Source organism: Lysobacter capsici (assembly GCF_018732085.1).
Lineage (GTDB): Bacteria > Pseudomonadota > Gammaproteobacteria > Xanthomonadales > Xanthomonadaceae > Lysobacter > Lysobacter capsici_A.
Genome location: NZ_CP076103.1, coordinates 5,162,265 through 5,276,307, shown reverse-complemented (window position 1 = coordinate 5,276,307; position 114,043 = coordinate 5,162,265). Strand labels below are relative to the sequence as shown.

Annotated in this window: 102 protein-coding genes and 2 pseudogenes (2 of these 104 only partly in view); 63 read left to right on the top strand and 41 right to left on the bottom strand. The window is 66.5% G+C overall.

The genetic code is table 11. The annotated features are described in order from the left end of the window. The 3 genes from hslU to KME82_RS22060 all read left to right on the top strand — a co-directional run. Positions 1-934: the 3' portion of an ATP-dependent protease ATPase subunit HslU gene (gene hslU, locus KME82_RS22070; protein ID WP_430538752.1), read on the top strand. It extends 440 nt beyond the left edge of the window; the window shows 934 of its 1,374 coding nt (coding positions 441-1,374); its start codon lies beyond the left edge, outside the window; it ends in the stop codon at positions 932-934. Between the two features lie 294 nt (positions 935-1,228). Beyond that, entirely contained in the window at positions 1,229-2,545 is a 1,317-nt protein-coding gene (locus KME82_RS22065) for an SDR family oxidoreductase (RefSeq protein ID WP_215495919.1), read from the top strand. A gap of 4 nt (positions 2,546-2,549) precedes the next feature. Further along, positions 2,550-3,014, top strand: coding sequence for a DUF2269 family protein (locus KME82_RS22060; RefSeq protein WP_215495918.1), 465 nt, complete (start codon positions 2,550-2,552; stop codon positions 3,012-3,014). Between the two features lie 37 nt (positions 3,015-3,051). On the opposite strand, the gene KME82_RS22055 is transcribed toward KME82_RS22060, so the two are convergent. Further along, positions 3,052-3,519 carry a GNAT family N-acetyltransferase gene (locus KME82_RS22055; protein WP_215495917.1) on the bottom strand — a complete coding sequence of 156 codons (468 nt, stop codon included), beginning with the start codon at positions 3,517-3,519 and terminating at the stop codon, positions 3,052-3,054. A gap of 108 nt (positions 3,520-3,627) precedes the next feature. Beyond that, on the bottom strand, positions 3,628-4,083 hold the full coding sequence (locus KME82_RS22050) for a nucleoside deaminase (protein ID WP_036101637.1): 456 nt from the start codon (positions 4,081-4,083) through the stop codon (positions 3,628-3,630). A gap of 163 nt (positions 4,084-4,246) precedes the next feature. Here KME82_RS22050 and KME82_RS22045 point away from each other — a divergent pair, with 163 nt between their 5' ends. Continuing rightward, a complete protein-coding gene (locus KME82_RS22045) occupies positions 4,247-5,158 on the top strand; it encodes a YkgB family protein (RefSeq protein WP_215495916.1) in 912 nt (303 codons plus the stop codon). Positions 5,159-5,176: 18 nt separating this feature from the next. Here the strand turns inward: KME82_RS22045 and KME82_RS22040 are convergent, their stop codons facing one another. After that, positions 5,177-5,677 (bottom strand): GNAT family N-acetyltransferase, encoded by a 501-nt coding sequence (locus tag KME82_RS22040; protein ID WP_215495915.1) that lies wholly within the window; start codon positions 5,675-5,677, stop codon positions 5,177-5,179. A 201-nt stretch (positions 5,678-5,878) separates the two neighbouring features. On the opposite strand from KME82_RS22040, the gene ubiE reads away from it, so the two are divergent. Then, positions 5,879-6,640 carry a bifunctional demethylmenaquinone methyltransferase/2-methoxy-6-polyprenyl-1,4-benzoquinol methylase UbiE gene (ubiE, locus tag KME82_RS22035; RefSeq protein WP_215495914.1) on the top strand — a complete coding sequence of 254 codons (762 nt, stop codon included), beginning with the start codon at positions 5,879-5,881 and terminating at the stop codon, positions 6,638-6,640. Between the two features lie 520 nt (positions 6,641-7,160). Here the strand turns inward: ubiE and KME82_RS22030 are convergent. Further along, positions 7,161-7,904, bottom strand: a complete 744-nt coding sequence (locus tag KME82_RS22030; RefSeq protein WP_215495913.1) for an SDR family NAD(P)-dependent oxidoreductase — start codon at positions 7,902-7,904, stop codon at positions 7,161-7,163. A gap of 358 nt (positions 7,905-8,262) precedes the next feature. Here KME82_RS22030 and KME82_RS22025 point away from each other — a divergent pair, with 358 nt between their 5' ends. From KME82_RS22025 to KME82_RS22000, 6 genes are all read left to right on the top strand, one after another. Continuing rightward, positions 8,263-10,227 carry a M1 family metallopeptidase gene (locus KME82_RS22025; protein ID WP_215495912.1) on the top strand — a complete coding sequence of 655 codons (1,965 nt, stop codon included), beginning with the start codon at positions 8,263-8,265 and terminating at the stop codon, positions 10,225-10,227. A gap of 22 nt (positions 10,228-10,249) precedes the next feature. After that, positions 10,250-11,227: an alpha/beta fold hydrolase gene (locus KME82_RS22020; RefSeq protein WP_215495911.1), complete on the top strand. Its 978-nt coding sequence runs from the start codon at positions 10,250-10,252 to the stop codon at positions 11,225-11,227. Then, positions 11,224-11,955, top strand: coding sequence for a hypothetical protein (locus KME82_RS22015; protein WP_057922680.1), 732 nt, complete (start codon positions 11,224-11,226; stop codon positions 11,953-11,955). The genes KME82_RS22020 and KME82_RS22015 overlap by 4 nt, the downstream gene beginning before the upstream one ends. 62 nt (positions 11,956-12,017) lie before the next feature. Further along, positions 12,018-12,671: a hypothetical protein gene (locus KME82_RS22010; RefSeq protein WP_215495910.1), complete on the top strand. Its 654-nt coding sequence runs from the start codon at positions 12,018-12,020 to the stop codon at positions 12,669-12,671. An 85-nt stretch (positions 12,672-12,756) separates the two neighbouring features. Continuing rightward, the gene (locus tag KME82_RS22005) at positions 12,757-13,515 is read left to right on the top strand and encodes a GH25 family lysozyme (RefSeq protein WP_215495909.1); all 759 of its coding nucleotides are present in this window, start codon (positions 12,757-12,759) and stop codon (positions 13,513-13,515) included. A gap of 87 nt (positions 13,516-13,602) precedes the next feature. Beyond that, positions 13,603-14,085, top strand: a complete 483-nt coding sequence (locus tag KME82_RS22000; RefSeq protein WP_215495908.1) for a GNAT family N-acetyltransferase — start codon at positions 13,603-13,605, stop codon at positions 14,083-14,085. A 178-nt stretch (positions 14,086-14,263) separates the two neighbouring features. Here the strand turns inward: KME82_RS22000 and KME82_RS27245 are convergent, their stop codons facing one another. The 3 genes from KME82_RS27245 to KME82_RS21990 form a co-directional block, all read right to left on the bottom strand. Further along, on the bottom strand, positions 14,264-14,476 hold the full coding sequence (locus tag KME82_RS27245; protein ID WP_430538751.1) for a DUF6053 domain-containing protein: 213 nt from the start codon (positions 14,474-14,476) through the stop codon (positions 14,264-14,266). Positions 14,477-14,508: 32 nt separating this feature from the next. Continuing rightward, a complete protein-coding gene (locus tag KME82_RS21995; protein ID WP_215495907.1) occupies positions 14,509-15,570 on the bottom strand; it encodes an alpha/beta hydrolase family protein in 1,062 nt (353 codons plus the stop codon). A 392-nt stretch (positions 15,571-15,962) separates the two neighbouring features. Next, positions 15,963-16,895, bottom strand: a complete 933-nt coding sequence (locus tag KME82_RS21990) for a carbohydrate kinase family protein (protein WP_036101619.1) — start codon at positions 16,893-16,895, stop codon at positions 15,963-15,965. A 363-nt stretch (positions 16,896-17,258) separates the two neighbouring features. Between KME82_RS21990 and KME82_RS21985 the strand changes: the two genes are divergently transcribed. The 6 genes from KME82_RS21985 (at position 17,259) to KME82_RS21960 (ending at position 24,198) form a co-directional block, all read left to right on the top strand. Next, entirely contained in the window at positions 17,259-18,305 is a 1,047-nt protein-coding gene (locus KME82_RS21985) for a rod shape-determining protein (RefSeq protein WP_046658019.1), read from the top strand. A 174-nt stretch (positions 18,306-18,479) separates the two neighbouring features. Next, positions 18,480-19,766, top strand: a complete 1,287-nt coding sequence (gene mreC, locus KME82_RS21980; protein ID WP_215495906.1) for a rod shape-determining protein MreC — start codon at positions 18,480-18,482, stop codon at positions 19,764-19,766. Then, positions 19,763-20,248: a rod shape-determining protein MreD gene (gene mreD / locus KME82_RS21975; protein ID WP_215495905.1), complete on the top strand. Its 486-nt coding sequence runs from the start codon at positions 19,763-19,765 to the stop codon at positions 20,246-20,248. Before mreC ends, mreD begins: the two co-directional genes overlap by 4 nt. 1 nt (position 20,249) lies before the next feature. Continuing rightward, positions 20,250-22,517 carry a penicillin-binding protein 2 gene (gene mrdA / locus KME82_RS21970; RefSeq protein ID WP_215495904.1) on the top strand — a complete coding sequence of 756 codons (2,268 nt, stop codon included), beginning with the start codon at positions 20,250-20,252 and terminating at the stop codon, positions 22,515-22,517. Beyond that, complete coding sequence (gene rodA, locus KME82_RS21965) at positions 22,514-23,629, top strand: rod shape-determining protein RodA (RefSeq protein WP_215495903.1); 1,116 nt, start codon at positions 22,514-22,516, stop codon at positions 23,627-23,629. The genes mrdA and rodA overlap by 4 nt, the downstream gene beginning before the upstream one ends. A 134-nt stretch (positions 23,630-23,763) precedes the next feature. Next, positions 23,764-24,198 (top strand): hypothetical protein, encoded by a 435-nt coding sequence (locus tag KME82_RS21960; RefSeq protein ID WP_215495902.1) that lies wholly within the window; start codon positions 23,764-23,766, stop codon positions 24,196-24,198. Between the two features lie 124 nt (positions 24,199-24,322). On the opposite strand, the gene KME82_RS21955 is transcribed toward KME82_RS21960, so the two are convergent. Beyond that, positions 24,323-24,751, bottom strand: a complete 429-nt coding sequence (locus KME82_RS21955; RefSeq protein ID WP_215495901.1) for a hypothetical protein — start codon at positions 24,749-24,751, stop codon at positions 24,323-24,325. 169 nt (positions 24,752-24,920) lie between these two features. Here KME82_RS21955 and KME82_RS21950 point away from each other — a divergent pair, with 169 nt between their 5' ends. Further along, complete coding sequence (locus KME82_RS21950; protein ID WP_215495900.1) at positions 24,921-26,117, top strand: hypothetical protein; 1,197 nt, start codon at positions 24,921-24,923, stop codon at positions 26,115-26,117. A gap of 233 nt (positions 26,118-26,350) precedes the next feature. Next, the gene (locus tag KME82_RS21945; protein ID WP_215495899.1) at positions 26,351-29,092 is read left to right on the top strand and encodes a restriction endonuclease; all 2,742 of its coding nucleotides are present in this window, start codon (positions 26,351-26,353) and stop codon (positions 29,090-29,092) included. Positions 29,093-29,390: 298 nt separating this feature from the next. Here KME82_RS21945 and KME82_RS21940 read toward each other — a convergent pair whose 3' ends face one another. Next, a complete protein-coding gene (locus tag KME82_RS21940; protein WP_252255462.1) occupies positions 29,391-31,178 on the bottom strand; it encodes an Ig-like domain-containing protein in 1,788 nt (595 codons plus the stop codon). Between the two features lie 430 nt (positions 31,179-31,608). On the opposite strand from KME82_RS21940, the gene KME82_RS21935 reads away from it, so the two are divergent. The 5 genes from KME82_RS21935 (at position 31,609) to KME82_RS21915 (ending at position 34,935) form a co-directional block, all read left to right on the top strand. Continuing rightward, positions 31,609-31,992, top strand: a complete 384-nt coding sequence (locus tag KME82_RS21935; RefSeq protein ID WP_215495897.1) for a hypothetical protein — start codon at positions 31,609-31,611, stop codon at positions 31,990-31,992. A gap of 51 nt (positions 31,993-32,043) precedes the next feature. Continuing rightward, positions 32,044-32,463 carry a hypothetical protein gene (locus KME82_RS21930; RefSeq protein ID WP_215495896.1) on the top strand — a complete coding sequence of 140 codons (420 nt, stop codon included), beginning with the start codon at positions 32,044-32,046 and terminating at the stop codon, positions 32,461-32,463. 146 nt (positions 32,464-32,609) lie between these two features. Further along, positions 32,610-32,906 carry a hypothetical protein gene (locus KME82_RS21925; RefSeq protein ID WP_215495895.1) on the top strand — a complete coding sequence of 99 codons (297 nt, stop codon included), beginning with the start codon at positions 32,610-32,612 and terminating at the stop codon, positions 32,904-32,906. A 192-nt stretch (positions 32,907-33,098) separates the two neighbouring features. After that, positions 33,099-33,593, top strand: a complete 495-nt coding sequence (locus tag KME82_RS21920; RefSeq protein ID WP_215495894.1) for a hypothetical protein — start codon at positions 33,099-33,101, stop codon at positions 33,591-33,593. A gap of 178 nt (positions 33,594-33,771) precedes the next feature. Then, on the top strand, positions 33,772-34,935 hold the full coding sequence (locus tag KME82_RS21915; protein ID WP_215495893.1) for a GDSL-type esterase/lipase family protein: 1,164 nt from the start codon (positions 33,772-33,774) through the stop codon (positions 34,933-34,935). A gap of 68 nt (positions 34,936-35,003) precedes the next feature. Here KME82_RS21915 and KME82_RS21910 read toward each other — a convergent pair whose 3' ends face one another. Beyond that, a complete protein-coding gene (locus KME82_RS21910) occupies positions 35,004-35,339 on the bottom strand; it encodes a hypothetical protein (RefSeq protein WP_215495892.1) in 336 nt (111 codons plus the stop codon). Positions 35,340-35,584: 245 nt separating this feature from the next. Here KME82_RS21910 and KME82_RS21905 point away from each other — a divergent pair, with 245 nt between their 5' ends. From KME82_RS21905 to KME82_RS21890, 4 genes are all read left to right on the top strand, one after another. Continuing rightward, positions 35,585-36,346 (top strand): hypothetical protein, encoded by a 762-nt coding sequence (locus KME82_RS21905; protein WP_215495891.1) that lies wholly within the window; start codon positions 35,585-35,587, stop codon positions 36,344-36,346. A 161-nt stretch (positions 36,347-36,507) separates the two neighbouring features. After that, on the top strand, positions 36,508-36,888 hold the full coding sequence (locus KME82_RS21900; RefSeq protein ID WP_215495890.1) for a VOC family protein: 381 nt from the start codon (positions 36,508-36,510) through the stop codon (positions 36,886-36,888). A 113-nt stretch (positions 36,889-37,001) separates the two neighbouring features. Next, positions 37,002-37,373 carry a VOC family protein gene (locus tag KME82_RS21895; RefSeq protein ID WP_215495889.1) on the top strand — a complete coding sequence of 124 codons (372 nt, stop codon included), beginning with the start codon at positions 37,002-37,004 and terminating at the stop codon, positions 37,371-37,373. A gap of 54 nt (positions 37,374-37,427) precedes the next feature. Next, the gene (locus KME82_RS21890) at positions 37,428-38,168 is read left to right on the top strand and encodes an ankyrin repeat domain-containing protein (RefSeq protein ID WP_215495888.1); all 741 of its coding nucleotides are present in this window, start codon (positions 37,428-37,430) and stop codon (positions 38,166-38,168) included. A gap of 68 nt (positions 38,169-38,236) precedes the next feature. Here the strand turns inward: KME82_RS21890 and KME82_RS21885 are convergent, their stop codons facing one another. The 3 genes from KME82_RS21885 to KME82_RS21875 form a co-directional block, all read right to left on the bottom strand. Next, the gene (locus tag KME82_RS21885; protein ID WP_215495887.1) at positions 38,237-39,070 is read right to left on the bottom strand and encodes an alpha/beta hydrolase; all 834 of its coding nucleotides are present in this window, start codon (positions 39,068-39,070) and stop codon (positions 38,237-38,239) included. 94 nt (positions 39,071-39,164) lie between these two features. Then, complete coding sequence (locus tag KME82_RS21880) at positions 39,165-40,073, bottom strand: LysR family transcriptional regulator (protein WP_215495886.1); 909 nt, start codon at positions 40,071-40,073, stop codon at positions 39,165-39,167. A 61-nt stretch (positions 40,074-40,134) separates the two neighbouring features. Beyond that, positions 40,135-40,839: a cysteine hydrolase family protein gene (locus KME82_RS21875; RefSeq protein ID WP_215495885.1), complete on the bottom strand. Its 705-nt coding sequence runs from the start codon at positions 40,837-40,839 to the stop codon at positions 40,135-40,137. A 188-nt stretch (positions 40,840-41,027) separates the two neighbouring features. Between KME82_RS21875 and KME82_RS21870 the strand changes: the two genes are divergently transcribed. The 11 genes and pseudogenes from KME82_RS21870 to KME82_RS21820 all read left to right on the top strand — a co-directional run bounded on the left by KME82_RS21870 (position 41,028) and on the right by KME82_RS21820 (position 49,439). Next, complete coding sequence (locus tag KME82_RS21870) at positions 41,028-41,552, top strand: hypothetical protein (protein ID WP_215495884.1); 525 nt, start codon at positions 41,028-41,030, stop codon at positions 41,550-41,552. Between the two features lie 34 nt (positions 41,553-41,586). Then, complete coding sequence (locus tag KME82_RS21865; RefSeq protein ID WP_215495883.1) at positions 41,587-41,844, top strand: CPCC family cysteine-rich protein; 258 nt, start codon at positions 41,587-41,589, stop codon at positions 41,842-41,844. A gap of 33 nt (positions 41,845-41,877) precedes the next feature. Further along, positions 41,878-42,522, top strand: a complete 645-nt coding sequence (locus tag KME82_RS21860) for a HEAT repeat domain-containing protein (protein ID WP_215495882.1) — start codon at positions 41,878-41,880, stop codon at positions 42,520-42,522. Between the two features lie 132 nt (positions 42,523-42,654). Further along, positions 42,655-43,059 carry a surface-adhesin E family protein gene (locus KME82_RS21855; RefSeq protein WP_215495881.1) on the top strand — a complete coding sequence of 135 codons (405 nt, stop codon included), beginning with the start codon at positions 42,655-42,657 and terminating at the stop codon, positions 43,057-43,059. 78 nt (positions 43,060-43,137) lie between these two features. After that, entirely contained in the window at positions 43,138-43,611 is a 474-nt protein-coding gene (locus KME82_RS21850) for a hypothetical protein (RefSeq protein ID WP_215495880.1), read from the top strand. Positions 43,612-43,651: 40 nt separating this feature from the next. Further along, a complete protein-coding gene (locus KME82_RS21845; RefSeq protein WP_215495879.1) occupies positions 43,652-43,870 on the top strand; it encodes a DUF4287 domain-containing protein in 219 nt (72 codons plus the stop codon). Positions 43,871-43,921: 51 nt separating this feature from the next. Further along, the gene (locus KME82_RS21840; RefSeq protein ID WP_215495878.1) at positions 43,922-44,551 is read left to right on the top strand and encodes a hypothetical protein; all 630 of its coding nucleotides are present in this window, start codon (positions 43,922-43,924) and stop codon (positions 44,549-44,551) included. Positions 44,552-44,553: 2 nt separating this feature from the next. Further along, positions 44,554-44,952, top strand: a complete 399-nt coding sequence (locus tag KME82_RS21835) for a type II toxin-antitoxin system PemK/MazF family toxin (RefSeq protein WP_215495877.1) — start codon at positions 44,554-44,556, stop codon at positions 44,950-44,952. 215 nt (positions 44,953-45,167) lie between these two features. Then, positions 45,168-46,316, top strand: a pseudogene (mltB, locus tag KME82_RS21830) (lytic murein transglycosylase B); the annotation flags it as partial. Positions 46,317-46,384: 68 nt separating this feature from the next. Then, the gene (locus KME82_RS21825; RefSeq protein ID WP_215495875.1) at positions 46,385-47,989 is read left to right on the top strand and encodes a septal ring lytic transglycosylase RlpA family protein; all 1,605 of its coding nucleotides are present in this window, start codon (positions 46,385-46,387) and stop codon (positions 47,987-47,989) included. A gap of 187 nt (positions 47,990-48,176) precedes the next feature. Further along, on the top strand, positions 48,177-49,439 hold the full coding sequence (locus KME82_RS21820) for a D-alanyl-D-alanine carboxypeptidase family protein (protein ID WP_215495874.1): 1,263 nt from the start codon (positions 48,177-48,179) through the stop codon (positions 49,437-49,439). Between the two features lie 885 nt (positions 49,440-50,324). On the opposite strand, the gene KME82_RS21815 is transcribed toward KME82_RS21820, so the two are convergent. After that, positions 50,325-51,254 carry a hypothetical protein gene (locus tag KME82_RS21815; RefSeq protein WP_215495873.1) on the bottom strand — a complete coding sequence of 310 codons (930 nt, stop codon included), beginning with the start codon at positions 51,252-51,254 and terminating at the stop codon, positions 50,325-50,327. A gap of 377 nt (positions 51,255-51,631) precedes the next feature. Further along, positions 51,632-52,219 (bottom strand): HAD family hydrolase, encoded by a 588-nt coding sequence (locus tag KME82_RS21810; protein WP_215495872.1) that lies wholly within the window; start codon positions 52,217-52,219, stop codon positions 51,632-51,634. Positions 52,220-52,519: 300 nt separating this feature from the next. Here KME82_RS21810 and KME82_RS21805 point away from each other — a divergent pair, with 300 nt between their 5' ends. The 6 genes from KME82_RS21805 (at position 52,520) to KME82_RS21780 (ending at position 60,575) form a co-directional block, all read left to right on the top strand. After that, positions 52,520-52,798, top strand: coding sequence for a DUF493 family protein (locus tag KME82_RS21805; RefSeq protein ID WP_215495871.1), 279 nt, complete (start codon positions 52,520-52,522; stop codon positions 52,796-52,798). Further along, positions 52,798-53,478, top strand: a complete 681-nt coding sequence (gene lipB, locus KME82_RS21800) for a lipoyl(octanoyl) transferase LipB (RefSeq protein ID WP_430538861.1) — start codon at positions 52,798-52,800, stop codon at positions 53,476-53,478. The genes KME82_RS21805 and lipB overlap by 1 nt, the downstream gene beginning before the upstream one ends. 224 nt (positions 53,479-53,702) lie before the next feature. Beyond that, positions 53,703-54,743 (top strand): lipoyl synthase, encoded by a 1,041-nt coding sequence (gene lipA, locus KME82_RS21795; RefSeq protein ID WP_215495870.1) that lies wholly within the window; start codon positions 53,703-53,705, stop codon positions 54,741-54,743. A gap of 62 nt (positions 54,744-54,805) precedes the next feature. Next, complete coding sequence (locus tag KME82_RS21790; RefSeq protein WP_215495869.1) at positions 54,806-56,722, top strand: S41 family peptidase; 1,917 nt, start codon at positions 54,806-54,808, stop codon at positions 56,720-56,722. A 250-nt stretch (positions 56,723-56,972) separates the two neighbouring features. After that, a complete protein-coding gene (locus KME82_RS21785) occupies positions 56,973-59,174 on the top strand; it encodes a carboxy terminal-processing peptidase (RefSeq protein WP_215495868.1) in 2,202 nt (733 codons plus the stop codon). A 516-nt stretch (positions 59,175-59,690) separates the two neighbouring features. Then, entirely contained in the window at positions 59,691-60,575 is an 885-nt protein-coding gene (locus KME82_RS21780) for a methylated-DNA--[protein]-cysteine S-methyltransferase (RefSeq protein ID WP_215495867.1), read from the top strand. Positions 60,576-60,768: 193 nt separating this feature from the next. On the opposite strand, the gene KME82_RS21775 is transcribed toward KME82_RS21780, so the two are convergent. Both KME82_RS21775 and KME82_RS21770 read right to left on the bottom strand, forming a co-directional pair. Continuing rightward, positions 60,769-61,017: a hypothetical protein gene (locus KME82_RS21775; protein ID WP_215495866.1), complete on the bottom strand. Its 249-nt coding sequence runs from the start codon at positions 61,015-61,017 to the stop codon at positions 60,769-60,771. 240 nt (positions 61,018-61,257) lie between these two features. After that, positions 61,258-61,761, bottom strand: coding sequence for an Lrp/AsnC family transcriptional regulator (locus KME82_RS21770; RefSeq protein ID WP_036106319.1), 504 nt, complete (start codon positions 61,759-61,761; stop codon positions 61,258-61,260). A gap of 151 nt (positions 61,762-61,912) precedes the next feature. Between KME82_RS21770 and KME82_RS21765 the strand changes: the two genes are divergently transcribed. From KME82_RS21765 to rarD, 3 genes and pseudogenes are all read left to right on the top strand, one after another. Next, complete coding sequence (locus KME82_RS21765) at positions 61,913-62,413, top strand: GNAT family N-acetyltransferase (RefSeq protein ID WP_215495865.1); 501 nt, start codon at positions 61,913-61,915, stop codon at positions 62,411-62,413. A 387-nt stretch (positions 62,414-62,800) separates the two neighbouring features. Beyond that, positions 62,801-63,691 (top strand): annotated as a pseudogene (gene yedA, locus KME82_RS21760) (drug/metabolite exporter YedA); the annotation flags it as partial. 107 nt (positions 63,692-63,798) lie between these two features. Continuing rightward, the gene (rarD, locus tag KME82_RS21755) at positions 63,799-64,701 is read left to right on the top strand and encodes an EamA family transporter RarD (RefSeq protein ID WP_215495863.1); all 903 of its coding nucleotides are present in this window, start codon (positions 63,799-63,801) and stop codon (positions 64,699-64,701) included. Between the two features lie 407 nt (positions 64,702-65,108). On the opposite strand, the gene KME82_RS21750 is transcribed toward rarD, so the two are convergent. The 15 genes from KME82_RS21750 to KME82_RS21680 form a co-directional block, all read right to left on the bottom strand. Next, positions 65,109-66,434, bottom strand: a complete 1,326-nt coding sequence (locus KME82_RS21750) for an ABC transporter permease (protein WP_215495862.1) — start codon at positions 66,432-66,434, stop codon at positions 65,109-65,111. A gap of 12 nt (positions 66,435-66,446) precedes the next feature. Beyond that, positions 66,447-67,613 carry an ABC transporter permease gene (locus KME82_RS21745; RefSeq protein WP_215495861.1) on the bottom strand — a complete coding sequence of 389 codons (1,167 nt, stop codon included), beginning with the start codon at positions 67,611-67,613 and terminating at the stop codon, positions 66,447-66,449. Positions 67,614-67,629: 16 nt separating this feature from the next. After that, on the bottom strand, positions 67,630-68,322 hold the full coding sequence (locus tag KME82_RS21740; RefSeq protein ID WP_215495860.1) for an ABC transporter ATP-binding protein: 693 nt from the start codon (positions 68,320-68,322) through the stop codon (positions 67,630-67,632). A gap of 197 nt (positions 68,323-68,519) precedes the next feature. After that, a complete protein-coding gene (locus KME82_RS21735; RefSeq protein ID WP_215495859.1) occupies positions 68,520-69,773 on the bottom strand; it encodes an efflux RND transporter periplasmic adaptor subunit in 1,254 nt (417 codons plus the stop codon). Between the two features lie 276 nt (positions 69,774-70,049). Then, positions 70,050-72,038 (bottom strand): GEVED domain-containing protein, encoded by a 1,989-nt coding sequence (locus KME82_RS21730; protein WP_215495858.1) that lies wholly within the window; start codon positions 72,036-72,038, stop codon positions 70,050-70,052. A gap of 388 nt (positions 72,039-72,426) precedes the next feature. Beyond that, complete coding sequence (locus KME82_RS21725) at positions 72,427-74,541, bottom strand: DUF11 domain-containing protein (protein ID WP_215495857.1); 2,115 nt, start codon at positions 74,539-74,541, stop codon at positions 72,427-72,429. A 944-nt stretch (positions 74,542-75,485) separates the two neighbouring features. Continuing rightward, a complete protein-coding gene (locus tag KME82_RS21720; protein WP_215495856.1) occupies positions 75,486-76,064 on the bottom strand; it encodes a nucleoside 2-deoxyribosyltransferase domain-containing protein in 579 nt (192 codons plus the stop codon). Positions 76,065-76,187: 123 nt separating this feature from the next. After that, on the bottom strand, positions 76,188-77,570 hold the full coding sequence (locus KME82_RS21715; RefSeq protein WP_215495855.1) for a leucyl aminopeptidase family protein: 1,383 nt from the start codon (positions 77,568-77,570) through the stop codon (positions 76,188-76,190). Next, positions 77,567-78,283, bottom strand: a complete 717-nt coding sequence (locus tag KME82_RS21710) for an HAD family hydrolase (protein ID WP_215495854.1) — start codon at positions 78,281-78,283, stop codon at positions 77,567-77,569. The genes KME82_RS21715 and KME82_RS21710 overlap by 4 nt, the downstream gene beginning before the upstream one ends. Positions 78,284-78,814: 531 nt before the next feature. Further along, positions 78,815-79,459: an endonuclease V gene (locus KME82_RS21705; protein ID WP_286673193.1), complete on the bottom strand. Its 645-nt coding sequence runs from the start codon at positions 79,457-79,459 to the stop codon at positions 78,815-78,817. Between the two features lie 81 nt (positions 79,460-79,540). Next, positions 79,541-80,662, bottom strand: a complete 1,122-nt coding sequence (locus KME82_RS21700; protein ID WP_430538860.1) for an AI-2E family transporter — start codon at positions 80,660-80,662, stop codon at positions 79,541-79,543. Between the two features lie 461 nt (positions 80,663-81,123). Then, positions 81,124-81,507 carry a hypothetical protein gene (locus tag KME82_RS21695; protein WP_215495852.1) on the bottom strand — a complete coding sequence of 128 codons (384 nt, stop codon included), beginning with the start codon at positions 81,505-81,507 and terminating at the stop codon, positions 81,124-81,126. Beyond that, positions 81,504-82,031, bottom strand: a complete 528-nt coding sequence (locus KME82_RS21690; RefSeq protein WP_215495851.1) for a phage holin family protein — start codon at positions 82,029-82,031, stop codon at positions 81,504-81,506. The genes KME82_RS21695 and KME82_RS21690 overlap by 4 nt, the downstream gene beginning before the upstream one ends. A gap of 20 nt (positions 82,032-82,051) precedes the next feature. Next, on the bottom strand, positions 82,052-82,414 hold the full coding sequence (locus KME82_RS21685) for a hypothetical protein (protein WP_215495850.1): 363 nt from the start codon (positions 82,412-82,414) through the stop codon (positions 82,052-82,054). 268 nt (positions 82,415-82,682) lie between these two features. Next, complete coding sequence (locus KME82_RS21680; protein WP_215495849.1) at positions 82,683-84,116, bottom strand: Do family serine endopeptidase; 1,434 nt, start codon at positions 84,114-84,116, stop codon at positions 82,683-82,685. Between the two features lie 796 nt (positions 84,117-84,912). On the opposite strand from KME82_RS21680, the gene KME82_RS21675 reads away from it, so the two are divergent. From KME82_RS21675 to KME82_RS21660, 4 genes are all read left to right on the top strand, one after another. Then, complete coding sequence (locus KME82_RS21675; protein WP_215495848.1) at positions 84,913-87,066, top strand: adenosylcobalamin-dependent ribonucleoside-diphosphate reductase; 2,154 nt, start codon at positions 84,913-84,915, stop codon at positions 87,064-87,066. 266 nt (positions 87,067-87,332) lie between these two features. Beyond that, a complete protein-coding gene (locus KME82_RS21670) occupies positions 87,333-87,833 on the top strand; it encodes a hypothetical protein (protein WP_215495847.1) in 501 nt (166 codons plus the stop codon). Positions 87,834-87,976: 143 nt separating this feature from the next. Next, positions 87,977-88,765 carry an NrdJb gene (locus KME82_RS21665; protein WP_215495846.1) on the top strand — a complete coding sequence of 263 codons (789 nt, stop codon included), beginning with the start codon at positions 87,977-87,979 and terminating at the stop codon, positions 88,763-88,765. A gap of 566 nt (positions 88,766-89,331) precedes the next feature. Next, the gene (locus KME82_RS21660; RefSeq protein ID WP_215495845.1) at positions 89,332-90,591 is read left to right on the top strand and encodes a delta-60 repeat domain-containing protein; all 1,260 of its coding nucleotides are present in this window, start codon (positions 89,332-89,334) and stop codon (positions 90,589-90,591) included. Between the two features lie 195 nt (positions 90,592-90,786). On the opposite strand, the gene KME82_RS21655 is transcribed toward KME82_RS21660, so the two are convergent. Next, positions 90,787-91,560 (bottom strand): hypothetical protein, encoded by a 774-nt coding sequence (locus KME82_RS21655; RefSeq protein WP_215495844.1) that lies wholly within the window; start codon positions 91,558-91,560, stop codon positions 90,787-90,789. Further along, positions 91,557-92,078, bottom strand: a complete 522-nt coding sequence (locus KME82_RS21650) for an RNA polymerase sigma factor (RefSeq protein WP_215495843.1) — start codon at positions 92,076-92,078, stop codon at positions 91,557-91,559. Before KME82_RS21650 ends, KME82_RS21655 begins: the two co-directional genes overlap by 4 nt. Before the next feature lie 215 nt (positions 92,079-92,293). Between KME82_RS21650 and KME82_RS21645 the strand changes: the two genes are divergently transcribed. Together KME82_RS21645 and KME82_RS21640 are read left to right on the top strand one after the other, a co-directional pair. Then, positions 92,294-93,520 (top strand): serine hydrolase domain-containing protein, encoded by a 1,227-nt coding sequence (locus tag KME82_RS21645; protein WP_215495842.1) that lies wholly within the window; start codon positions 92,294-92,296, stop codon positions 93,518-93,520. 205 nt (positions 93,521-93,725) lie between these two features. Next, on the top strand, positions 93,726-94,103 hold the full coding sequence (locus KME82_RS21640; protein WP_215495841.1) for a hypothetical protein: 378 nt from the start codon (positions 93,726-93,728) through the stop codon (positions 94,101-94,103). 30 nt (positions 94,104-94,133) lie between these two features. Here the strand turns inward: KME82_RS21640 and KME82_RS21635 are convergent, their stop codons facing one another. Next, the gene (locus tag KME82_RS21635; protein ID WP_215495840.1) at positions 94,134-95,048 is read right to left on the bottom strand and encodes an NAD(P)/FAD-dependent oxidoreductase; all 915 of its coding nucleotides are present in this window, start codon (positions 95,046-95,048) and stop codon (positions 94,134-94,136) included. Between the two features lie 149 nt (positions 95,049-95,197). Between KME82_RS21635 and KME82_RS21630 the strand changes: the two genes are divergently transcribed. After that, entirely contained in the window at positions 95,198-96,394 is a 1,197-nt protein-coding gene (locus tag KME82_RS21630; protein ID WP_215495839.1) for a GAF domain-containing sensor histidine kinase, read from the top strand. Positions 96,395-96,456: 62 nt separating this feature from the next. Here the strand turns inward: KME82_RS21630 and KME82_RS21625 are convergent, their stop codons facing one another. Then, a complete protein-coding gene (locus KME82_RS21625) occupies positions 96,457-97,215 on the bottom strand; it encodes a DUF72 domain-containing protein (protein WP_215495838.1) in 759 nt (252 codons plus the stop codon). Between the two features lie 100 nt (positions 97,216-97,315). Here KME82_RS21625 and KME82_RS21620 point away from each other — a divergent pair, with 100 nt between their 5' ends. From KME82_RS21620 to KME82_RS21600, 5 genes are all read left to right on the top strand, one after another. Further along, positions 97,316-98,053, top strand: coding sequence for a DNA-formamidopyrimidine glycosylase family protein (locus KME82_RS21620; RefSeq protein WP_215495837.1), 738 nt, complete (start codon positions 97,316-97,318; stop codon positions 98,051-98,053). Positions 98,054-98,337: 284 nt separating this feature from the next. Then, positions 98,338-100,152: an ATP-binding protein gene (locus KME82_RS21615; protein ID WP_215495836.1), complete on the top strand. Its 1,815-nt coding sequence runs from the start codon at positions 98,338-98,340 to the stop codon at positions 100,150-100,152. Further along, a complete protein-coding gene (locus tag KME82_RS21610; protein WP_215495835.1) occupies positions 100,145-100,591 on the top strand; it encodes a response regulator in 447 nt (148 codons plus the stop codon). Before KME82_RS21615 ends, KME82_RS21610 begins: the two co-directional genes overlap by 8 nt. 7 nt (positions 100,592-100,598) lie before the next feature. Next, the gene (locus KME82_RS21605; protein WP_215495834.1) at positions 100,599-101,036 is read left to right on the top strand and encodes a response regulator; all 438 of its coding nucleotides are present in this window, start codon (positions 100,599-100,601) and stop codon (positions 101,034-101,036) included. A 95-nt stretch (positions 101,037-101,131) separates the two neighbouring features. Continuing rightward, positions 101,132-103,771, top strand: a complete 2,640-nt coding sequence (locus KME82_RS21600; protein WP_215495833.1) for an excinuclease ABC subunit UvrA — start codon at positions 101,132-101,134, stop codon at positions 103,769-103,771. Between the two features lie 205 nt (positions 103,772-103,976). On the opposite strand, the gene KME82_RS21595 is transcribed toward KME82_RS21600, so the two are convergent. Next, positions 103,977-105,587 (bottom strand): ATP-dependent DNA ligase, encoded by a 1,611-nt coding sequence (locus KME82_RS21595; protein ID WP_215495832.1) that lies wholly within the window; start codon positions 105,585-105,587, stop codon positions 103,977-103,979. Then, complete coding sequence (locus KME82_RS21590) at positions 105,584-106,582, bottom strand: ligase-associated DNA damage response exonuclease (RefSeq protein WP_215495831.1); 999 nt, start codon at positions 106,580-106,582, stop codon at positions 105,584-105,586. The genes KME82_RS21595 and KME82_RS21590 overlap by 4 nt, the downstream gene beginning before the upstream one ends. A 355-nt stretch (positions 106,583-106,937) precedes the next feature. Between KME82_RS21590 and KME82_RS21585 the strand changes: the two genes are divergently transcribed. Next, a complete protein-coding gene (locus tag KME82_RS21585) occupies positions 106,938-107,393 on the top strand; it encodes a PA2169 family four-helix-bundle protein (RefSeq protein ID WP_215495830.1) in 456 nt (151 codons plus the stop codon). 135 nt (positions 107,394-107,528) lie between these two features. On the opposite strand, the gene KME82_RS21580 is transcribed toward KME82_RS21585, so the two are convergent. Continuing rightward, a complete protein-coding gene (locus KME82_RS21580; RefSeq protein ID WP_215495829.1) occupies positions 107,529-109,631 on the bottom strand; it encodes an NHL repeat-containing protein in 2,103 nt (700 codons plus the stop codon). Positions 109,632-109,768: 137 nt separating this feature from the next. Continuing rightward, complete coding sequence (gene bla, locus KME82_RS21575) at positions 109,769-110,668, bottom strand: class A beta-lactamase (RefSeq protein ID WP_215495828.1); 900 nt, start codon at positions 110,666-110,668, stop codon at positions 109,769-109,771. Between the two features lie 155 nt (positions 110,669-110,823). On the opposite strand from bla, the gene KME82_RS21570 reads away from it, so the two are divergent. Further along, a complete protein-coding gene (locus KME82_RS21570) occupies positions 110,824-111,741 on the top strand; it encodes a hypothetical protein (protein WP_215495827.1) in 918 nt (305 codons plus the stop codon). 10 nt (positions 111,742-111,751) lie between these two features. Here KME82_RS21570 and KME82_RS21565 read toward each other — a convergent pair whose 3' ends face one another. Next, on the bottom strand, positions 111,752-113,302 hold the full coding sequence (locus tag KME82_RS21565) for an MFS transporter (protein WP_215495826.1): 1,551 nt from the start codon (positions 113,300-113,302) through the stop codon (positions 111,752-111,754). Between the two features lie 383 nt (positions 113,303-113,685). Here KME82_RS21565 and KME82_RS21560 point away from each other — a divergent pair, with 383 nt between their 5' ends. Continuing rightward, positions 113,686-114,043: the beginning of a LysR family transcriptional regulator gene (locus tag KME82_RS21560; RefSeq protein ID WP_215495825.1), read on the top strand. Its footprint extends 533 nt past the window's final position; the window shows 358 of its 891 coding nt (coding positions 1-358); it begins with the start codon at positions 113,686-113,688; its stop codon lies beyond the right edge, outside the window.

Here is a 114,043-nt window from a genome sequence, read left to right as displayed (position 1 = left end):
CGGCGGTTTCGGCTTCGGCGCGGAAACCCCGGCCGCCGATCACAGCGCACCCGACAGCGACACCCGCAGCAAGTTGCGCAAGCAATTGCGCAGCGGCGAGCTGGACGAACGCGAGATCGAGATCGAAACCTCGCTCAACGTCGGCGTCGACATCATGGCGCCGCCCGGCATGGAGGAAATGGGCCAGCAGCTGCGGCAGATGTTCTCGCAGGTGTCCGGCGGCAAGAGCCAGAAGAAGCACCTCACGATCAAGGCCGCGCGTCCGCAGCTGATCGAGGAGGAGGCCGGCAAGCTGGTCAACGAAGACGACATCCGCCAGGCCGCGATCGAAGCCTGCGAGCAGCACGGCATCGTGTTCATCGACGAGATCGACAAGGTCGCCAAGCGCGGCGAATCGGGGATGAGCGGCGGCGATGTCAGCCGCGAAGGCGTGCAGCGCGACCTGCTGCCGCTGGTCGAAGGCTCGACCGTGAGCACCAAGTACGGCGCGGTCAAGACCGACCACATCCTGTTCATCGCATCGGGCGCGTTCCATCTGGCCAAGCCCAGCGACCTGATCCCCGAGTTGCAGGGCCGCTTCCCGATCCGGGTCGAGCTGACCGCGCTGACCAAGGACGATTTCGTCCGCATCCTGACCGAGCCCAAGGCCGCGCTGACCACCCAGTACGTCGAACTGCTCAAGACCGAAGGCGTGAACCTGCAGTTCACGGCCGATGCGGTGGATCGTCTGGCCGAGATCGCCGCGCAGGTCAACGAACGTCAGGAAAATATCGGCGCGCGTCGTCTGCATACGGTGCTCGAGCGGTTGCTCGATACCTTGAGCTATGAGGCGCCCGATCGCGACGGACAGGCGGTGACGATCGATCGCGCCTACGTCGATGAACATCTGGGCGAGTTGGTGCAGGACCCGGATTTGAGTCGTTACATCCTGTAATCCGCACCTGCAATTCGCGCTGCTTCAAAGCCCCTCTCCCGCTTGCGGCGACCGAAGGAAGTGCAGAGCTGAGAGGGGTTGGGGTGAGGGAGCATTCGCAAGCTGCGTCGCCTGATACGCGGCAGCGCAATAACACACGCTTCGCACCCTCACCCTAACCCTCTCAGCTCTGCGCTTCCTTCGGTCGCCGCAAGCGGGAGAGGGAACGCAGGCGCGACGATCTGTTGAATGCGCGCATGAATTTATCGCGCAACCAGTCCGAAATCCGCACCCGCTCTGCTACCGTGTCGCCCCATGGACGACACCGCACCCGTGCCACGGACCGACACCGCGCGCACCGCCTTGGTCATCGGCGCCAATGGGTTTCTCGCCGGCTATCTGATCGCCGCCTTGCATCGCCACGGTTGGCGCGTGCTGCGCGGCGTGCGCGACAGCGGCCGCGCCCCGCGCGAGGACGAACGCATCGCCGACCTCGCCCGCATGACCACGCCCGACGCCTGGCGCGACAGCCTGCGCGGCGTCGATGCGGTGGTCAACGTCGCCGGCATCCTGCGCGAGACCGGCGCGCAGACGTTCCAGGCCATCCACGTCGATGGCCCGCTCGCGCTGGCGCAGGCCTGCGTCGAGTTCGGCGTCGCGCGCTTCGTGCAGATCTCCGCGCTCGGACAGGCCGAGGACGGCGGCTTTCTCGCCTCCAAGCACCGTTTCGATGAAGCCCTGCTCGCGCTGCCGCTGAGCGCGGTGGCGCTGCGGCCGTCGATCGTCTACGCCGCTTCGGGTTCCTACGGCGGCACCTCGCTGCTGCGCGCGCTGGCTGCGTTTCCGGGCTGGCAGTTGCTGCCCGGCGACGGCCATTGGCCGCTGCAGCCGGTCGCGGCCGAAGACCTCGGCGAGATCGCCGCGCGCGCGGCGGCCGGCACGCAGTGCGGCATCTACGAAATCGGCGGTCCGCGCACGATGTCCCTGCGCGAGTACCAAACCCATTGGCGGCGCTGGCTGCGCATCGACGGCACCCGTGCGATCGATTTCCCACAATCGCTGGTGTCGCTGCAGGTCGCGATCAGCGAACGCCTCGGCCGCGGTCCGGTCGGGCAGACTATGTGGCGCATGCTCCGGCGCGGCAACATCACCGCGGCGGACGCGCCGGCGCGGGTGCAAGCCGACTTCGGCCACGCCGCGCGCGATCTGCCGCAAGTGCTCGCCGCCACGCCGAGCCAGGTCCAGGACCGTTGGCAGGCGCAGCTGTATTTCCTCGCGCCGACCTTGCGCCTGGCGATCGTCGCGTTGTGGTTGATCTCGGCGCTGGCTGGATGGCTCACGCCCGCGGCGACGATCGAGGCGATGACCGCCGGTTCGCCGATGCAGGCGTTGCAACCGGTATTGCTGGCGCGCGCGACCGCGGCGCTCGATGCCGTGCTCGCCGCGGGCCTGTTGATCGGCTGGCGGCCGCGCTGGATGCTCGGCCTGATGGGCATCAGCGTGCTGGCCTACACCGTGGTGTTCGGCGCCTTGCTGCCGATGCAGTGGCTCGACCCGCTGGGCGGGCTGGCCAAGAATCTGGTGGTGCTGCCGGCGCTCGCGGTGGCCTGGGTGCTGGCGGACAGGAGATGAACCGATGCTCTATCTGTGGGTGAAGTGGATACACATCCTGTCGTCGACCTTGCTGTTCGGCACTGGCCTGGGCATCGCGTTCTTCTTCTGGATCGCGCACAAGCGCGGCGATGCGAAGGTGATCGCCGAGACCGCGCGCACGGTGGTGATCGCCGACGCCTGTTTCACCGCGCCGGCGGTGATCGTGCAGTTCGCCACCGGCGTGTGGCTGATGCTGCACTTAGGGATGCCGCCGTCGGTGTTCTGGCTGAAGACCGCGCTGGTGCTGTTCTTCGTGGTCGGCGCGTGCTGGTTGCCGGTGCTGTGGCTGCAGGCGCGCGCGAAGCGGTTGGCGAGCGAAGCCGCGGCCGCGGGCGAAGCGTTGTCGCCGGCGTATTACCGCACGATGCGCTGGTGGTTCTGGCTCGGCTGGCCGGCGTTCCTCAGCGTGATGGCGATCTTCTGGCTGATGGTGCTCAAGCCGGTCTGAGCGCGCTGGTCTGAGCGCGCCTGTATGAGCGGTGAGCTCAGCGCCAGCGCCGCAGGATCACGCCGACCGCGGGATACTCGTCGCTGCCGGCGAGGCGGCCGTTGCGGCGTTCGATTTCGACGAAACCCTCGGAGCGATACAGCCGCAGCGCCGGTTCGTTGCCGTCCAGCGCCTGGGTGCCGACCACCGGCCCGCAATCGGCCAGCGCGTGCCGCAGCAGGCTGCGTCCGACCCCGCGGCGATAGGCCTCGGGGTGGACGTACAACCAGTTCAGCGTATGCCGCTGATACGCGACGAAACCTTGCACGACGCCGTCGAGCAGGCCGACATCGAGCCGGCCCTCGAACAAACCTTCGCTGTGCGCGGTGCGCGCCAGGCTGCGGAACGCGGCCGGATTGGCGCTGAGTTTCAATTCGTCCAGGCGCGCGCGGTCGTGGATTTCGCACAGGCGCGGCCAGTCGTCCAGCACGTAGGGCCGGATCAGCACCGCGGAGTCTGAGGGCACCCTGCCTGAGTCGGACATCGCCAGCACGCTTGCGCACGAAAACCGGTGGAAACAGACTTTTCCCGAATCGGGAATCGGGAATCGGGAATCCAGACCCTAGTCCCGACCTCAATCCTCGCCGATATCCTCATTCCACACATCCGGATTGGCCGCGATGTAGCCGCCGAGCATCTCGATGCATTCCTGGTCGGCCAGGTCGATCACCTTGACCCCGGCCTCGCGCAGCCAGTCCACGCCGCCGCTGAAGTTGACCGATTCGCCGACCACCACCGTGCCGATGTTGAACTGGCGCACCAGGCCGCTGCAGTACCAGCACGGCGCGAGCGTGGTGACCATGATCGTGTCGCGGTAACGGCGCTGGCGGCCAGCCTTGCGGAAGGCATCGGTTTCGCCGTGGACCGACGGATCGTTCTCCTGGATGCGGCGGTTATGGCCGCAGCCGAGCAGGCGGCCGTCGTCGTGGAACAGCGCCGCGCCGATCGGAATGCCGCCCTCGGCCAGGCCCTGGCGGGCTTCGGCGACGGCAGTGGCGAGCAGGGCGCGGTAGTCGGGGGTGGCGATCATGTGGGACTCCTGAGCGATGGCCGCCAGTCTGGCGCGAGTGCGGCGCCGGGTCGAGTGCGATCTGCGCCGATCCGGCGAGCGAGGCCGGCGCGAATCCTTTTGCACGCCCGCGGCCTCTTGATGGAGGCGCGCACTGCTGCGCATCGCTATCAATGGAGTCTTCATGCATCGCTCGATGGAAACCGCGTCGCTGACGCGGTGGTGGAACGTCTCGGCCCGTTTGCTGGGGCTGTTGACGCTGTGGTTCGGCCTGATGCGGTTTTTCCCGTTCGAAGCCGCGGCGCTGGGCAAGGCGTTGAACGCGATCGGCGCGGCGGCGTGGACGAGCCGCGCGGAATGGATCAGCGCGAGCCTCGGCGCGATCCAGTGCGCGATCGGTGCGTCGTTGCTGCTCGCGCCGGCCGGAGCCTGGCGCAAGGGCGCGGCGATGGCGGCGATGGCGTGGTGGGGCGCCGGCCTGTTGTTGCTGCTTACGCCGGCCGCGTGGGTCCATGAGCCGCCGTACGCCGGCTTTCCGGTGATCGGCAGCGGCCAGACCGTGCTCAAGCACCTGGGCATCGCCGGTCTGGCGCTGGGTGTGTTCGCTGATCAACGCGGTTGCGCGACCGGTCAGCGTCGCGCGCTGTATGCATTGTGGGTCGGGCAACTGCTGGTGCTGGTATGGATCGGGCTGATGAAGTTCACCGCGATCGAAGCGCGGGGCGTGGCCGGATTGATGCGGCCCAGTGCGCTGTTCAACTGGTTGTATCCGCTGTTGGGCGAGCAGGGCGCTTCGAATTTCATCGGCGTGGTCGAGTTGATGACCGCGGCCTTGATCGCGCTGTGGCCGTGGCGGCCGCGGGTCGCGCGCTGGGGTCTGTGGGCGGCGATCGTCACTTATGTGCTGACCAATACGTTCGTGTTCACCACGCCGGGCTGGCAGCCGGATTACGGCTTTCCGTTCGTGGGCGGGACCGGGCAGTTCCTGCTCAAGGATGTGTTGTTGCTGATGGGCGCGGTGGTGTTGCTGCGGGCGTTGTCGCAGCCGCGGTCGCCTTCGCCGTCATCTGCATCGGTGCCGCGGCCGGGCGGATAATGACGCTCTCTCAAGCCGTCATTCCGGTTGAACCGGCGCCACACCTCGCCCGCGTCGCAACAAGTCCACGTGTGGAATGCCGTCTTCGTCATACGGCTGCGACGACGGTTCAAATCCATAACGCCCGTAATACCCCAGCAGATGCGCCTGCGCGCCGATCTGGATATCCGCGCCCGGCCAGACCCGCTCGATCTCGCGCAGCGCCGCTTCCAGCATCGGCCCGCCGACACCGCGTCCGCGGTGGCTGGCGGCGGTCAGCACGCGGCCGAAACTGACCTGGGGAAAACTCAGCCCCGGCGGCAGGATGCGCAGGTAGGCGGCGAGGGTGCCGTCGGCATCGCGGCCGAACAGATGCAGGGCCTGCGGATGGCGGTCCTTGCCGTCGGGGTTGAGGTAGACGCAGTTCTGTTCGATCACGAACACTTCCGCGCGCAGGCGCAGCAGCTCGTACAGCTCGTCCAGGCTCAGTTCGGCGTAGGGCTTGCTCTGCCAGGTCAGGTTCGCGGTCATGGCGGGCATGATGCCAAAACTCTTCCAGGACCGATGCCGCTGGAGGTCTTTGTGGGAGGGGCTTGAGCCCCGACGCTTTCCGGTCCGGCGCGACGATCTGAACGAAAAGCGTCGGGGCTCAAGCCCCTCCCACAAAAGGCCCCGGAGGCGGCCATCTACGCGGCAAACGGCCTCACCCGCCGCTTGCGCCGCGCGTGCGATAATCGGCCCATGAGCGAATCCGTCCCCAAACCCGACACCACCCACTTCGGCTTCCGCGACGTTCCGCGCGAGCAAAAGCGCAAGCTGGTCGGCGAAGTGTTTTCCTCGGTCGCCAGCAACTACGACCTGATGAACGACCTGATGAGCCTGGGCATCCATCGGGTCTGGAAGCGCTATTTCACCGCCACCGCGCAGGTTCGCCGCGGCGACCGCGTGCTCGATCTGGCCGGCGGCACCGGCGACATCGCCGCGCTGCTGCGCGACCGGGTCGGCGACCGCGGCGTGATCGTGCTGGGCGACATCAACCAGGACATGCTGCGGGTCGGCCGCGACCGCATGACCGATCGCGGTCGCGTGTCGGGCTTCGAATACGTGCAGCTCAATGCCGAGTCGCTGCCGTTCCCGGATGCGAGCTTCGACCTGGTCACCATCGCCTTCGGCCTGCGCAACGTCACCGACAAGGACGCTGCGCTGCGCGAGATGCTGCGCGTGCTCAAGGTCGGCGGCCAGGCGCGCGTGCTCGAATTTTCCGAAGTGAAGGCCGAGTGGTTCAAGCCGATCTACGACTTCCACTCGTTCAACGTGCTGCCGCGCCTGGGCAAGCTGTTCGCCAACGACAGCGAGAGTTACCGCTATCTGTCCGAGAGCATCCGCAAGCACCCGCCGCAGGACGAGCTCAAGCAGATGATGGTCGATGCGGGTTTTGCGCGCGTGGATTACAAGAATCTGAGCGCAGGCATTTGCGCGATTCATACCGGCTACAAGGCGTAACGCAGTCGGCGGCGCCGGCGACGGTGCGCAGGCATACGCCGGCGACCGTTCGAGAGCGTTGCTCCTGTTTGTCGTGTATCCGGTGTATCGCGTACCGCGGTTTACAGCCTCTTTCCGGCCCCATCACGTAGGCCGGTTTGACGTGTGAACCCCCACGCCCGTCATTCCCGCGAAGGCGGGAATCCAGGGCTTCACCGCGGCATGGCTCTGAAGTCTCTGGATCCCCGCATTCGCGGGGATGACGAACAAGAGCGTTATGCGCGAAACGACGCTCTTGATCGCAACTCTCAATTCGTCATTCCCGCGAAGGCGGGAATCCAGTGCCTTCAACCGTGGCCGCACGAAAGTCGCTGGATTCCCGCGTTCGCGGGAATGACGTTCTGGAAAGGACGCGGGTACGCCAAGAATAGCTACGGGGCTTTTTGCTCAACGTCTAGCGCCTCGTTGCTGCGTTCGATGAAGCCTCGTTGGATCGACCAACGAAGCCCGTCACCTCACCAGGCACCCCGCGTCCGACCCCTCACGCCGAAAACCCGCCATCCACCGAAATCGCCGTGCCCGTAATGAAATTCCCGCCCGGCCCCGCCAGGTGCGCCACGGTCGCGGCGACATCTTCGGCGCGGCCGAATTCGCCCAGCGGCAGGCCCGCGCGCTGGTGGTCGGCGCCTTCGCCGTCGGCCGGGTTCATGTCGGTATCGACCGGGCCGGGCTGGACCACGTTGACGGTGATGCCGCGTTTGCCCAGGTCCTGCGCCAGGCCCTTGCTTAGGCCGATCACCGCGGCCTTGCTCATCGAGTACAAGGTCATGCCCGGCGCGCCGACGCGCTCGCCCAGGCAGCTGCCGATGGTGATGATGCGGCCGCCGCGCGGCAGGTGCCGGGACGCGGCCTGCGCGGCCACGAACGGCGCGCGCACGTGGATCGCCATCACCCGCTCGTAGCTTTCGGCGCTCTCGTCTTCGAACGGACCGTAGGGAAACACGCCGGCGTTGTTGACCACGATGTCGATGCGGCCGAATTCGCTCACGGTGCGCTCGACCGCGGCGATCACCGCCTGCGGATCGGCGCTGTCGGCGGCCAGCGCGAGCGCGCGGCGGCCGCCGGCCTGGATCTGCTGAGCGACCGCGTTGGCTTGGTCGGCCGCGCGCGCGTAGGTCAGCACCACGTCGGCGCCGTCATCGGCCAGGCGCTTGGCGATCGCCGCGCCGATGCCGCGGCTGCCGCCGGTGACCAGGGCGACTTTTCCTGCGAGGGGAAGGCTCATGTCGAAGGGTTCCATAAGGTGGGAGTAGGGCGCCCACGCTAGCCCGGTCGCGGCGGTTGCGCAGCGGGGGCAGTCAGGACGATGCGTATTGCGGTCGTGGTGGGGGCGAATTCGATTCTGTGGGCTTCGTCGCTTCGGAGCGGAAAGCGTCGGGGCTCAAGCCCCTCCCACAAAAAACCTCGTCGCTTCGCGAGTGATGTGGGAGGGCGCGTAGGCCCCGACGCTGTACCGGCAAGATCGATGTGTCGTTCGCGATACAGCCCGCCGCGCCCCTGTCCCGGCGACCTGCCAACATGCACAAGCCCAGCCGCGGGGCGAGGCGCTACACTCGGGCCCTCACCCGCTGCCGTGGTTTTCCATGCGTACCTCGATCCTGACCGTTTGCCTTGTCGCGGCCCTGACCGCCGCCGGTTGCTCGCGCGATGCCGCGCCGGCCGCCGACGCTTCCAAGACCACCGCGACGCCGGAGGCCAAAGTGACCGACACCGCCGTAGCCGCGGCCGACCGCGACGAGCATTCCTACGCCCAGCCCGATCTGGTGCGCATCGACGACCTGGCCCTGCTGCTCGCGGTCGATTTCGCCAGCAAGACCCTGACCGGCAGCGCGACCTACACCCTGCAATGGACCGATCCGAAGGCCAACCAGCTCGTGCTCGACACGCGCGATCTGAAGATCGAAAAGATCGTCGGCGAACGCGACGACGGCAAGTGGGTCGACCTCAAGTTCACTCTCGCCACGGCCGACGATATCCTCGGCAGCAAGCTCACCATCGAAGCGCCGGACCGCAACAAGCGCATCCGCGTGAGCTACGCGACTTCGCCGAGCGCGTCGGGCCTGCAGTGGCTGGAACCGTCGATGACCCAGGGCAAGAAAACGCCCTTCATGTTCAGCCAGTCGCAGCAGATCCACGCGCGTTCGTGGGTGCCGCTGCAGGATACGCCGAGCGTGCGCTTCACCTACACCGCGCACGTCACCGCGCCGAAGGACGCGATGGTGCTGATGAGCGCCGACAACGATCCCAAGGCGGCGCGCGACGGCGATTACGAATTCAAGATGCCGCAGAAGATCCCGTCGTACCTGCTGGCGATCGCGGCCGGCGATCTGGTGTTCCAGCCGATCTCCAACCGCAGCGGCGTGTGGGCCGAACCGGGCATGGTCAAGAAGGCCGCGACCGAATTCGTCGACACCGAAAAGATGATGGAGACCACCGAGAAGTTGTACGGCCCCTATCGCTGGGAGCGTTACGACATCCTGGTGCTGCCGCCGTCGTTCCCGTACGGCGGCATGGAAAACCCGCGTTTGACCTTCGCCACGCCGACCGTGATCGTCGGCGACAAGTCGCTGGTGTCGCTGGTCGCGCATGAGTTGGCGCACAGCTGGTCGGGCAACCTGGTGACCTTCAGCAGCAGCAAGGACGCCTGGCTCAACGAAGGCTTCACCAGCTACGTCGAGAACCGCATCATCGAAGCGCTGTACGGCAAGGAGCGCTCCGACATGGAGAGCGTGATCGGCCGCAACGAACTGGCCGCCGAGTTCAAGACCATCGATCCCAAGCTGCAGGCGCTGGCGCTCAAGCCCGGCGTGCTCAAGGACCCGGACGAAGCCAGCAGCGCGACCGTCTACACCAAGGGCGCGTGGTTCCTGCAGTTCCTGGAACAGCGCTACGGCCGCGAGGTGTTCGATCCGTTCCTGCGCGACTACTTCAATCACTTCGCGTTCCAGAGCATCTCGACCACCCAGTTCGTCGACTACGCCAAGGCCAATCTGCTCGCCAAGCATCCGGGCAAGGTCAGCGAAGCCGAGCTGGACGAATGGATCTACGGGCCGGGCATTCCGAAGTCGGCGCCGGCGACGGTGTCGCCGCGCTTCGACGCGGTCGATGCCGCGCGCAAGACCTGGGTCGACGGCGGCGCGCTGCCGGACAAGGCATTGACAGCGAAGTGGACCACCCAGGAATGGGTGCATTTCATCGAAGGCATGCCGGAAAAACTCAGCGTCGAGCAGCTCGGCGCGCTCGATGCGGCCTACAAGTTCACCGGCACGCCGAATGGCGAGATCGCCCAGCGCTGGTATCCGCTGGCGGTGCGCAGCGGTTATCACCGGGCCGATCAGGCCATCGCCGCGTTCCTCACCACGATCGGCCGGCGCAAGCTGATCATGCCGACCTACGGCGAACTGGTGAAGACGCCCGAAGGCCTGAAGCTGGCCGAGGACACGTTCGCCAAGGCCAAGCCGGGGTATCACCCGATCACCACCGGTTCGGTCGAGGCGGTGATCGCCAAGGCCAAGCAGCCGGCGCAGCCGTCGGCGGCCGGGCAGTAAGCCGGCTCGGCAGCGCAAGCGCATGAGCCTGCGAGGCATCATCAAGACGGTCGCCCTCGGGGCGGCCGTTTTGTTGTGCGCGGTGTTCGTGTGGTTGTGGTGGGACCCGTATCGCGTCGTGCTGGCCGATTTCGCGCGTCAACGCATCGCCGCCGGGCTGACCCGCAATGCGGTCAAGATCGACGATCACCGCTGGGTCTACGCCTACAACGACGACGCGCCGGCGAACGCGCCGACGATCGTCATGATCCACGGCTTCACCGGCGGAAAGGAAAACTGGTATCCGCTCGCGCAGCGCCTGCACGGTCGCTATCGCTTGTTCATTCCGGATCTGCCCGGTTGGGGCGAGAGCGAGCGCAAGCAGGGCGGCGATTACGGTTTCGTCGCACAGAACGATCGCGTCGCGCGCTTCATCGAACAGGTCGCGCGCAAGAGCGGCAGCCCGATCGTGCTGCTCGGTCATTCGATGGGCGGCGGCATCGTCGCGCTGACCACCGCGCGGCATCCGCAGCAGGTCGACCGGGTCGGTTTGTTCGACGCGGCCGGCGTGCGTTTCAAGGACAACCGGTTCGGCATCGAGGTGCTGGACGGCAAGAACCCGTTCGCGGTCGACGACGCCGCGTCGCTGCAACGCTACATCGACACCGTGTTCCACGATCCGCGCGCCAAGCCGTCGATCCCGTGGCCGGCCGACGGCATCTACATCGAACGGCGCAAGCGCGACGCGGCCTTCGAGCAAGCCGTGCTCGACAAGATCGGCCGTAGCGACGAGCGCTTCCTGCCGGGCATCGAGGCCGCGCGCATCGCCCAGCCGGCGCTGCTGCTATGGTGCCGGCAGGATGCGGTGATCGATGCCAGCGCGCTGGAGCTGTATGCGGCGCAGCTGCCGCAGGCACAGCGCGTATTGCTCGACGGTTGCGGCCACATGTCGATCGTCGAACGTCCCGATGCGGCCGCGCAGGCCGTGACCCAATTGATAGACAAGGGCCAAGCACGATGAATACCCGTACCGCCACCTTGCTGCTCGCCGCCGCGATGATCCTGAGCGCCTGCGAAAAGCCCGATCCCAAGATCGCAGAAGCGGCCAAGGCCGCGCAGCAGGAACAGGCCGCGGCGACCGCGGCCAAGGATTTCGACGGCGCCTACGGTCAGCAGAACTGGGAAATGGCCGCCGCCTACGGCGAGATCGTCACCTCCAAGTACCCGGGCACGCCGACCGCCGACCGGGTGCGGCCGCTGTACGAGGAAGCGCAGGGCAAGGCCAAGCTGGCGCGCGAGCAGCGCCGGGTCGAGTCGCTGTGGTCGTACATGAGCACGCCGGTCAAGACCGACAAGGGCAAGGACGGCACCCAGCTGTCGGCGTCGCTGTACGCGAAAGCGAACGTCGAAACCGACGGCCGCACGCCGCGTCCGGTGCAGCTGATTTTCCGCGATCACCCCGACTGGGGCCGCAGCAGTTACCTCGTGCTGCAGGTCGGCGATTTCAATTGCTACGGCGGCTGCAAGCTCAAGGTCGGCATCGACGGCAAGATCAAGACCATGGCCGGGCGCAGGCCCAAGACCGACGAAGCGATCGCGATGTTCATCGAGGACGAACGCGGCTTGTGGCGCATGCTCGACAAGGCCAAGGAGCTGACCATCGAGTTCCCGGTCAAGGCCGGCGGCACGCGCACGGCGACGTTCGAAGTCGGTGGGTTGAAGCAGGACAAGTTGCCGGGTTGGAAGTGAGGGCGGGCATGCGCGGTGCTTGGGGTCTGGCGATGATCGGCCTTGTGTTTTCCGCGGTTTTCTTGGCCGGACGTGCCGACGCCGCCGAGGGCAAACGCGAAAAATTCGAAGTCAGCAAGACCGTCGGCGAACGCGGCATGGAGCGGCCCGATGTGCCGCAACCGCCGCAGCGCGACTCGCCACGCGGCCGCGCGCTGGCCGCGTTGGCTGCGATGGACGGTGCGTTGACGTTGTACTCGTTGCAGCCCTATGTGCCCCCGGACTTGCCGCCGGTCGAGGGCGCTCGCGGCAGCGCCAAGTACATCGCCGCGCAAAAGCGCAACGAAGAAATCCTGGAGCGCAGTCAAGACGAGTGGTGCAAGCGCGGCGACTGTCTATCCGGCAACAAGGTGCTCGGCAAGGTCGCCGTGAAGGCCAAGAACGATCGCAGTCAGGTGATGAGGGCCTTGCGCGAATCGCTCGGGAAAATTCCCGACTACACTTCCATGTGTCATCCCGAGTACCGGCACGGCGTCGCGTTCGTATCGGGCGGAAAGCGTTATGACGTGCTGCTGTGCTATCAGTGCGGACAGGTTCGGGTCGTCATCGACGGCGACGAGGAAAACAGCTCCAACGGCCAGACCTACTCGATGGGCAGTCAGGCCGCATTGAACGCGATCCTGCGCAAGGCGCGGATCCCACTGGCGAAAGCGTCGTGGGGACAGTCGGAAGAATGAGCTCGCTTTTCGATGGCGCGATGGTATCGGCGATGCCGTTGCCGATCGCCGAAACAGCGCGGGTGATTTACGCCGGAACACGGCCATGAAGCAGCGCATCGTGCGAATCGCGAGCTGGATCGCCGCGCTGATCCTGCTCGCGGCGCTGGGCGTGTCGGTGGCGTGGTGGTTGTTCCTGCACTGGCAACCCGATCGCGAACGTTTCCCCTTGCGCGGCATCGACGTCTCGCACCATCAGTCCGCGATCGACTGGCCGGCGGTCGCGCACGACGACGTCGCCTTCGTCTACCTCAAGGCCAGCGAAGGCGGCGATCACCGCGACCGCCGCTTCGCCGAGAACTGGCGCGCCGCGCGCGCGGCCGGCATCGCCACTGGGGCGTATCACTTCTTCACCTTCTGCCGCGGCGGCGCCGAGCAGGCGCGCAACTTCATCGATGCGGTGCCGGTGGCCGCCGATGCCTTGCCGCCCGCGGTTGATCTGGAATTCGGCGGCAACTGCGGCAAGACGCCGGACGACGCCACCCTGCGCCGCGAACTCGATGCCTACCTGCACGCGGTCGAGAAGGCGTATGCGAAGCCGGCGCTGCTGTACGTCACGCCCGAATTCCTGGCCGCATATCGCCAGGCGCTGCCGCCACGCGCGCTGTGGCGGCGCGCGATCGTGCGCGCGCCCGATGCGAGCGCGCCGTGGGCGTTGTGGCAATACCACAACCGCGCGCGGGTCGCGGGCATCGTCGGGCCGGTGGATCTGAATGTGTTCGACGGCGACGCGGCCACGTTCGCGCGCTGGCGCGATGCATCGACATCGCCGCGGCCGCCCGCGAGCGTCGCAGCGGACAAGTGAGCGGATATGTGGCTGTATTGGGCGAACTGTGATCGCCGCGCACACGAACTCGCGCGATGCGATCGAGAGCTGGCTAAGATCGACCGCATGAATCGTTCCCATCTCGTTCCGCGCATCGCGTTGCTGGCCGACCACACGCAGGCCATGCCGGCGCTGCAGCGGCTGTTCGAGGCCGAATGGCCCGATTACTACGGCGAGCAAGGCCCGGGCGATGCGGCCGCGGACCTAGCGGCGTATGCGCTGCGCGATGGATTGCCGCTCGGTGTGGTCGCCTTGCTCGACGACGACGAGGTCGTCGGCATCGCCGCGCTAAAGGCCGCATCGATCGACGCCTACCCGCAATTCACTCCGTGGGCCGCGGCCGGGCTGGTCGCGCCGCAGTGGCGCGGACGCGGGATCGGCGCGCACCTGATCGCGGCGTTGGAAGGTCATGCGATGCGCCTGGGCCATCGCGCGATCTATGCCGGCACCGCGACCGCCGGCAGTTTGATGCGACGGCTCGGCTGGGAGTATCTCGATACCACGCCGCAGCATGGGGTCAGCGTCGCGGTGTTTCGTAAGCGGTTGTGAGTGCTGCGGGGCCGTGCGATACCGCGCGCTATCGGATATGAAGCATTGTCGCTGCTGATCGAAGATCGTCGGGCCTGAAGGCCCTCCCACAAAAGACTTCGCGGCTTCCAAGGGGGGCTTTGCTGCCTTCGAAAGACTTTGTCGCTCGCATAAGACTTCGATGCTTCGCAGCCTCTTGTCAGCGGCTGCGATCGACGAGGGCGAGTGATATCGCCGGAGTCTTGTGGGAAGCGATATCGATCCTGATCGATAAACGCATCGGGCCTGAAAGCCATACAACAACAGATCGCGAGGTCTCGAGGTCTTTTGTGGGAGGGCCTTCAGGCCCGACGCTTTTCGATCGGATCGCCTGAATCCTCGGCTTCCGACGACAGCCACGGACTCGCCGCATCGCGACGAGTCCGCAAAACCACGGCAGGTTTCCTACAGTTCCGACTTCACCTGACCGGTGGTCCCGTTCGGCTTGGCCCCAGCCGGCGCCGCCCCCTCGCCTTTGAGCTGCGCATCGAAAAACGCGATCGCATCGGCATTGATCCGCTCATGAATCTTGGCGCGATCGATCCCGGGGCCGTCGGTGCAGATCCGCGGCACGTCCTTGGCCAGTTGCTCGCTGCACGGCGCCAGGAACACGTAGTGGTCGGCATCGGGAATCTCGCGGAATTGCGCGAGGTTCGGCAGCAGGCCGCGGATGCGCGCGCCGTTTTCCGACGGCATCAGCACTTGGTCCTTCTGCGCGATGTACAGGAACACCGGCGCCTTCACGTCCTTCAGTCCGTCCGCGTCGAGGATCAGGCTCAGCGGCGCCATCGAGAAGCCGGCGCGCACGCGCGCATCGGCGGTCGGCGGCGGACGATCGATGGTGCGCATCTTCGCCGGGAATGGTTTGTCGCAGATTTCCGGCGTGCCCGGATATTTCTCGCAGAAGCTGAAAAAGCGCTTGAAATCGGGCTGCGCGCCGAGCAGCAGCAAGGTGGTGTAGCCGCCGGCCGAGAAGCCCGCCGCGCCGATGCGGGCGGCGTCGATGTGCGGGCCGAGGGTCGGGTCTTTGAGCGCGGCGCTGATCACCGCGCTGGCCTGCCAGGCGCGGCCGAGCAGCACCCGGTCGGTGCCGGCGCCGCGCATGTCGTCGAAGCTGTCGCCGATATGCTGCGGCGCGACCACGATGTAGCCGTGGCGCGCGAGCGCGGTGGCGAGATCGTGGTGGCCGTACATGCCGCCGCCGTGGCCGTGCGACAGCACGATCAGCGGATGCTTGCCGTCGGCGACCGCGCCGTCGCGCTGCGCCTGCACGGGGTAGGGGCCGACCCAGGTCAGGGCGTCGGCCTTGGCGTCGCTGCTCGGGTACACGATCGCCGCCGGCACGGTGGTGCCGGTGATCGGTTCGAGGGTTTCCAGCGTGCGCAGGCCGACGCCTTCGGCGTGGGCGGCGAACGCGCAGGCGCTGATCAACAGCAGGGTGAGGCGTTGGGTGACGTGGCGCAGCATGGCCGTTCCTCGTGGGGTGTGCGGCGATTCTACGACTGCCGTGGGGCGATGCAGCGGCGAGGGGATGGGTGGATGGGGTGGAGGGACGGGGCGCGGACCGAAGGGATGCAGTGGTGCCGGCAGATCAAGCGCCACTGTCTGAGTGGCGCCACAACTGAAAGAAAAGCATCGGGGCTCAAGCCCCTCCCACAAAAGATTTCGCGGCTACGAGGTCTTTTGTGGGAGGGGCTTCAGCCCCGACGCCTTTCGTCCAAACGCGCCGATCCCAACCTCCCGAGCCCACAAACGACAATCCCGGCCGAAGCCGGGATCGTCTGCAACGCATTGCGATCTACGCCGAAGCCGGAAATCCGCTTTCACGATTCCCGATTCCCGATTCCCGACTCCCGCCCTTACAACGCATACCCGAACTGCTGCCGGAACTGCTCGGCGAATTCTTCGTAATCGAAACGCTGGTTCTGCGTGCCCGGATGCTCGACCTTCAACGCGCCCATCAGATTGGCCATGCGGCCGATCGTCAGCCAGTCGTAGCCCTTCTCGATGCCGAAGATCAGGCCGGCGCGGAACGCGTCGCCGCAGCCGGTCGGATCGGTCACGCGGCGCTCGTGCGCCGGCGGAATGTCGTAGCTCTTCTCGGCGGTGTGGATCTGCGAACCGTGCGGACCGCGCGTGGTGATGTACGCCTTCACGCGCTTGACGATGTCGCTCTCGCTCCAGCCGGTGCGCTCTTGCAGCAGGTTGGATTCGTAATCGTTGACGGTGACGTAGTCGGCCTGCTCGATGAAATGACGCAGTTCTTCGCCGTTGAACAGCGGCATCGCCTGGCCCGGATCGAAGATGAAGGGAATGCCCAATTCTGCGAATTCGGTGGCGTTCTGGATCATGCCTTCGCGGCCGTCGGGACTGACGATGCCGAAGGTCACGCCCTTCACGTCGCGCACGTGGTTTTCGTACGAACGCATCATCGCGCCGGGATGGAACGCGGTGATCTGGTTGTTGTCGTGATCGGTGGTAATGAACGCCTGCGGCGTGAACAGCTCCGGGATTTCCTTGACGCACTCAAGGCGGATCTTCTGCTCTTCGAACCATTCGCGATACGGACCGAAATCCTGGCCGACGGTGGCCATCGGAATCGGATCGCCGCCGAGCAGCTTCAAGTTGTACGCGATGTTGCCGGCGCAGCCGCCGAACTCGCGGCGCATGCGCGGCACCAGGAACGACACGTTCAAGATATGCACCTTGTCCGGCAGGATGTGGTTCTTGAACTGGTCCGGGAACACCATGATGGTGTCGTAGGCCAGCGAGCCGCAAATCAGTGCAGACATGGTCACCCCAAAAGAAAAAGTCGCGAATGCGAAAGCGGGCGGTGAAAGACCGCCCGGCGGCGTAGGGTAGCGGGTGGGCGCGCGGGCGGCCAGTTTTTTGCGCTCGGCCCGGACCCGGCCGGCACCCGGAGGGCGGGTCGGGCGAGCGGCTCGCCGGTCCCGTCCCGGTCCCGGAACCGGCCGCGACAGGCAGCCGACCGGCCGGCGACCTAGGGTTATCCCCAGGGGTGCCGGGCCCGATCCGGGCCCTCTTGCTGAATAGCGCAGGTCGAGCGAAACCGTTGATTTTCCTTGCTCGCAGGGGGGGCGGTTGCTAGGCTTATGCCCCCCGCTCGCCCCAACTTTTAACGGCCCAATCCCCCGATGTTCAAGAAGTTTCGCGGCATGTTCTCCAATGACCTGTCCATCGATCTGGGCACGGCCAACACCCTCATTTATGTGCGCGGGCAAGGGATTGTCCTGAACGAGCCGTCCGTGGTCGCAGTGCGCCAGGACCGGCTGATCGGCGGAAATCGGACCGTGGCAGCGGTCGGCGGCGAGGCCAAGCAGATGCTCGGTCGCACCCCCGGCCACATCACCACGATCCGGCCGATGAAAGACGGCGTCATCGCCGATTTCACCTACACCGAGGAAATGCTCAAGCATTTCATCCGCAAGGTGCATAAATCGCGTTTCCTGCGCCCGAGCCCGCGCGTGCTGGTGTGCGTGCCCTGCGGCTCGACCCAGGTCGAGCGCCGCGCGATCAAGGAATCGGCCGAAGAGGCCGGCGCGCGCGAGGTCTACCTGATCGAAGAGCCGATGGCCGCGGCGATCGGCGCCGGCATGCCGGTGACCGAGGCGCGCGGCTCGATGGTTGTCGACGTCGGCGGCGGCACCACCGAAGTGGCGGTGATCGCGCTCAACGGCATCGTCTACTCGGCCTCGGTCCGCATCGGCGGCGACCGTTTCGACGAATCCATCATCAACTACGTGCGCCGCACCTACGGCACCTTGATCGGCGAAGCCACGGCCGAGCGGATCAAGCTGGAAATCGGCTGCGCCTACCCGCAGGAACGCGCCGCGACCATCGAAATCTCCGGCCGCAACCTCGCCGAGGGCGTGCCGAAGATGGTGCGGATCAACTCCAACGAAGTGCTCGAAGCGCTGCGCGAGCCGCTGGCCGGCATCGTCGCGGCGATCAAGCTGGCGCTGGAGCAGACCCCGCCGGAACTGTGCGCCGACGTCGCCGAGCGCGGCATCGTGCTCACCGGCGGCGGCGCGCTGCTGCGCGACCTGGACCGCCTGATCAGCGAGGAAACCGGCCTGCACGTGCAGGTCGCCGACGATCCGCTGACCTGCGTCGCCCGCGGCGGTGGCCGCGCACTGGAGCTGGTCGACATGCACGGCAACGAGTTTTTCGCGCCCGAGTGAAGCCGGGAATGGGGAATCGGGAGTCGGGAATCGTGAAAGCCGGTTCGCCGCGTCTGGTTCCCTGCGCTTTCAGGCGGTAATGTCAGCAACTTCCTGGTAGGCGTGCGCAGCGACTCATCGCTGCGTTCGCGCTTTTACGATTCCCGATTCTCGACTCCCGATTCCCGGCCCTTAATGCCTCCCTACGCCGGTCCATCCACCGCAGCCCGTAGCGGCGAAGTCGCCGACACGTTGCGCCTGATGGCGTACCTGGCGTTGGCGCTGACCCTGATCGTGCTCGATCACCGCGGCGGCTGGCTCAATCAAGCGCGCAAGCAGACCGCGACCCTGGTCGCGCCGCTGTGGGCGGTCGCCGGCTGGCCCGGACGGCTGATCGAGCGGGTCAGCGACGACGCCGGCACCATGAGCCAGCTGACCGAGGAAAACCGCAAGCTGCGCAACGACGCGCTGGTCAACCAGGCGCGCATGGCGCGGTTGCAGTCGATCGCGGCGGACAACCTGCGCCTGCGCGGTCTGCTGGAAGCGGCCGAGCGCGGCAATCTGGACGTGGTGCTCGCGCCGATCCTCGATATCGACCTCGATCCCACCCGCCAGCGCCTCGTGCTCGACGCCGGCAGCCGCGACAAGGTGCGCGTCGGCCAGAGCGTAATCGACGCCGGCGGCCTGCTGGGCCAGATCACCGGCATCACCCCGCTGCACGCCAGCGTGCTGTTGATCACCGATCCTTCGCATGCGGTGCCGGTGGTGGTCGCGCGCAACGGCGTGCGCTTGGTCGCCTACGGCGAAGGCCGCAGCGACAGCCTCAACCTGCGCAGCGTGCCGCTGTCGAGCGACGTGCGCGTCGGCGACATGCTGGTGACCTCGGGTCTGGGCGGGCGCTTTCCCCCGGGCTTCCCGGTCGGCACCATCGCGGCGCTGAAGCCCGATGACAGCCGCGCGTTCCTCGTCGGCGAAGTAAAACCCGCCGCGCAGCTCGATCGCGGCCGCGAAGTGCTGGTGCTGCTGTCGATCCCGCCGCCGCCGGCCGACACCACCCAGTTCGACACCCAACCGGCCGTGCCCGAAGCCCAGGCCGCGTCAAGCCCGGCCGCGCAGGCCGCGGCGACCCGCGCCGCGGCCGATGCCGCGGCTGCCGTCGCCGCCGCGGCGGCCAAGCACAGCGCCAGGAAGTCCAAGCCACCCGCCGCGGCTGCACCCAACTCGACCGCTGCGTCCACGACTGCCGGCGGCACGCGCCCCGGCGCGAGCGCAGCCAACGCGCCGGCAAGCAACGCCACGAACGGTTCGCGCGCTCCAGCTACTGCGGCCGCCGCGAGCCGCAACCCGCGCCAGCCCGCAGCCGGCGCCGCTACGAACACGCCCACATCGCGCTCCGCGCAATCCGCACCCGCCACCTCCCGCCCACCCGCCGCCGCGCCCACGCGCAGCGTCGCACCGTCGCCCGCCGAGAACCGCCCGTGACCCGCGCCCGCCACCATTGGGTGTTGCCGACCAGCCTGGTCGTCGCGCTGGCGTTGAGCCTGCTGCCGATGCCGCAGGTGCTGCTGCCGCTGCGGCCGTACTGGGTCGGCTTGGTGCTGGCGTACTGGGTGATCGAAGACCCCGACCGGGTCGGGCTGGGCTTCGCCTTTCTGGTTGGCTTGGCCGGCGACCTGGCCTCCGACGGCCTGCTCGGCGAACAGGCGCTGCGGCTGGTGGTGATGACCTTCATCCTGCAGCGCTTCCGCGCGCGGCTGCGGTTTTTCCCGTTGTCGCAGCAGGCGCTCGCGGTCGGCGGTCTGATGCTCAACGACCGCATCGTCACCGCCGCGATCCACATGGTCCTGCGCGAACCGGCGCTGCCGTCGGCGTTCTGGTTCTCGCCGCTGACCGGCATGGCGTTGTGGCCGCTGATCTTCCTGCTGCTGGACGCGTTGCGTCTGGGCAGCTGGCGGAGACGCTGAGATGGGCCCGCGCCGCCGCCTGCTCGGACGTCATCCGCTGAACAAGCGGGTGCTGAAGAACACCGCGGCCGAGGCCGACCAGTTCCGCCTGCGCGCCGCCGTCGCCTTCGCCTTCGTGCTGATCGGGGTGATCGGCCTGGGCTTCTGGTACTTCCGCCTGCAGGTGTGGCAGCACGACGACTACGCCATGCGTTCGGAAGCCAACCGGGTCAAGCTGCGCCCGGTGGTGCCCGGCCGCGGCCTGATCTACGACCGCCAGGGCCGCATCCTCGCCGACAACGTGCCCGCGTTCCGGATCGAAGTGACCCCCAGCGAAGCCGGCGACAGCGAAGACTGGTTGCCGCAGCTGGCCAAGGTGGTCGCGCTGACGCCCGAAGACATCGCGCGGTTCGAAGACGAACGCCGCGCCTCGCGCGGGTTCAAGCCCATCGTCCTGAAGATGCGCGTCAGCGACGAAGAAGTCGCCGCGTTCGCGGTCGACCGCTGGCGTTTCCCCGGCGTCGAACTGGTCTCCTACCTCAACCGCCGCTATCCCTACGGCGAGTTGTTCGCGCACGTGATCGGCTACGTCGGCCGCATCGACACCAAGGACCAGGAGGCGATGGGGCGCAGCGTGCTGACCCACACCGGCAAGACCGGCCTGGAACGCTCCTACGAAGAACAACTGCGCGGCCAGATCGGTTACGAGCAGATCGAAACCAACGTCGACGGCCGCCCGATCCGCCAGGTCGGCCACGTCCCGGCCAAGCCCGGCGCCGACCTGCGCCTGAGCATCGACCTCGACCTGCAGCGCGCGATGGTCACTGCGTTCGGCGACATGGACGGTTCGGCGGTCGCGGTCGACCCGCGCACCGGCGAAGTGCTCGGCATGGTCAGCCTGCCGAGCTACGACAGCAACCTGTTCGTCAACGGCATTTCCAACGTCGACTACAAAACCCTCAACGACGACCCCTCGCGTCCGCAGTTCAACCGCAACGTGCTCGGCGGCGGCCCGCCGGGCTCGACCATGAAACCGTTCATGGCGTTGGCCGGTCTCGACAGCGGTTTCCGCCGCGCCGAAGACAAGACCTTATCGACCGGCGAATTCCACATCGCCGGGCAGAAGCGCGGCTATCGCGACTCGCATGGCGGCGGCCACGGCTGGGTCGACCTGCGCGAATCGATCGCGCAGTCGGTCAACACTTACTACTACAAGCTCGCGCTGGAGATGGGCATCGACCGCGTCGACCAGTACATGACGCGCTACGGCTTCGGCCAGAAGACCGGCATCGACCTGTCCGGCGAAAACGTCGGCATCCTGCCGTCGCCGGCGTGGAAGGCCAAGCGCAACAAGAAGGAAGGCTGGTACCCGGGCGAGACCGTGATCGCCGGCATCGGCCAGGGCTATTGGGTGGTGACCGCGCTGCAACTCGCGCGCGGCACCGCCGCGATCGCCGACGGCGGCAACCTGCGCCAGCTGCATCTGGTGCGCGAGATCCGCACCGGTTACGAATCGCCGTGGGTGCCCAAGGTGCTGCAACCCACCGTGCGCATCACCGACAACCCCGCGCACCTGCAAGCCGTACACGAAGGCATGGAAGCGACCATCCACGGCGGCCGCGGCACCGCGACGATGATGGCGCGCGGCGCGCCGTACCGCATGGCCGGCAAGACCGGCACCGCGCAGAAGGTCAGCCGCAAGGGCAACGTCAGCATGAATCCGCATTCGCTGCCGTTCCACCTGCGCCATCAGGCGCTGTTCGTCGGCTACGCGCCGGCCGACAACCCGACCATCGCGGTCGCGGTGGTGGTCGAACACGGCGGCTACGGCGGCAGCACCGCCGCGCCGATCGCGCGCAAGATCTTCGACGCCTGGCTGCTCGGCAAGATGCCCGAACCGGTCGTGCCGAAGGACGCGCCCGCGCCGACCGTCGTCCCGCTGGCCGCCAACGGCGCCGCGCCCAAGCCCAGCGCCACCTCCAAACTCGGCGAAGCCGCCGCCCAGGCCGAACAGGACGCACCGAAAGGCAAGCCCGTCGCGGTCAACGGCGCCTGGGCCGAATCGGTCGCGCAGATCAACGCGCGCGTCGCCAGCCAGCCCGGCCACACCCCGCAAGTGCTGCAAGGCCCCTCGATGCTGCGCCCGGCCTTGCCCGGCTACGTGCCGAACCAGACCCCGAGCGAAGCGCCGCGCAGCGACGACGCGCTGATCGAACCCGACCTCGACCCCGACGCCGCCGACGACGACGCGGCGCCGGTCACCGCGCCGACCACGGAACCGCGCCGGTGAAAGTGATCCTGCGCTACCTGTGGGACATGACCCAGCGGTTCACCCGCACGCTGGACCTGATGATGCTCGCCGCGTTGCTGGCGCTGATGGCGATCGGCCTGGCGGTGCTGTACAGCGCCGGCGAACACTCCATGCGCATGGTGCTCGCGCAGGGCTCGCGCTTCGTCATCGGCCTGGCCGCGATGTGGGGCCTGTCGCGCATGTCGATGCCGCAACTGCGCAACTGGACGCCGGTGATCTACGCCGTGTCGATGATCCCGCTGCTGCTGGTGCTGGTGGTCGGCACCGGCAAGCACGGCCGCCACTGGATCGACCTGAAGGTCTTCTACTTCCAGCCGGCCGAACTGCTCAAACTGAGCCTGCCGATGATGGTGGCGTGGTACCTCAACCGGCAGGCGCTGCCGCCGAAATTCTTCAACGTGATCGTCGCCGCCGTGCTGATCGGCGTGCCGACCGTGCTGATCCTGCTGCAACCCGACTTCGGCACCGCGATGCTGGTCGGCATCAGCGGCGCGTTCGCGTTGTACCTCGCCGGCCTGTCGTGGTGGTGGTTCGCCGCCGCCTTCGGTGGCGTCTCCGCGATCGCGCCGGTCGCCTGGTTCTGGCTGCTGCGCCCGTACCAGAAAGACCGCATCCTGACCTTCCTCAACCCCGAAACCGACCCGCTGGGCACCGGCTGGAACATCATCCAGTCCAAGATCGCGATCGGCGCCGGCGGCATGACCGGCAAAGGCTGGCTGCAAGGCTCGCAGTCGCACCTCAACTACCTGCCCGAACACACCACCGACTTCATCTTCGCCGTGCTCAGCGAAGAATTCGGCTGGGTCGGCGTGATCACCGTGCTGGGCCTGTACCTGTTCGTCGTAGGCCGCTGCCTGTGGATCGCCGCCGACGCGCGCGACGGCTACTCGCGCCTGATCGCCGGCGCCTTGGGCCTGGCGTTCTTCGTCTACGTCATCGTCAACGGCGGCATGATTTCCGGCCTGCTGCCGGTGGTCGGCGTGCCGATGCCGCTGCTGAGCTACGGCGGCACCTCGGCCGTATCGCTGCTCGCGGGACTAGGCGTGGTCATGGCCGTACGCGCCCACAAACCCGTACACGGCGGGCGCTAACCACCCGTTCGCCGCGCAACCCCGAAGCCCCCTGTAGGAGCGCCGCAAGTCGCGACCGCGAACCCGCAACTACGCCGCAACCCACGTTAGAGCGCAGCAACGCCCAGACTTCCAGCTCCGAATAGGGATATCCGATGAGCACACCACCGTCCGCGCCCAACGACGCCCCACCGCAGCAGCCCGGCCGCTCACTGGCGACCCAATTCGCCGTCGCATTGGTAGCCTTCCTCTCCTTCGGCCCGCTCACCACCGGCCTTGGCCTGCTGCTCGGCTTCTTACCCAAACAGTTCCCCGCGATTCAAAACCTGTACGCCGCAGGGCCCATCGCGCAGACGGTGTGGATAGGCGCAGGCGTGCTCGGAATCCTGACGATCATCGCCTTGCTGCGAGCGCCACGCCTCGCGATCGTGGTTTGCCTGGTATTCGCAACTGCGCACGTACTCGGCGCTTGGTGGGTATGGGGCCAATTCACGCTCGGCGCCTGGGCCGCGATGGCGGCTGTGCCGCTGTCGATAGTGGCCGCAGTCGCCGAATCGCGCAGAACAAGCCCAGTGTCAGACAACCCGTAAAGCCGAGCGCCTTCGCAACACCGTGCATACCCGCGCAACTCGCACTGCCCCCTGTAGGAGCGGCGTCCTACTGGATTTCCTTCGGTCACGAGCCGCGACCACGAACCCACACCACCCGCGCCACTCACCCGGCCGACCGCTCCTGCCCGCGCGACCGCTTTCCGCCATCGCCCGCCGCACCGTCCGAACCCGTCGCACGCGCATCACCCGCCAACTGCTGCGCCAACTCCGGCCGCTGCAGGCAGAACCGCGCGTTCGCCGCTAACTCGCCCCAGCGCTGCGCGGATGCCAGTTCGTCGTCCGCTCGTTCTATCAAACGGCGTTGGTGTTCTGGAGATAGGGGGTGTTCCAAGGATTCCAGCACGATATCGAGTAAGTCACGTGCTTCGCTGATGGCGTGAGAGTGAAGGTCAATGGCCTTCGTGTGGAGATAGTCGAGCAGCTCAGGTTTCAGACTGGCCAAATGCGCTGCCGACTCCACCGTCCTGTGATCGGATTGCAGTAAATCGACTAAAAAATAAGCACCTGGGGTTGAGAGTGGGGAGTGATGCATGTCAATGCTCCTTGCAGCAGCGCTTTGGCGGTGGAGCAACAGAGTAGTGTCGGATCTCGAATATCTGAAAATTCGATATTTTTCTAGATCTAAACACAGGCTGTGCTCCTGTGTGCTGCAGGATCGGTGATTGGATTGAGTGTTTTAGCTAGTATCCACAGGGGGTTCAATGAGTGCCTTTAAGTCCCATTCTATTCATGCTTCTGTTCATCAATTGGTTGAGTTGATTGAGCGGCCGGAGTTCGCTGAGCCCGCGGTCACCGACGATGAGAGAGCGCTAGGTGCTCACGACAAGATTGCGGGCGTGGCTAGAGCATTGGAAGATTTACTGGAGACTACTCCTCCGGCAGTTGTTGCCATCCCCGCTATCGATCAGATCAACAATAATCTGCAGGTACCCATAAGTGAAGTGAGTCAGTTTTTAGGAAATAAGAATATTGGCCATTTACTGAATGCGGCCTCGTACATTGATTCAAATATAACAAGTTACTTTTGGGGCTTTGCAGCCCGTCCTTCGGAGGTGGGGGCGGCGAGATATGCACGTAAGGTGGAAGAGTTTTCTCAGGAAAGCATTCGCAACATCGCTGCTCAAAGAGATTTGTTGATTACAGAGGTCGAAGGGCTAAGAAAGAAGGCTGCAGAATCTGAGGCTAAGTTGACACAGTTACTCGAGTCAGTGTCGCGTGATCGAAGTAGCGCAGCGGCGGCCGTGTCTAATCTCGATCTTCAATTTTCAGAAAGAGAGCGAGAGCGCACAAATAAATTTGAAGAGGCGCTTGAGCTGATTCAAGGTAACGCACGCGTTCTTCAAGAAAGCATTAAAGAAGAATCGGCTTCGACCCTTGAGGACACTCAACGAATCCGGAACGATGCTGCGCGGATTCTCGGTGTGGTTGGTGATATGGGTATCACAACTAATTTTGGGAAAATTGCAGAGGCTGAGGCGAGGCAGGCTGACAATTGGAGGCGAATAACCGTTTGCCTTTTTATGGTGGGCATTGGCCTTGCGGTTGCGACGTTTGCGCGCTTTTATTTTTCAGATATAACTGCGGTAACCGCAATTGCTATTGGCGTAAGGCTTTTATACGCATTGGCAGTCACTGCTCCTGCTTGGTATACGGCTCGTGAGTCGGCAAGGCATCGTTCGAATGCTGATAGAGCAAGGCAGACAGAGTTGGAACTTGCGGCGCTCGGCCCTTTCATCGAGTTGATGGATAAGCCGAAGAAGGATGAGATAAAAGAAAAATTAACGGAGCGTTATTTTGGTCGTCCTGTAGAATCTCACCTGGTAAGAGGGCCTATAAGTACGAGGCAACTGCGCGTTTTGGTGCTTGAAATTATCAAGGCCATAAAGCCTGGGAAGTAGTCTTCAAGGAGTGCTGCGCAGTATGGCTGAATGAATGACCGTTTTCAAAGCAGGAGTCAGAGTGGCTTTTCTCTTTTACAAAAAAACCAAAACAGGGGTCAAAGTGCTCTTTCTCTCAAGGAATTGAGAAAGGCCACTCTGACCCCTGTTTTGCTGTTTTGTGGACTCAACGAAACGTGTGGCGTGAGTCGTTATGGAGCGATTGATAGAGGGGGAAGACAATGGAAACAGTAATGTCCGACGTGCGCCATCTTATTTTTTCCGTTCCAGATGACTGGAGCAATGACGACAAAGGTGATTTCTATGAGGAGTTTATTGTCGAAATACTTAAGCCGATGCGCTTGTCATCGGAAAGGCGGCTGCGCGTAACAGGTATGGAGCTGGATATCCTCGCAAAGGGTGAGGATCAGCCAATAAATATTCTTGTGGAGTGCAAGGCGCACCGTGACGCAATTTCGGCTGACGTCATAACAAAGCTGATGGGGAACGTTCAGATCAGAAAGGCGGATCGTGGGTGGTTGTTCACCACTAGCGACCTCACTAAGGACGGTCGTGGATTATGGCAGGAAATTCAAAATGATCCCGAGCATGCCCGAAAATTTACCTGGTACTCTCCTTCTAAGACGATAGATGTTCTAATTTCCCAGCGATCTATCGTACATCCAGTCTCATTGGCGGGAGGGTTGGCGGGCTGGGACCTCGGTGATTGGAGTTTGATAGTCACGCCAGGCAAGCGTTCTTGGTTGGTTGAGCTTCTAGAGGACGGACTGCCAGCGAAATACTGTGTTTTTGACGCGAGAGCCGGTTCTCCACTTGGACTTAGAGAGAGTCAAGTGGTTGCAGAGGCTTCAGCTCGATTCTCAGCGCTACAGGTGATTCAGGCTGCGGATGTCCCCAATGCTAAGCAGCTGGCGCCTGTAGTTCGTGCGCCGGTCGCAAAGGTGATCTCCGGAGATACATGGGAGGATCCGCGTCCTGCAAGACCAATCGACTTTGTCGGACGAGATGATGTTATTAAGAGTATCTCTTCCTTCATTGGGCAGGTTAGACAAGGAGAAACTTCAACTCGTTCATTTGCTGTGCAAGCTCCTAGTGGTTGGGGGAAAAGCTCACTCACTTTGAAACTAGTTCAGAGCGCGGCATCCGGCGCAATTGAACGGTGTTCCGTAACGGCAATCGACTCTCGCTCAGCTAATACTGCGGCTTTCGTAGCAGAGGCGCTTCGTTTGACTCTTAAGGAGGCTTTGGGATCAGTCGCTGGTAAGAAAAATAGCCTGAAGATAAACAGCTTGAGAGAGCCCCTGGACTCTCAGGATGTGAAGACGGCTTTGGCTCAATTGAAGGCCGAGTCACGAGTTGCTGTACTACTGTTCGATCAATTCGAGGAGTTATTTGCCAAGGAGGCGTTGTTTGAAGTTTTCAACGCGGTGAGGGATCTGAGCTTAGACATTGATGCGGCTCAAGCCCCTTTGATTTTGGGGTTCGCTTGGAAAACGGACGTGTCCCTGCCTCAGCAACACCCTGCATATCACCTATGGCATCAGTTGGCTGATAGAAGACGGTCTTTCAAAGTTGGTGAATTTAAGCGCGGAGAGATAATTAGAGTGGTTTCAAAGGCCGAAAAGGCCATCGGAAAAACGCTGTCTAGAGTACTCCGATCACGGCTGGCGGAGCAGTGTCAGGGCCTGCCATGGCTTCTCAAAAAACTGCTTGTTCATGTTCTGCAGCGTGTGTCCACACCAGAATCCCAGTACCTACTTCTGGAACGTGAGTTAGATATTGAACAGCTCTTCAAGGAAGATCTCGAGCAACTACAAGAAGAGCATATTAGATGCTTAAGATTCGTTGCTGCAAAAGCTCCTATAACAGTTGCTGAGGTGGAAGAGAGTTTTTCTCGAGAGGCTACTAATTTATTAATTAACCAACATCTTCTTGTAAGAAGTGGTATGAATTATGTCATATATTGGGATATTTTTAGAGATTACTTGGTAGATGAGAAGGTGCCGCAGATTCCATGGACTCGAACTTTTCAAAGAACTCCTCCTGTTGCACTCAAGGCGGTCCGTGCTTTGAATGATTATGGGCCGCTCTCGGCCGGAGGTCTGGGGGTCCATCTAGAATTGAAGGAGGGGCCGACTTTCAATTTGCTGGGTGATCTAGTTGCGCTGCAATTAGTTGACGCAGATGGTTCTGGGAACTATCGAGTGGCCTCCCATCTGGGGGATATTTCTGCTGACACTCTTGCTTCTGTCGTAAGAAGGCAGCTTCAGCGGCATGTCGTCGCGAGAGCCATTGAACGAGCATGGGGCAAAGAGAAGGTCTTTCCCTATGACGAATGGCTGTCTTTTTTCGATAGGCAGCAGCCTAGAAGTGCCCCTTTATCACAAACTACATTGCGTCAGTACGCAGGTAATTTAAAGAGCTGGTTGTTATTTGCGGGCTTGGTTGACATAAGCGCGAATGGCTTAGCACGAGCCGATGGTCGCGGCTCTCAAATGGGGCGCACATCAAATAATCGCGCAACATTCGGATTCTTCTTCGGAACGTCATCCCCTAAGAGTTTGGAGGGGGTGCTGCGTCTTATTTTCGAAAATAGTCGGCTAGATCGGGCTCGACTCGATGGAAAAGGTTTTCGTAAGGCTATTTCTGATTTGTTGACGCTGGGTATTATTGAAATGGATGGCAATCATATCTGTCTAGAGCGAGATTGGACTTCTTTTGAAGAATTGTTGAGTAACTGCAAGAAAATTGTACGAGCTCAATCTACTATCAAGCTGGCTGCAAAGGTTCTTGTGGAGGCTGGGGGAGATAGGTTGGTAGCGGGAGATCTGCTTCGTAAGCATCTTGGGGCTAGTTGGAAAGACTCATCAGCTAAAAGAAACGTTAGTGGGCTTGCTCGATATATTCAGTGGTCAGCGCTCGAGAAGTTCCAGAGTGAGCAGCGCGGCGAGCCCGAGTCCGTTCCTTTGTTTTAATGGGCTTAATTGGGTTTGCTCGATAGGCGATAAAAGGAATTGTGAAAACAAGGGTCAGTAAAAACGAGGGGTAGAGCCACCTTTCTCGACTCACGGAGGGAAAAGCTGTTCTGCCTCCTGTTCCAGCTCTTGCGCATCTTGGTCTTCTCGAAGCTGGCTCGTCTGAATGCTTCCGGTAACAGCTGAAGTGAGTTTACGGATAGGCGACAAAAAAATCGGCGCCCATCAAGGGCGCCGAGTAAGGATGAGTCGAAGGGGCAAGCAAAGCATCACCCGCCCCCGAAGTTTCCGCCGCCGATCAAGGCAAGCTATTCAACGTAGCCCGCACCGGCCGAGAGAAAATAAACCCATCACGCCGATCCCAATTAACCGACCACGTCATCACGCCGCGGAAGGTGGGATAGGCCTGCTGCGGCCGGATGGTTCCGCAGTTCTGCAGCCGCGTCAGGCAGTTCAATGCACTGGTGATGGTGGCCTGCGACGCCAGTCCGCTGTTGGCTGAGGACGGGCCCGAGGGCAGGCCGAACGCCACCTGGTCCGGCCGCAGGCCGTTGAAGGCGACGCCGGTGCCGTTGTTGGTCCTGAACCCTTCGATCAGCATCAGGCTGGCGCCGACCAGCATGTCGACCGAACCTTCGGCCAAGCCAGTCTGGCTGTACGGCGAATACAGCGCGCCGTTGTTGTAGTACTGCACGTGGATCAGGTCCAGCTCCTGGCGCAGGCCGTCGATGATCGGCAGGTAGGCGCCCCAGATCCCGCTGTACGCGGCATAGCCGCCCTGCACATACGGGTGCTCGGGCGCCATCGACAGGTAGAACGACGGGCCGATGCGCGTGTTGAGCTGCTTGATGGCCGTGACCAGGTTGGTCTGCACGGCCGCGCCGTGGTAGACGCCCGCGCCGCTTTCCAGGTCGATGTCCACGCCGTCGAACCCGTAGTAGCGGATCAGGTCCTCCATGCTGTTGACGAAGTTGGTCACCTGCGTCGCGTTGTTCAACGTCACCGTGCCGTTCTGGCCGCCCAGCGACAGCACGACCTTCTTGCCGCGCGCGCGCGCCGCGGCCACGTCGGCCCGGAACTGCGCTTCGGTGCCCGCGCCCGGATCGACCGTGAAGCTGACGGCGCCGTTGCCGGCATCGTCGCCGAAGGCGACCACGATGACGTCGTAGTCGTTGGAGACCTGGCTGATCGGGATGGTCGGGCCGGACGGATTGGTGAAGTTATGCCAGTACCCGACCAGCGCATGCTTCGGCAGGGTGTTGTCGCCGCCACCGCCGCCGCTGGTGGTCGCGCTGATCTGCGTGCCTTGCGCGGATGCGTTGCCGGCGTTGTCGCGGGCGCGCACGCGGTAGGTGTAGGCCGTGGACGCGGTCAGGCCGGTGTCGCTGAAGGACGTGCCGGTGGGCGAGCCGACCAGCGTGCCGTTGCGGTAGACGTCGTAGCCGGCGACGCCGCTACCGCCTGCGTTGTCGGTGGAGGCGTTCCAGCTCAGGTTGACGCTGGACGAGGTCACCGACGCCGCGACCAATCCGGCCGGCACGCTGGGCGCGGTGGTGTCGGGCGTCCCGCTATTGACGGTGATGTTGGCCGCCGCGGACGTGGTGGTGGCGCCCGCGTTGTCGGTGGCGACCGCGGTGATCGCGTAGCTGCCGGCGGCGGCATTGCTCCAGGTCGCGCTGTACGGGGAGGTGGTATCGATACCCAGCGATGTGCCGCCACGGAAGAACTGCACCTGGGTGACGGTGCCGTTGGCATCGGCGGCATTCGCCGTGGCGGTGATGGTGGCGCCCGCGGTGAAGCTCGCGCCGTTCGCCGGTGCGGTCAGCGTGACCGTCGGCGGCGTGTTGCCGCCCGCGCTGCAGGTGCCCAGATCCTGGTAATAGCCGCAGCTGGGGCAGTGCGTGGGCGGCGTGTTCCAGATCGACATCGTCGCCTGGTACAGCCGCCCTTGATAGACGAGCTTGCTGCCGGCGTTATAGATGGTGGACGCGTTCCATTCGGCGATCCCCGCGCAGCTGACGTTCTGTGCGTGCGCGGGCGACAGCCACGCTGCCAGCAAAAAGCCGGACAGCAAGATTCCTGTCAATCGGATACTCATGAGGTGTGTTCTCCGGATATCGGGTGGATAGGGAAGGAGGCGGGCGCGGACGCGCCAACCTTTTCCAGCGCGCGCGGCAGACCTGCTGCGGCGCGGCTGTTCCCCCCAGAGAACTAATGAAGACAGTGGTGCGGTCAGTGGTTGATCCGCGTAGTGCGCTGCATGCGTGTGCAGCGCTATCAGGCGTTGCCGACTGTGGTGGGCGACGGTCCGCGTGTCAAGTTGTCCGATTTCGATTAATGCGGTGGTCGTCACGGTGCGGAATATGCTGTCATGCCGCGGTGCGCGCATGGGTCTGCGATCGTGGCGCGCATTGGATAAATAGAGGGCCGCGCGGGCTTTCCCCAAATTCAATCTGACCCGCGTTTCCGGCTATTTCCGGCCCCCTGTTCCGTATCAATCCGCCAGAGAGTTGCCCATGAGCCTCGGCTATGTCCTCGTCAACGCGACCCGTCGCGAACAGATCGCGTTCCGCCACCTGCCGGCATCGACCCAACGCGAGATCGCCGGGCATCCGGCGGCGGCCGTGGTGGCCTGGTATTTGCTGGAACACCCCGGCGACGCGATTGCCTTCGTCAACGATCACGACGCGGTGTGGCCGTTCGCGATCGGCGCGTTCGACGACTTGCGCGACTACGCCGACATGACGGACCAGGTCGTCGCCGACCTGATCGCGGCCGGCATTGTGCGCGACGAGGGCAAGGGCTATGTCGATGAGGACGATCCGAACGTCTTCGTCCGCAATTTGACCAACATCTGGGGCTTGGACGACACGGTCGAATCCGGAAGGCGCGGGTCGTAGTAGTCTTTTATTGGGGCGAAAGGGACGAAACCGATGGGCTGCGATATCCACATGTTCGCCGAGCGGCGCGATGCGACCGGTCGGTTCGAATCGATGGGCGAAACCGAATTGCTCGCCAACCGCGACTACCGGCGTTTCAGCTTCATGGCCGGCGTGCGCAACGAATATTTTTTCAACATCGTCCCCATCAGCGAGCCTCGCGGATTTCCCCTCGATGTTTCCGCGTTCGTGCGAGAACAGGCCGGCGAAAGCGACGCCGACACCTCGGACATCCATTCGCGCTCGTGGCTGACCGTGGACGAGCTGTTGACGTTCGACTACGACGCGCCCTTGCGTTTCAGTCAGCGCGGACGGCCGCAGCGATTGGAAGCGGACACCTATCGCGACTTTCTGGATGAAGGTTTTCATCCAGAGCTGGAGTTGCTCCAGGCATTGGGCGTCGAACGGCTGGTCTTCTGGTTTGATAACTGACGCACCGTTGCGCAAAACAGTAGTCAAAGTGGACTTTCACAGGTTCAAGGAAAAACGGTCAGGGTAGCGTTGGCGGAAAATCCACGGCGCTCGCTGTCGCGCACCACGGTCTGCCCGCACTGCGAAGGGAAAAGGGGAGGGATGCCATGATCGGTTCTGTACTGGCGGTGTTGTTGGCGGCCGGCGCCGCATCGGCCGAGATCCGGCTGCCGGACGACTATCTCGCGGCCGCCAAGGTCGCCCAGGCCGCGGGTCACGACCTGCCCGACGATGACGCGCTGTTGCTGGCCACCTTCATGCTGCGCACGCGACGTTGCCAGATGGACAGCGGCAAATGGATGCATCGCGGCCTGACCGTCCGCGAGGCGATCGCGCTGGAGAAGAAAATGGAAGCCCGGGAGCCGCTCGATCCGAAGAACTTCAAGCTTGTGTGTTCACCCTGAGAGCGGTCGCCTTCCATAGGCAGGTCCGAGCCCTGTTTCCCTGCGTCTGTGCGTCCTGCGCACCATCGATATGTCTTTTTTCCATTCCGGAAGGCAAACGAGTCCTTCCGTAAGGCCTCGGCGGCCTTCCGTAATCGCGCGGAGAGATTCGAGAGCACGAAAAAGCTTCTGCGGAATACCGATTCGGCTTTCGTGAAGGCCGAATCGGTGTTCCGCAATCCGGTCGAGTCTTTCCGGAGCACCAGCGTGGTGCATGCGAATCCCGCGCCGGTCTTTTGTAATGCCGAAAAGAGATTCCGGAAGCCCGCGACGGGCTTCCGGAATGCCGCGCTGGTATTCGCGAGCGCGAAATTCGTCTTCCGCAAGACCGAAACGGCTTATGGGAATACCGAATCGGTATTCCGAAGCAGCGTCGCGGTGTTCGGGAGCAGCGCCGCGGCCTTCGCATGCACCGACTTGGTGCATGCGAAGGTGGGCGCTGACCAAGGCAGAAGCCGGCGCGTTCTTCCAAGCAGATCGCGCCGTCTGCGCCGTGTTCGGCCTGTATGCCAGGCTCGCATAAGACGCATGGCGCTCGGAGGACGGCTTATGTTTTACAACCCCGGGCAAGGCGTTCCGCCCACGCATTGCCTGCGTTGGGTGGCCGCGCAGCAATGCCGCGGCGAGGAAACGCAGGGGGCGGCGTAACCGTGCTTGGCGGTTGCCTGGACGGTCAGGTTGATTGCCTGGTTCCAGGAACGTTCGTTCCGACTCCGGGTTCGAAGCAAGCGGGAATGTGCGTGGCCCCAAAAAAACAGCGCGCAGGAAAAGCAGGGCCGCTCGCCACGAACTTTGCGTGGCTGTGCAATCCCCCTAAGCTTTCGCGATGCTGACGATCCCGCTCACTGCCGACCTCATCCACGGCCTGCTCGATCTGGAGCCCACCGACCAAGGCCTGCAGCCTCACCGTCTGCCCACCTGGGCCCGCGGCCAATGCCCGGACCCGCAACTGGCGATGGTCGAAGCGCAACCCGCCGGCGGCCGGCTGTCGTTCCACACGGCCGCGACGATCGTCGAGCTGGACGCGTGGCCCATGCGCCGCAACTTCGCCGGTTTGCCGCCGCGTCCTGTTGGGGTCTTCGACCTGGTGGTGGACGGCGCGCTGTTCGCGCAGGCGTCGGTGCGCGGAGGCGAATTGACGACGGTGGACATGGTCACGGGGCAGACGCGCAGCGAGTCGGTGCCGGCCGAGCCGATCCGCTTCGACGGGCTGCCCGAAGGGATCAAGCGCATCGACCTGTGGCTGCCGCATAACGAGACCACGCGGCTGCGCGCGCTGCGTGCCAACGCGCCGGTGACCGCGGTCGCGCGCGAGGGGCGCATGCAATGGCTGCATTACGGCAGCTCGATCAGCCAGGGCTCGAACGCGGCGAGCCCGACCGGGACGTGGCCGGCGGTGGCCGCGTCGTTGGCGGACGTGGATCTGGTCAATCTCGGCCTGGGCGGCAGCGCGCTGCTCGATCCGTTCGTCGCGCGCACGATCCGCGATCGACCGGCCGATGCCATCAGCCTGAAGATCGGCATCAACCTGGTGAACATGGACGCGATGCGGATGCGCGCGTTCGCGCCCGCGGTGCATGGCTTCATCGATACGATCCGCGACGGGCATCCGGCCACGCCGCTGTTGATCGTCTCGCCGATTGCGTGCCCCATCCACGAGGACACGCCGGGTCCGGGTGCGTTCGATATCGATGCGCTGCGACGCGGCGAAGTGCGGTTTCGTGCCACCGGCGATCCGGCCGAGCGCGCGGCCGGCAAATTGACGCTCAACGCCATCCGCGGCGAACTGCGTGCGATCGTCGACCGGCGCGCGGCGGCCGACCCGAATCTGTTTTATCTCGACGGCCGTCGCCTGTATGGCGAGGCCGACGGCGCGTCCCTGCCTCTGCCCGACGATCTGCATCCGGATGCGGCGACGCATCGGGTGATGGGGCAGCGTTTCGCGCAAATCGTGTTCGCCGACGATGGGTTGCTGGGCGGACGAGGTTGATCGTTCCCTGAAACCGGGTCGGACCCGGTTTCAATAAGGCCGCCGCGCCCCCTGCAGGCCGCCGGCCATCATGAAGACATCAAGCGCCCGTCGGCGTTGATCTTCAAAATCAGCGCATCTGAAATGTCGCTGAGCTCGCAGTCCGGATCGCCGTCATCCTCGGATTCGAGCAAAAGCTGAAAGAAGTCGTTGCTTTTGTCGTCCCTGAAATCGTGCTCGGGCGCCGGTGGGCCGAGCAACGCATACAGCACGCCATCGTGCTCGGCCGTGTAGGCGGGAAATTCCTCGAACTTTCCAGAGAAATCCTGTTCGAACCTCAAGCCGCCAAGCACTTGGCCCAGCACGCTCGCGGTATCGGCCAGGCCGCCCAAGGGCCTTATCAAAACGTTGCCAGTCACTGCCATGGGAAGGGTCGTCCGTAGGTAAGGTGCCAGGCGGATTCGCGTCTGCCGATGTGGATTGCCGATGGCGAAAACGGGCGGCGAAGTGCGTTTTGGAAAGTGTACTCTGGCCCCGCTTGCCGAGGGATCGACTCGGTGATCGGGTCGGCATCGGGCGTTGCGATCGGGGCCGAATTTCTGGTCGAGGTGCGCAGCCGCCGGTTCCCGGCGGCTTGATGCGACGGTGAAGCGGGCTCGGGGAGAAATGCATGGATTCACAATGGGAACAAACGTTGCTGGTTCGATTGCGCGAGTTCGTCGGCAACGATCGCTACGAGAAATACATCAGGCGCGCCGGCATGGGGCGGCTTCAATGGTGGCAGGAGCGCGAGTGGGCGCGTTTCGTGACCGAGCATCCCGAGTTCGTCGTGTCCTCCACGCACTTGCTTCGGCTTCTGCAGATATGCCCGTTGCACGCAACCGCGCTGCAATCCGAGCGCATCACCGTGCGCCCGGCACCGGCGGACGAGAGCTACTTCGAAGCCGCGCAGCAAGTCGATTTCCCTTTCGCCAAGTCCGGCTGGGTGTCGTCGTACCGCATCGGCTGGGTCGATGAGGAGCAGGACGTGTTGTTCTGCCCGGACTGCAGAAGCATCGAAGCGGCCTGGCTGGAGCGCGAGGGGCGCTCGGTGATGCCGGCGGACTGGTTGCTGGAGCGCGCGGATCTTGCCGACATGGCCCAGCACATCGAACACATGCTGACGCTGGGGCTCGCCCGGGGCGGCCGCGACAAGGTCAACCACAATGCCTACACCTGGCAGGAAAAACGCGAGTGGTTCCTGTCCAGGCAGGAGCCCGGGGCGGCGCTATGGACCTTCCAAAGTCCCCAGTCAAGCCATTACCCCTTGCGCGGCGGCACCGGTCTGGCGTGGGTTCGAGGGCAGGAGGTGTACCACGCGTTGTACGTCGTCATTGAGTGGGCACCGGTGCGCAACCTTGCGCCCGCTGCGCCGGAGCAGGGCGCGGGGTAACGGCGGGTTCCACGGCGCGCCGCCGACGTGGCGCGGCAGGCGCAAAAGCGCAACGCGAGGCGAAATCGTGGATCGCACTGCACGCGTTGACAACACCGGCTTCTCGATGCTGTTTCCCGCCTCGCAACGTTCGTTCGCGCCCCCCGCTCAAGGAGTTCGCCATGCACCACTCCCGTCTTTGTGCGCTGTTGATCGATTGCAACACGCCGGACATCGATCAGGCTGCCCGGTTCTGGGCCGACGCACTGGGCCGGCCGATCGATCCCGATCATCCGGGAACCCGCGGCAACTACCGCATGCTGGAAACGCCGCCGGACGAGCCGATCGTGCAGATCCAGAAGGTCGAGCACGACAGCCGGGTCCATATCGATATCGAAACCGACGACATTCCCGCGGAGGTGGCGCGGCTGGAGGCGCTCGGTGCGCGCGTGGTGGATCGGCTGGAGCGCTGGGTGGTGATGCAGGCGCCGACCGGGCAGCGGTTCTGCGTGGTGCGGGTTCAGCGGCCCGGGTTTCCCGGGAACGCAACCGCCTGGGATTGATTGGGCGAAAGCGGATCGGCACAGTGATCGCCAGGATGGTTTGCTCATGTCGGCGGCCGCGAACAAGCCGACACACGGCGCTTCACGGCACTTCACTACCTGAAAGGTGACTTATGGAACTCGGCGCATTCTCTGTGAGCCTGACGGTGAAGGACATCGAGGCGTCGCGATCGTTCTACGAGAAGCTCGGCTTTTCGCCGATGGCCGGCGATCAGGCGCAGGGATGGCTGATCCTGCGCAACGGTTCGACCGTGATCGGCCTATTTCGCGGAATGTTCGACAAGAACATCCTCACCTTCAATCCCGGTTGGGATCAAAGCGCAAGCCCGCTGGCCTCGTTCACGGATGTGCGGGACGTGCAGAAATCGCTCGATGCGCAGGGCGTCGATATCGCGACTCGTGCCGACCCGGACAGCAAAGGACCGGCGCATATCGTCCTGTCCGATCCCGATGGCAACGTGATCATGCTCGATCAACACGTCTGACCGGCCGGGCCGGCCGATGCCTTTGCGCCTGCGGGCAATGAACGGGGACGAGCGATGAATACGATCAGTGCGGAGAACTCAATCGCTGCCGCTGTCGTCGATGCGATCCAGGCCGGCGATCTGGAAACGTTGCAGCGGTTGTTGACGACGCATCCCGACCTCGCCACTTGCACGATCGCCGCCGGCGATCCCAACGGATCGCAACGCACGCTGCTGCACATCGTCACCGACTGGCCGGGGCACTACCCGAATGGTGCGCAGACCGTGAAGGTTCTGGTGGCGGCCGGCTCCGATGTGAATGCCCGGTTCGTTGGCGCGCATCGGGAAACCCCGTTGCACTGGGCGGCGAGCTGCGACGACGTGGCGGTGCTCGACGCGTTGCTTGACGCCGGCGCGGATATCGATGCGGCGGGTGCGGTGATCGGCGGTGGCCCGCCGCTCGCCGATGCGACCGCGTTCAAACAGTGGCGCGCCGCGCATCGGCTGGTCGAACGCGGCGCACGGATCACGCTGGCGGATGCGGCGACGCTCGGGTTGATGGATCGGGTGAGGGCGATGGTCGACGCCGTGCCCGCGCCGCCGCAGGATGTGCTCGACGGGGCGTTCTGGAGTGCTTGCCACGGCGGCCAGCGCGATGCGGCGCAGTATCTGCTCGACCGCGGCGCCGACGTGAATTGGTGGGCGCCGTGGGAACCCATGACGCCGCTCGACGCGGCCGAGGAGGGCGAGTACGGCGAGCTGGTTGCATGGCTCAAGGCGCGCGGAGCAACGTCGGCGGCCGAGGGCCGTCGATAGCGGTTGCCGGCGCACTGCGACGGATCGCTTCGACCGACAACGCGGTCTCGCCCGTCCGCACGGTTGCGCTAGTTCTTCGGGCCGGCTCGGCGTGCATCGGTCAAGTACAGCCGATCGAACGCCTCGACATAGTCGGTGCTCAGCGATGCGTCCATATGGCCATGGCCCGGGACCACAAGCAGGACCTTGCGGTTATCGGCAACGGCCGCGGCCTCGAACAGCGCTTTCGCCATCGCGGGCCGCGTGGTCGTGTCGTCCGCGCCCGACACGATGAGGACGGGTTCGTCCAGCGTCGCCATCACGCTCAGGTTGCCGCGGCCCGCGAGGCTGGCATCCACCACGCCTTTGCGGACCCAGAGCGAGGCATCGGCGAAACCGCTCGCCCACGTTTCCGCCGAGGTCGCCGACGACTCCAGCACCAATCCGTCGAGCGCGCGCTGCCTGGCGACTTCGCCGGCGACGAAACTGCCCAGCGAATGCCCGTGAACGATCAGCGGCTTCGCCGCGACCGTCGGCAGTGCCCGGGTGTAGTCGTAAAGCAACGGCGCATCGGCCATCATCGCGTCCAGCGACGCAAGGCCGGTGCTGCCGCCGTAACCGCGATGATCGAAGGCCACGACATCGACGGGCAGGTCCTTGTAGATCCGCAGCACGTACCGGTAATGCTTGCTGAGGACGAAGCCGTTGCCGCCGAAATACAGCACGGTCGCGACCGACCCGGGCCGTTGAAAGATCGCGCCTCGCAGCGCCACGCCGGGTTCGACCGACAGCGACAGCGCCTGGATGGTCCACGCGCCGTCGGCGCTGGTGCCCGATTCGATCGCCGCTCCGGGTTTCGCCTGGACGATGTTCTTCTCGGAAACGTGCAGCACGCAGCCACTGAGCACAAGCAGGCCTGTCATCCATGCGATTCGCATCTGGTGTCCTTTCCGATGGTGGATAGCGGTGCGAGGCAGGCTTGATGGCGCTTCTGCCCCGCCGTCGAAGTCGATCGATCTAGTTTGCGCTATCGCCTTGCCGCGCCGCCGCGTAATGCGCGCGCATGAACTCGGTGAAGGCGCGCACCTTGGGCGTCAGCTGACGTGCGTGCGGGTAGATCGCGAAGTAGTGGCGCTGGCCGGCGTGGTGCTGCGGCAGCAGGCGCAGCAGGCGGCCGGCGGCGAGATCCTGGTGGACGGTCAAGTAGGTCAATGCGGCGATGCCCTGTCCGGCCATCGCCGCGGCATGCAGCGACAGGATCGAGTCCAGCCGCAGCCGGTCGCCGGTTTTCACCGACGCCACTTCGCCGCGGTGCGAGGTCAGTTGCAGGGTCGGGCCGTCGCCGGCATAGGCCAGCAGTTGATGGTTCTGGAAGTCGCCGGTGGTGCGCGGCAGGCCGTGATGCGCGATGTACTGCGGCGCGGCCACCAGCACCCGGTCGGACACCGCGAGTTCGCGCGCGACCAGGCTGCTGTCGGCCAGCGGGCCGGAGATGCGGATGGCCATGTTGAAACCGCCCTTGACCAGATCGACGATGCGATCGTCGCAGGAGATATCCAGGTGGATTTGCGGATGGCGTTGCGCGAAGCCCGGCAACCACTGCCCCAGTTCGAGCGCGCCGACCGCATGCGGCAGGCTCAGGCGCAACACGCCCGACGGCAGCGACGGGTCGTACTTGAGGCGTTGTTGCGCGGCGTCCATGCGTTCGAGGATGTCGATGCAATCGCGGTAGTAGTGCGCGCCGGCCTCGGTGGTGGTGAGGCTGCGGCTGTTGCGGTTGAGCAGGCGCACGCCCAGGTGCTTTTCCAATTGCCCGAGCAGGCGGGAGATCGAGGTGTGGGTGGTGCCGAGGCGCTCGGCGGCCTGGGTGAAACTGCCGGATTCGACGATGCTGCGATAGGCGCGCATGGCTGACAACTGATCCATCACTTGGCTCCAGGCGGACGGCATCGGCGGGGCGCCGATGCCGTGGTCCGGGTCAAGGGTATCAGTCGACCGGCAGGGCGATGATCCGGTCGGTGGTCATGACATCGCCGAAGGTGTCTTCGATTTCGGCCAGCGCCGACGCGTGCAGCTGCTTATGGTCGATTCGCGTGCCGTCGCGCAGCGCCAGGTCGCGGGTGGCGCTGGCGTCGGAGGCGACGACGACTTTGTAGCCCTTGGCGGCCGCGTCGCGCGCCGCGCCGGCCACGCAGGCATGGGTCTGCAGGCCGGCGATGATCAAGGTGTCGGCACCGGCGCCCTTCAACGCCTGCTCGATCGCGCCGGCCGAGGCGCCGGCGAACACGCTGACCGTATCCTTCCGCACGACCGGCTCGCCGCGGCGGGGCTGCATCGCCGCGTGGAACTTCACCGTGTTGCCGCCGTCGGCGAACAGCGGCGCGCCGGCGGGCAGGACGTGCTGGACGTGAACGACCGCGATGCGATGGCGGTCGGCGAATTCCAGCAGGCGACGGGTTTGCCGCAGCGCGGCGTCGCCGTCGGGGAGGGGCATGCGCCCGCCGGCGAAGTATTCGTTCTGGAAGTCGATCACCAGCAGCGCCGTCTTGCTGGCCTGCAGCTTCGAGACGGGGGCGGCGCCCGCGATGGCGCGGATGGTCGGGTGCGGTTCGCTTGGCGTAGTCGCGGCATCGGCCGCGCCGATGCCGGCGATCGAAAGCGTGGCAAGTCCGAGGAAGGTGGAAATTCGCATGCGGTGGGCCTGTCGGGATGGGGTGGCGGCCATGATGCGCAGCTTCGGTCGGATCGCTTAGAGGGTTGCGCGCACAGCAGCTGTGCGCATTGCGCACAGGTCGGTGTGATGAGCGGGGGGTGGGGCCGGAGTGTCGGCGCCGCGCCTGCTCATATTCCATTTCGCCCGCGCCGCGATACAGTTGGCCCATGCCGATCCGCATGCGCCCGCTCTTGCGTCCTCTTCTGCCGCTCGTGTTGCTGTGGGCGACCGCCGGCGCCTCGTACGCGCATGAGGATCGAATACTCAAGCTCGCGCCCGACGGTCGTCTGCCGGACGTACCAGCGACGTTCGGCCCGGCGACGGTGGATTTTCGCGTGCGCGGCGACGCTCCGCCGCGATTGAAGCTGACCATCGGCGCACACTCCTACGCAGTGCCCGAGTGCGTGACCCGATTGATCCGCACGCGCGAGCGCCGCGATATCGCGATACGCGGGTCGTGGTATCACACGGAGGAGCGGCTGCCGTACTACATCGGCATGACGTTCTACGATCCCGGTTCCGAGCACGACCAAGCCGAAGGGCAGTATGTGCAGCTGCTGTTCAATCTGCGCAACGCGCAGTTGCTCGACGTATGGGTCAGTCGCGCGCTGTTCCTTGGTTTTGGTCGCCGGCTCGATCAGAAAAAGCCGCGCGATTATTGCAGCGCGGCGGAGCTGAAAGCGGCTTCATGACGACTCGATTCATCGCCGAAAGCAGGCCGCTGGCATGACTTTGGACCCGCAAGGCTCGCTTTTGCATTGCCCCTGTTGCGGCCGCAAAACCCTCGGCGAACGTGGCGGATACGAAATCTGCCCGGTCTGCGGCTGGGAGGACGACGGCCAGGACGACGACACCGCCGACGAAGTACGCGGCGGCCCCAATGGCGCGTCGAGTCTGACGCAGGCGCGCGCCAATTATCGCCAGTTCGGCGCCTCGGGCCGCGATTGCCTGACCCGTGTGCGACCGCCACGAGCGGATGAGTGATGGTCGTGGCCGAAGATTCGATGGACCATCGCGATGCATGACTTGAAGTCGGAAACCCGGCGATTTCGCGATTGGGCCACCGGCCTGGCGGCGCGCGACGGTCAGTGGGAATGCGTGTACGAGGGATGGTCGGCCTGGTATGAGGCCGTTCTGGCCTGGCTTGCCGGATGCCCGGAGCGAACAGCATCTGCAGAGGATGTCGACCGGGTCCTGTATGCGATCGCCCGCGACAACGATGCCCGCTACTTGGCCCGCGAACTCCGCAAGCGCTATCCCGATGCGCTGCCGTGGCTCACGCGCATCGCACTCGTACACGGCGAGACCGACGCGCGTTGGCAGTTGGCGGTCGAATTAGGGCAATTGACCCGCAACGACGAAGTCGAGACCTTGTTGCTGGCCCTGGCCGGCGATGAAGACGAGTACGTGCGCCGTCGCGCGGTCCGTTCGCTGGCCGCGCTCGGCGTGCCGGCGGCGGAAGCGTTGGCCTGCGGCGAATGGCATCGCGTCGACGACAACCAGCAGTGGGCGCGGATGTCGGCCTTGGAGTGTCTGCGAGCGTTGAAGTCGCCGCGTCTGGCGGCGTTGCTGGACGATGCCTTGCAGGACGTGCGGCCGCATCTTCGCCAATTCGCTCAACGGTTGCGCGAGCACGACGGCGGGACGGCCGAAGTGGGGTAGCGCCCATCGGGTGCGCGTTTCGACGGGTTGCCGAGTCGGCTCCGACGGGGTCGCGCCGATGCATACACATGGGCCGGCCGCGTTTATTCTTGGCGCTGACGATCTGACAGGGGCAGGATCATGAAGCGAGTCATGACGGCAGCGATGGCCATGGCGTTGCTGGGAATGCTGAGCGGCGGCGCGATCGCGGTCGAGCCGAAGCAGGCCGGCAGCAAGTTGATCAAGGCGTATACCAACAATCACGGTGTCGTGGTCTATCTCAACCGCGATTCGCTGTACAAGGGGCCGCAGTTCACCCAGGTCAATACCGTGGTCGACAACCTCGTCACCGGGCCGGGCGGCGAGAATTCCTCGACGTCGCTGATGCGCTTTCGCTGCGGCAAGAAGGAATTCCTTGCGGTCGATATCCAGTCCTATAGCGAGCTGGGCGGGAAGGGCAAACTGCTTGGGTCGGCGCGCAATCCGAGCACCGTGTTCCGGCCGGTCGAGCGCGGGTCGGCGCAGGAGATGTTGCTCAAGGCAACGTGTTCGCTTTGAGTAGGTTCGCTCGCCGAGCCGCGATCCACGCGTCCCCGCGGTGACGTTCGCGCCGCCCCCCGTCAAGGACGATCTTCCATGCCGCGCCCCTCGTTGCTGCGTTCCACCGGCGTGCTTCGCTACAGCCCCGAACTCGGTCCCGGCGCCGGCCACACGCGGCGCGACGGCGGCAGCACCTGGTGGTGGCTGATCGTCGATTGCGATCCCGAACTCGGACGTTATCTGCGCCATCAGTTCCTGCTCGGCCATCGCCGCACGCGCGCGCTGCAAAGTCCGCTGTGGGGCCCGCATATCTCGGTGATCCGCGGCGAAGTCCCGCCGAATGCCGCGGCCTGGAAGCGGTTGGACGGCGCGACGGTCGAGTTCGACTACGACCCGGTGGTATGCGAAACCGAAGGTTTCGCGTGGTGCCCGGTGTCGTGCGCGCAGGCCCTGAGTATCCGCGAGGAACTGGGGCTGCCGCGCGTGCCTTCGCCGGCCTTGCATCTGACGATCGGCAATGCCCATCAGGTCGTTGGCGGCGCGACGCTGGAGCCGCGATCTTTGCGCTAGATTGTCTGCCTTGATCGGCTTCGGCATGGAAACCAACGAAATGAGCGACGACGCAAAAGTGAAGGGCCCGGCTTCGTATTTCCCTTCGATCGAAAAGAAGTACGGCCAGCCCATCGCGCATTGGCTGGGCGTGCTCGGCGCATTGAACGGCGACAAGCACATGGAGATGGTCGAGCATCTCAAGACCGCGCATCAGATGGGCCACGGCCATGCCAATGCGCTGGTGGCCTACCATCTGGCGCAGGCGGGGAAGTCGTGAGCGTCGTGCGACGATCGTAAGGTGGGGCGGCAATCCCGAGGAGTCGTGGGCATGGATCGACGGCAGTTCGTAAGCGGCCTGGCTTTGCTGGCTTCGTCGTTGTGCTCGCGCGTGGCCCTGGGTGAAACCGCACAGGCATGTCCGCTGTGCGGCGGTAAAGTCGTCGATGCACAGACCTTGGTCGACGATAGCGCCCGGCGCAGCAGGAACTTGACGGCCTGGAGTCGGGCCGCCGATTGTCTGGCGAGGCCGGACGCGTCCGGTCCGATCTGTACCCAGTGCTGGTACATGAAACTGGGCGGCGCCTGGGTGAAGTCGTCCGAGCGCTCCGACGATTTCTACCGTCCCTTGAGTCGTGCGATCGCCGGATTCCCCATGCCGCATCGCAACCGCATCCAAGGCCGAGTGATTTACGAACAACGGCTCGAACCGCCGCTGGGGCAGGGCGAGTTGAACGAATCGCTGAGTTTTTGGTGCCGCAAGCCGCGAGCCTATGTCGCGCGGATTCAGGCGTATGCAAGTGCCAACGCGCTGCAACTGGAAACCGAAGAGCCTGCGAGCGAACCCGGGGCGATCTATCTACGGGTCGGATTTTCGGCAACGCAGATCCCGCATGCGCGAGATCGCCTTCATCGCGTTGGCGTATACCGGGGCGCCGCTTATCTCTCACATTCGACGTAACCATGGACCGAGACGATCAAGCCAATCATCGGGTGCTCTCCAGGGTCGTGAACCAGGGCGATGTGTTCTGGATCGAGCCGGACCCGTCGCGCGGATCGATTCCCGGGGTCGCGCATCCGCATGTCGTGGTGCAGGACGACGTGTTCAACCATTCGCGCATCGGCACGGTGGTGGTCTGCGCGCTCAGTTCGAACCCGGCGCGCGCCAGCGAACCGGGCAATGTGGCGCTGGACGCGGGCGAGGGCGGGCTGGCCAAGCGCAGCGTGGTGGTGGTCTCGCAGGTGTCGTCGCTGTACAAGGCGCGCCTGGGCGAGCACATCGGGGTGTTGTCGCCGCAGCGGGTGGCGCAGATCCTGGCGGGGATGCGGTTTCTGCAGGCCTCGTTCTTCGAGCGGCGTTGAGGGCCGGGGCGTCGCCAGCGGGCGACCGTTCGCCTCGCTGCCCCGGTTGCGCCACGGCCGAGCCGGCCCGCTATTCATGTTTCACGGTCAAGGCCAGGCATCGGCAAGGCACCTCCCGGCCGCTTTCAATTCGACAACCTGACGTGAACAAAATCGGTTAAGTCACGCAAACCCAAGGTTTTTTTACCACGGGCCCGCGTGCTACCCTCGCGCCAATGACCCGACGCCACACCGCCCGTTGCGCCCTGTTCGGCGCACTCACGATCGCGTTGGCCGCCTGCGCTACGCAGACGCCTTCCGTCTCCCCTATTGCCACGGCCCAGGCCGCCGCCGCGACGCCCGCGTTGCCGCCGCCGGTCAAGCCCGCCACCGCGGTGGTCGGCACGCCCGCGCTGCCGCCGCCGGTGGTGCAGATGCCGATCGAGCAGGCGCGCGCGCAGTTCGTGCGCGATACCGCCAGCCAGTACGGCATCGACCCGGCCTATATCGAATCGGTGCTGGCCAAGGCGCAGATCAAGGACGGCATCGTCGCGGCGATGTCGCGGCCGGCCGAGGCCAAGCCGTGGCGCGATTACCGCCCGATCTTCATCACCCAGGCCCGCATCGACGGCGGCAAGGCGTTCCTGGCCGAGCACCGTGCGCAGCTCGATCGCGTGCAGGCGCAGACCGGGGTGCCGGCCGAGATCATCGTCGCGATCGTCGGGGTGGAAACCAGCTTCGGCAAGAACACCGGCAAGTACAGCGTGGTCGATGCGCTGTACACGCTGGCGTTCGCCTATCCGCGCACCGGCGATCCGGCCAAGCTCGATCGCGAAAACCGCCGCGAGGCGTTCTTCCGCGGCGAGCTCGGCCAGTTGTTCGCGCTGGGCAAGGAAGAAAAGATCGACATCACCACCCTGACCGGCAGCTACGCCGGCGCGATGGGCTGGGGCCAGTTCATGCCGTCGAGCTACCGCGAGTTCGCGGTGGACGGCGACGGCGACGGCAAGCGCGATCTGTTCACCGATCTGGACGACGTCTTCTTCTCGGTCGCCAACTACTTCGTCAAGAAGGGCGGCTGGGTGCGCGGCGGCCCGGTGGTCGCGCGCGCCAATCGCGACGCCACCGCGCTGGACTTCGTGCCCGACAACATGGACCCGGTGTATTCGCTCAGCGATCTGGCCGCGCGCGGCTATCGCCCGCTGACCCCGGTGGCGCCGGCGGAGACCGCGACGCTGCTCAATCTCGATGGTGTGAACGGTCCCGAATACTGGCTCGGTTTCCGCAACTTCTACGCGATCACCCGCTACAACATCTCCAAGCATTACGGCATGGCGGTGTACCAGCTGGCTGAGGCGATCGCCGGACGGGAGAATCCCTTGGCCGCACCCGTGAACGCTTCCAGCCCGGCGGTCGCGCCGGCCCCGACGGTCGAACCCCAGGCACCGCGGGCATGAGCGGGGCCGGCCCGAAACGGCTGCCGATCGCGAACGCGATCGGGCGGCTGGTCGTCGCCGCGCTGCCGCTGGTCCTCGCGGCCTGCGCCAGCTCTCCCAAGAAATCCGGTTCCCAGGCGCTCGCGCTGCCCGACCGCGGCCATGTCCACAGCGCCGGCCTGCCGTCGTCGTCCTCGCACGGCGGGCGCAAGAAATCGCCGTATGCGCCGGCGCAGGAAGACCTGAGCAAGCGCGGCAACTACAAGGCCGGCGGCCTGTACGCGCCGGGCGTCAACGACACCACGCCCGATTACATCCCCGACGTCGATGCGATCCCCGAACCCGAAGTGGTCGCCGAGGCGCGCTCGCAGTTCGGCAACCGCTCGCCGTACGTGGTGCTGGGCAAGACCTACAAGGTGCTCGACTCGCACGACGATTACGTCGAGACCGGCACGGCCTCGTACTACGGCCAGAAATTCCACGGCCGGCGTACCTCCAACCTGGAGGTGTACGACATGTACGCCTTCACCGCCGCGCATAAGTCCTTGCCGCTGCCGAGCTTCGCCCGGGTCACCAATATCGACAACGGCAAGTCGGTGACGGTGCGGGTCAACGACCGCGGCCCGTTCCACGACGGCCGGGTGATCGACTTGAGCTACGCCGCCGCGGTCAAGCTGGGCATCACCCAGCGCGGCACCGGCCGGGTCGAGGTGCGCGCGCTGCATCCGGGCGAGGCGCCGCCGCCGCTGTACGCCAGCGCGGCCAACAACCCGCCGCAGCCGGTCGCGGTCGCCGCCAAGCCGGCGTCGCCGTCGGCGATCGACCGTCTGGTTTCGGCGATGCCGATCGCCAGCGCGAACGCCGGCGAATTGCCGCCGGGCGTGCGCGTGGCGACCGGCAAGCCCGCGCCGGTGGCGGCGCCAGTCAAAACCACCGTCGCCACCGGCAAGCCGGCTGCGGTAACCGCGGCCCCGGCCGCCGAGGTCAAGACCGCGGCCACGACCGCATCCAAGCCGGCCGGCGCGGTCGCATCGGCCTCGGGCGACTACCGCTTCGACATGATGCAGAACGGCAAGTCGATGAGCGCCGACGAGTTCGACGCCTGGATGAAGACCCGTCAGGTTCGCGTCGCGACCGGCAAGGGCGTGGCCCTCGCGCCGCCGAAGCCGTTGAGCCGGGCCGAGCAGCGCGCCATGGCCAAGCAGCAGAAAGAACAGGCCAAGGCCCTGGCCGCGGCCGAAAAAGCCGCGAAGAAGGCCGGCAAGCCATCGCCCGCGACCGCCGTGGCCGCCGCCGGCGCGACCGCGTTGCCGGCGCCGCCGGCCGCGCCGCCGCCGCCGAGCCCGGCCAAGGCCGCCGCGGTGGTCGCCGCCGCCACGCCCAGCGCCGGTGACGTGACCTTGCAGGTCGCCAGCTTCTCCGCGCGCAGCAACGCCGACCGCGCCCTGACCATGCTGCGCGGCGCCGGCATCGGCACCGCCAAGCTGCTCGACGGCAACGCCGCCAACGGCCAGAAAGTCTGGCGTCTGCGGGTCGGCCCGTTGCAGGCCGATGCCGCGCCGGAACTCGCCGCCCGTATCGTCGGTCTGGGATTCGGCCAGCCGCAACGCGTGCGCGACTGAACTGCAGCGGCCGCCCGGCCTGCCAGGCGGCTGCAAGCATCGTCCATCTCAGGCACGATGCACGACTTCGCGGACTGGGGATGGAACGCCCGGTCCGGCCCCTATCCGCGGTGGACGCCAGGACGCCGACGCCGGAACCCCACACACCCTCGGCCGGTACGCTACCGGCCTCCGGAGTAGTTCAACGATGACCCTTCGCTCCACCTCGCGCGCCGCCGCCTTCGCCGCGCTGACTTCGGCATTCCTGGTAACGCTCGGGGCCGGTTTCGCCTCGGCGCAGACCCCGGCCGCCAAGCCCGCCGCCGCCGCGCCGGCCGCGGCCACGCCGGCCGCGGCGCTGCCGCCGGCCAGCGATTCGCTGCCGGTTCCGCCGCCGCCGCAGATCCAGGGCACCGCCTGGGTGCTGATCGACGCGGCCAGCGGCAACATCCTGGCCAGCCACAACCCGGACCAGCGGGTCGAGCCGGCCAGCATCACCAAGGTCATGACCAGCTACGTGATCGCCGCCGAACTCAAGGGCGGCAAGGTCAAGGACACCGACCAGGTGATGATGACCGAGAACGCCTGGCGCAAGGGCGGCGCGGCCACCGACGGCAGCTACTCGGGTTTCGCGGTCAACCAGACCGCGCCGCTGGTGGAGATGGAAAAAGGCATGGTGGTGCAGTCCGGCAACGACGCCGCGATCGCCCTGGCCGAGCACGTCGCCGGCAGCGAAGACGCCTTCGCCGCGCTGATGAACCAGTACGCCGCGCGCATCGGCCTGAAGAACTCGCACTTCATGAACCCGCACGGCCTGTCGCAGGAGAATCACTACTCCACCGCGCACGATCTGGCCCTGCTGGGCCGCGCGCTGATCCACGATTTCCCGGTCGCGTACTCGTACAACAAGATCAAGGAACTCAAAGTCGGGCCGATCACCCAGCCCAACCGCAACCTGCTGCTGTGGCGCGACAACACCGTCGACGGCATCAAGACCGGTCACCACTCCAAGGCCGGTTACTGCCTGATGGCCTCGGCCCTGCGCGGCGATCAGCGCCTGATCTCGGTGGTGATGGGTTCGACCTCCGAAGCCCAGCGCGCCACCGACAGCCAGGCGTTGCTCAACTGGGGTTTCCGCTTCTACGAAACCCACAAGTTGTACGACACCAGCAAGGTGATCGCCCAGCAGAAGGTGTGGAAGGGCCAGACCGCGCAAATCCAGCTCGGCGTCGCCGAGCCGCTGCTGGTGACGGTGCCGCGCGGCAAGTACCCGCAGCTCAAGCCGAGCATGGACGTGCCCAAGAGCTTGGTCGCGCCGATCAAGAAGGGCCAGGCGATCGGTACGGTCAAGGTCATGCTCGACGGCAAGGTGATCGCGCAGCGTCCGCTGGTGGCGATGGCGGCGGTCGAAGAGGGCGGTTTCTTCAAGCGTCTGTGGGATGAGTTCTGGATGTGGTGGGAGTCGGAGTAAGTCCGCTTCGCAGCTCACCGCAACATGAAAAAGGCCGGCGTTTGCCGGCCTTTTTTGTTTCCGTTGTGGTGACATGGCTTCAGTCCAGTTCCAGTTCCAGCTCTGCTCTGGCTTTGAGCTCGAAGTCGCGCAATCCATCCAGCGCTGCGAATTCTCTAACTCGCGTTAGCAACAGCACACCCAGAGGGCGGCGTGCAGGATGCACGCCGTGCGCCACCGGGACATGGATGTCCCGTGTGGCGCATGCCTGCGGAAGCACCGCACTTGCGGGCACTTGATTCAAGAAAAAGCGTTTTTCTTTGGTTACCTTTCTTTTGTCGCTTTAGACAAAAGAAAGTAACTCGGCCGCTTGCGGACGAAAGCTATTGATCTTGCCTTCGGCTTCAAAGGCTCTAAAGCTTCAAGGCTTCAGAGCTTTGAAGCCTTTTAGGAGCTGCCAGCAGGATCAAAAGCTTCCGCCACTAAAGCGGCGGGTCACTTTCTTTTGTCAAAAGCGACAAAAGAAAGGTAACCAAAGAAAAACGCTTTTTTGTGGATCAAGTGCCCACGCGATCGGAGCAGACGCAGGCATGCGCCACACGGGACATCCTGTCCCGGTGGCGCACGGCGCACATCCATGTGCGCCGCCCTCCGGGTGTACTTTTGTTCTCGCGAGTTACATGCCTCGCAGCGCTGGATGAACTACAAGACTTCACGCGAAAGCCGTATGGCCTGCCTGTAGGAGCGGCGTAAGCCGCGACCGCGAAAACACAACTACGGCGTCAGCCTCGATGTTGTCGAGACAGCGCGGTCGCGGCTCACGCCGCTCCTACAGGGGCATGAGATCGCGACTCACGCAGGCGAAAGCGGCACCAGTTCGAGCCCACCGACACCCATCCGCAAGCGCTACCGCTTCGCCGCCGGCAACTTGCCGATGATCGCCGCGCGGAACTTGCTCGCCAACGCGTGGAAACCGGCTTCGGTTGGATGCATTTCGTCGAACCACTGGCTTTCCGACGTCAGCGTGCCGCGCAGGTCGACGTAATCGAAGCGGCCGGCGAAGCGCGGGTCGTGCTTGAGTTCGCGCAGCACATTCTTTTCGAAACCGTCGATCAACAAGCGCACGAAACGGCGGCGTTCGTCCGCTGTCTTGGCCGGGTCGGCATTGACGATCGCGTCGATGTGCGGGCCGATCCACGGGCCCACGCTTTTCTTGAGCAGGGCCGCGACGCCGATGTTGCCCGGGGTCAACGCGCCCGAGCGGCCGATCAGCAGCGGATGGTCGTAGGTGTGGGCCAGGATCGGGATGTTCGGCTTGGCCGCGAGCGCCGCCTGCAGGAACAGCGCATAAGCCTGTTTGACCTGTTCGTACTTGCCGGTGTCGAGCACGCGCTGGAAGCCGGCGTCGGCGGACAGATTCTGTTGGCCGGCGAAGGTCTTCTTGAGGAAGCTGTCGACGAAGTCGTTGCCACCGGCGCTGAGCACGATCAGGTCGAAGTCGAACTGCTTGTACCAACCGATGATGTCGTCGATGTTGTCGCGCACGAACATCGAGCGTTTGGGATCGTCGGGATTGCGCGAGGCGTGGTCGCCGCTGTGTTCGGCGCGGAAGAACAGGCCGCCGTTGCCGAGCAAGGGCACGCCGCGTGCTTCGTCCTCGGGCGCCGGGGAGACGATCCAGTCGAGCAGGTTCATCGCCAGCGGCGTGGAGAACCACGAATCGCCTTCGCAGAAGATCACCGGTGTGCGTTCGAGCACGTGGGTGCGCTTGAGCTGGGTGTACAGGCTGCGGAACTGGCCGCGCAGGGGCAGGGCGACGGATTGGCTGGGCGGCATCGGGGGATCTCCGGGGGAGCGCGCGGCCGCGCGCGCGACGGGGCCAGTTCTAGCGGTGGTGTGTTGCTGCTATTAGATCGCAGTGGCCGCTCACCTGTTGAGAACGGCTGCGCGGGGCGGGGCAGGTCATGGCCCGGAGGTCGGTGTTGTATCGGAATCGATTGCAGGCAATGCAAAGCGAGGCGGCCGCGAGAACCTTGGTTCGAGAACTTTTGTTGGAGGTGTTTTGTGGGAGGGCTTCAGCCCCGACGCTTTTCGTTCCGATAGCGAAAGCGTTCGGCGATCTGAGTCAAGAGCGTCGGGGCTGAAGCCCCTCCCACAAAAGACTTCAAGCTTTTGCACATGCTTGGGTAGTCGAATGGGTGGTTGCAGCAACTTCATTCCAGGCCATCGCCGCGCACCGGCCCGCCTTGCGCCGCATCCGCCATCACCTTCTCCCGCCAGCGCCGCTTCTCGATCGTGCGCATGTTCGGCTCGGCCGCCAGGCGATCCAGATACGCCATCAGCTGCAGCAACTCATCGTCGTGCTCGTCCTCGCCCAGGTACTCGCGCACGCACACCAGGTTGCCGTAGTTGTACGAGTGCTTGGACGGCGTGTCGTCGATCGCCAGCATGCGTTCCAGGCGGTAACCGTGCCGCTTGAGTTTGTTCAGGCGTTTGCGGTTCTTGTACTCGCCGGTGGCCCAGTCGCGAGTGATCGAGCAGCGCTCGCTGGACCACACGAAGCGCAGCGACCTCGGCGGGAACAGCGCTTCGACCACCGCCGCGGCATAGCGCTTTCCCGACGAGGTCCACACCCCGACCTCGAAGTTCGCCAGTGCGTAGTCGATGAAGCGCTGCAGGTGCGGGCGGCGGTAGACGTGATAGCGCAGTACGCGAAAATCGGCGGGTCGATCGAGCTCGATCTCGCTGGCGTGGATCAAGGTTTCGTCGAGGTCGAGGACCAGCAGCAGGCGATCGCTCATCCTTGCGTGTGCTCATACGGTTCAGAGGGGTTTGTCCGATCATGCCCGAGCCGGCATGGACGGCGGTAGCGCACCGCGGCCGTGCCCGCGACGGCGTTGCAACGAATACGCGTCGGCGTTCGTACACGGCCGCATCCACGTGGATTGCGGGAGCCTCACGACCCGCGCCATGCCGGATCTGGCGGTTGCCTGGCCGATCGCAGCGCAGGCCGGCCAGGTGCGGCGCCGTTCCACCTCCGGCACACCGCCGTCCCACCGCTGCGCTTGGGTTGCCCCGGCCCCGGACCCATAATGGCCGCCATGGACATTCATTCCGACAACCCCGACCACGGCTTCCAGTTTCCCGGCACCTTCGAACTCAGCGCGATGGGCGCGGCCGATGCGGGCCTGGAGCACGAATTGCCGCGCCTGCTGCTCGGCGCCGGGATCAGCGTGGAAACCGAAACCATCCAGTGGAAGCACTCCTCGACCGGCAAGTTCGTCTCGGTCAAGTTGAGCTTCCGCGCCGAGAACCGCGCGCAGTACGACCTCGCCCATCAGGTCCTGCGCGAGCACCCGGAAGTGAAGTGGACACTGTGATCGACGCCGTCGCCGCCGTGTTCGGTGGCGAAAGCGCGCCGCCGCGCGCGCAGCTGCGCGACCTGGGCCGCCAGCCCTACGAACCGGTATGGCGCGCGATGCAGGCGTTCACCGACGCGCGCGGCGCGGACACGCCCGACGAGCTGTGGCTGGTCGAGCACGACCCGGTGTTCACCCTGGGCCAGGCCGGCAAGGACGAACACGTGCTGATGCCGGGCGACATCCCGGTGATCCACGTCGATCGCGGCGGCCAGGTCACCTACCACGGCCCCGGCCAGATCGTGCTGTACCCGCTGCTGGACCTGCGCCGGCTCAAGCTCGGGGTGCGCGAGTACGTCGACCGGATCGAGCAGGCGGTGATCGACACCCTGGCCGAGTGGAACATCGAAGGCGCGCGCCGCGACGGCGCTCCGGGCGTGTACGTGGCCGGGGCCAAGGTTATGGCGCTGGGCATCCGGGTCCGCCGCGGCTGCACCTTCCACGGCCTGGCCTTCAATATCGCCATGGACCTGTCGCCGTACCAGCGCATCAATCCCTGCGGGTATCAGGGGCTGCAGGTGACCTCGGTGCTAGACTTGGGCGGCCCCTCGGGCATGGAGCAGGTCAAGCCGGTGCTGGTCGCGCAGCTCGCGCGGCAGTTCGGTCTGACGGTCGAGGACGCGGAGCCGTTGAGCTTTTAAATGCCTTATCCCGCTTGCGGGATGAGCAGTGATTTCCCCTCTCCCGCAAGCGGGAGGAGTGCTTGATCTTCCTTCTCCCGCTTGCGAGAGAAGGTGCCCGAAGGGCGGATGAGGGCGCGCCGATCCGCCAGCCGCCGCGGCAACGCAGGCAGCTACCCGCCCTCACCCCAACCCTCTCCCGCGTAGCGGGAGAGGGAGCTAAACGACAAGAGCTGAGCAACGCCATGACCACCCCCGCCTCCAAGTCCATCCCGCTTACGATCGTCAGCGGCAGTGCGCCCGAAGTGCTCGCGCCGGCGGTGCTGGAGTCGACCACGATGACGCCCGGGGCCAAGCAGCTCGGCGGCGACAAGATCAGCCGCTCGCCGGTGCAGTTCGCCGACGTGCCGGTGCTGCGCAAGCCGTCGTGGATCCGGGTGCGCATTCCGTCGGGCAACTCGGTCGCCGCGCTCAAGGCCAAGCTGCGCGAAAACCGCCTGGTCACGGTCTGCGAAGAAGCCAGCTGCCCGAACATCCACGAGTGCTTCAGCCACGGCACCGCGACCTTCATGATCCTCGGCGAGGTCTGCACCCGCCGCTGCTCGTTCTGCGATGTCGCCCACGGCCGGCCCAAGCCGCCGGACGCGAACGAACCGGCCAACCTGGCCCGCACCGTCGCCGACATGGGCCTGAAGTACGTGGTCATCACCAGCGTCGACCGCGACGACCTGCGCGACGGCGGCGCCCAGCATTTCGTCGACTGCATCGCCGCGGTGCGCGAGCAGAGCCCGCGCACCAAGATCGAAGTGCTGACCCCGGACTTCCGCGGCAAGGGCCGCATGGAACGCGCGCTGGAGATCCTCAACACCAATCCGCCGGACGTGTTCAACCACAACGTCGAGACCGTGCCGGACCTATACACCAACGTGCGCCCGGGCGCCGACTATCAGTGGTCGCTGACCCTGCTGCAGAAGTTCAAGGCCCAGCATCCGCACGTGGCGACCAAGTCCGGGATCATGCTCGGCCTGGGCGAGACCATGGAGCAGGTGCAGGCCACCTTGCGCGATTTGCGCGCGCACGATGTCGACATGATCACCATCGGCCAGTACTTGCAGCCGACCCCGCACCACCACCCGGTGCTGCGTTACTGGACGCCGGAAGAGTTCAAGGAACTCGAGGTCTACGGCATGTCGCTGGGCTTCACCCACGTCGCCTCGGGCCCGCTGGTACGCTCGTCGTACCACGCCGACCGGCAGGCGATCGACGCGGGTTTCGCGGTCGCCTGAGGCCGTTGCCGGCCGCGCGTGGCGGCTATCATTCCCCCAGGGAACCCAGGGGGAATGCTTCGATGAAACGGTTGATTGCGGGCCTGGCGCTCGTGGCGTCGTGCTGTGCCGGTTCCGCGTTCGCGGCCGATGCGCCGTCCACGGACGCAGCGGAGCAAGACAGGATCACCGCGCTGCAGCTGAGCCGGGGGTTGCTGACCGATCCGCGTTACGCCTACGACGCGCGCAAGTTGGACGATCGTCTGTCCGGCGAGTTGTTCGACGCCTGGCTGAACTATCTCGACCCGGAGCATCTGTACCTCAGTCAGGCCGATGTGCGTGGATTGGAGCGTTATCGCAACGGCCTCGACAAGGCGATCACCAGCAAGGACCTCACCCCCTTCCTGGCCATGCGCGCGCTGGCGCTGACACGCAAGGATGCGTGCCTGGCCTATGTGCGCGGCGTGCTTGCGCAGCCGATGAGGTTCGATGGCGACGAAGTGTGGAATCCCGATCGCGGCGCTGCCGCGCGGGCGACCGACGAATCGGCGCTGCAATCGCTGTGGGGGACGCGGCTCAAGAGCCAGGCGCTGGCGTTGAAGCTGGAGGGCCACACGCCCGAACAGATCCGGCGCGCCCTCGAGCGCAGCTACGCGAGCCGCGTGCAGCAGGCGCGTGCCGTGTCCGCGGCTGCGGTGGTCGAAGCGATCATCAGTACGCTGGCGGTCGCCATCGGTCCGGGCAACGACTATTTTTCCCCTGATCCGCCGGCGCCGGCGCCGGCGCCGCCAAACGCAGCCGGCCAGGTCGGCGTGGGATTGGCCTTGAAGCGCGATGGCGCTGCGATCGGCCTGTACGAGGTGACCGGCAACGGTCCGGCCGATCGCGCCGGCCTGCGCGAAGGCGATCGCTTGCTGGCCGTGGGCGAGGGCCGCGACGGTGCGATGGACGATGTGGCCGGCCTGGAACTCGAGGCGGTGGTCCAGCGTCTGCGCGGCGCGCCCGGCAGCGTGGTGCGCGTCCAGGTAGTGCCGCGTCTGGCGCTGCCGGGCGAGAGCGCCCGCACGGTCGAGCTGAGCCGCGCCAAGGTCGACGAACGCGCGGTGTCTCGCGTGATCGAGGTCGCGGGCAAGCGCATCGGGGTGATCGTGCCCGGCAGTTTCTACGTCGATTTCGACGCGCAACGGCGCAAGCAGGACGATTACGCGTCGATCAGCCGCGACGTGCGGCGGATGCTGCAGGAACTGCGCGAGGCCAAGGCCGATGCGGTGCTGGTCGATTTGCGCGACAACGGCGGCGGCGCGTTGAGCGAACTCGAGCCGATGATCGGCCTGTTCGCCGACGCCGGCGCGGTGTTCCAGGTGCGCGAGAGCGGTGGTCGCGTGTCGGTCATGGACAAGGCCGTCGGCGCGGTCTGGAACGCGCCGATGGCGGTGCTGATCAATTACCGCTCCTCGGCGGCCTCGGAAATCTTCGCCGCGGCGATCCAGGACCACGGCCGCGGCCTGGTGATCGGCGAGCGCAGCTTCGGCCGCGGCACGGTCCAGAACATGGTCGATCTGGACCGTTGGCCGAATAACGACAAACCGCCGCGTTTCGGCCAGGTCAAACTGACCATCGCCCACGTGTACCGGATCACCGGCAAACCGCTGGACGCGGTCGGGGTGACCCCCGACCTGGTCCTGACCCAGGCGCCGCCGATCGAACCCAAGCGCACGCCGACCCCGGCGATCGTGGCCTACAAAGGCTTCCGATCGCCGCCCGCGCGCGCCGATCTCGCCCGGCTGACGCAGGCCCACCAGCAGCGCAGCGCGCAGGACCCGGATTACCAGCACTGGCTGCAGCGGCTGCAACTCGCCCGATCGACCGCGCCGCTGTCCTTGAACGAAGCCGCGCGCCGCGCCCAACTGGCGCAACTGCCGGCCTTGCCGAAGACCGACGCCGAGCTGGCCGAGGCCGTCGCGATCGTCGCCGACAACCTGGCCGGCGGTGGGCGCTGACCCTGCCCGGCCGGACTGCCCGGCCGGCAAACGTGACCGACAAGCGTCGCCGATCCATGCCCGATCCCGCCGTTCTAACGCCCGGCTAACGTCCGCGGGCGTCAACCTGAACCAGATTCATGCCCGCAACAGGTTATTTCGCGCGGTGGCGTGACAGCACAGGCAACTTTCGGCACTGTGGACCGGTCGAAAGCCGCTACATCCTCTAGCCGCTGCACAGATCCGGCACCCCCGCCGGGAAGACTCCGCGATGACCCTCAAGAACACGCGTACCCTGACCCTGCTTGCAGGCCTCCTGCTGACCGCGCCGCTGGCGCTGTTGGCGCGACCCGACGCCGCCGGCGCGGGCGGTTTGCCCAATGCGCCCACCGCCGACCAGTCGACGGCCGCGCAGATGGTTTACGGCCTGCTGTCCGACAGCCGCTACGCCTACCGGCCGCGCGCGCTCGACGATGCGCTGTCGGCCGACATGTACAAGCGCTACCTCGAATCGCTCGACGCCGGCAAGCAGTTCTTCACTGCCGCCGACATCGCCAAGTTCGATGTCTACAAGACCAAGCTCGACGACGCGATCAAGAGCGGCGACCTGTCGCCCGCGTACACGATCTTCGCCGCCTACAAGCAGCGCGTCGACGAACGCGTCGCCTACGCGCGCGGCCTGCTCAAGCAGCCGGCCAATTTCGATTTCACCGGCAAGGACCGCTACGACTACGACCGCAAGGACGCGCCCTGGGTCGCCGACACGGCGGCGCTGGACGCGTTGTGGAAGCAGTCGGTGCGCAACGACTGGCTGCGCCTGAAGCTGGCCGGCAAGAAGAACGACGACATCGCCAAGACCCTGGACAAGCGTTACGCCAACCTCGCCAAGGGCATCGGCGAGATCAAGGGCGAGGACCTGTTCCAGACTTTCGTCAACAGCTACGCCAACGCGATCGATCCGCACACCGACTACCTCACGCCGAAGTCGGCGGAAAACTTCAACATGACCATGTCGCTGTCGCTCGACGGCATCGGCGCGCTGTTGCAGAAGCAGGACGACGTGGTCGCGATCCGCGAAGTGATCCCCGGCGGTCCGGCCGCGCGCAGCAGCCTGCTCAAGCCCGGCGACCGCATCGTCGGCGTGGGCCAGGGCGAAAGCGGCGCGATGGACGATGTGATCGGCTGGCGCATCGACGACGTGGTCGCCAAGATCCGCGGCGCCAAGGGCACCAAGGTGCGCCTGGACATGATCCCGGCCGAAGCCGGCCTGGACAGCAAGCCCAACCGGATCGTGCTGGTGCGCGACAAGGTGCGTCTGGAAGACCAGGCCGCCAAGTCCGAGATCATCAACGTGCCGCCGGCCGACGGCGCGCCGGCCAAGCGCATCGGCGTGATCAAGCTGCCGGGCTTCTATCAGGACTTCGAAGGCCGCCGCAAGAACGCCAACGATTACGCCTCGGCCACCCGCGACGTCGCCAAGCTGCTGACCAAGCTGCGCGCCGACAAGGTCGACGGCGTGGTGCTGGACCTGCGCAACAACGGCGGCGGTTCGCTCAACGAAGCGGTCGAGCTGACCGGTCTGTTCATCGATCGCGGCCCGGTGGTGCAGGTGCGCGAAGCCGGCGGCCGGGTCCAGGTCGACAGCGACACCGATTCGGGCATCGCCTGGGAAGGTCCGCTGGCGGTGTTGATCAACCGCGGTTCGGCGTCGGCCTCCGAGATTTTCGCTGGTGCCATCCAGGACTACGGACGTGGCCTGGTGATCGGCGAAACCACCTTCGGCAAGGGCACGGTGCAGAACCTGGCCGACCTCGACCGCTGGCCGGCCAACGAAGGCCCGCGCTTCGGCCAGGTCAAGCTGACCATCGCCCAGTTCTTCCGCGTCAGCGGCGGTTCGACCCAGCACAAGGGCGTGGTGCCCGACATCGCCTTCCCGGTGTCGGTCGACGCGACCGAGTACGGCGAGAGCACCTACGACAACGCGCTGCCGTGGACCAAGATCGCGGCCGTCCCGCACACCAGCTACGGCAATTTCGCGCCGCTGCTGCCGAAGCTGGAATCCCTGCACAGCAGCCGCATCGTCGGCGACAAGGAATTCCAGTGGTGGTCGCAGGACGTGGCCGAGTTCCGCGAGGAGCGCGCCAAGAAGTGGATCTCGCTCAACGAGGGCGAGCGCCGCGCCGAGCGCGATCGCGAAGACGGCAAGCGCAAGCAGCGTCAGGCCGAGCGCAAGCAGCTGGGCCTGGACCTGGACCCGCTGGGCGACGATTCCAACGACGACGGCCTGGCCGCGTCCGAGCGCGACATTGCCAAGGACGCGGCGCGCGAGAAGCTCGCCGAGAAGCGTCCGGACCCGTTGCTGCGCGAATCGGCGGCGATCCTGGCCGACGCGGTGCGCCTGCTCAACGCCGACCGCAAGCTGTCGGCGCAGGTGCTGCCGACCGCGACCGCGCCGGGGCATTGGGCCGACTGAGGCGGGTTTCGTAAGTGTTCGACCGAAAGCGCGCCTTGAGGGCGCGCTTTCTTTTTGTGGGAACGGGCGTGTGCGCTGCGGGCAGGGGCTGCGCTAAGCCAGGTCGTTCTGAGTCAACCAGTGGTGTCGGTGCCTGCATGGCCGCAGCCAATCAACAACTGCCGCTGTAACCAATGCGAATGCCCTCAAAGCCGCCGCGAAATCCGCGAGGTCTTGTGGGAGGGGCTTCAGCCCCGATGCTTTTCGTTCCGCTGCGATGAACTGCTTCAACTGATCGAAAAGCGTCGGGGCTGAAGCCCCTCCCACAAAAGACCTCGGAGCCACGAAGAGGAGGACCGCTGTCCGACCCAGGGTCACCGTCTGCAAGGGTCTGAGTCTTCTTCGCTCACACGGCCATGATCCGTCTGCGGACCAAGCTCCAGCGCAAAATCCGACCTGAATCAGCCCTCAAAATCCGACCCCGCCGCAGGCAAGATGCGGATAGCGAGCCCCCGGCATGAAGCCTAGTCTTGCGCCATGAACGCCAAAACCCACATCCGCAAGCCCGAGACCGGCGCTGTCACCGATAAGCCGGTTGCCCATACACCTGCCCCGGACAAGCTCGAACAGGCCCGCGTCTTGCTGGAAGCCGGCGAGCCGTCGCTGACCGAACTGGCCGAGGCGGTCGGCCTGAGCCCCTCGCACCTGCAGCGCCGCTTCAGCGCGCGCTTCGGCCTGAGCCCGGCCGAATACCTCGCCCAGCGCAAGCTCGGCAGCCTGCGTTCGGCGCTGCGCGAAGGCAGCGACGTCAGCGCGGCGCTGTACGACGCCGGCTATGGCTCGCCCTCGCGCGTGTACGAAAGCGGCGCGGCGCGCCTGGGCATGACCCCGGCGCGTTACCGCGCCGGCGGCGCCGGCGAACAGATCCGCTGGAGCCTGACCCAGACCGAATTAGGCACCGCGCTGGTCGCGACCACCGCGCGTGGCATCTGCATGGTCGAGCTCGGCGACGATGCGCAGGCCTTGCAGGCCAAGCTGCACAGCGAATTCCCGCAGGCCACGCTGGAGCGCGTCGACGCCGGCCGCGACGAATTCCTGGCGCCGCGCGTGCGCGCGGTCGCGCAAACCCTCGGCGGCAAGCGCGAAACCGTGGCGGTGGACCTGATCGGCACCGCCTTCCAGAAAAAAGTCTGGGACGCGCTGATGAAGATTCCGCCGGGGCAGACCCGCAGCTACGAGCAGATCGCGCAGCAGGTCGGTTCGCCGCGCGGCGCGCGCGCGGTGGCGCAGGCCTGCGCGAACAATCGCGTGGCGGTGGTGGTGCCGTGTCATCGGGTGGTGCGTGGCGATGGTTCGCTGGGCGGCTATCGCTGGGGTCTGCCGCTCAAGGAGAAGTTGTTGCAGCGTGAGCAAGCGGCTTGAACTAACGCCGACGTCGCTGGCGGCAAGCCGTACCCGGCGATCGCGCGCAAGCAGGTCGCGTTGCCGGTAGTTTCGATGCGGCGATGGCAACGGCACACGCAACGGGCTCGGCTAGAACGTGCTGCCGGCTGCGTCGGAGCGAACGTCGCGAGGCGCTCCCCGGGTTCGATGCAGCGATGGCGACACCGCGCTCTTACGACAGGGTGGCCAGCCAGCGGCCGATGGGCACGCCGATGACGATCCCGATGCTCAATCCGGCGAGAAACTTCCGCTTCAGCGGGTCGGATATGCCCCAGACGCTTTTTTTCTCCGCGCCCTTCTTGAACATGCTCGACTCGCTTTTTCCATCCACGCTCTTCTTGAATATCCGCGACTCGCTTTTTCCATCCGCGCTCTTCTTGAATATGCGCGACCCGCTTTCATCCGCGCCCTTCCTGAACATGCCCGACTCCCTCCGATCATGAGTGCGAAGCGGCCCGCGTGCTTCGGCCCGCGGTGCGACGCCGCCCATCCTGGACCCGCCCACGCACGGGGTAAAGCAGCGAGTGCCGGGGATCGCGCGCCTGCGGCGACGCATCCACACGGTCCTCGTCCGTCATCCCGCCGGGCAAGTAGCCGGCGGAGTGGACGCCGACCGGGCCGATGCGAGCCGTTCAAGCCACATGGCCGCAACCGTCATGCCTCACCCGCGCCGCTTGCGCGTCGCCCGCGGCGCATCCCGGGTCGGCAGCTCCAGCCCATGCTTGACCACGTCGAACACCAGGTGGGTGTCGTAGCGCTTGACGTTGCCTTCGTCGAGGAACAAGCGGTCGACCACCTGCCGGCAATGCGCGACGCCGGTGGTGGCCAGGATCACCAGGTAGTCCCACTCGCCGGCCAGGGTGTAGCACTGCTGGACTTCGGGCGCGGCGCGCACGCGAGCGTGGAAGGCGGCGTTGCCCTCGGCCGACTCGCGCTCCATCGTCACCCACACCGCGGCCAGGGTGCTGCCCAGCGCCAGGGGGTCGAGCACCGCCACCTGCCGCATCAGGCCGTCCTGGCGGTAACGGGTCATGCGCCGCTGCACCGCGCTGGGCGACAGGCCCACGGCCTCGCCCAGTTCGCTCAGGGTCACCGAGGCGTCTTGCTGCAACAGTTCGAGCAACTTGTGGTCGAACTCGTCCAAAACCAGGGGGCTACCATTCATGCAAGATTTTTGCGTCTGTACGGGCAATAATTCAACCGTAATTTGAATGACATCGATACGCTATTCTTGATCCCACCGCACGAAGAATTTTTATGTGTGGGTTCGCTCCCCCAACCCCTTACATACGGACGCCCCCGGGATGTCCCGGTACGTGACGCAAGCCGCCGTGCCCGAACAGATCGGCGAGATTCTCGCGCTGATCCGCGAGCATGGCCCCAATCCCTGGAATTTCCTGCCCGACGTCGAGCTGGCCGCGCACTTGTCGGCGATCCGGCTCGGCCGCACGCAGGCGATCGTCGCGCTGCATGAAGGCGAAATCGTGGCTGTCGTCACATTCGAGCCGAGCGACGCGTTCCACCGCTATCAGCCCGACGGTCGCGAGATCGAATGGCAAGGCCATGTCGGCGAGGTCGTGGTGCATCGCGCGCATCGCGGCCAGGGCCTGGGCACCCGGCTGCTCAAGGCGGCGGTGGGGCGGCTGCTGCAGATGGGATTGACCGAGATCTATGTCGAGCGCCACGAGGAGAACGAGGGCTCGGCCGGGATGATGCGCAAGGCCGGTTTCGTGGTGATCGACGTGTTCGACGATCCGCGCCGCCGCGATGTCGGCAGTCGTCGCACCTCGGTGTCGCGTTACGGGCCGCATCCGTGATGAAGGGCGCCGCGTCGTCGTGAGCGCCCGGGAGTGGGGTGGGGGTCGTGGCGTGAGCAGCGCCGGCGGATCGCGCTGTGTCGATTGATTGATCGTTTGGGTTGTTCGGCTCGTCGCGGCCGTGCCGCGATGGCACGGTGCACGGGGCACGACCTCACGGACGACCCATTGCATCCGTCGTCGGGTTCGCATCGTCCGGCTGCGCGGTTTGCGTCTGCAACCACCCGCAGGGAGCGCGGCGAACGACGTCGCGGGCAGCGTCGCGATCGCCCGACCCCGCGAATGATTAAAGGCTGACTCAAGTTTTTCTCGCTGCTGTTTTTCCCGCGTTCGCGCCAAGCTGTTCCTTTTCTCTCTCCGCCGTTCTCTCCCCCGAGTACCCGCGTCATGAGCGCCGCTCCTTCGTCTTCTCAATCCCACGCGCCCAGCGCGCTCGCCGTCGCGCTCGCCCTGGGCTCGGTGTATGTGCTGTGGGGGTCGACCTACCTCGGCATCCGCTTCGCACTGCACAGCTATCCGCCGTTCCTGCTCGGCGCGGCGCGCATGTTCCTGGCCGGCGTCATCATGTACGCGGTGCTGCGCTGGCGCGGCGTGCCGGCGCCGACGCGCAGGCAATGGCGCACCTTGTGGGTGCTGTCGATCTGGATGGTGCTGCTGTCCAACGGCCTGGTGAACCTGGCCGAGACCCAGGTCGATTCGGGTCTGGCCGCGATCGCGGTCGCCTCGATGCCGCTGTTCGCCGGCGTGTTCGCGATGCTGCGCGGACGGCATCCTTCGAAGGTCGAATGGATCGGCCTGGCGATCGGTTTTCTCGGGGTCATCTGGCTCAACGCCGGCGGCAAGCTGTCGGCGTCCACGCTCGGCCTGGTGTGCCTGATCGTCGCGCCGATCGCCTGGGCCTGGGGCTCGATCTGGAGCCGCGACCAGGACCTGCCGTCGCCGTTCATGGCCGCCAGCGCGCAGATGCTGACCGGCAGCGTGTGGATGCTCGGCGCGGCCACGGTCACCGGCGAACGCATCACCACGATGCCGACCTTCGGCGCCACCGCCGCGTTGCTGTACTTGGTCGTGGCCGGTTCGATCTTCGGCTTCACCGCCTACATCTGGCTGCTGCACCACGTGCGTCCGGCGCTGGCGACCAGCTATGCCTACGTCAACCCGCCGATCGCGGTGCTGTTCGGCGCGCTGCTGGCCGGCGAGCGTTTCACCTCGCACGACCTGGGCGCGATGGCGGTGATCCTGGTCGGCGTGGGCATCATCACCCTGGCCAAGGCGCGCGCGGGCAAGGCGGTGCCGGCCGCGGCGCCGGCGATCGGCCCGGTGGCCGCGCTCGAGCCGCGCGAACCGGCATTGACTGAAGCCGCAACCGATCTGGAGAAACGCGCATGAGCCCCCCGACCGACCGCCGCGGGCTGTGGATCGCGGTCGCGTCCTTCGTGCTGTGGGGCCTGATGCCGCTGTACTGGCATCTGCTCAACGCGGTGCCGTCGCTGCAGATCGTCGCCCATCGCATCGTCTGGAGCACTTTGCTGGTCACCGCGTGGCTGTGCTGGAAATTCGGCCGCCACTGGTTGCGCGACATCCTGCGCGAACCGCGCAAGGCCGCGATGCTCGCGCTCAGCGGCGTGCTGATCGCGTTCAACTGGGGTCTGTACATCTGGGCGGTCAACGCCGGCCACGTGATCGAGACCAGCCTGGGGTATTTCATCGGGCCGCTGGTCAGCGTGATGCTCGGCGTGCTGTTCCTCGGCGAACGCCTGCGCGCGGTGCAGTGGGTGGCGATCGCGCTGGCCTTCGCCGGCGTGCTGTGGCTGACCTTCCAGTACGGCCGGCCGCCGTTGATCGCGCTCGGCCTGGCGGTGTCGTTCGCGGTGTACGGTCTGGTGCGCAAGCTGGTCGCGGTCGAAGCGGTGACCGGCCTGGGGGTGGAGAACGTCTACCTGTTCGCGCCGGCGCTGGCGCTGATGCTGTGGGGCGAGACCCACGGGCAAGGCGGTTTCGTCGGCGGCTGGGGTTGGGGTACCGATGTGCTGCTGGTGATCGCCGGTGCGCTCACCGCGTTGCCGCTGATCGGGTTCGCTTATGCGGTGCGGCGGGTGTCGCTGACCGCGATCGGCTTGTTGCAGTACGTTGCGCCGACCTTGCAGTTCTTGATCGGCGTGTTGATTTTGCGCGAGCCGTTCAATGCCGAGCGTGCGATCGGGTTCGTGATCATCTGGATCGGGTTGGCGGTGTTCGCCAGCGAAGGGTTACTGCGGTCGCGGCGGATGGCGGCGGCTGCGGTTTGAGGTTTTACGGGGACGGGTAGGAGCAAAAGGCAAAAGCAAAAGCAAATCCCCCCTGGCCCCCCTTTTTCAAAGGGGGGGGAACTCCTCCGGGTTGGTTTTGATGGGAGGGGTGGGTGTGCGTTGCTTCGGGGAGTTGCAGTGTGTTGCTGTTGCTGTTGCTGTTGCTGATCGCAGCATTCGTCAGTCTTCGCCTGACTTATCAAGAAGCGACTCGTGCCGCCTTCTTGATCGTGACCCGATGTGGTCACCAACTTGCCTCACCTCGACCGAAGCCTCCCCCCCTTTTCAAAAGGGGGGCAGGGGGGATTTGCTTTGGCTTTTGCTCCCCACCGCATCAACCCCATAAAACAAAAGCCCCCTTCTCGCGAAGGGGGCTTTGCCGTGCCGATCAATAGTCGCGCAAGCCCCTACAAAGCGCGCAGCGCCGAAGTCACCGGCAAGGTCGCCGCACGCAGCGCCGGGAATAGGCCGCCGACGAAGCCGATCGCCAGCGCCCACTTCAGGCCGCTCCACAGCAACTGGCCGGTGACGCGGAAGTCGAAGGTCAGCTGACCCACGCCGCCGGCGATGGTCGAGGCGGTGTAGCCGTTGAAGATCACCCAGGCCAACGCGCCGCCGATCAAACCGCCGAGCAAGGCCAGCAGCATCGTTTCCAGCATCACCGCGACCACCACCGGCAAACCGCGGAAGCCGATCGCGCGCAGGGTCGCGATCTCGCGCGCGCGGGTGGCGACGGTGGCGAACATGGTGTTGAGCGCGCCGAACACCGCGCCGATCGCCATGATCGAACCGACCACGATGCCGATGATGCGGATCACCTTGGTCATCGCTTCGGATTGCTTGGCGAAGTACTCCGCGGTGGTGGTGGTGTCGACCTGCAGCCGCGGGTCGCCGGCCAGCGCGGCTTTGAACGCCTTGAACTGCTTGGCGTCGCTGAGCTTGGCGATGACTGCGTTGCGCGAGGCGCCGCGGCGGTAGGTGGACGCGACCATGTCGGCGTCGGCCCACACTTCCGAATCGGTGGCGTCGCCGGATTTGAAGATGCCGACCACGGCCCACTGCTCGCTGCCCAGGCGGATCTGCTTGCCGACCTCCATGCCCGCGAACTGACGTTGCGCGCCGCTGCCGACCACCACTTCGCGCTTGCCGGTCTCGAACTTGCGGCCCTGCACGATCTTGATCTGCGGCCGCACCTGCCAGGCGCGATCGCCGACCCCGCGCAACTGCACGCTGCCGTCTTCGTCGGGCTTGCCGCCCTTGATCGGCAGGTTCGCCGCGACCACCGTTTCCGGCGAGGCCAGCGGCCGGCCGTCGGCGTCGCGGGCGATGCCGGGCGCCTGTTCGATGACGTTGATGCTGGCCAGGTCGAGGGTCGACATCACCTCGGCCGCGGACGCGCCGCGCAGCACCATCGCGGTGTCGTCGCTGCCGGTGCGCGCGAGCGTTTCCCTGTAGCCCTCGGCCATCGACAGCATCGCCACCAGCACCGCGACCACGCCGGCGATGCCGATCACCACCACCGACGAGGAACCCGCACGCTGGCTCAGCGTGCTGATGCCGACGCCCGCCACCGACGCGGCTTGCTGGCCGCTGCGCGTGAGCAGCATCCACAAGGCGAACGCGACGGCGAGGCCGAGCAACACCGGCCACGGCGCGAGCGCCCAGGCCACCAGGCCGGCGGCCAGGGCCGCGAAGGTCAGCAGGCCGCGTAAGAACGATAGGAACTTTTTCATGTGCGCTCTCCGTTAGCGTCCGGCCAATGCATCGACGATGTTCAAGCGCATGGCGCGGATCGCCGGCAAGAGGCCGACCAACAGGCCGATGCCGACCATCAGCATCAACGCCACCGACCAACTGTGCCAACGGATCGGCGGCACGTTGATCGCGCCGTTGCTGCCGGCGTTGACGATCGGGCCGAGTCCATCGGCCATGGCCACGCCGATCGTGCCGCCCAACAACAGCAGCAACACCGATTCGGCCAGCACCAGCAACAGCACGCTGCGGTCGGGGAAGCCGATGGTCTTGAGCACGGCGAGTTCGGAGGTGCGTTCGCGCACCGCCTGGGCCATGGTGTTGCCGGTCAGCAGCACCAGGGTGAAGAACACCGCGCCCATGATCGAGCCGACGATCAGGCCGACGTCGGCCATCTGCTTCATCCAGCTCGCGGTCGCCGCCGCTTCGGTCTGGGTCTTGGTCTCGTGATCGGAATTGGCCGAGATCGCGTCGATGGCCTTGGCCACGCGGTCGCTCTGGTTCACGTCGTTGACCTCGGTCACGTACCAGCCGACCTGGCCGCGGTTGTAGGGCGTGGAATCGTCGAAGTACTTCCAGTGCAGCAGGATCATCTGGTCGAACCAGCCGCCGGACTTCTTGTCGGTGGCCGCGAGCGTGCCGACGATGTCGAAGCTCCAGTTCTTGGTGCCGTCGCTGCTGGTGAAGATCGTCGACTGCAGCGGCAGTTTCTGTCCGACTTTCCAGTTGAAGCGCTTCATCAGCCCTTCGCCGACCAGCACGCCGGTGCGGGTGGCGGCGAACGCCTTGCGGTGCGCGGCGGACACGGCCATTTCCGGATACAGATCCAGATAGTTGTCGGCCACGCCGAAGCTGAAAATCTGGTTGTGCGGGTCTTGGTAGGCGCCGCCGAACCAGTTCGCATAGGTGACCTGCTTGACGCCGGGAACCTGCGCGATGCGGTCGTTGAGCGACATCGGCAGTTGCTGGATGAACGACAGGCGCGAGCCGGTCTGCAGCCGCTTGGCGCCGTTGGCGCTGTTGCCGGCTTGCTCGAAGCTTTCGCGCACGCCGTCGAGCAGGCCGAACAGCAGGAACGCGGCGATGATCGACAGCAAGGTCAGCGCCGTGCGCGTCTTGCGCCGCATCAGCTCGGCCCAGATCAGATGGAAATATTTCATGATGGCCGCTCCCGACTCATGCCGCGTGCGACTGCTGCTCGACCAGGGTGCCCTTGTCGAGGTGCAGGGTGTGGGTGGCGTACTCGGCGGCCTTGGGGTCGTGGGTCACCATGACGATGGTCTTGCCGTGTTCGCGGTTGAGCAGTTGCAGCAAGTTGAGGATTTCCTCGGCCGCGTGCCGGTCCAGATCGCCGGTGGGTTCGTCGCAGATCAGCAAGGTCGGGTCGGACACGATCGCGCGCGCGATCGCCACGCGCTGCTGCTGGCCGCCGGACAGTTCGTTCGGGCGGTGGCTGCGGCGGTCGGCCAGGCCGACCAGGGTCAGGGCGATTTCGGCGTTGCGCTTGCGCTGGGCGCCGTTCAACGGCGACAGCAGCAGCGGCAGTTCGACGTTGCGTTGCGCGGTCAGGGCCGGCATCAGGTTGTAGAACTGGAATACGAAGCCGACATGGCGGCTGCGCCACTGCGACAACTGGCCGGCGCTGAGGCGATCGATGCGCTCGCCTTCGATGGTGATTTCGCCGCCGGTGGGATTGTCCAGTCCGCCGATCAGGTTGAGCAGCGTGCTCTTGCCCGAACCCGACGGGCCCATCAGCGCGACGAAATCGCCCTTGGCGATGTCCAGGTTGATGCCGTGCAGTACTTCGACCTTTTCCGGGCCGCGCTGATAAGTCTTGGTGAGGTGTTTGATCGAAACCAGGGTGTCCATCTTCGACGTCCTCAAGCGTTGGGATTGCGGTGAAAGGAACCAACACGCGCCGCGCGCGGGTCGCAGATCGGTACAGCGGCCGCGCGGGGCGGCCGGTTCGGAAGTCCGGCACGGCCGCTTGGGTGGCGGCCGTGGTGATCGTGGCGGTGCGCGCGTCGGGCGCGGTGATCGCCCGGTTGCGTTACTTCGACCTTGCGTTACTTCGACGAATCGGCGTCGTCGTTTTCGACACGCACGCGCGATCCGTCTTTCAGCGAATCGGGCGGATCGAGCACGACGGTCTCGCCGCCGCTCAGGCCGGCGGTCACTTCGCGATCCTCGCCGAGCTTGCGGCCCAGGCTCACCGCGGTCTGCGCGACCTTGTCGTCGTTGACCACGAAGGCCACGTCCTTGCCCTCGCGCTGGGCCAGCGCGTTGGCCGGGATCATCGCGCTGGGTTTGGCCTGCTTGGGCTGGTCGGGCTTGGCCGCTTCCAGGAAGCTCACCCGCACGCCCATGTCCGGGACGATGCGCGCGTCGCGGGTCTTGATCGCGATGCGCACCTTGACCGTGGCCTTGCCGCGGTCGGCGGTGGGAATGATCGCGATCACTTCGGCCGGGATCTTCCAGTCGGGGTAAGCGTTGAGCACCGCCTCGACCGGCATCCTGGGCTGGACCCGGCCGATGAAGGCTTCGCCGACGTCGACTTCGATCTCGAGCGAATCCATGTCGACGATGGTGCCGATACCGGTGCGGGTGAAGCCGCCGCCGGCCGACAGCGGCGAAACGATCTCGCCCGGTTGCGCGGCCTTGGCGGTGACCACGCCGGAGAACGGCGCGCGCACGATGGTGTTGTCCACGCCCAGGTCGGAGATGCGCAGGCTGTCGCTGGCGACCTTGACGTTGCGCTGCGCGGTCAGCAGCTGTGCGCGCAGCGAATCGCGGCTGGCGACGGCCTGGTCGTACTGCGACTTCGACACCAGCTGCTGTTTGACCAGCGAGGACAGGCGCGTGGCGTTGACCTCGGCTTCCTTGAGCTGCGCCTGCACGCGCTGGGTGTCGCTCTGCGCGGCGCCGAGCTGGGCGGCGGTGAGTTCGCGCTGGGCGTTGGCGTCGATCGGGTCGAGCGTGGCCATGACCTGGCCTTCCTCGACGCGCTGGCCTTCCTCGATCATCACCTCGCGCACCTTGCCGGTGATCTTGGCCGAGACCGTGGCCATGCGCCGCGCGACCACGTAGCCGGTGGCGTCGAGCACCGAGGCGCTCGCGCCGTTGCCGCCGCCGATCGCGGTGACCGTGGCGGTGTGGACCTTGGCGCCGGTGTCGCGGCCGAACAGCGCCCAGGCGGCGACCGCGAGCACGACCAGCAACAGCGCGACCGCGCCGATCACCAGCCCGCGGCGACCCGAAGGTTCCGGCGGACGGTTGCGGTCGATGCGCAGTTCCTTCAACAGGTCAGCCGATGCACTCATGGTCTCAACCGATACGCCAGATGACGCCTAGTGTGACCGTCGCGGAGGGCGCGCGCCAACCTGCTGAAAGTCAGTTTCTGTCAGCCCTGGAGTCGGCGGTTTTGCGTGACAAGTGTCATCCGCGGTGCGCGCGTGTGCGCCGACATCGGTCGGCACGGCCCCGAAGTCCGACGGAGTGGGAGCTGCGCAAGCTGCGACCGCGACACCGCAACCGCCGTCGCAAGCGTGGTGTCGCGGTCGCAGCTTACGCAGCTCCTACAGTCGGGCCCCGCTGGATCAGTAATCGGCGGGGTTGGCGCTGAAGTTCACTGGCACGGTGATGTTGACGCAGCCGCCGGCCGGCAGGGCCGTCGCGGTGAGCGACACGGTGTTGCCGCCGGCCGCGCCGCCGCTGAGGGCCGAGCAGGTGCCGCCGCCGGTGCCGGCGCAGGTCCACGGGCCGCTCAGGGTCACGCCGGGGGGCAGGGTGTCGGTGATGGTCGCGCCCGCGGCCGGGTCGGCGCCGGCCGCGTTGCAGGCCCGGATCGTGTAGGTGCTGCTGCCGCCGGGCGTGTAGGTGGTCGGCACGTCGGCCTTGGTGATCGACAGCGCGCTGGTGCCCAGCCGGTTGGTGAAGGTGCAGGTGACCGCCTGCGCCCGGCCGTTGGCTGCCGCGCCGATCACCGACACCGGCAAGGTGATGTTGACGCTGGTGCCGGTGCCGGTGGCGACGGTGGCGCCGGCGCCGTTCACGCAGGCGTAGGTGCTGACGTACAGCGCGGTGGTCGCGGCGGTCGGCACTTCGACGACGGTGGTGGTGATCGCGGTGGTGGTGATGTTCTGGGCGACGGTGAGGTCGGGCGCTCCCGAGGCGCTGTTGTGATACAGCGTGCGGAAGTTGGTGGTGCCGTTGTGGCCGGCGGCGATGGCGAAGGCGGTGCCGCCGATGCCCAGGTCGAAGCGGCCGGTGGCGCCGGTCGGATTGAGCTGCTTGATCACCCGCACCACCGGCTTGATCTCGATCATGTAGTCCTCGACCTCGCCGCTGTCGACGCGGCCGGTCGGGGTGGCGGCGGTCAGCTGGCTGCCCTGGCTCGCGCGCAGACGCACGTAGCTGCGGCCGGCGGTGGTCGCGATCGGCACGGTCCAGCTCAGCGTGGTGCTGGCGGCGCCGCTGGCGACCGCGTTGCATACGCCTTCGGCGGTCTCGAACACGCCGTTGCGGTTGAAGTCGATCCAGCCGCACACCGTGCCGGCGGCGGTGCTGCCGCTCAGGCTCGGGGTGAGCGTGTAAGCCTGGCCGATCAGGCCGGTGTGCAGGGTCGCCAGCGGCGTGGTCAGGCCGTCTTCGTCGCCGCCGTCGCCGGTCGCGCCGTTGTTGTCGGCGCCGGCGGCGACCGCGTTCGGGCTCGGGGTGATCGCGGGCGTGGTGTTGAACACGTTGGTGTTGTCGGCATCGACGCTGCCGCCCAGGCGGATGCCGTCGAGAATGTGGCTGGCCGCTTCGACCGCGTCGTAGCTGGCCGGGGCGTCGCCGAAGTCTTCGTCGACGCTGGTGGTGACCATGTAGCCGTCGTCGCCGAGCGCGTTGCCGATGGTGGCGTTGAAGACGTTGCGGGTGCCGGATATGCCGACGTTGAGCGTCACCGAGGTCACCGTGCCGTTGATGCGCACGCTGCCGCAACCGGCGAGCTGGGTGGCCGGGGCCGCCACGGTGGTGCAGTTGGTGCCGTTGTAGGTCGTGTTGACCAGGTCCAGCGAGGTGCCGCCGCCGAGGGTCTGCAGGTTCACCGCGCCGCCCAGCAGGGTCATGGTCGCGCCGGCCGGGACCGAGCTGGCGATCGCGTGGACGGGGCGGGCGGCGGTGATGGTGACCGTATCGCCGGTGATGCTGCGCACGCTGCCCAGGCCGAGGAAGTGGAGGGTCGGGTTGGTGACCGGCCGGCTGAAGCCGATCGTCAGGGTGCCGATGTTCGCGCAGGCGACCGTGGTCGCGGCGTTGCTGGCGAAGTTGCAGGCCGCGCCGACGGTCTGCAGCTGGATGCCGGTGGTGGTGGTCGGCACGTTCGGCGTGAACATGGCCGCGGTGGCGCCGCCGAGGGTGGTGATCGGCACGTTGTTGGCGACGATCTGGAGATTCGCGCCGGTGACCGTATAGGTCGTGGTCAGCGTCGACGGATACGGCTTGGTCGAGGCGCTGTTGAAGCCGATGGTGCCGGTGGCGGAGGCATCGTGGACCTGTACCGCGCCGGCCCAGGAACTCCACACGGCCAGGGCCGCGCACAAGGCCCACCGTGCAATACGGCGCCCAGACCGCTGAAAACGCGCTTCGATCCCCATGTCCTGTCCCCGAGTGACGCAGTGCAGACCTCGCTTCCAGCGAGGGCCCCTGTGGAATGCAGTGCCGTTTCACTCTACGTGGGACACACCCAATACGGATTCATGCCCTGTAGTCGCTTACGTAATTTGTGCCAAGGTGCGGACAAATTAGTGATGCACAGCGCTATCGCGTCAAAACCGTTCGCAAAGCTAGCCGCATAAAAGACGCTTTTAAGGTGTTCTTGTCTACGTACATAAATGGCTATTGGCACACAGATACGACAAAAAACCCGCCCGGCTTGCGCCGGACGGGTCGTTTGCGGATCGCTGAGGCGGTTGTGCGGGTGGTGCCGGGTCAGTAGGCGCCCGGGTTCGGGCTGAAGTTCACCGGTACCTGCACGTTGATGCAGGCGCCGACCGGCAGGACCAGGCCGGTCAGCTGCACGCTGTTGCCGCCGGCCGCGCCGCCGCTGGCCGCGCAGGTGCCGCCGCCGGTGCCGGTGCAGGTCCACGGGCCGCTCAGGGTCACCCCGTTGGGCAGCGGGTCGTTGACCGTGGCGCCGTTGGCCACCGCCGGGCCGGTGGCGTTGCAGGCCCGCAGGGTGTAAGTCGTGGCGGTGCCCGGGGTGTAGCTGGTGGCGTTGCCGACTTCGCCCTTGACCAGGCTCAGGGTGATGTTGACCGCGATCGGCGCGGGGACCTGCGCGCACTGCGGATTGCCCGCGGCGGGGCAGGTCGGCAGCGGATCGGGGTCGCCGCCGCCGGCCACCGCGACGGTGTTGGTCGGGGTGCCGGTGGCGGTCGCGGCGATCGCCACGTTCAAGCGCACGCTGGCGCTGGCGCCGGCCGCGATCGGCGCGCTCGGGGTGAAGGTGCAGGTCACCGTGCCGGTCGCCGGCAAGGTGCCGCAGGCCACCGTGCCTTGCGCGCTCGAGGCCGAGACCAGGCTGAAGCCGGCCGGCAGGGTGTCGACGATGGTGATCGCGCCGGTGGTCGGGCCGCCGCCGGTGTTCTGCAGGCCGACCTGGAAGAAGCCGTCGCTGGCCGCGCCGGTCTGGCCGGCGGCGAGCGCGCCGCTGACCGTCTTGCTCGCGGTCAGCTGCGGCTGGACCACGGTCAGCACTTCGTCGGCGACCAGGTTCACCAGGTTGTTGGTGCCGCTGATGCTGGCGTTGGTGTTGTGGTACACGCCGACCGTGTTGGAGGTGACGTTGACCGTGACCTGGCAGGCGAGCTGGCCGCCGACCGCGCTGGCGCCGTTGACCCGGCCGCCGTTGACCGTGATCGAACCGCTGCCGGCGACCGCGGTGACGGTCATGCCGCCCGGGAACGTCGTGCCCAGGGTGCCGCCGGCCGCGCAGTTGGTGCGGATGTTCGGGGTCGGCGCGACCACCACGTTGGCCGGCAGGGTGTCGACGAAGTTGATGCTGGAGGTGGTGTTGACGCTCTTGTTGGACAGGTTGAAGGTCAGCGTGGACACGCCGCCGGTGTTGATCGTGGTCGGCGCGAACGACTTGGTCAGGTCGACCGAGCTGATCGCGAAGGTGATGCGGTATTCGACATCGAACGTCGCCGCGCCGGCCGGCACGTTCCACTGCGCGGCCATGCCGTTGTCGGTGGCGTTGTTGGTGTCGATGTTGTTGTTGAGGTTGCCGGCGTTGGCGTTGCTGGCGGCGCTGACGCAGGGGTTGGTCGTGGTGACGGTGCCGTTGCAGATCAGCGACTGCGCCTGGCTGTAGGTCGCGCTGAAGTAGCGGTCCCAGTTCGGGGTGCCCGAGGACGGCTCCCACCACAGCGCTTCGAACTGATCGTTCTTGATCACGCCGACCAGGTCGGGCCGGCCGCTGGTGTTGCCCGGGCTGGTGCGCATGAAGCCCGGGCCGTTGTCGCCGCCTTGCAGGTAGGTGTCGACGTTCTGATAGAACTTGATCGTCGCGCCCGTGGCGGGCATGCCGCTGAGCGAGACGCGGCGGGTGAACCACGCCTGCGGGGTGATGTAGCGGTCGACGATCGTCACCCGCATCGCGTTGTCGGCGGCGTTGGACGGCTGCAGCACCGTGGTCACCTCATACGGCGAGGCGGCGGTGCCGGTGCCGCTGAGCGCCGACTGCGAGACCTGGGTGAACAACGCGAACGGAGCGCCCGCGGCGTTGTTGGCGTTGGTGTAGACGCGGGTGTTCGGGTTGGTGCCGCGGTCCACGCGCAGGAACACGCCGTTGTACAGGGTGCCGGCGGTCGGCGTGGCGTTGGCGTTGTAGACCTGATCGGCATTGCTGAGCCGGACCTGGAACTGGCTGTTGCTGCCCCAGGTCACTCGCAGGCCGTCGGAACCGTCGGCGAGCACGCCGCCGGTGGGGTTGGCGACGCGCTGGCTGGTGGCGTTGGCGGCATACGCGCCGCTGCTCAGAACGAGCGCGCAGGCACACAGCGCCAGACCGGCCTGGCGGCCGAAACGGATCAAGCGATTCATGAAATCCCCTGTTGAACGAGCCTTACTACGAAGGTTTGGGCGCGCTGTCGCTGCCTGGCCGCCCCGGCCCCGGTTGCATTGGGTGCCGTTAGTGACTTGCATAGCACTTGTTATGTGCCACGAATCACATTTTGCGGCAAGGCGATCGCAGACGCCAGCCCCGAGCCGGCGATCACCGAGTCGAACGGTTTGAACGGGGGGAGGGGGCGGCGCAGGACACGGATGGCGTGCCTGGATGCGCAAAGATAGTGCTTCGAAGGTCACAAGGGGCGTAGTCCCGGACCCAGACTGCAGGAGCTGCGCAAAGCTGCGACCGCGACATCGCGCCGGCGACGTAAGCCGGGATAGCGCGGTCGCAGCTCGCGCAGCTCCTACAGTCAGAGATCGCCGGATCAACACACGGCGCGGTGACGCCGGGCAATCGCCGGGCTCAGCCCGGGGCGCAAAGATGCCGTTCAAGCGGTCGAGCGGAGGCGTAGTTCCGGACCCAGACTGTAGGAGCTGCGCAAGCTGCGACCGCGACATCGCGCCTGCGACGCAAGCCGGAACAGCGCGGTCGCAGCTTGCGCAGCTCCTACAGTCGGGGATCGCCGGATCAACACACGGCGCGGTGACGTCGGGCAATCGCCGGGCTCAGCCCGGGGCGCAAAGATGCCGTTCAAGCGGTCGAGCGGAGGCGTAGTCCCGGACCCAGACTGTAGGAACTGCGCAAGCTGCGACCGCGACATCGCGCCTGCGACGCAAGCCGGGATAGCGCGGTCGCAGCTTGCGCAGCTCCTACAGTTGAGGATCGCCGGATCAACACACGGCGTGGTGACGTCGAGCAAATGCCGGGCTCAGCTTGGGGCGCAAAGTGCCGTTTAGGCGGTTGCGCGGGGCGCGTGTTCCCGGAGTCGGATCGCCGGATCGGTAGACGGCGCGGCGACGCCGATCCGTTGCCCGTCTCAGCCCGGGCCGGCGCCGGCGCGCGCGCGACGCAGCCGGTTCACGCGTTCGCGCACCGCGGCGACCAGTTCCGGCAGCGATTCGAAGCGCGGCACGTGGTAGCGGTCGGCGGTGATCTCGACATTGCCCTTGCGCCAGAACCCGTCCGGGCAGGCCAGCAGCAATTTGCCCGAGCCGGCGTGCAGGCCCAGTTCCAGCAGGGTCACCGGGCTCTGCGAGCCGGGCGCGAAGTACATCGCGATCACGTCCGCGCGCTGCAGGGCGGCCAATTCCCATTCGACCTGGCGGCGGAATTCGGGTTCCTGGGCGCTGGGCTTCCAGGCCGGGTTCCAATCGTCTCGGCGCGGGTTGAGCAGGACCACGCCCTCGTCGGCCAGCTCGCGCGCGACCTGCGCCTGCCAGTCGACCGAGCCGCCCATGTCGATGCTGCCGGCCAGGAACACGCTGATGCGGCCGTCGTCGGGCAGCGGATTGGGCGACTGGATCGTGATCGAGCGCGGCGGGTTCGCCGCCGCGCTGTCGCCGGCCACGGCGCCGCCGGACAAGGCCATCGCGGAAAACATCAGCAGCGCTTTCATGTCGGCAGGTCCTGTGCGGGCGAAGCGGCGAGTCGCCGCTGCGCGTGAGCGATCGGCGCGAGCGGATCGGACATCGGCCGGATCACGGCCGATGCAGCTTGCTGCGTTGCAAGCGCCGAGCGCTCATTCCGCCGCGTGCGCCTTGAGCATGGCGTAGGCCGCGCGCAGGCCCTGCGCTTCGCCGCCGGCCGGACGGCCCGGGCGGTCGGCGTCGTTCCAGCTGTACACATCCAGGTGCGCCCACGGCAGGTCGGCGGGGACGAAACGCTCCAGGTACAACGCCGCGGTCACCGAACCGGCCATCTTCGACGGACCGGCGTTGGCGAGGTCGGCGATGTTGCTGGTCAGATAACGCAGGTACGGGCGCCACAACGGCATGCGCCACAGCGGATCGCGCTGGCGCTGGCCGGCTTCGAGCCACTGCACTGCGATCGCGTCCTGGTTGGTGAACAGCGCCGGCAGGTCCGGGCCGAGCGCGATGCGCGCCGCGCCGGTCAGGGTGGCGAAGTCGAGCAGCCAGACCGGTTTCTGTTCGCCGGCGTAGGTCAGCGCGTCGCACAGGATCACCCGGCCTTCGGCGTCGGTGTTGTCGATCTCCACGCTGATGCCCTGACGGGTGGCGATGACTTCGCCGGGACGGAACGCGTCCGGGCCGACCGAGTTTTCGACCGCCGGCACCAGCAGGGTGATCCGCAGCGGCAGCTTGCGCGCCATGATCAGTTCGGCCAGCGCGATCGCGTGCGCGGCGCCGCCCATGTCCTTCTTCATCCAGCGCATGCCGTCGGCCGGCTTGAGGTCGAGGCCGCCGGTGTCGAAGCACACGCCCTTGCCGACCAGGGCGATGTGCGGATGCGTCGGGTCGCCCCAGCGCAGCGCGATCAGTCGCGGCGCGCGGTGCGAGGCGCGGCCGACCGCGTGGATCGCGGGGAAGTTCTGCTCGATCAGCGCATCGCCGGTGATCACCTCGATGTCGGCATCGAAGCGCTGGGCGATCTCGCGCGCGACTGCTTCGAGTTCGGCCGGGCCCAGGTGCTCGGTCGGGGTATTGATCAGATCGCGCACGCGCACGCAGGCGGCGAGCAGGTCGAAACTTTCGTCGCCGGCCAGCGCGGCATCGACGACCAGTCGCGCCGGCGCGCGCATCGGCGCCTTGTAGCGGCTGAAACGGTAACTGCCCAGGCCCCAGCCCAGGCGCAGCGCGCTCACGCTCGCCTCGTCGTCTTCGCCGCCGACCTGCCAGTCGCGCTGCGGCAGCGCGAACGGGGCGTGGCCGTAGGAGAACGGATCGCGCGGATCGCCGATGCCGAGCGCGGCCGAGGCGATGCGGCCGTGGCCGTCGGGCAGGGTCAGCACGGTGCCGGGCGAGGCGTCGAAGCCCTGCGCGTCGACCCAGGCCGCGGCCGACTCGCTCAATGTCGCGCGCCAGCTGTCGAACGAGGCGCGGCGGACCAGGGCCAGCGGCAGTGCGTCGCCGGCATCGGAGGTGAAACCCAGGGGCAGAGTCATGCGGCGGCGGTGTCCGTGCGGTGCGCCGCGTCCAGCCAGTCGGCCAGTTCGGCAAGGGTGGTGAATTCCAGGTCCGGACGCGCGTGGTGCTGCGGCCAGCTTCTATGTTCCCGATTGATCCAGCAGGTGCGCAGGCCGGCCTGCGCGCCGCCGACCACGTCCATCTCGATGTCGTCGCCGACGTGCAGCACCTGCGCCGGCTCCACTTCCAGGCGCGCGCAGGCGGCGTGGAAGATGCTGGCGTCGGGCTTGGCCCGGCCGTGTTCGCGCGCGCCGAGCTGGAAGCGGAACAGCGGCATCAGCCCGATCCGGTGCAGGTCGGCGTTGCCGTTGGTCAACGCCGCCAGCGGCAGCCTCGCGGCCAGGCGCGCGAGCGCGTGCTCGCTGTCGGCGTAGTGCTCGACCTCGCAGCGCGCGGCGAAAAACACGTCGAACGCGGCCGCGACCAGCGCGGTGTCGTCGCCGGAGTCGCGCAGCATGTGTTCCAGGGTCAGGCGGCGCTGTTCGGTGAAATCATGAGCCAGGTCCGGCCGCTGCACCGCGATGCGGTCGCGCAACTCGCGCATCGCCTGCGCCGGATAGCGTTCGGCGGTGCGCGGCGCATGCTCGCGCAGCCAGTCGGCGAGCACGTTCTCGGCCCGGATCATGACCGGAGCGATGGGCCAGATGGTGTCGTCGAGATCCAGGGTGATGGCGCGGATGGGTAAGTTCATCCGTGCATTTTAGCGCGCGGCGCCGGGCTGAATGGGTGACGCGCGGCGACAAGCCCGAGCCGGCACGGGCTCGTGGCGGGTTGTGGAAGGCGGCGGCTGGCCGGCTGTGAGAACTGCAAGGCGCCGGATATCGGACCTGTCGCCACTTGCGCGGGGTCGCACATCTAATGGGGGGAGTGGCTTTAGCTCCGACGATGTTGTCTGAGATCGCCGCGCGGCTTGAAGCCTATCGAGATCGCCTTCGAGGCCGGTCCCGTGGGGCAGGGACTCGGCTTTTGTGGGAGGGGCTTGAGCCCCGACGCTTTTCGCTCAGATCGCGCCGCGACCACCCGCTGCTCGCCGCAAACGCGACGGCCAGCAGTTCGCGTGACGCGGCAATCCGAGACAACAGCGTCGGGGCTCAAGCCCCTCCCACAAAAGCCGGGCCGCGACTGCGCGGCGGCAAGCATCGCCAGCCACCACGGCGGCCGGCATCGAAGCCCCTCACAGCGACAACCGGGCCGTACTCGACGGATCGGCGCATTCGACGGACTACCGCAACGACTTCGCCGCCGCCGGCTCCTCCAGGCCGCGCGCCAGCCGGTCGACCTGCTTGAGCAAATCCGGAATCCGGTGGCTGCCGCTCATGCCGGCGACCGCGGCGCGCGCATCGACCAACGCCATGCCGGCGGCCGATACGTACAACGGCCGATCGCTGCCGCCGCGTCGCACTTCGGCCTCGGCCGGCGTGCCGGCGTAACAGGTCTTGGCGATGCCGACGACCGGGACGCGGTCGTGCAGCGCCTCGCGCAGATGCGCGCCCAGCCCGGGCCGTTGTTCGGCGCCGAGCCAGACGTAGCCGTCGATGGCGATGCAGTCGATCGCCACGTCCTTCAGGCTGTCGAGCTTGGCCAGGCGGTCGAGCAGTTGCACGATGCACGGCAGTTCGCGCCGATAGAACTCGCCGGGCACGTAGTTGGCGATGTCGTCGCAGGTCACGGTGTGCGATGCGAACGCCTGGGCGTCGTCCCATTGAGCGAACACGACGCCGGCGACAGTGGCGGAGGTGTCGCGGTAGTGGACGTCGACGGCGAGGATCATGTGCGGTTCATTCGGGCGCGAGGACTGGGCGGGACAAGCGCTGGAGGTGTCGCTGCGGCGGATCGGACCGCGTCGGGGCTCAAGCCCCTCCCACAAAAGACCTCGCAGGTCGCCGAGTCGGGCATGTCGCGCGATGTCGCTCCAGCGATTTCACTAAGCAACGTCACTCAAGCGACTTCACTCCAGCAACTTCGACCAGCCCTCCAGCCCTTCGATCCGCGCCAGCACCAGCTTCACGCACACCAGCATCGGCACCGCCAGCAGCAGGCCGATGATGCCCCACAGCCAGCCGAAGAACATCAGCGCCAGGATCAGCACCAGCGGCGACAAGCGCATGCGCCGGCCCAGCACGATCGGGGTGACCGCCTGCGATTCGATCGTATGCAGCAGCAGGTACAGCCCCACCGGCAGCAGCGACGGCCACAGTTCGTCGAACGCGACCAGGCCCATCAGCAGCATCACCGCCATGCCGATCAGCGGGCCCACGAACGGGGCGAAATTCAGGATCGCCGCCATCGTGCCCCACAGCAGCGCCTCCTGCACCGGCACGCCCAGCGCATACAGCGCGCCCGCCAAGGCCAGGCCGAAGCCGGTGTTGATCAGGCTGATGGTCAATACGTAGCGCGAGATCTCGCGCTCGATCGAATGCAGGATGTCGATGGTGACGACTTTCTTGCGCTGGCTCGGCAACAGCGCGATCGCGTTACGCTGCAAGGATTCGCCATAGACCATGAAGAAGAACGTCAGCAGCACCACCGCCAGCGCCTGGGCGATGTACTTGGGCGTGGCGGTCAGCGAGCGGTAGGGGTCGTTGATTTCGGTCTTGACCACCTGCACCGGCTTGCTGGTGCTTTCGCCGCCGGCGGCGCGGGCGAAATTCTGCGCGGCGCGGTTGGCGTCCTGCAGCGGCTTGGTCATCTGCCGCAGCTTCGGGCCGATCTGCTTCATCTCGCGCGGCACCTGGCGCACCCATTCGCCGGCGGGGTCGGCCAGTTGCACGGTCAGCGCGCCGGCCACCGCGAGACCACCGGCCAGCACGATCAACGCGCCGAGGAAGCGCGGCACGTAGCACTTGCCGAGCAGGCGCAGGATCGGATTGCCGACCAGGGCGAAGAACGCGGCCAGCAGCACCGGCAGCAGCAGTTCCTGCGCGGCCCACAAGGTGTAGCCGGTCGCGAGCATCGTCAGGATCAGCAGCGACATCGGCGCGCGCGGGCGTGGCGGTTGCGGCGGTTTGGCGGCGGGGTCGGGCGGTGGCGACGCGGTGGCGTCGGTTGCGGACGTCGAGGTGTCGATGATCGGTTCGACGACGGGCTCGACGCTCGGATCGGACGAAGCGATCCGCGTATCGGCGGGCTGCGCTTGCGCCGGGTCGGACGGCTCGGGTGACGCGGACGGCGGCGCGGGCAGGCTCAAGGCGGCGAAGGCTCGGCGTTTTCGGAGCGCGTACTGTGCGCTGTTGCGTGTGTGTTCGCCATCACGTCGGGCACACGCCCGAACAGGGCGAAGCGAGCGCTCTAAAGCGGGGGTCCGAACCGGGTGGTTGCGAGAACGGCGCGGCGGCCGGTGTCGATGCCGGGCGTGAGGTCATCGCGACTCGGGCGCTTGCGCCTGCGACGATCGGCGGCCACGCCTCACGGGCCAGACGCAGGCGCGGTTTCGCGGTCGCGGCTCGCGCCGCTCCTACAGTCGCAAACGAGATTGGCGATGTCTGAAGCATCGCCGTTGCGAGTGCCGCCGCTGCGCGCGGGCAAGCGACCCTAGGCCGCGTCGCGTTCGCTCGTTTGCGCCGCCGCGTGCGCGCTGTCGGCGGCGTGGCCGGCTTCGCGCGCGGCATGGCCGGCCTGACCCGCGGCCTTGTCGGCGCTCTGCGCGGCGTCCTGCGCATTGGTGCCGGCGAACAGCCCCGACAACAGGGTCACGATCTGCATCAGGTTGCCGCTCTTGACCGCGATCTTGACCGGCTCGGCGCGGCCCATCACGAAACCGCTGACCAGGCCGGCGATGACGATCCGCCCCGGGGTCCAGGCCTCGCGCCAACTGGACTTCAACGCATCCTTGCGCTCGATCGCCTGCTGGTAACGGCCTTCGAGCAGCTTCTCGCGCTTGTGGACCCGGCGTTGCAAGGCTTCGAAACGGCTCATCGCGCCTCCGTGCGGTTGGGATCGCGGGGCGTGAGCCCCGGGGCGACGCCGAGCGGGGTCGCATCGTCGTCGTCGTCGCCGATACCCAGCCGGCGCAACTGCCGGCGGGTGGCATCCAGGCGGGTGTGTTCGAAGTAACGCAGGGCCTGCCACACGCCCACGCCGGTCACGATCAGGCTCAATCCGGCCGCGGCCGCCATCGAGGCCATCCACGACCAGCCCAGCACGCCGTTGAGCACCGCGATCAGCGCCGCCATCAGCAACAGCCACGAGGAGGCGCCGAACACGATCGCCACGCTGACCCACAGCAGAGCCCGCCCCAGCGCACTGCGCGCCAGGGCGAGGTCGGCGACCACCAGGCCGCGCAAGGCGCGGCCGGTGTCGAGCGCGGCCGACAGGCCCTCGCGGCCCGCGCTGCCGATATCGCGGAACGCCTCGTCGATCGAAGGTGCGCGATCGTCCGCGGCGGAACGTTGCGAATCGCCGCCTGGGGCGCCCGAAGGCGCCTGGGCGTGAGGGTCCATGCCGGGCGCGTCGCTCACGCTTACTTGTCGCCGCCGCGGGCGAGCTTGGCGATGATGAAGCCGGCGGCGAAGGCCACGCCGAACGACGCCAGCGGACGTTCGCGCACCAGTTCGGCGGCGCTTTCGATCAGGTCGCGGCCCTTGTCCATCAGCGCGTCGACTTGCTCGCGCGCGGCGCCGCCGGCGTTCTCGGCCGCGGCGATGCCGGCCAGGGCGCTGTCGGCCAGGCCGGACTTGACGTTGGCCTTGCCGACCTTCAATTCATCGCCGGCCACGCTGGCGGCGTTGCGGATCGCGTCGCCGGCGTCGACGGCGGCTTGCTTGAGATGGGTGCCGGCTTCGCCCAGGTTGCTCTTGATGGCGTCGGTCGAGGTAGGGGTCATCAGGGTGTTCCTCCGTGCTGCATGGATGAACCGCTGAACAAGTCCAGGGTTCTAGCGGGTTGTCGCGGGCGCCGGCGGCGGGGGCCGATCGGTGACTCGCGACGAAGGTGAGCGGATTGCGCCGCGAACGGTGCAATGAAGCATGGAGCATCGAACATGGCGCGGTGAAGCGTGTTGCCTTGACGGTGTCGCTTGGAACGTATCGCATCGAAACGAAAACAGCGCGGACGGCGACGGCGCGAGGGTCGGCACCTTACGGCATCGGCGATTACTGCATTGGCAGATTGCCGACGCTGTTGCCGCGGCGGATCCGCAGGACCAACTGTGCCGGAGTCCGCGTGAAGCTCGCGCGGAAGCCGGGCAAATCGTCGAAATCGCCGCTGCTGGCCGCAACGATGACGTCGTCCTTGCGCAAATTGTTCGCTTCGGCGCGGCTGCCGCGGCTCACGCTTTCCACCACCACGCCGGAAACGCCGGATTGGCGCAGGCGTTCGGGCACTTCGGCGAAGGTCGCGCCGGTCAGGCGCGGATCGAGCTCGGCGCCGGCCATCGCCTTGGGCTGCTCGCGCAGGGTCGCGTTCAGTTGCATCGCCTGGCCGTCGCGCTGCACTTCCAGCGCGATCTTGCTGCCGATCGCCTGCAGGCCTTCGAAATTGCGCAGCGCGTCGCGGCCGTCGACGCGCTGGCCGTTGGCGGTCAGGATCACGTCGCCGGGCTTGAGCCCGGCCGCTGCCGCCGCGCTGCCGGCGAACACGCGCGAGACCAGCGCGCCACGCGGCTCGGACAGTTTCAATCCGGCCGCGAGCTGCGGGGTGACGTCCTGCGATTCCAGCCCCAGTGTGCCGCGACGCACCACGCCGTTGTTGGCGATCAGCTGGTCCTTGATGTTGCGCGCCAGGTTGACCGGGATCGCGAAGCCCAGGCCGATGTTGCCGGCCATGCTGCCCTGCGGATTGAAGCTGGCGGTGTTGATGCCGATCAGTTCGCCGTTGAGATTGACCAGCGCGCCGCCGGAATTGCCCGGGTTGATCGAGGCGTCGGTCTGGATGAAGTTCTGGTAGCCCAGCCCGCGCAGGCCGCTGCGGCCGACCGCCGAGACGATGCCCGAGGTCACCGTCTGGCCGATCCCGAACGGGTTGCCGACCGCGACCACGAAGTCGCCGACCCGCAGCGCATCGGAGTCGGCCAGGGCGATCGCGCTGAGGTTCTGCGCCGGAATGCGCATCACCGCCACGTCGGTGTCCGGGTCCGAGCCCAGGAACTCGGCCTTGACCGTGCGGCCGTCGGCCAGGGTCACCGAGACCTCGTCGGCGCCTTCGATCACGTGGTGATTGGTCAGCACATAGCCGTTCTTGGCATCGACGATCACGCCCGAGCCCAGCGATTCGTTGATCCGCTCCTGCGGGATGTTGGGGAACATGCGGCGGAAGAACGGGTCGTTGGCGAACGGGTTGCGGATGCGCACGGTCTGCTTGGTATGCACGCTGACCACGGCCGGGGTGACCTTCTGCAGCATCGGCGCCAGCGACGGCAGCAACTGGCCGCCGACCGAGGCCGGCAGCGCGGCGGTGGTCGGCATCACCGCGGCCGCGGCCGGCGAGGCCGCCGCGGGCGCTTCGAGTCCTTCGCGGATCGCGGTGGCGGCGAAACCGCCGAACGCGGCGGCCAGGGCAAGGGTCAGCAGGGTCGGCAGAGGGCGCATCGCGTCGCGGTTCCGGTCAACGTGGAGGAAAGAAGGGGAGGCATCGTGGCAGTTCGGCTTGCCGCCAGGGCGGCCGCGCCGATCGCAGGCTTGGACCGCCGCGGCGCCGACTGGTTCGGCGTCGGACCGGTTCATTGTTGAAGCACGGCAATAAATAGCCGATGAAGTCATGCACGGCCAGCGCAGGCCGCGCAGTGTACGCAAGGCCTTTGCCGGCGGCCCGCCGGAACTGGAATCTGTGACAGAGCCGGGTCAGATAAAGCGTGATAGTCATCAACAAGCCGTTGACTTCGCCCAACGTGCGGCGTAGCTTGAAGTCCCTGCGGGGCCACAACATCTAGTGGTCGGCCTGGCAGGAGGAGCCCAAGCGTAGGGGTTCAGCTTGGGCGGGTGTGCAGGCATCGCCTAGACAGTGAGCAGGCGCATGACGACGACGAACGAGAACCTCAAAACACGCATACCAGCCGCACGCGGCGCGTAAATCACGCGATCGCGTGCGTCGTCGTCGGCGGGGGGCTGACGACGGGGCTGACCCACCCGGCCAAGGACGTTAGTCCGGCGCCAGGCGCAACACCCGCGACAGGCTCTACACGCTGCACTCGTTACACAGCATGCGTGGATCGAGTCATGAAGCGGGACATACATAGAGTGTCCCGATTACCAGGCAGTTGATCGACCGATCCACCCGCAGCACGCAACACCTTCAGATCCACCCCGATTACCCGTTCAAAAAAGAAACCACCGGCGGCGGGCGCAACCCAACGGCCCGCCGCCAATAGAAGGAGATGAAACAGGCATGAGCAGCGTGCGCCTCGAGGCGGTGAAGAACCCGGCGGCAGAGCAGGACATGGCCCTGCAGCCCGCGTCCCAGGACATCTGGGACAAGAAGTACCGCCTCAAGACCAAGAACGGCGAGGCAGTGGACGCCGATATCGACGGCACCTACCTGCGAGTCGCCCGCGCTCTGGCCGACGCCGAGCCCAATGCCGAGAAGCAGCAGTACTGGTACGAGCGCTTCGCCTGGGCCCTGCGCCGCGGCGCGATCCCGGCCGGTCGCATCACTTCCAATGCCGGCGCGCTGGAACACAAGCCGGCCACCTCGACGATCAACTGCACCGTCTCGGGCACGATCGAAGACTCGATGGACGGCATCCTCGAGAAGGTCCACGAAGCCGGCCTGACCCTCAAGGCGGGTTGCGGCATCGGCTACGAATTCAGCACCCTGCGGCCGCGCGGCGCGTTCGTCGCCGGCGCCGGGGCGTACACCTCCGGTCCGATGTCCTTCATGGATATCTACGACAAGATGTGCTTCACCGTGTCCTCGGCCGGCGGCCGTCGCGGCGCCCAGATGGGCACCTTCGACGTCAGCCACCCCGACGTGAAGGACTTCATCCGCGCCAAGCGCGAAGACGGCCGCCTGCGCCAGTTCAACCTGTCGCTGCTGATCACCGACGGTTTCATGGACGCGGTCAGGCTGGATGCCGACTGGCCGCTGGTGTTCCCGGTCAACATCAAGGAACGCGAGGACGTCGACCTCGAGGACGCCGCCCAGGTGGTCTGGCGCGACTGGCCGACCACGCGCAACTACATCTCGCGCGAAGACGGCCTGGTCGCCTGCAAGATCTACGGCCACATCCGCGCCCGGCACCTGTGGGACATGATCATGGTCTCGACGTACGACTACGCCGAGCCCGGATTCATCCTGATCGACCGCGTCAACGAGATGAACAACAACTGGTGGTGCGAGATGATCCGCGCGACCAACCCCTGCGGCGAGCAGCCGTTGCCGCCCTACGGCGCCTGCCTGCTGGGGTCGGTCAACCTGACCAAGTTCGTGCGCAACGCCTTCACCGACCGGGCCGAGTTCGACTGGGAGGAATACAAGGAAGTCGTGCGCGTGTTCACCCGCATGCTCGACAACGTGGTCGAAGTGAACGGCCTGCCGTTGCAGCAGCAGCGCGACGAGATCATGCGCAAGCGCCGCCACGGCATGGGCTTCCTCGGCCTGGGCAGCACCGTGACCATGCTGCGGATGAAGTACGGCTCCAAGGCGTCGTGCGAGTTCACCGACCGCATCGCCCGCGAAATGGCCGTGGCCGGCTGGGAAATGGGCCTGGCGCTGGCCAAGGAGAAGGGCGCCGCCCCGATCATGGAAGAGCGCTTCGCGGTGACCGCCGAGATGCTGCGCAAGCGTCCGGAGATGAAGGCCGATGGCTGGAAGATCGGCCAGGAAATCCCCGGCAAGGTCCTGCACGCCAAGTATTCGCGTTACATGCAGCGGGTGGCCGAAGTCGCGCCCGAACTGGTCGAGGAACTGGCCGACGTCGGCAGCCGCTTCACCCACCACAGCTCGATCGCGCCGACCGGCACCATCTCGCTGTCGCTGGCCAACAACGCCTCCAACGGCATCGAGCCCTCGTTCGCCCATCACTACAGCCGCAACGTGATCCGCGAAGGCAAGAAGTCCAAGGAAAAGGTCGACGTCTATTCCTTCGAACTGCTGGCCTACCGCGAACTGATCAACCCCAAGGCGATGCCGTTCAGCGAGGAAGCCGAGGCCAAGCTGCCCGACTACTTCATTTCCGCCGACGACATCACCCCGAAGGAACACGTCGACGTCCAGGCCGCCGCGCAGAAGTGGGTCGACAGTTCGATTTCCAAGACCGCGAACGTCCCCACGGACTATCCGTACGAGGACTTCAAGGACATCTACCGCTACGCCCACGAGCAGGGCCTCAAGGGCTGCACCACCTTCCGCTTCAACCCGGCCGCGTTCCAGGGCGTGCTGGTGAAGGAAGCCGACCTCGAGAACACCACCTACCGTTTCGAGCTCGACGACGGCAGCGTGGTCGAGGTCAAGGGCAACGAACAGATCGAATACGACGGCGAAATGCACACCGCCGCCAACCTGTTCGATGCGCTCAAGGAAGGGTATTACGGCAAGTTCTGACGCCGGTCCGGCCGCGCGCCCGCCACCGCGGGCCGCGCGTCCGGGCGCCGTTCGACGCGTCGGTGCGGCGCGATCGCAGGCGCCGCGGCTGGATGCGATGGCCTCGCGGCCGCGGATTTCCAGATCGAATCACGCGCGCGCGCAGCGAACCGACGAGCGGCCACTGTCTAGCCGCGCGCAGCAGGTATAGCATCGCTCCGGTAACACCCCCCGATTGCAAGTAACGCTCACGTACCGCGATTAAGAACGCCCATCAGGAGGGCATCATGAGCAACGGAAATGGAGTGACGGCGACCCTGACCCAGGCTGCCGAGAACGTGAAAGAAACCGCATCCAACCTCGGCAGCGCGATCGCGACCCGGGCCGAGGAAGCCGTGGCCTCGGTCAAGAAGACCGCGACCAAGGCCCGCAAGGCCGCCAAGAAAGCCGTCGGCACGGCGAAGAAGAAGCTCGCCACCGCCAGCGCCAAGGCCAAGAAGGAAGCCACCGCGCTGAAGGACAAGGCCACCGGCAAGAAGCCGGCCAAGAAGGCGGCGAAGAAGGCCGCCAAGAAGGCTGCGCCGAAGAAAGCCGCCAAGAAGGCGGTCAAGGCGGCCAAGAAAGCCGTCAAGGCCGTGAAGAAGACCGCGAAGAAGGCGGCCAAGAAAGTCGCGACCAAGAAGGCGCCGGCCAAGAAAGCCGTGAAGAAGGCCGCCGCCAAGAAGGCGACCAAGAAGGCGCCTGCGAAGAAGGCCGCCAAGAAGGCTGCGAAGAAAGCCGCCAAGTAACTCGGTCGCAACCGTCCCTCCCTCTCCCGCTCGCGGGAGAGGGCTGGGGTGAGGGCACTGGGCGCATCGCGCGCCGCCCCATCCCCGCAAGTTCCGCAACACCCGCACAAGAACACGCACCGCCGCAATCAGGAGTCGGGCCCATGGCCGTCAAGATCGAACAGAAAATCAAGGGCTACAGCGTCATCAGCCAGGAAGACAAGGCGAAGGACGCCCGCGCCGCCGAAGCCGCCGCCGCCGCGCGCAACGCGCCGGTCGAGCTGCCGGTCGCCGACGTCATCCAGATGCACGAGCGCATCGAGCGCCCCGAGATCCTGATCGGCTCGACCTACAAGATCAAATCGCCGCTGTTCGAGCACGCGCTGTACGTCACCATCAACGACATCGTGCTCAACGCCGGCACCGAACACGAATCGCGCCGCCCGTTCGAGATCTTCATTAACTCCAAGAACATGGACCACTTCCAGTGGATCGTGGCGCTCACGCGCATCATGTCGGCGGTGTTCCGCAAGGGCGGCGACGTGACCTTCCTGGTCGACGAGATGAAGGCCGTGTTCGACCCGCGCGGCGGCTACTTCAAGGCCGGCGGCGTGTACATGCCCTCCCTGGTGGCCGAGATGGGCGCCATCGTCGAGGACCACCTCAAGTCGATCGGCATGATCCACGACCCGGAGATGAGCGATTCCCAGCGCGCGCTGATCGCCGAAAAGCGCGCCGCCTACGAGCAGCGCGGCTCAAAAAAAAACACTGAGGTAACCGCGTCGGCATCGATCACCGTGATCGAGCCGCGCGTGGAGGACGTCAGCGTCACCGGCGACGGCGCCTCGTTCCCGCCTTCGGCCACGGTCTGCCACAAGTGCAGCACCAAGGCGCTGGTCCTGATGGACGGCTGCGCGACCTGCTTGAACTGCGGGTATTCAAAGTGCGGTTGAGGGCGATGACGCGGTAATCGCGAAATCGCTTGTGCGAGTGCTAGAAGATGCTGATACCTAAATGGGGCTCTCCGGAGCCCCATTTCTTTTGGCGACTGCTTGTTCTCGAAGCCGACCGTGGTGGCTGTGAACGGTCGGAGTTCAGTGCTCCCAACCGCTGGGTATTCCATGTCCGCGGAACGTCTCAATGACGGAGATATGCCTGGTGCAAACTAGGCAAAAGGGGGCATCCGCCGAATGGCCGCGCAGAATCCGACGCCTGCTGACCATCGCGCACACAAGCATGTTCTGGACCGAGAAACGGGCGATGGGGCGACGCTGGTCCAGTGCATGGGACGTGCGGCTACGGGAACGGACCGTCAGGGCGATCGATCCACTCACGCCGCGCCGTACGGCTACTTGCGCGCTACCTGTCATCAGGCACGGATACCTTTGGCAAGCGACACCGCGCTGGCCGTCGTCTTCAAAATATTGCGCACTCATCACCCCGCCGCTGCCCAGCAAGCGACGGTGAACTGAGTTGAACCCCAAATGGATTTAACCACCGTCAACAAGGAGGACCAGCAATGATCAGCAACACGATGAAGGTATCGCTCGGCATCGCCATCAGCGCCGTCAGCGCGCTTGCAGCACCCGCACTGGCCGCATCCCTGGACCCCGCGTTCGGTTCGGCAGGCATCACTTCCACCGCATTCGGCAGCTACGGTGCCGCCGCCCGGGTCGTCATCCAATCCGACGGACGGATCGTCACCGCCGGGCAGACCGCGCTCGGCGAGTTCGCGCTGGCGCGTTACACGACCAGTGGCGCGCTCGATACGAGCTTCAACGGCACCGGCAAGGTCGCCACCACGCCATCGGGCAGTTGCTCGGGACAGGCGCGCGCACTCGCCCTGCAGTCCGACGGCAAGATCGTCGTTGCCGGCACCTCGTGCCCGAACTTCACCTCCACCCGCAACTTCACGGTTTATCGCTACAACACGGATGGTTCGCTGGACACGACTTTCGGCAGCTCGGGCAAGGCGACCGTCAATTTCTACGCGGGCGCTTCGGAGGCCTACGCCGTCGCCGTGCGGGGCAGCGCGATCTGGGTGGCGGGCTATGCCGGTTCCGGCTTTGCGCTGGCGCGCCTGACCAGCAGCGGGGCCTTGGACTACAGCTTCGGCAGCGGTACGGGTACGGTCACCTCGACGGTTGGCACCGGCTCGGCCCTCGCCAACGGCCTGGTCATCCAGGCGGACGGCAAACCCGTGCTGGCCGGTTACGCGTCGAGCGGCGGCACCGTATTCGCGTTGACGCGTTACACCACCAGCGGCGCGCTGGACACCACCTTCGGTACCGGCGGCAAAGTGCTGACCAATGTGGGCGGCACGTCCGCCGGCAACTCCGCCATCGCCACGTCGCTGGCGATTCAAGGCGACGGCAACATCGTCGCCGCCGGCTACGCGAAAAGCACGAGCGCCGACTACTACCGATTCGCCGCCGTTCGATACACAAGCGCCGGCGCGCTCGACAGCTACTTCGGATCGGGCACCGGCAAGGTCCTCAGCGCCATCGGCAGCGGCGATGCGATCGGCAAGGATGTCGCCATCGATGCCAACGGAGGAATCGTCGTCGGCGGCTACTCCAATGCGGGCAGCTACCGCCAGTTGACCTTGAATCGCTACGACCCGTTCGGCAACCAGGACCTCAGCTTCGGGCCTGTCGCCACCACCGTCGGCAGCGCGGATGCCGCGGTTCAAGGGCTCGCCGTACAGGGCGACGGCAAAATCGTCGTGGCGGGCTATGGCAACTCGCCAGCGGCCTTCGTGGTTGCGCGTTACCAATAAGCGGCCGTTCGAAACTACGAGTATCAACGGCAGCATCAGCAAAGCCCCCTCCCGCCCACTGTGGCGGGAGGGGGCCTCGCTCCTTGGTCATCGGCCAGCTCGTTGCGGGTAAACCGGGGCCGTGGAAACGAGCCGGCCTTTGTCCCAGGCACCCGCTCAGCTGCCCCGAGCCGACCCCAGACGACATCGCGCCCGCTAGTCGATATCGGCGTCCACCAGCGTGTAGCCGGGCGGTGGATCGCTGCTCAGTCGTCCAGGTGCGACCGGTCCGTCGACGGTGAAGCGGTAGTCGATTTCGAGCCCGGCGCCGTTCTTCTGCCGCATCGCCAAAGGAAGGCCATCGGGATCGGCCCAGATTTCCATGTCCATGCCGCGCACCCGCAACGACCAGCCCTGCGCCGGGCGCCCGTCGATCATGCGCGTGTTCGGCAAGCGCGTGGCATCGCCCTTGAAATTGCGCAGGTCGTCCAGCCAACGCAGCGTGCTCTGCGGCGATGCCTCGGCTTTTGCCAGCATGGTCAGTGAGGCTTGCCTGGAGTCGTGGAGCAGGCTCAGCAAGCGCCCGCGTTGCGGGTCGACGATGATGCTGAGCTGGTCGCCCACGTCGGTGCGCAGCACGCCATGCGCGTCGACCAAGGTGCGCGAGGTCTGGATCACCCGGCCCTGCATGCGCTGGGTGACCTGCATTTCCAGATGCGCGAAATGACGCAGGCGGTCCTGCACCGCGGCGAAGGCATCGCCGCCGCCGGACAGCATCGGCACGCTCATCACCGCGACCACCAGCAAGGCCGCGAGCGCGGACGCGGCGAGCCAGCGCGGCGCCTGCACGCGGCGCGGACGGGCCTGGCTGCGCAGCCGTTGAGTCAGCCGCTGCTGCGCGCCTTCGACCGCATCGGCCGGAACCGCATCGGCGTCGCGCACCCGTTGCGCGAGCGGGGCGGACAGTTCGTGATCGAATCGCTGGTTCATGGGGCGATCTCCGTGGCGGCTTCGCCGAGTTGCGTTTCCAGCCTGCGCCGCGCGCGGTGCAGGACGACGTTGACGTTGTTCTCGCTGAGCGCCAGCGACCGGGCGATCTCGCCGATCTCCATGCACTCCAGATAGCGCAGGCTGAAGCACTGCGCTTCGCGCTTGGGCAGTTTCGCCAGCGCCAGGCGCAGGCGCTGGCTGCGTTCGCGCTCCACGCTCGCCTGTTCCGCCGAGGCGGACGCGAGCGGTTGTTGCGCGCGCCACAGCGGCACGACCCGCCACCAGCGCTGGCGGCGGCGCAGCACGTCGATGGCCGTGCGCACCGCCGAGGCCGACAGATACGCCGGCCATGAGCCGACGTCGACCGGATCGCTCTCGATCAGTTTCACGAACACGTCCTGCTGCACGTCCTCGGCCAGCGACGCGTCGCCGAGCACGCGGTAGGCGGCCTTGAACACCAGCGGGCCGTACTGCTGGGCCAGCCATTCGGGCGACGGCGACGGCACGGATTCGGTCATCGGCGGGTTCCAGTTGATACCGGCGGGTAGGTCGGTCCGGGCAAGCGGGTTGATCCGGGCAAGCATGGCATAGGGGTCTGCGCTGGGCGTTCGACCAGGAAGACGCGCCGGCGCGGCGAAACTTACATCGATCGGACGATGCGGCCGGGATCGGCGCGGCGATGTAAGTTCCGCCGGCCCGGCACGTCATAGCGTTCGACTCCAGGAGAACTGCCATGACACCAACCGCCTCGTTGCATGCTCGCGCTGCTTTGCCGTTCACCGCCCGCAGGCTGGCATGGCTGCGCTCGCTCGCCGCCGCGGGCCTGCTGGCGCTGCTCGCTTCAGGCCCGGTGGCCGCGCGGGTTCCCAGCGCCGACGCCTTGGACGCACAGGCCGCCCAAGCCATGGCCGCGACCCAGGCGCGCGGCCTCGCTATCGCGGTCGTCGATCGCGGCCGCGTCGTCCGGGTCCGCAGCTATGGCAGCCGCAACGCGCAGGGCCAGCCGCTGCGGACCGACACGGTGATGTACGGCGCATCGCTGACCAAGGCCGCGTTCGGCTATTTCGTCGCGCAACTGGTCGACGAAGGCCGGCTCGACCTGGACAAGCCGATCGCCGACTATCTCGACCGGCCGCTGCCGGACTATCCCGACGAGGACCGCTACGCACCGTGGTCGAACCTGGCCGGCGACGATCGCTGGCGCAAGCTGACCGCGCGCCATCTGCTGACCCACAGCTCGGGCTTCGCCAATTTCTTCTTCCTTGAGGCCGACGGCAAACTGCAGTTCCATTTCGATCCGGGCACGCGTTACGGCTACTCCGGCGACGGCCTGATCCTGCTGCAGTTCGTGATCGAGCGCGGCCTGGGCATCGATCTCGGCGAAGCGATGCGCGAACGGGTGTTCGCGCCGCTGGGGATGCGCGACACCAGCATGATCTGGCAACCGCGTTTCGCCGCGAACCTCGCCGATGGCTGGCGCGCGGACGGTGCGGCCGAACCGCACGACGAACGCGGCCGGGTGCGCGCGGCCGGATCGATGGACACCAGCATCGACGACATGGCGCGGTTCGCCGCCGGCCTGGTGCGTGGCGCCGGCCTGTCGAAGGCGATGCGCGCGGAACTGGCGCGGCCGCAGTTGCCGATCACCACACGCAGTCAGTTTCCGACCTTGCAGCCCGAACTGTCGGCGGCGCAGCGGCGCGCGGACCTGGCCGCGGGCCTGGGCGTGATCGCGTTCCGCGGACCGCGGGGCGCCGGCTTCATGAAAGGCGGACACGACGACTCCACCGCCAACACCCTGGTCTGCATCGAGCGCGGCCAGCGTTGCGTGGTGATCCTGTCGAACGATGTGCGCGCCGAGGCCGCGTTTCCCAAGCTGGTCGAATTCGTGCTCGGCGAGACCGGGGCGCCGTGGCGGTGGGAATACGGGGACATGAAGTTCTGGGACGGATCGCGCTGAAATCGCGGCACGTGCGAGCCGAGTCAACCGATCGCGCGGAGCGGCGCGCCAACGCCTGTCCCGCAAAGGCCAGGACTGGCGTGTCGACCGCCAGTTTTCGTGAACCATTCATCGCAAAGCGGCAGTTTCCGCACATCCGCGCCGCATCGTCACAGCCACAGCACAGGCCTCAGGCACTGTGCGAACTCGATTCCCGGAGTTGCCCATGTCGCCCACGCCCACTCGATCGTCCGATCAACTCGCTTCCATCGCCCAGGCGGCACCGTGGGTGATCGCCCAGCGCTTGATGGAAACCGCGCAGGGCGGCTATCCGCCGTCGGCGCAGACACAGCGCGAATGGAGCCGGATGGTGTCGGAGAAATCCGCCGCCGCCATGCAAGGCTGGTGGGCGATGGCGGGCGCGGCCTGGATGGCGCCGTGGACCACCTCGGCATGGAGCGCCTGGATGCCCGGCGCGACGCCGTGGCAGCAGTGGAGCGGCTGGTTCGCCACCGGCGATCGCATCCTCGCCGAAGGGCTCAAGCCGGTGGCACGCACGGTCAAGGCCAATCGCAGTCGTTTGTCGCGACGCAAGCCGCGCTGAGCGTCGCGATCATCGCCGAGGCTTCGATCGCTACCTGATCGACGCCGGCGCAGGCCGCGGCACGAACGGCAGCGCATTGTGCAGATGGGTGGCCGCGATCGCGGCCTGGCCCACCGCCACCGAGATCTGGTTCAAGCCGCTGACCATGTCGCCGATCGCGTACAGACCGGGAAGCCGCGTGCGTTGATGCGCGTCGACCACGGTTTCGCCGGGGCGCTCGGCGCCGGCTCCGGCGCAGGCGACCAGCGGATGCTCGGCTTCCACGCCGAGATACGGATACAGCGTGTCGAGTTCGGTGACCGTGCCGCCCGGTTCGCGATACGCACAGCGTCGGCCGTCGAACTGCAGTTCGCCGCCCGGTGCCAGCATCTGCGTCGCGCCGTCGGCAAAGGCTTCGTCATCGCCCGCATCGAACGCCTGATCGGTCGAAATCAGCACCAGCCGGCTCGTGTAGCCGCGCAGGAAACGCCCGTGCGAGGCCACCGCGCGACGCGGCCCATACACACCGATCCGCAGATCGGTGGCCTCGAACGCATCGCACACCGCGCACAGGCGCAGCGCGCCGCAGGCGATCGCGTCCTCGGCCCAGGCGACGTCGGGCAGCACATCGCGCATGCCGGTCGCCAGGATCACCGCGCGGCTGCGCCATTGCCGCGATCGCGCGCTGACCACGAAACCGCCGTCGTCGCGCCGGGTCAGCGCATCGACGCTGCCCGATTCGAACGCGACCCCGGCCTCGCGCGCCTGCGTATGCATGCGCGCGACCAGTTCCGGACCCGACACGCCATCGGGAAAGCCCGGGCAGTTGTGGCTTTCGGGAATGCGCAGCGCGCGGCTGTCGCCGGCGTCGATCAACAGGCAGCGCCGATGAAAGCGCTGCAGATAGGTCGCGGCGGTCAAGCCGGCCGGCCCGCCGCCCACCACGATGACGTCGAGGAGTTCCATCGGGTTTCCTTGTCGCCGATTCAGCGTTAACGGTTCAGCCGCATCCTACGGGTTCGCGAATCGCGTCGCCCGATTCGGCGACCACGATGCGATCGCGATACCGGCCGCGTTCGAGCGTACCCTAGGCGTCCTTCGAACCGAGCGTGGCCGTGGACGCGATACTTTCCGATCTGGACGCCATCGCGCGGATCACCGCCGTGCCGGGCATTCTCGAAGCCGCGGCCCGCACCACCGGCATGCGCTTCACCGCCGTGGCCAAGGTCACCGAGGACCGCTGGATCGCCTGCGCGGTGCGCGACGAGCTGGGTTTCGGCCTGCTGCCCGGCGGCGAGCTGCAACTGGAAACGACGATCTGCAACGAGATCCGCCAGCATCACACGCCGGTGGTGTTCGGCCATGCCAGCGCGCATCCGCTGTTCAGCGGTCACCACACACCGAAGCAGTACGGCCTGGAGAGCTACATCTCGGTGCCGATCTTCCGCGTCGATGGCTCGTTCTTCGGCACCTTGTGCGCGATCGACAGCGTGCCGGCCGATCTCGACGATCCCAACGTGCTGCGCACCTTCGAACTGTTCGCCGAACTGATCGGGCGCCAGCTCGAGATCGAGGAGCGCCTGGAGCAATCCGACGAAGCGCTGCGCAGCGCCGAGAAGATGGCGTTGCTGCGCGAACAGTTCATGGCGCTGCTGGGCCAGGAAATCCGCGATCCGCTGCAGGCGATCGTCACCGGGCTGTACCTGCTAAACCAATCGCCGCAGTTGCCGGCCGAGGATCGCGGCTATATCGCCGAGATGGTCGCCAGCTGCACCCGCATCAGCGATGTGACCAGCGACATCGTGGATTTCGCCTGCGGCCGGCTCGGCCTCGGCATTCCCTTGACCGTCACCCGCAACGAGGATCTGTCGCAGCGCCTGCGCACGGCGATCGAGCGTTTGCGCCGGGCGCATCCCGGCCGCGCCATCGATGCCGATATCGGCCTGGACGGCGCGGTGTTCTGCGATCCGCAGCGGATCGTGCGAGTGCTCGACAACCTGGTCGCCAACGCGATCGGCACAGGCGAGCGCGGACGGCCGATCCGGGTGACGGCGCAGTGCGAAGGCAACGTGTTTCGTCTGAGCGTGCATCACTTCGGCGGCATCGCGTCGGTGGCCGCGCTGTCGCCCGAGTTCGAACCTTACCCGCGCGACGGCGTCGCGACCCAACGCGCGGGCCTGGGGCTCGGGCTGTATATCGCCGCGCAGATCGCCAAGGCGCACGCGGGATCGCTCGACCTCGACGCATCGCCGCAGGCCGGGACTACCTTCACCTGCCGCTTTCCGGCGGTCGCGGCGAGCGAGTCGGTGTAGACATCGAGCGCGCGCCGCCGCCGCGTTCGAGCGTCGGCCGCGAGGCGCTCGATCGGAACGGTCTAGCCGCGGCGCGCGGCCAGCAGCGACTGAAGGCTGCGCGCATCGCCGATCGCATGCCCGGCCGCGGTGTTGTCGAAGATCGCCCAGGTCTCGCCGCCGTCCTGCGTGGCCGCGACTTGCCCGGCCAGCTCGGCCAGGGCCGAAGGCGAATAGGCGCTGTAGTACATCCGCGGCGAGCCATGCCATCGCCAATAGCGCCATGACCCGTCGGCGCCGGGCACGCGCGCGTCCTCGCCGAGCGCGGGATCGGCGCCGACCCGGCCGATCGCGTGCTTGCGCAGAAGCTCGGTCGCCGCCGGCGTGAACCAGCTCGCATGGCGTGGCTCGCACACGCAGCCGCCGTGCCAGCGCGCCCGCAGCATGCGCAAGAACGTCGCGACGGTGCGCGCATCGAACGCCAGGCTCGGCGGCAGTTGCAGCAATAGCCCGCCCAGGTTCGCGCCCAGGCCGGTGACCTCGTCGATGAACGGTTCGAGCAACGGCCCGGTGCGATGCAGGCGTGCCTCGTGCGAGATGCTCTTGGGCAGCTTGGCCGAAAAGCGGAAATCGGCCGGCACGCTGGCGGCCCAGCGTTCGTAGGTCTTGCGCTGGTGCGGCCGGTAGAACGAGGAATTGATCTCCACCGCGTCGAACACCGTGGCGTACCGCGCGAGCATGCTGTCGCCCGCGCCGAACCCGTCGCGATGCGCGGCCGAGATCGACCAGCCAGCGCAGCCGACGCGAACGCGCGTGCGTTGTGCTGAAGATGACTCGTTCATTCGCGCAGGCACTGCCTTGATGTCGTGAGCAACGAGCATCGCATGGCGACGATGCATTCGCGTTGACGCATCGCTAACCTTGCGCGCCGATACTGCGGTCATGCCTGAAGGCCCGACGATCGTCATTCTCAAGGAAGAAGCCGCCGATTTCGCAGGACGCGAAGTGCTGAGCGTTGCGGGCAACAGCGCGCAGGACATCCAGCGCATGCGCGGCCACACCATCGTGGCGTTGCGCACCTGGGGCAAGCATTTGCTGATCGAGTTCGAAGATTTCAGTCTGCGCATCCACTTGATGCTGTTCGGCAGTTATCGCATCAACGAGCAGCGGCCGGCCGCGCCGCGGGTGAGCCTGCGCTTCGCGCTCGGCGACGAACTCAATTTCTACAATTGCTCGGTCAAGTTCATCGAAGGGCCGTTGGACGAGGCCTACGACTGGACCGGCGATGTGATGAACCCGGCCTGGGACCCCAAGGCGGCGCGCAAGAAACTCAAGCTGCGCCCGGACGAACTGGTCGCCGATGCCTTGCTCGATCAGAACGTCTTCGCCGGGGTCGGCAACATCATCAAGAACGAAGTCCTGCACCGCATCGGTGTGCATCCGCTCAGCACGGTCGGCGCGCTGCCGCCGCGCAAACTGAGCGAACTGATCGAACAGGCCCGCGACTACAGTTTCGATTTCTACCGCTGGAAAAAGGCGTTGGTACTCAAGCGGCATTACCAGGTGCATACCAAGACCCACTGTCCCCGCGACGGCGCGCGTCTGAGTTACAGCAAGCACCTGGGCCGGTTCAAGCGGCGCGCGTTTTTCTGCGAGGTCTGCCAGAAACGCTACGGCTAGGGTCGCCGGGTCGATCGTCCTGTCGCGATTCGCGAACGTTCCCCGCCGCCGCAGTCGCCATCGGTCGCGCTGCCGGCTCGGCGCCTACATGTAACGCAAGCGAATCAAACCGGCGCGAGGTCGCACAACCAGGCTGAACGTTTCAGCCTGGGCCGCCGAGTGTGCCGACGCGGTGCCATGACACCAGGCCTATTGCACATAACCCGGCCTCGACGCGATGATGCGGCCTGCCTCGGGAGCGTATGGCCGCGCGGTGCGACCTCACCCAGACGGCCTTCCTACTCATGCCCCTACGCTCCGTCGACCGACTTTCGCCGTTCTGGCAGGCCACCGGGCTGGCGTTCGTCATCGTGCTCATCGTGGTCGCGCCGGCCTGGGTCCTGTTGCAGGCCAACCAGTCCGCGGTGGAGGCCTCCGACTGGGTCCAGCACACCCTCGCGGTGGATGCCCGGGCCCAGGCGCTGGGCCAGAACATCCGCGATGTCGAGGCGGCCTCGCTGGCGTTGGCCGCCGGCGTCCCGCGCAACGAGCGTTTCGACCGGCGCATCGCCGACGCCCGCGCGGGCGTGAGCCAGGAATTGCAGGAACTGCAACGGCTGACCCAGGACAACCCGGGCCAGCAATTGCGCCTGGGCGAGTTGCGCGGGCAGGTCCGGCTGCGGTTGCAGTCGATGCACGACATTGCCCGGCCGCATGCCCAACCGCTGCCGGTCGAGCGGATCAGCCAGGCGGTGAGCCAATACCCGGTCGGCGCGCTGATCGCCGCGCTGATCAAGCAAGAGCGCGACTTGCTGGCGCAGCGGCAGACCCAATACGAACAGCGCATCCGCCTGACCGAACTCACGCGCTGGGGCGCGGTGTTCGCGCAGATCCTGGTGCTCGCCGCGATCAGCTTCTTCGCCCTGCGCCAGATGCGGCGGCGCTTGAACGCCGAGCGCGACGCGCAGACCGCGAGCGCGCATGCCTCGGTGGTGCTCGATACCGTGCGCGAGCCGATCGCGGTGGTCGATCGCGATCTGCGCGTGGTGCTGGCCAACGTCGCCTTCGGCGAGCTGTACGGCATGCGCGACGAGCCCGACGAGCGACAGAAGCTGACCGAACTCGGCGGCGGCGCCTGGGCCGACGAGGAAACCACGCGCCGGCTGGCCGAAGTGCTCAATCGCGGCCGCGAGCTGTGGGACTACGAGCGCGAGCAGATCACCCACGACGGCGTGCGTCGGGTGATGGTGATCAACGCCCGGCGCATGCCGCTGCCGGAAACCGAAGAAAACACGGTGATGATCACCGCCAGCGACATCAGCGCCCGCCGCGCCGGCGAGAACCGCATCCACGAACTCAATCGCCAGCTCGAGGGCAAGGTCGAGCAGATCTCCGACGTCAACCGCGAGCTGGAAGCCTTCAGCTACTCGGTCTCGCACGATCTGCGCGCGCCGCTTCGCCACACCGCCGGCTTCGCCGACAAGCTGCAGCGTCACTTGGGCGAGGCCGCCGACGAAAAGTCGCGCCACTACCTGCAGGTCATCTCCAATTCCGCCAAGCGCATGTCCGACCTGATCGACGACCTGCTGGTGTATTCGCGCCTGGGCCGCAGCGCCATGCGCCTGCAGGCGGTGGACATGCAGTCGATGGTGCAGGAGACGCGCTCGATGCTCGACGCCAACGCGCGCATGGACCAGCCCGGCCGCAACATCCAGTGGAAACTGTCGGCGCTGCCGGTGGTAGTCGGCGACGAGAACATGCTGCGCCAGGTCTGGCTCAACCTGCTCGGCAATGCGGTCAAGTACAGCGTCAACAGCCAGCCCTCGATCATCGAGGTCGAGCACCGCTACGACGACGAACGCAACCATCACTTCAGCGTGCGCGACAACGGCGCCGGCTTCGACATGGCCTTCGCCGGCAAGCTGTTCGGCGTGTTCCAGCGCCTGCATTCGGCCAGCGAATTCGCCGGCACCGGCATCGGCCTGGCCAGCGTGCGCCGCGTGCTGACCCGCCACAACGGCCGGATCTGGGCCGAGAGCCGGCCGGGCGAGGGCGCCACGTTCCATTTCATCCTTCCTTCCAATACCGAACTTGCCAGGGGACCTTCGGGCCATGACTGACATCCGCACCATCCTGCTCGCCGAAGACAGTCCCTACGACGCGGAAATGGCCATCGACGCCCTGCGCGAGGCCAACCTGCTCAATCCGATCGTGCACGTCACCGACGGCGTGGAGGCGCTGGACTACCTGTTCCGTCGCGGCAAGTACGCCGACCGCGGCGAGGGCGATCCCTCGGTGCTGCTGCTCGACATCAAGATGCCGCGCATGGACGGCCTGGAAGTGCTCGAAGCGTTGCGCCAGGACGAAAAACTGCGGCTGTTGCCGGTGGTGATCCTGTCGTCCTCGCGCGAGGAGGCCGACCTGGTGCGCAGCTGGGACCTGGGCGTGAACGCCTACGTGGTCAAGCCGGTCGACGTGGATCAGTTCTTCGAGGCGGTGCGCACGCTCGGCAAGTTCTGGGCGGTGATCAACGAACCGCCGTTCAAGGTGCAAGGGTAAGCGCGCCATGACCTGGCGCTTGCTGTTCGTCGACGACGTCGCCGAGGACGTCGAACTGGCGACCTTGGAGCTTGGCCGCTGGCCTGCGGCCTGGGTCAGTCGCCGGGTCGACAACGAGCCGCAACTGCGCGCGGCCCTGGCCGAGTTCGCGCCGGACATCGTCCTGTGCGATCTCAACCTGCCCGGCTTCGACGGCGAGGCCGCGCGTGCGATCGTGCGCGCGCAAGCGCCAGCCAGCCTGTTCGTGTTCCTGACCGGTGCCACGGCCGACGCAACCGAACACCTGGACGAAACGGTCTGGGACAAGAACCGGTTGGAGCTGTTGCCGATGCAGTTGCAGGCCCTGATCGACGAACGCGGCCAACGCACGCCGCGTCATGCCGACCTCGACCGGAGCCAGGCCGAACGCGCCGATACCGATTCGCCCCGGGCGCCAGGCCGCTGAGGTCCGCGCGACGCCGGCCGAACCGCCGGCGCTGCATGTCGCGCTAACGCGGGCTCGCGCACAATGGCCGCCGATAGACGTCCTTCGGCTGATCCATGGCAAAGCAATCCACTCGCAACACTTCCGGCTTCGACGCGTTCGTCAGCGTGCGCGGCGCGCGCGAGCACAACCTCAAGGACATCGACGTCGACATTCCGCGCGATGCGCTGGTGGTGTTCAGCGGCGTGTCGGGTTCGGGTAAATCCTCGCTGGCATTCGGGACCTTGTTCGCCGAGGCGCAGCGCCGTTATCTGGAATCGCTGTCGCCGTATGCGCGGCGCCTGATCGACCAGGTCGGCGTGCCCGACGTGGACGCGATCGACGGCCTGCCGCCGGCGGTGGCGCTGCAACAGCAGCGCGGCACCCCGAACGTTCGCTCCACGGTCGGCAGCGTGACCACGCTGTCGAGCCTGCTGCGCATGCTGTACTCGCGCGCCGGCACCTATCCGCCGAAGCAGCCGATGCTGTACGCCGAGGATTTCTCGCCGAACACGCCGCAAGGCGCTTGCCCCAATTGCCACGGGCTGGGCTACGTGTATGAAGTCACCGAACGGGCGATGGTGCCCGATCCGTCGCTGAGCATCCGCGATCGCGCGATCGCCTCGTGGCCGCCGGCCTGGCATGGCCAGAACCTGCGCGACATCCTGGTGACGCTGGGCTACGACGTCGACGTGCCCTGGCGCGATCTGCCGAAGAAGGACCGCGACTGGATCCTGTACACCGAGGAACAACCGGTCGCGCCGGTGTATGCCGGCTTCACCCCCGCGCAGACCCGCGCGGCAGTACGTCGCAAGGCCGAGCCCAGTTACATGGGCACCTTCACCGGCGCGCGCCGCTACGTGCTGCACACCTTCGCCACTACCCAGAGCGCGTTGATGAAAAAACGCGTCGCGCGTTTCATGAGCGGCGCGCCGTGCCCGGTCTGCGACGGCCGCCGGCTCAAGCGCGAAGCGCTGTCGGTGACCTTCGCCGGTCTCGACATCGGCAGCCTGTCGCGGCTGTCGCTCAACCGCATCGCCGAGGTGCTGGCGCCGGCCGCGAGCGGGCGCTTCGATGCGCCGACGAAGGCGACCACGCGCAGCCGCGCGGCCAGCGCCCAGGACACCGCCAAGCGCGTCGCCGCGGGCGGTTCGGCGCACGCCGGCGGCACCGACGTGCGCCGCACGCCGGACCTGTCCGAAGAAAAACGCATCGCCGCGCAACGCATCGCCCACGACCTGGTCGAGCGCATCGCGACCTTGCAGGCCTTGGGCCTGGGCTATCTGGCGATGGACCGCACCACGCCGACCCTGTCGCCGGGCGAACTGCAACGCCTGCGGCTGGCGACCCAGATCCGTTCCAACCTGTTCGGCGTGGTCTACGTGCTGGACGAACCCTCCGCCGGCCTGCACCCGGCCGACAGCGAAGCGCTGCACCGCGCGCTGGATCAACTCAAGCACGCCGGCAATTCGGTGTTCGTGGTCGAACACGATCTGGACATGATGCGGCGCGCCGACTGGCTGGTGGATGTGGGTCCGGACGCGGGACAGAACGGCGGACAGATTCTCTACAGCGGCCCGCCCGATGGCCTGCGCACGGTCAAGACTTCGCACACCGCGCGGTATCTGTTCGCCGCCGACGATGCCGCCGCGCAGCGCGCGAGAACGCCGCGTTCGCCGAGCGGCTGGCTGGAACTGCGCGGCCTGCATCGCAACAACCTGCACGGCCTGGATGCGCGTTTTCCGCTGGGCGTGTTCACCGCCGTCACCGGCGTGTCGGGTTCGGGCAAATCCAGTCTGGTCAGCCAGGCCCTGGTCGAGCTGGTCGGCGATCATCTGGGCCACGAGCCGCCGGTCGAAGAATCCGACAGCGGCGAGCCGCAGCCCAGCGAAATCGCCAAGACCGCCGGACGCATCCACGGCGGCGCCGAAGCGATCAAGCGGTTGGTCAACGTCGACCAGAAACCGATCGGACGCACGCCGCGCTCGAATCTGGCGACCTACACCGGCCTGTTCGACCACGTGCGCAAACTGTTCGCCGGCACCGCGCTGGCCAAGTCGCGGCGCTACAACGCCGGCCGGTTCTCGTTCAACGTCGCGCAGGGCCGCTGCGAAACCTGCGAGGGCGAAGGCTTCGTCCAGGTCGAATTGCTGTTCATGCCGACCGTGTACGCGCCGTGCCCGACCTGCCACGGCAGTCGCTACAACGCGAAGACGCTGGAAGTGGTGTTGAACGGCCGCAGCATTGCCGACGTGCTGGCGATGACGGTCGACGAGGCGCTGGCGTTCTTCGCCGACGAAGACGCGGTGCGGCGACCGCTGACTCTGTTGCGCGACATCGGTCTGGGCTATCTGCGCCTGGGCCAGCCGGCGACCGAACTGTCCGGCGGCGAAGCCCAGCGCATCAAGCTGGCCACCGAATTGCAGCGCAGCCAGCATGGCAACAGCCTGTACGTGCTCGATGAGCCCACCACCGGGCTGCATCCGGCCGATGTCGACAAGCTGATGGCGCAACTGCATGGCCTGGTCGATGCCGGCAACACGGTGATCGTGGTCGAGCACGAAATGCGCGTGGTCGCCGACAGCGACTGGGTAATCGACGTCGGCCCGGGCGCGGGCGAAGATGGCGGCGCCATCGTCGCCAGTGGAACGCCGCAGCAGGTCGCTCGCGCCAAGGGCAGTCGAACCGCGCCGTATCTGCGTCGGGTGCTGGGCTGATCCGCAAGGTCGGTCCGCATCGGCTTCGAATGCCGCGAACGAAATGAACGCGTGCGCTTGGGGCCGCCAGGTCGCGAGCGGCCACGAAGTATTTTGTGGGAGGGGCTTGAGCCCCGACGGCGTCCCGATCGCCGCGCACGATCATGTCACCGCGCGGCCGTGCCGAAGCCGCGCCGATGCGCCGCGACTTACCCCGCGACGCGGCTCATGGCGCCAGCGCCTTCAGCGTCTCGATCCGATCGGCCTGCTCGGCGGTCTTGTCGCGACGCCAGCGCAGGATCCGCGGAAAGCGCACCGCGATCCCCGACTTGTGCCGGCTCGACCGGTTGACCGCCTCGAAACCCAGCTCGAACACATGCAAGGGCGTCACCGAGCGCACCGGCCCGAAGCGTTCGAGCGTATTGGCGCGGATCCAGCGGTCCAGTTGCAAAATTTCCTCGTCGTCCAGGCCCGAATACGCCTTGGCGATCGGCACCAGCGCCTCGCCGTCCCACAGCGCGAAGGTGTAGTCGGTGTACAAGGTGCTGCGGCGGCCGCTGCCGGCTTGCGCGTACACCAGCACCGCATCGATGGTCAGCGGATCGATCTTCCATTTCCACCAGTCGCCGCGCCGGCGCCCGACCTGATAGGTCGAATCGCGGCGCTTGAGCATCAGGCCCTCCACGCCGCGTTCGCGCGCCTGTTCGCGCAACACCGCCGCTTGCGTCCAGTCCTCGGCGTCGACCTGCGCGGACAGCACGATCGCCGGATCGGCATGCGCCGCCAGCAGCTCGGCCAAGGCGGCGCGACGTTCGTGCAGCGGCCGCGGCCGCCAGTCCTCGCCGTCGAGTTCGAGCAGGTCGTAGGCGAGCATGCGCGCGGGCGTGTCGGCCAGGATCTTCGGCCCGGGTTTGCGGCGCTGGATGCGCGTCTGCAAGGCGGCGAACGGCAGCGGCCGCGCGTCGCCGTCGCGCCAGCCGAGCAGCTCGCCGTCGAGCACGCAATCGCGCGGCAACCGCCGCGCCGCTGATTCGATTTCGGGAAAGCGTCCGTCCAGGCGTTCCTCGCCGCGCGACCACAGCAGCGACTGACCCTGGCGATGGATCAGCTGCAGGCGGATGCCGTCCCATTTCCATTCCAGCACCCAGTCCTCGATCGGTCCCAGCGCCTGCGTGGGCGGCGCGTCGTCCTTGGCGTCCAGCGGCGAGGCGAGAAAGAACGGATACGGCTGCTGCCGGTCCTGCGCGGTGGTTTCCTTCGCGAGCAGTTGCTGCACGAACTCGGGCGAAGGCTGCCATGCGCCGAGCATGCGTTGCGCGATCAGCGCGATGTCCACCCCGGACCATTGCGCCAACGCCTGCTGCACCAGTCGCTGCGATACGCCCACGCGCAAGGCGCCGGTCAATAGTTTGTTGAACACGAAACGCTGCTCGGCCTGCAAGCCGCGCCAACCGGCGACCACCGCATCGCGTCGCGTCGCCGGGTCCACGCCGCTCAGCGGCGCGAGCCGCAGCTCGATCCACTCGTGCAGCGGCCGGTCCACGACCGCGGCGGCCTCGGGTTCGTCGAGCAGCAGGCCGAGGGTTTCGGCCAGGTCGCCGACCTGATCGTAGCTGTCGTCGATCAACCAGCCGGCCAGTCCGGTTTCCTGCGCGACCCATTCGCGCAATTCGCGCTGGTTGGCGATCTTGGCGAGCTTGTGGCCCGACAGCAGCCACAGGCCCCAGGCCAGATCGCGCGGCGCGGCGGCCTGGAAGTAATCGATCAGCGCGGCGCGCTTGTCCGAAGTCGCGGTGCTGCGATCGAGCTCGCGAAACAGGGCGGCGAAGCGTTTCATGCGCGTTCGCCTTCCACGCCGGTATCCAACCGGTCCACGCGCAGGCCGCGCTCGGCGAGCAGGCGCAGCAACGGCTCGGAACGGCCGTGATGGGCGATCACCCGCTCGGCGCCGCTTTCCTCGATGGTCCGCAGCAGCGCCGGCCAATCGGCGTGATCGGAGATGACGAAACCGCGATCGTAGTTGCGCCGGCGCCGATTGCCGCGGATGCGCATCCAGCCCGACGCGAACCCGGTCTGCACGCGACGGAACCGGCGCATCCACGTCGAACCCGCGGCCGACGGCGGCGCCAGCACCAGTTCGCCGGCCCATTCGTCGCGCGATTTGGCATCCGCGACCAACTGGGTATCGGCCATGGCCACGCCGGCCTGGCGATAGACCTCCACGCCTGACGCGATCGCGCCGTGCACCCACACCGGCCGCGAGGATTGCTTGGCGAGCTCGGCCAGAATGCGCTGCGCCTTGCCCAGCGCGTAGCAGAACAGCACCGCCGCTTCGCCGCGCGCGGCGCAATGCTCGCGCCATTCGACGATCTCGGCCACCACCTGCGCCGTGTCCGGCCATCGATAGATCGGCAGCGCGAAGGTCGACTCGGTGATGAAGGTCGAGCACGCCACCGGTTCGAACGCGGCGCAGGTCGGATCGTGCTGGCGTTTGTAATCGCCCGATACAACCCAGACCTCGTCGCCGGCTTCGATGCGCACCTGCGCCGAACCGAGCACGTGCCCGGCCGGATGCAGCGACACGCGCGCGCGGCCCAGACCGAAGCGTTCGCCATAGCCATGGCTTCGGTAGGCCTGCTCGCCCAAGCGCCAGCGCAGGATCGGCAGGCCCGCCTCGCTGCCGTGATACGTGCCCATTCCGGGGCGCGCGTGATCGGCGTGGCCGTGAGTCACGACCGCGGTCGCGACCGGTTGCCACGGATCGATATAGAAATCGCCCGCCGGGCAATACAGTCCTTGCGGACGAACCACGATCAGATCATCAGGCTGCATGCACCGGTCCGACGATGGAATGCCGTTACTGTGCAAAACGCTTCGTGATGGCGTCGTAAGCTCGCTTGGCGGTGTGCAATGCGTTCGGTCGAGACGGCGATCCGGCGGTATTGATAACGAACCATGCACGCGTGATGCCGCGTGCAAGATCAACGCAGCGTGAGTTATCGCGAGAATAAAAAATATGAACTGTTCATCGCGACCCATTGCATGAACCGTTGCGTGCGAGGGTCACGAGGTCTTAATGAGCGATACGAAATAGTCCACGTCACCGGCGCACATCGCCGGCTCATTACGAGCAATCATCCCCACACGACCGGCGCGACACGATCTTGCCGGTCAGCCAGGAGCTTCAATGAATACCCAGACGAAGACGACGCATACCCTCAACGACCTCATCGAAATCGCGCGCGACGGCAAGGACTTCTACACGGAGGCGGCGCAGAAGGTGAAAGATGCCGAACTCTCCGCGTTGTTCGTGCGCATCGCCGGTGTGAAAGGCGACATCGTCACCAGCCTGAGCTCGGCGGTGGTCGCCGCGGGCGGCAAGCCGGCCGAGCACGGCACCTTCGTCGGCTCGATGCAGCAGTTCTACGGCAAGGTGCGCGCGACCCTCGGCGACACCCAGTACGGCTACGTGGCCGAACTGGAAGAGTCGGAAGATCGCCTCCTCAAGGCTTTCAACGAGACCCTGTCCGACAGCGACACGCCGCCGGCCGCGCGCGTCGAAGTCGAACGACTGCTGCCGCAGGTACGCGAGTGCCATCAGGTGATGAGCTCGCGCAAGCATGCGCTGAAAGCCGCGTCCTGACAGGCGGCGTCGAACCACTGAGGTTCGAGGCAGCATCGACCCAGCCGCGTCGAACACGCGCTGCGGCGGACGATAAAAAGAAAGCCCCGTCGGCAACGACGGGGCTTTTTCATATCTGCATCTGAGCAACAGCGATCAACGCAAGCGAATCGCCAAGTCGCGCCCCGCGCTCGCCTCGTTGCCGCTGTAATCGCGCGCGCTGATGCGCAGGGTGTAATCGCCGGCCGGCAATTCGCTCGGCGACCACAGGCCGGTGGCGACCTTTCCGTTGCGCACCGTGTTGGTCAGCACGTAGCGGAAGCGGGTGATCGCGCTGCCGTGGACGGTGATGCCGCTGTCGGCGGCGTACAGCACCTTGGTCGCGTCGTCGGGCGGCTTGCGGTCGAACTCGATGTTCATGCGCGGCTGTTCGTAGCCGGGCAGCGGCTTGCCCGCGGCATCGAGCCATTGATAGCCCAGCGTGTACAGACCGAGCCGGCGCCGCGCCAGGTTGTCGTCGACCTGATCCCAGGCCTCGACCACGATCTGCACGCCCGGTTGCCCGCGCGATACCAGCAGGCGGCCTTGCTCCTTCTGCGCGAGCGGCTGTTCCAGCGCGTCGAGCAACTGGATGCGTTCGATCCGCGGCGCGTAGTGATCGGCGTAGCCGGTGAAGCCCAGGGTCACCGCATTGCGCTCGTACCCGTTCGACCCCAGCGCCAGATGGACATGCGCCATCGGGTTGATCGTGCCGAGCACGTCGCCGGCCTTGAAACGGGTGCCGCGACGCAGGCGCATGCGCTCGGTCTTGCCGTCGTCGCCGGCGATCGGCTGGAAGCGCGCGATATCGATCGGTTCGCCCTTGCCGTTACGGCCCACGCGCATGTGGATGTAGCTGATCGTATCCAGCGACGCGCCTTCGCCGAGGCTGCCGTAACCCCACGAACTCGACGGATTGCTGGTCTTGGCGTCGGCGATCGCCAGCACCTGCTGGCCGATGTCGCCGCGGATGTCGAAGCCGCCGTGCAGGTGATGGCGGCTTTCGCCGCGGCCGTCGCCGCGTACTTCACCCAGGGTGCCGACGACTTCGTGCCACGCGTCCTGCGGATGCAGCGGCCAGCGGCCGGCGGTGAACGGCAACGGGTCCAACGGTGACGGGCCGGCGACGGTGACGATGGGCTGCGCCGCGGCCGGCGCGATGCGGTGCACGCGGTAGCTGCCTGCATCGGTGAGGTAGATCGCGCCGTCGGCGTCGAGGCTCATCGCCGCGGGCAGCGACAGGCGTTGCTCCTGCGCGTTGCCGGTCAGCGGCACCCAGTTACCGTCGGCGCGAACCTGCAACACCATCCCGGTGGACATGTCGCCGACGTACAACACGCCGTCGTGAGTGATCGCCAACGCAGTCGGACGCGACAGCGGATTGTCGCCTTCGGCGGTCGGCAACAGGTTCAAGGTGCTGACGTCGCCATCGGGTTCGACCCGGCGGATCGCGTGGTTGCGGGTGTCGGCGACCCAGACGATGCCTTGCGCATCGATCTCCAGCGCGGTCGGCGTATCGAAGCGCGCGATTGCCGCCGCGCCGTCGCTGTCGCCGGGCCGTTCGCCGCCGGCCAGCGTGCTGACGGTGCCGTCGGGTTCGATCACTCGGATGCGGTCGTTGTAGGTATCGGCGACGAAGACGCGGCCGGCTTGACTCACCGCCACGCCGATCGGCCCGTTGAACTGCGCCTGCGCGCCGGCGCCGTCGCGATAACCGGCCACGCCGGTGCCGGCCAGTGTGCTCACCACGCCCTGCGGCGAAATCTTGCGGATCGCGTGATTGCCGGTGTCGGCGACATACAGGTTGCCGAGGTTGTCGATGGTCAACCCGGACGGCGTATTGAACGCCGCCTTGGTGCCCGCGCCATCGGCGAAACCTTCGATCGAACCGGCCACGGTGGCGACGCGGCCGTCGGCGCGGATCAGCCGGATCAGATTGTTGTCGCCGGCATCGGCGACATATAACGTGCCGTTGCCGCTGCGCGCCAGACCGTAGGGATCGGCGAAGCGCGCCTGCGCGGCGGTCGCGTTGCGCAGGCCGCGCACGCCGTCGCCGGCGATGAGTTCGAGTTGCGCGTTCCAGCCGAACGGCGTCGGCGCGGGTGCGGGCTTGGCCGCGTTCAACAAGGCGCGCGGCGCGCCCGGTTCGATCACGAAGGTCGCGGCGAGCGCGGCCGCGGTCAGGCCGATCGCGACCAGAATCCAGGAAGTGCGGTTCATTCAAGTCCTTGTTACGCGAGCCCGCGCGACAGCGGCGGGGCTGCACCAACCTGGATTCTAAACGGCGCGCGCGCACCAGTGCGCAAGCGGCCGCACGGGCCGCTTGCGCATGCACTGCAAGATGCCGACGCGCGGACTCAGCGGCGCGCCGCGCCGATGCCCAGATGCTCGGTCACGATGCTCGCCACCGAGGCAAGCACGGCGTCGCGGCCGTCGCCGTCGAGCTTGCCGGTGGCCAGGTAGCTGACGATCAGGATCGGTGCGCGGCCGGGCGGCCAGACGATCGCGACATCGTTGGTGGCGCCGTCGCCGCTGCCGGTCTTGTCGCCGACCCGCACCCCGGCCGGCAGACCTGCGCGCAGGCGCTTGTCGCCGGTCTTGTTGGCGACCAGCCAGGCGATCAACTGCTTGCGCGAGGATTCCTTCAAGGCATCGCCCAGCAGCAGGCGCTGCATCGTGGCGACCTGCGCATTCGGCGTGCTGGTGTCGCGCGGATCGTCGGGCGCGCCGCCGTTGAGCGTGGGTTCGGTGCGATCGGTGCGGGTGATGCCGTCGCCGATCTCGCGCAGGAATCGGGTCAAGCCCTGCGGGCCGCCGACGAGCGGATACAGCAGATTCGCCGCCGGGTTATCGCTCAAGGTCACCGTCGCCTCGCACAGTTGCGCGACGCTCGCGCTGTGGCCCACCAGCGGCTGGGTGAACGGCGCATGCGCGATCATGTCGGCGGCGGTGATCGGCACTTGCTGCGACAACGTGACTTTGCCCAATTCGACCTGTCGCAGGATCGCCGCGGCCAGCAGGTACTTGAACGTGCTGCACATGCGGAAGCGTTCGTCCTGGCGCCACGCGATGCGCTCGCCGCTGCCGGTGTCGAGCACGGCCACGCCCAGGCGCCCGCCGCTGCGCCGTTCCAGTTCGCCCAGGCGCATGGACCAGAACGGCACCACCGGGGTCAGCGCGGCGGCGCCGAAACTGGCGCTCGCGCCGGCGGCGAGCAGCAGGCCGCTGGCGCATTGCAGAAAATCGCGTCGTTGCATGGGCAGGTCTCCTTGGGGAACCCGGATTATTGGCAGCGCGGGCCATCACGACAAACGAGGATTTCTCGCGGCAGGCAAAAGAAATCCTTGCAGCGGCTGCAACCGTCGCGACCTGGGCCGTATCTGTTGCAGCAACTCAAGTTTGTGGCATCGGCATGAACGCTACCGTGCAGTTGGTTGTAATCGCTTCGCTGCTGACCGTCGTGGTCGGCCCGCTGCTGTGGGGCGTGGTCGGCGTGCTGCGCTCGCGCGGCGCGGCGGTCCGGGTGGCGCCGCGCAGCGAATGGAGCTGGCGGCCGACCCTGCAGTCCACCGCGTTGTACGCATTCAGTTTCAGCCTGATCTTCTTCATCCAGGAACTGTTCCTGGTGGTGCCCAAGGCGCTGACCCCGGGCCTGCGGCCGACCTTGTTCCACAACAATCACCACTGGGACGGCGACAATCCGCTCGCGCATCTGTTCCAGGGCACCGGCGCCTTGGCGATCTTGCTGGTCGCGATCGCCTGCACCGCGTGGCTCGCGCTGCGCCCGCCGCGCAGCATGGGCTGGCGGCTGTTCGCGATCTGGATGGCGTTCCACGGCTACTTCCAATCGCTGCCGCAGATCGTGGTCGGCTCGGTGGTGCCGCAGAACGACGTCGGCATGGCCTTCGACTATCTGCAGCTCGGCGCGGGCACCAAGCTCGCGTTGGGTCTGACGGCGCTGCCGATCATCGCGGCGCTGGCGATCGGTTTCGCCAGGCCCTTGCTCGCGCTCGCGCCGCAGGCCGGCGACATCGCCACGCCGGGACGGCGCAGTGGCTTCATGTTTCGCATCGCGACCTTGCCGGCCTTGCTGGCATTGCCGTTGATCATTGCGATGCGGGTGCCGGGCAGTCTCGATCAGGTCGCGATCGTGCCGATCGCCGAGTTCGTGATCGGCGTGTGGTGGCTGCAGGCCGCGGCATGGTCGACCGCGTCGGCGCGATCGGCCGGCATCGCGCCCGCGCGTTCGCTGGCAGTGCCGGTGGTGGCGGTGATCGCGCAGTTGCTGATCTTCCAACTCGTGCTGCGGCCGGGCATCGCGTTCTTCTGATGCGTCGGCCTTACTGAGCGCAGGACGCGGTCTGCGCGTCCGCGTCGCCCGCGGCCGAACGCGCGCGGCCCGGCGCGAAAATCGCCAGGCTCAGCGCGGCCAAAGCGCACACGCCGAGGCCGCCGTACCACAGCACCCATCCGAAGCCCTCGATCAACGCGGCATGCGCGACCTCGTGCGTGCCGCCGCTCACCGCCCGCAAGGCGTCGACATCGCCCGCCGCGATCCGCCCGGCGAGCTGCCGCAACTGCGCGCTATCGAAGCGCGCACCGAACACCCCACGCAGATGCGCGGCGATGCCCGCGACCAGGATCAACCCCATCAAGGCGATATTGATCGCCAAGGTAATCAACCGCGCGCTCATGTCGATGCCCGCGGCCATTCCGGCGCGCGAACTCGGCACCGCGGCGGTGGTGGTATTGGTCACCGGCGTATTGGTCAGCCCGAGGCCCGCGCCGGCGAGCAAGGCGCCGGGCAGCATGCTGAGCCAGCTGGCGTGTTCGACCGCGCTGCCGTAGCGCATCGCCAGGAAACCCGCGCCGATCGCGAACAGGCCCAGCGGGATCACCACCCCGGACGAATAGCGCGCCGACAAGCGTTCGGCGAGCGGCGGCATCAACAAGGTCGGCAAGGTGTAGGCCAGCAGCGCCAGTCCCGCGCTCACCGTGTCGTAGCCCAGCGCGCTCTGGTAGTAGATCGGCAGGTAGATCATGAACGGCCAGAAGCTGAAGTTCATGCCGATCGATCCCATGATCGAGCCGGAGAAATCGCGGATGCGGAACACCGCGAAATCGAACATCGGATGCGTGCTGCGTTTTTCCGCGATCACGAACGCGATCGCGCCGATCACCGCGATCGCGAGCGCAGTCAGTGCAACCGGACTGGCGAAGCCTTGTTCCGGCGCCTGGGTCAGGTAATAGGTCAGGCCGAGCACCGCCAGCGACAAGGTGACGATGCCGGCGCGATCGAGCTGGTGCGCGTGCGGATCGCGCGACTCCTGCGCGCCGAGCGCGATCAGCACCCAGGTCAGCGCCGACAGCGGCACGTGCACCAGGAACACCCAGTGCCAGTTCGACAGCGCGACGATCGCGCCGCCGATGATCGGCCCGAAGCCCAGCCCGGCGCCGAACACGATGCCGAAGATCGCGAACGCGCGGCCGCGTTCGCGCCCGGCCTGGAACTGGTGCGACAGGATCGCCATCTGGCAGGTCAGCATCGCGCCGCCGGCGAGCCCCTGCGCGAAGCGGCTGGCGATCAGCACTGGCATGCTCTGCGCCACGCCGCAGATCAGCGAAGTCACGCCAAACGCGATCACGCTGAGCACGAACACGCGGCGGCGGCCGTAGCGATCGGCCAGCGTGCCCGCGGCCATCAGCACCGTGGTGCAGGCGATGGTGTAGGCGTTCATCACCCACTGCATGTCGCGCAGATCGCCGTGCAGCTGGTTTTCCAGGGTCGGCAGGATCACCGGCACGCTGGAGATCTCCAGGCCGAACATCAGCGCGGCGAGGCTGACCGCGGCTAGGGCGAGGGTGTTTTTGCCGGAGGGGGACAGGGGCATGGGGTGTCCTGGGAAACGGTGGGGCAGGGCTTCGCATCGCCGCGCTTGGTTTGCGCCGCGGTCGTGTTGCCAGTGGTCAAAGGTGCGTGCGTCGCCGGCCAGCAGGTTGGCTGGCGCAAGATCGCATCGCAGCGTCGAGGTTTTTTGTGGGAGGGGCTTGAGCCCCGATGCCTTTCGCTCAGATCGCGAAGGTCTTCAGTGACCTGAGCGAAAGGCATCGGGGCTAAAGCCCCTCCCACAAAAGACTCCGAAGCTTCGCGGCAATTGGCGGCGTCGCCAATCAACCGACACCGCTCATTCTCCCCGCCCCGGACTCATGAGAGAAATGATTTAATTTTGTAGAACCCATTACGGCCCCTCATCAATCGCCGTATCCTGAGCGCATGGACTTCGACCCGGCCCTGCTGCGCACCTTCGTCGCCGTCACCGAAACCGGCGGCTTCACCCGCGCCGCCGAACGCCTGCACCTGACCCAGTCGGCGATCAGCCACCAGATCCGCCGCCTGGAAGAACAAGTCGGCCGCCCGCTCCTGCGCCGCACCACCCGCCGCCTGACCCTGACCGAAGACGGCGAAGACTTCCTGCGCCATGCCGGCCAGATCCTGCAATCGCTCGACGCCTTGACCCGGCGCTTTCAGCCCTCACCGATCGCCGGCGTGGTCCGCTTCGGCGTGCCCGAGAACTTCATCGGCGATCGTTTGCCCAACGTGCTGTGCCAGTTCGCGCGCGCGTTCCCGTCGA

Bases quoted from the DNA above. Each gene is read 5' to 3' on its own strand.
- KME82_RS22065 (WP_215495919.1), top strand. From the start codon at position 1,229: ATGGACGACACCGCACCCGTGCCACGGACCGACACCGCGCGCACCGCC.
- KME82_RS22060 (WP_215495918.1), top strand. From the start codon at position 2,550: ATGCTCTATCTGTGGGTGAAGTGGATACACATCCTGTCGTCGACCTTG.
- KME82_RS22050 (WP_036101637.1), bottom strand. From the start codon at position 4,083: ATGATCGCCACCCCCGACTACCGCGCCCTGCTCGCCACTGCCGTCGCC.
- KME82_RS22045 (WP_215495916.1), top strand. From the start codon at position 4,247: ATGCATCGCTCGATGGAAACCGCGTCGCTGACGCGGTGGTGGAACGTC.
- KME82_RS22040 (WP_215495915.1), bottom strand. From the start codon at position 5,677: ATGCCCGCCATGACCGCGAACCTGACCTGGCAGAGCAAGCCCTACGCC.
- ubiE (WP_215495914.1), top strand. From the start codon at position 5,879: ATGAGCGAATCCGTCCCCAAACCCGACACCACCCACTTCGGCTTCCGC.
- KME82_RS22030 (WP_215495913.1), bottom strand. From the start codon at position 7,904: ATGAGCCTTCCCCTCGCAGGAAAAGTCGCCCTGGTCACCGGCGGCAGC.
- KME82_RS22025 (WP_215495912.1), top strand. From the start codon at position 8,263: ATGCGTACCTCGATCCTGACCGTTTGCCTTGTCGCGGCCCTGACCGCC.
- KME82_RS22020 (WP_215495911.1), top strand. From the start codon at position 10,250: ATGAGCCTGCGAGGCATCATCAAGACGGTCGCCCTCGGGGCGGCCGTT.
- KME82_RS22015 (WP_057922680.1), top strand. From the start codon at position 11,224: ATGAATACCCGTACCGCCACCTTGCTGCTCGCCGCCGCGATGATCCTG.
- KME82_RS22005 (WP_215495909.1), top strand. From the start codon at position 12,757: ATGAAGCAGCGCATCGTGCGAATCGCGAGCTGGATCGCCGCGCTGATC.
- KME82_RS22000 (WP_215495908.1), top strand. From the start codon at position 13,603: ATGAATCGTTCCCATCTCGTTCCGCGCATCGCGTTGCTGGCCGACCAC.
- KME82_RS27245 (WP_430538751.1), bottom strand. From the start codon at position 14,476: ATGCGGCGAGTCCGTGGCTGTCGTCGGAAGCCGAGGATTCAGGCGATC.
- KME82_RS21995 (WP_215495907.1), bottom strand. From the start codon at position 15,570: ATGCTGCGCCACGTCACCCAACGCCTCACCCTGCTGTTGATCAGCGCC.
- KME82_RS21990 (WP_036101619.1), bottom strand. From the start codon at position 16,895: ATGTCTGCACTGATTTGCGGCTCGCTGGCCTACGACACCATCATGGTG.
- KME82_RS21985 (WP_046658019.1), top strand. From the start codon at position 17,259: ATGTTCAAGAAGTTTCGCGGCATGTTCTCCAATGACCTGTCCATCGAT.
- mreC (WP_215495906.1), top strand. From the start codon at position 18,480: ATGCCTCCCTACGCCGGTCCATCCACCGCAGCCCGTAGCGGCGAAGTC.
- mrdA (WP_215495904.1), top strand. From the start codon at position 20,250: ATGGGCCCGCGCCGCCGCCTGCTCGGACGTCATCCGCTGAACAAGCGG.
- KME82_RS21960 (WP_215495902.1), top strand. From the start codon at position 23,764: ATGAGCACACCACCGTCCGCGCCCAACGACGCCCCACCGCAGCAGCCC.
- KME82_RS21955 (WP_215495901.1), bottom strand. From the start codon at position 24,751: ATGCATCACTCCCCACTCTCAACCCCAGGTGCTTATTTTTTAGTCGAT.
- KME82_RS21950 (WP_215495900.1), top strand. From the start codon at position 24,921: ATGAGTGCCTTTAAGTCCCATTCTATTCATGCTTCTGTTCATCAATTG.
- KME82_RS21945 (WP_215495899.1), top strand. From the start codon at position 26,351: ATGTCCGACGTGCGCCATCTTATTTTTTCCGTTCCAGATGACTGGAGC.
- KME82_RS21935 (WP_215495897.1), top strand. From the start codon at position 31,609: ATGAGCCTCGGCTATGTCCTCGTCAACGCGACCCGTCGCGAACAGATC.
- KME82_RS21930 (WP_215495896.1), top strand. From the start codon at position 32,044: ATGTTCGCCGAGCGGCGCGATGCGACCGGTCGGTTCGAATCGATGGGC.
- KME82_RS21925 (WP_215495895.1), top strand. From the start codon at position 32,610: ATGATCGGTTCTGTACTGGCGGTGTTGTTGGCGGCCGGCGCCGCATCG.
- KME82_RS21915 (WP_215495893.1), top strand. From the start codon at position 33,772: ATGCTGACGATCCCGCTCACTGCCGACCTCATCCACGGCCTGCTCGAT.
- KME82_RS21910 (WP_215495892.1), bottom strand. From the start codon at position 35,339: ATGGCAGTGACTGGCAACGTTTTGATAAGGCCCTTGGGCGGCCTGGCC.
- KME82_RS21905 (WP_215495891.1), top strand. From the start codon at position 35,585: ATGGATTCACAATGGGAACAAACGTTGCTGGTTCGATTGCGCGAGTTC.
- KME82_RS21900 (WP_215495890.1), top strand. From the start codon at position 36,508: ATGCACCACTCCCGTCTTTGTGCGCTGTTGATCGATTGCAACACGCCG.
- KME82_RS21895 (WP_215495889.1), top strand. From the start codon at position 37,002: ATGGAACTCGGCGCATTCTCTGTGAGCCTGACGGTGAAGGACATCGAG.
- KME82_RS21890 (WP_215495888.1), top strand. From the start codon at position 37,428: ATGAATACGATCAGTGCGGAGAACTCAATCGCTGCCGCTGTCGTCGAT.
- KME82_RS21885 (WP_215495887.1), bottom strand. From the start codon at position 39,070: ATGACAGGCCTGCTTGTGCTCAGTGGCTGCGTGCTGCACGTTTCCGAG.
- KME82_RS21880 (WP_215495886.1), bottom strand. From the start codon at position 40,073: ATGGATCAGTTGTCAGCCATGCGCGCCTATCGCAGCATCGTCGAATCC.
- KME82_RS21875 (WP_215495885.1), bottom strand. From the start codon at position 40,839: ATGCGAATTTCCACCTTCCTCGGACTTGCCACGCTTTCGATCGCCGGC.
- KME82_RS21870 (WP_215495884.1), top strand. From the start codon at position 41,028: ATGCCGATCCGCATGCGCCCGCTCTTGCGTCCTCTTCTGCCGCTCGTG.
- KME82_RS21865 (WP_215495883.1), top strand. From the start codon at position 41,587: ATGACTTTGGACCCGCAAGGCTCGCTTTTGCATTGCCCCTGTTGCGGC.
- KME82_RS21860 (WP_215495882.1), top strand. From the start codon at position 41,878: ATGCATGACTTGAAGTCGGAAACCCGGCGATTTCGCGATTGGGCCACC.
- KME82_RS21855 (WP_215495881.1), top strand. From the start codon at position 42,655: ATGACGGCAGCGATGGCCATGGCGTTGCTGGGAATGCTGAGCGGCGGC.
- KME82_RS21850 (WP_215495880.1), top strand. From the start codon at position 43,138: ATGCCGCGCCCCTCGTTGCTGCGTTCCACCGGCGTGCTTCGCTACAGC.
- KME82_RS21845 (WP_215495879.1), top strand. From the start codon at position 43,652: ATGAGCGACGACGCAAAAGTGAAGGGCCCGGCTTCGTATTTCCCTTCG.
- KME82_RS21840 (WP_215495878.1), top strand. From the start codon at position 43,922: ATGGATCGACGGCAGTTCGTAAGCGGCCTGGCTTTGCTGGCTTCGTCG.
- KME82_RS21835 (WP_215495877.1), top strand. From the start codon at position 44,554: ATGGACCGAGACGATCAAGCCAATCATCGGGTGCTCTCCAGGGTCGTG.
- KME82_RS21825 (WP_215495875.1), top strand. From the start codon at position 46,385: ATGAGCGGGGCCGGCCCGAAACGGCTGCCGATCGCGAACGCGATCGGG.
- KME82_RS21820 (WP_215495874.1), top strand. From the start codon at position 48,177: ATGACCCTTCGCTCCACCTCGCGCGCCGCCGCCTTCGCCGCGCTGACT.
- KME82_RS21815 (WP_215495873.1), bottom strand. From the start codon at position 51,254: ATGCCGCCCAGCCAATCCGTCGCCCTGCCCCTGCGCGGCCAGTTCCGC.
- KME82_RS21810 (WP_215495872.1), bottom strand. From the start codon at position 52,219: ATGAGCGATCGCCTGCTGCTGGTCCTCGACCTCGACGAAACCTTGATC.
- KME82_RS21805 (WP_215495871.1), top strand. From the start codon at position 52,520: ATGGACATTCATTCCGACAACCCCGACCACGGCTTCCAGTTTCCCGGC.
- lipA (WP_215495870.1), top strand. From the start codon at position 53,703: ATGACCACCCCCGCCTCCAAGTCCATCCCGCTTACGATCGTCAGCGGC.
- KME82_RS21790 (WP_215495869.1), top strand. From the start codon at position 54,806: ATGAAACGGTTGATTGCGGGCCTGGCGCTCGTGGCGTCGTGCTGTGCC.
- KME82_RS21785 (WP_215495868.1), top strand. From the start codon at position 56,973: ATGACCCTCAAGAACACGCGTACCCTGACCCTGCTTGCAGGCCTCCTG.
- KME82_RS21780 (WP_215495867.1), top strand. From the start codon at position 59,691: ATGAACGCCAAAACCCACATCCGCAAGCCCGAGACCGGCGCTGTCACC.
- KME82_RS21775 (WP_215495866.1), bottom strand. From the start codon at position 61,017: ATGTTCAGGAAGGGCGCGGATGAAAGCGGGTCGCGCATATTCAAGAAG.
- KME82_RS21770 (WP_036106319.1), bottom strand. From the start codon at position 61,761: ATGAATGGTAGCCCCCTGGTTTTGGACGAGTTCGACCACAAGTTGCTC.
- rarD (WP_215495863.1), top strand. From the start codon at position 63,799: ATGAGCCCCCCGACCGACCGCCGCGGGCTGTGGATCGCGGTCGCGTCC.
- KME82_RS21750 (WP_215495862.1), bottom strand. From the start codon at position 66,434: ATGAAAAAGTTCCTATCGTTCTTACGCGGCCTGCTGACCTTCGCGGCC.
- KME82_RS21745 (WP_215495861.1), bottom strand. From the start codon at position 67,613: ATGAAATATTTCCATCTGATCTGGGCCGAGCTGATGCGGCGCAAGACG.
- KME82_RS21740 (WP_215495860.1), bottom strand. From the start codon at position 68,322: ATGGACACCCTGGTTTCGATCAAACACCTCACCAAGACTTATCAGCGC.
- KME82_RS21735 (WP_215495859.1), bottom strand. From the start codon at position 69,773: ATGAGTGCATCGGCTGACCTGTTGAAGGAACTGCGCATCGACCGCAAC.
- KME82_RS21725 (WP_215495857.1), bottom strand. From the start codon at position 74,541: ATGAATCGCTTGATCCGTTTCGGCCGCCAGGCCGGTCTGGCGCTGTGT.
- KME82_RS21720 (WP_215495856.1), bottom strand. From the start codon at position 76,064: ATGAAAGCGCTGCTGATGTTTTCCGCGATGGCCTTGTCCGGCGGCGCC.
- KME82_RS21715 (WP_215495855.1), bottom strand. From the start codon at position 77,570: ATGACTCTGCCCCTGGGTTTCACCTCCGATGCCGGCGACGCACTGCCG.
- KME82_RS21710 (WP_215495854.1), bottom strand. From the start codon at position 78,283: ATGAACTTACCCATCCGCGCCATCACCCTGGATCTCGACGACACCATC.
- KME82_RS21695 (WP_215495852.1), bottom strand. From the start codon at position 81,507: ATGAGCCGTTTCGAAGCCTTGCAACGCCGGGTCCACAAGCGCGAGAAG.
- KME82_RS21690 (WP_215495851.1), bottom strand. From the start codon at position 82,031: ATGGACCCTCACGCCCAGGCGCCTTCGGGCGCCCCAGGCGGCGATTCG.
- KME82_RS21685 (WP_215495850.1), bottom strand. From the start codon at position 82,414: ATGACCCCTACCTCGACCGACGCCATCAAGAGCAACCTGGGCGAAGCC.
- KME82_RS21680 (WP_215495849.1), bottom strand. From the start codon at position 84,116: ATGCGCCCTCTGCCGACCCTGCTGACCCTTGCCCTGGCCGCCGCGTTC.
- KME82_RS21675 (WP_215495848.1), top strand. From the start codon at position 84,913: ATGAGCAGCGTGCGCCTCGAGGCGGTGAAGAACCCGGCGGCAGAGCAG.
- KME82_RS21670 (WP_215495847.1), top strand. From the start codon at position 87,333: ATGAGCAACGGAAATGGAGTGACGGCGACCCTGACCCAGGCTGCCGAG.
- KME82_RS21665 (WP_215495846.1), top strand. From the start codon at position 87,977: ATGGCCGTCAAGATCGAACAGAAAATCAAGGGCTACAGCGTCATCAGC.
- KME82_RS21660 (WP_215495845.1), top strand. From the start codon at position 89,332: ATGATCAGCAACACGATGAAGGTATCGCTCGGCATCGCCATCAGCGCC.
- KME82_RS21655 (WP_215495844.1), bottom strand. From the start codon at position 91,560: ATGAACCAGCGATTCGATCACGAACTGTCCGCCCCGCTCGCGCAACGG.
- KME82_RS21650 (WP_215495843.1), bottom strand. From the start codon at position 92,078: ATGACCGAATCCGTGCCGTCGCCGTCGCCCGAATGGCTGGCCCAGCAG.
- KME82_RS21645 (WP_215495842.1), top strand. From the start codon at position 92,294: ATGACACCAACCGCCTCGTTGCATGCTCGCGCTGCTTTGCCGTTCACC.
- KME82_RS21640 (WP_215495841.1), top strand. From the start codon at position 93,726: ATGTCGCCCACGCCCACTCGATCGTCCGATCAACTCGCTTCCATCGCC.
- KME82_RS21635 (WP_215495840.1), bottom strand. From the start codon at position 95,048: ATGGAACTCCTCGACGTCATCGTGGTGGGCGGCGGGCCGGCCGGCTTG.
- KME82_RS21625 (WP_215495838.1), bottom strand. From the start codon at position 97,215: ATGAACGAGTCATCTTCAGCACAACGCACGCGCGTTCGCGTCGGCTGC.
- KME82_RS21620 (WP_215495837.1), top strand. From the start codon at position 97,316: ATGCCTGAAGGCCCGACGATCGTCATTCTCAAGGAAGAAGCCGCCGAT.
- KME82_RS21615 (WP_215495836.1), top strand. From the start codon at position 98,338: ATGCCCCTACGCTCCGTCGACCGACTTTCGCCGTTCTGGCAGGCCACC.
- KME82_RS21610 (WP_215495835.1), top strand. From the start codon at position 100,145: ATGACTGACATCCGCACCATCCTGCTCGCCGAAGACAGTCCCTACGAC.
- KME82_RS21605 (WP_215495834.1), top strand. From the start codon at position 100,599: ATGACCTGGCGCTTGCTGTTCGTCGACGACGTCGCCGAGGACGTCGAA.
- KME82_RS21600 (WP_215495833.1), top strand. From the start codon at position 101,132: ATGGCAAAGCAATCCACTCGCAACACTTCCGGCTTCGACGCGTTCGTC.
- KME82_RS21595 (WP_215495832.1), bottom strand. From the start codon at position 105,587: ATGAAACGCTTCGCCGCCCTGTTTCGCGAGCTCGATCGCAGCACCGCG.
- KME82_RS21590 (WP_215495831.1), bottom strand. From the start codon at position 106,582: ATGCAGCCTGATGATCTGATCGTGGTTCGTCCGCAAGGACTGTATTGC.
- KME82_RS21585 (WP_215495830.1), top strand. From the start codon at position 106,938: ATGAATACCCAGACGAAGACGACGCATACCCTCAACGACCTCATCGAA.
- KME82_RS21580 (WP_215495829.1), bottom strand. From the start codon at position 109,631: ATGAACCGCACTTCCTGGATTCTGGTCGCGATCGGCCTGACCGCGGCC.
- bla (WP_215495828.1), bottom strand. From the start codon at position 110,668: ATGCAACGACGCGATTTTCTGCAATGCGCCAGCGGCCTGCTGCTCGCC.
- KME82_RS21570 (WP_215495827.1), top strand. From the start codon at position 110,824: ATGAACGCTACCGTGCAGTTGGTTGTAATCGCTTCGCTGCTGACCGTC.
- KME82_RS21565 (WP_215495826.1), bottom strand. From the start codon at position 113,302: ATGCCCCTGTCCCCCTCCGGCAAAAACACCCTCGCCCTAGCCGCGGTC.